We start from the raw sequence: 115,343 nt of genomic DNA on the forward strand, positions 1-115,343 counted from the left end.
CCGGGTCGGCCGCGCGGGGAGCGGATGTCTTCGGTGTGCCGGCACTGCCGTTGGCCTGACGCTCACTCGTCATGTCGCCCGCCCGGTCGGTTCGTCGGTTTTCGGCCGTTCGAGGGTCGCGGCGTGCCTGGGTCGACCCGTTCGTGACCGTGCCGACTCCGCCGCCCGGGCCAGCGGCTGGCGGGCGTGGAACTCGGTGACCGGTTCCGGCCCGGGCCGCGACCGCCCCGGCCATCGCCGGCAGGAGGAGGTCGGGATCGGTCCGGTCCGCGGAGCCAGCCGTCTCGGGGGTGATCAGCCGGTCGGGCAGCAGCACGATGGCGAGCAGTCCGCCGTAGGCGGAGGTACGGAGGCTCACCTGGATGCCGTCGCGCTTGGCAAGCTCGGCGACGACGTGCAGACCGACCTGCGCACCGTCCTTCAGCGCCGCCACGTCCGGGGTGGGCGCCTTCGCCAGCAGTTCGTTCGCGTTCTCCAGCGCCTCGGCGTTCATCCCCACGCCGCCGTCCTCGATCTCGACCGCGACGCCGTGCTTGACCTCGTTACAGGTCACCCAGACGGTCGTCTTCGGCGGGGAGAAGGCGAGCGCGTTGTCCAGCAACTCCGCCAGCAGGTGGATGGTGCCGGCGACGGCGCGGCCGGTCAGCGCCACGTCGGGCGCACCACGCAGGGTGATCCGTTGGTACTGCTGGGCCTCCGCGAAGGCGGCCAGCAGCACCCGGCGTACCGGAACGGGGTTCTGGAAGCGGCGACCGATCTGGCCACCGGCGAGGATGACCAGGTTTTCCAGGAAGCGCCGGGTCTGGGTGAGCTGGTGGTTGATGTCGAAGAGTTCGGTCAGCAGCTTCTCGTCGCCGACCCGGTCCTGCAACTCCTCGATCACCTTCAGGCCGCGCTGCAACGGACGTTGCGGACGCCGGGCCACGCCCATCAGCATCGCGATACCGGCGGCCCGGGTCTTCGCCTCGTCGACCGCAGCCGCCGCGGCCACCTTCAGGGACCTGTTGATGACCGATGCGACCTGACCGATCTCGTCGCTGCCGTAGTCGTGGCTGGGCAACTCGACCGCGAGGTCGACCTTTTCCCGACGCCGCAGCCGCGCCATCATGAGCGGGATGCGCTCGTCCACGATCGCGGCGGCCTCCTGGCCCAGCTTGGCCAGCCGGACCGAGAGGGCCTGGTCCACCAGGATGTGTGACTGGCGGATCGCCCACAGGATCGCGGCGATCGCGATCGACAACGCGAGAAGACTGCCGAGCGACGCGGTCAACAGCTGGTTGTTACCGGTACGGAGAGCCTCGGCCGAGACCCCGTCGGCCTGTAGCACCGCCAGGCTGATCAGCTCGTCGGAGACCTGCCGGGTGAGCGTCTCCCAGCGGGTCCGGTTGACCGGGAGCCCACGGGGTATGCCGTCGTCCCAGGCGCCGGCCGCGATCAGTGCGTTCTCCGCGGCGACGAGTTCCTTCCAGGGATCGCTGGCGGTGACGCTCTCGTAACGCGCCCGCGCGCCCGGTTCGAGGTGCGGTGCGATGTTGGTGAGCGCGGCACGGTAGGCGCCGACCAGGGCCACGAACTCCAGGTGACCCTGCTGGCTGAGGGTGCGGGAGCTGAACGCACCGTCGATCGTGGAGCCGGCCCGGGACATCTGGTCGCTGACCCGGAACGCCTCTGTCGCCGTTACGCCACCGAGGCTCGCCGCGACGTCGGGCACCACCCGGGCCTGGGTGTCGAAGAGCGTGGTCGCGGACTCCAGCAGGCCGTTGTAGAAGTCGTAGACCCGGGGGCCGCTGGCCGTCCTGGAGTCGATCGTCGCACGGATGTTGGGTAGCTGGTCGAGCTGGTCCGTCAACGCCTGCCAGCGGGTGGTGATGGACTGCGGGGCGCTGGCCAGCGCCTCGTTCGCGGCGCTGCGCAGCGCGATCAGTCGCTGGTCGGTCTGCCCCCGCTGGTCGGCCAGCGGTTGCAGGTCCCTCGACGGCTGGGCCAGATAGGCCACGCTCAGCCGGCGCTCCTGCTGGAGAGAGGCCAGCGCGGGAACCGCCGGGATCGATACGTTACGGACGCTGTTGGCAACCTCACGGTTGTAGAATCCTTGGAAGACAAGGTATCCGGAGGCTACCAACCAGATGACGACGGCAACGACACTGGGGATGAGCACCAGCCTGATGACGCGTCGCCTGATCGACTGCTGCCGACCACGCCGACGACTCGCTGTCGACTGACGCTGCACTTCCGGCTCAGGTTGCCGGCTCGTGTCGTCAGCTTGCTTGTCCGCCAACTTCGATCCAATCGTGGGCAGCCCGGAGGAACCAGCGGCTGGGCACGGCCGGCCGGCGCCGATGTGTGCGCAACCCTACCAATCTGTCCGGTCTCGCACTAGGCCGTCCGGGCAGATACCGAAAGAGCCGATCGTCCGCGCCCAGCACGCCGACAGCACCCGCGCCGGTCCGGCGAGGGCCGGCCAAAGACATCCACAATGGATGCGGTCAGCCAGCGGAACAACTCCCGCTCGACGCAGGGGCGGTGTGGCGTTTCGGAGCGGCACCGCAACGTCTCGGCCGTCAGGTTCTCGACCGAGCTGCCGCAGCCGGCGACGGGATCCGGAGGCCGGGCTTGTCTGGGATCCGGGGGCCGCCGTCGCCGGGTAAGGAGGTTACACGCCGACTCCCGGAGGACCCAGGCCCCCACCCGCACCGATTTCCACCCGCCCCGTCGGCCGAACGGGGTGGGCGAGGGCGCGGTCGGGCGCCGAGGCGGAACACGGACAGGGACGTTGCCACCGCCGGGTGACGGAACGTAATCGTTCCTCTGTAGCTGGTGATTGACAGATCGATCACGGCGGCTCCAAGATTTATCCAGCCTGGTCAGGGGCAATGAACGCCGCTGGTCCGGGCGGAGATTTGCATCCTGCGTGTCATCCAACGGTCCGTCGCGTCCCCGACGGCCGATCCCGCGAGGGAGAACTGCGCAGAAAGGAATGCAACGCCATGTCAGATCTTCCCGGCCCCGGATGGCGACGCCGCGTCTTCCTCGCGGCATCGGTTGCCCTCACCGGCGTGCTACTGGTCACCCCGGCCTCGGCGGTCGCGCCGAGCCCCGGCTCGTCGGCTTCCGGTTCCGGCGGAGATCTCGATCTCGGACGGCTCGCGGGCGAGGAGACGAGCGTCGTAGAGGTCCTGCTCGCCGACAGTGACGAACTGGACCGGCTGGTCGCCACCGGCGTCGACCTCGACCACGAGGTGAGTCGTACCGCGAGCGGAATCGTGGTGCACGCCGTCGTCACCCCGAACGAGGTCGCCACGTTGCGGGCGCACGGCTACCGGATGGGCAACGTACTCTTCACGCCCGACGACTCGGCACAGCGGATCGCGGAGCGCGAGGCGACCATCGCGGCCCACGTCGCGGAGAACGAGGCGCTCGACCAGAGCCAGAACCTCCGGGGCACCCAGGCGCCCTCCGACGTCACGATCATCCGGGCCGACTACTACACCTCCGGCACCGACCAGGTCCTGTCGGTCGAGGCGAAGTGGGCACAGGGGCAGACCGCCACCGACGCCCTCACCGTCACCCGGGACAGCGGCCCGGGTACGCCGATGGGCTCCGGCGGTACCCAGACCATCTCGCGGTTCGTGGACGCCGGGGTGTACCTCTACCACCGTGGCGCCTCGACGGTGTCGGCCCGCCCGAACTACATCCAGATCACCAGCCCGACCGGGGATGTCGCCAAGGTCAAGGTGAACCAGTGGCTGCCCGTCCCGAAGGAGAACCCGGAAGGGCCCGGCTATCAGAAGGACTTCGTCGCCAGCTACCTGACCCCGACCGAGCTGTACGACCGGATCCACCAGCTCGCCGAGCAGTACCCGAAGCTGGCCGAGATCGTGGAGTTGCCGTACAAGACGAACGGCTACCGGCGTAAGGCGCAGGCGGTACTCGGTGCCGCGAACGCGAGCCGGGTCGCGGTCGACTCCCGGGCCTGGGGGCACGAGGGCGGCAACGACGTCTCCGCCGAGTTCGCCGACCCCGGCGCCGCCGACCAGGCGCTGTCGGTGACGGTGAGCGGCAGCGCGATCCGGGTCGGCCTGGCCACCGACGCCGCCGGCACGGTGAGCAGTACCGCTGCCGAGGTCGTCGCGGCGCTGAACGCCACCGCCGGGTCGCTCGTCGACGCGTACACCTATCGGGGCAGCGTCGGCGACGGCGTGGTCGCACCGGCCGCGCCGACGCCGCTGACCGACGGCCTGAGCGCCCCGGCCGGCGTCTCGCGTGATCCGCACCCGGTGTACGCGATCCGGATCGGCAAGAACCGCGACACCTCGAAGCTGGGCGTCCTCGCGTACGCCCAGGAGCACGCCCGCGAGTGGGTACCGCCGCTGGTCACGATCGAGACCGCCGAGCGGCTGCTGCGCAACTACGGCCACGACCGCAAGACCAGGGACCTGCTGGACAACCTCGACATCTGGATCGCCCCGTCGATCAACCCCGACGGTGGCCACTACTCCTTCTACGACTTCAACTCGCAGCGCAAGAACATGACGAACCACTGCCCGCAGACCGGGTCGGCGGATGCTCTCGGCCGCAACTCCTGGGGCGTGGACAACAACCGCAACTACACGGAATACAGCCTCTTCGACGGCTACTCGGGCGCGTCGCCGAGCTGCACCAGCGGCACCTACGCGGGGCCGAGCGAGCTGTCCGAGCCGGAGAACCGGAACCTGGACTGGCTCGCCTCCCGGCCGAACGTCAAGTTCTCGATGAACCTGCACTCCTCCGGCAACTACTTCATGTGGTCGCCGGGCGCGTACGCGACGCCGGGCCGGATCTCGGCGCCCCGGCCGACCCTCGGCGAGGAGTCGTTCTTCTGGGGTGCCTCGTCGCGGATCCTGACCTCGATCAAGCGGCACCGGAACATGGCGGTCACGCCGGCACGTACCGGCCCGATCTCCGACGTGCTCTACTCGGCGGCCGGGAACTCCGGTGACATGCTCTGGTACAAGTACGGCATCTACGCCTGGAACTTCGAGGTCGGCACCTCGTTCCAGCCGGAGTGGGCCGAGGCGCACGACGAGACGATGGAGTTCGCCAACGGCCTCGTCGAGCTGATGCGGGTGGCACGTGACTTCGACACCGACCACAGGCGGCCGGAGAGCGACCTGTCGGTGAGCGACAGTGCCACGCCCGGGATGGTGGACGTCAGGTTCGAGGTGAGCGAGCCGGCGGCGGTCTTCTACACGCTGGACGGCCGCAAGCCGACGTACGCGTCCACGCTCTACGGCTCGGCCGGCATCCGCGAGGGCGGGGAGACCCTGACCGTGCCCTACGGGACCAGGATCCACTGGTTCTCGGTGGACGCCGCCGGCAACGTCGAGGACAACTACCGTCCCGACGGCCGGGGCAAGAACTACCGCAAGGGCGTGGCCGTCCCACCCAGGCGGCGATGACCGCTCCGACCTGAGCGTCCCGGCGGGCCGCGGTACCTTCGGGTGCCGCGGCCCGCGCCGCGTAACGCCGTCGTCGACGCCGTCGCCGAGGTACTCCGTCGCCCGGCTCGGGTGTCGACGACGGCAGGGCTCAGGTGTCGACGGCTGCGGCCAGCCGCGTCGCGAGGGCCTCGACCGCGGCCCGGAGTTCCCGCCCGCCCTCGACCCGGAAGGCGAACGGCACGCTCGGCAGCCACTCCTGGGCGTACATCGACGGATTGCCGGTGCTGCCGACGAGCACGCAGCCGTCTCCCGACGGTTCGAGCCGGCCCATGAGGGGACGGATCCAGGGGGCCACCTCGGCCACCGGAGCGTCGAAGACGACGCGGGTGGGGAACTCCCACCCACTTCCGAGGTTCTCCTCCAGCGCCGCCACCGGGTCGAGGCCGTCGGGCGGCTCGAAGGTGTCGGCGGTCTGCCGGACCGCGCGGACCCGGTCGAGCCGATAGGTGCGGACCGCGTCCGCGCGGTGCGAGTGGCACAGCAGGTACCAGCGCCCGTGCCGGACCACGACCGCCCAGGGATCCACCTCGGCGTCCCACTCGCGGCCGGACTCGGTCCGATAGGTGACCAGCACCCGGCGGCGGGCCGCGACGGCGGTGACGAGTGCGCTGGTGGTGGCGGGATCTGGCCGGGCCGAATACCGGTCGGGTGCGGCCGAGGCGTGCCGGCGCAGCGCCGCCGCCTGCCGGCCGACGCTCTCGGGAAGTACCTGGATGACCTTGCCCAGGGCAGCACCGACGAGGTCGTCGGCGTCGGCGGCTGCCGGCTGACCGTCGAGCACCGCCATGACCAGCCCGAGCGCCTCCGCCTCGGTGAAGACGACCGGCGGCAGCCTCGTCCCGCGCCGAAGCCGGTAGCCGCCGTGCGGGCCCCGGGTCGACTCGACGGGGATGCCGGCCTCACGGAGGATCCCGACGTACCGCCGCGCGGCCCGCTCCGTCACGCCCAGTCGCCCGGCGAGTTCGCCGGCCGTCGTGCCGGGACGGGCCTGGAGGATCTCGAGCGTACGTAGGGCTCGTGCGGTGGGGCTCAGCTCGGTCGCCACCCGAGCAGATTAGGTGATCACTAGCTGAACCGGCAGTAGATCGTCCGGAACTGGGCCTAACGTCATGCCCATGACCAGGTTCCGCGAGCAGGACCTCACCGGGGCGCGCTTCGAACGCGTCACCCTCCGGGGCGCCACCTTCGACCGGGTGTCCCTCAACGACGCCAGCCTGCGCGAGGTCGACCTCACCGGGGCAGAGCTCCGCAGCGTCCTGTTCCAGCGGAGTCGGCTGCGCGGGGTCGAACTTGTCGACGTCGAGATCAGCGGCGAGCTGCGGAACGTCGTCGTCAACGGCGTCGACATCGCGCCGCTGGTCGAGGCCGAACTGAACCGCCGGATGCCCGAACGGGCGAGGATGCGCCCCGACGACAGCGACGGGTTCCGTACGGCGTGGGCGATCCTGGAGCGGCTGTGGGCCGGTACCGTCGCGCGGGCGCAGGCGTTTCCGGAAGCGGCGCTGCACCGTTGCGTCGACGACGAGTGGTCCTTCGTCCAGACCCTGCGGCACCTCAACTTCGCCAGCGCCGCCTGGGTCGGCCGGATGGTCCTCGGCGACGTCTCGCCGTGGCACCGCCTGGACCTGCCCTGGGACGAGGCGCCCGGCTGGCCCGGCATCCCGTGGGACCGCGAGGCGCGGCCGGCGCTCGACGAGGTGCTCACGGTCCGGCGCGAACGCCAGGCGATGGTCCGGCAGGTCATGGCGTCGCTCACCGACGAGCAACTCGGCTCCGAGGTGACCCGTACCGAGCCGGGATGGCCCCGGCTGGAGAGCTTTCCCGTCAAGGAGTGCCTCCGCATCGTCCTGAACGAGGAATGGGAGCACCGGCTCTACGCCGAGCGCGACCTGACCTTGCTGGAGAAAGGAAACTGATCATGGACATACTGCTCGTCGCCGGTCTCTGGCTCGACGGATCCGCCTGGGACGACGTCGTGCCCGCCCTCGAGGCGCTCGGCCACCGCCCCGTGCCGCTCACCCTCCCCGGCCAGGGTGACGGATCCGCCTCCGCCACCCTCGACGACCAGGTGGCGGCGGTGCTCGCCGCCGTGGATTCCGCGTCCGGCCGGCCCATGGTGGTCGGGCATTCCGCCGCCTGCACCCTGGCCTGGCTGGCCGCCGACGCGCGACCGGAGAAGGTGGCCAAGGTCGTGCTCATCGGCGGCTTCCCCGCCGTCGACGGCGCCTCCTACGCCGAGTTCTTCGCGCTGGAGGACGGCGTGATGCCCTTCCCCGGCTGGGGCCCGTTCGAGGGGCCGGACGCCGCCGACCTCGACGAGGAGACCCGGCGAACCATCGCGTCGGCGGCGATCCCCGTCCCCGAGGGAGTGGCCAGGGGCGTGGTACGGCTGACGGACGAGCGACGGTTCGACGTACCGGTCGTCGTCGTGTGTCCCGAGTTCACGCCGGCCCAGGCGCGGGAGTGGATCTCCGAGGGGGAGACGCCCGAACTCGCCAGGGCCAAGCACCTGGAGTTGGTCGACATCGAATCGGGCCACTGGCCCATGGTCAGCAGGCCGGCCGAACTCGCCCGGCTGCTCGCCTCCGCCGCCGCCGACTCCTGACGGGCGGTGGATCCTGAGGGGCGCTGACGCCTGACGGGCGGTGGATCCTGACGGTGCGCCGCTGGTCCTGACGGGCCGGCGGCGCACCGTTTCCACACCGGGCACTCCGGGAGCCCACCACTCCCGCCGCGATCCCCTCCGGCCGATACCGGGTACTCACCCACCCGACGACCGAACTCGACGGTGAGGGGAACGTGGACGTGATGGCGTACCAGAACGGTGCGCAGAGGCCACGGTGAACAAGTACGGATGAACCGGGCGTAGCCGTTCGCGCTGCCCACGGTTGCCGTCGAGGCCGACTTTGTTCGCCGCCCGACTCTTTTGTCATCACGAACAAAAGTGTGGACGATCCCGCCGAAAGATCTGGACACGCCGACGGCAAGACAGTTAGTGTCGGGACAATATCAACATGTTTCAACGAGGTAACCGGCGGCGCGGTTAGCTCGTGGTCCGAGAGTCACGGCTTGGCCGGGGGAGCCCACTCTCCAGGTTGCCGTGCCCGCAGACCCCGGCGCGGCCCGCCCGCGCCGTACCCGCAACCACGTCGGCCCCGGCCGGCTCGGCAACGAAGGTCGGCGTCACCCCCGTCGCCGATCCGACCTCGCCCATAGCCCACCGTCCTCAATCGAGACACGTCTGTCCACACACCGACCGCGGCAGGCCGGCAGCCACAGCACCGGACCCCACCGTCGCGGATCACGCCGGTGTGCGGTCTGCCGCCATGTCATCCGTCGATCCCGGGAAACCCCCACGGGCCGTCGACGTTCACCCATGACTCGCGAAAGGTGTGTTCGACATGCCAGTTTTCCCTGTGAGATGCGGCCCGCCACGGCGTTCGCGGCTGCTCCCCCGGCTCGGCGCGGGCCGGCCCGGCGGACCGATGAGGATGCTCGCGGCGATCACCGTGCTGCTCGTCGGCTCCGCGCTCGCCGCCGTCCCGGCCGGCGCCCGCCCGGCGGGCAACGGACCGACCACGGCCGGCGACCCCACCTCGGCCGGGCAGTTGCAGGCCCAGGTGCTCACCTGGACGGCCGGCAACAGCACCCAGGCGTACGTCTCCGCACCCACCACCGCGGTCGCCGGGCCGACCACCCTCGTCTTCGAGAACAGTGCCGCGACCGGCAACACCAGCGGCATGCAGCACACCCTCACGTTCGACACCGGCAACCCCGAGTACAACCGCGACGTGGACGTGAACATCCTGGCCGACCCGTTCGACGCCAACCAGGGCCGGTGGACCGTCGACGTGGTGCTCACGCCCGGCACCTACCGCTACTTCTGCGCGATACCCGGGCACGGCACGATGACCGGCCTGCTCGTCGTCAGCGGCGGTGGCGAGGACACCACCCCGCCGACGGTGAGCGCCGCGGTCACCGGTGAGCGGAACGAGGACGGCGCGTACGTCGGCGCCGCCACGGTGACCCTCTCGGCCACCGACACCGGATCGGGCGTCGGCCGGATCGAGTACGCGCTGGACGGCGGTGCGTACGGCACCTACTCCGCCCCGGTCACGGTGAGCGCCCCCGGACAGCACACCGTCACCTACCGGGCCACCGACGTCGCCGGCAACACCTCCCCGGTACAGTCCACCGCCTTCCAGGTCGTACCACCAGCCGACCCCGACACCACCGCACCCACCGTCACCGCCGCCGTCACCGGCGAACGGAACGACGACGGCGCCTACATCGGCATGGCCACCGTCACCCTCTCCGCCACCGACACCGAATCCGGCGTCGAACGCACCGAATACTCGCTGGACGGCGGCGCCTACGCCACCTACACCGCCCCGGTCACGGTGAGCGCCCCCGGACAGCACACCGTCACCTACCGGGCCACCGACGTCGCCGGCAACACCTCCCCGGTACAGTCCACCGCCTTCCAGGTCGTACCACCAGCCGACCCCGACACCACCGCACCCACCGTCACCGCCGCCGTCACCGGCGACCAGAACGACGACGGCGCCTACATCGGCATGGCCACCGTCACCCTCACCGCCACCGACACCGAATCCGGCGTCGACAAGACCGAGTACTCCCTCAACGGCCAGGCGTACGCCACCTACACCGCCCCGGTGATGGTGCACCAGCCGGGTCGGCACACCGTCAGCTACCGGGCGACCGACAAGGCGGGCAACACCTCCGCCCCGCAGTCCGTCGCGTTCGAGGTGGCCGACACGTCCACTCCGGACACCACGCCGCCGACCGTGGCCGGCGGGGTCACCGGCGACCGCGACGACAACGGCAACTACCTCGGTGCCGCCACGGTGACCGTCTCGGCCACCGACACCGAGTCCGGTGTGGACCGGATCGAGTACTCCGTCGACGGGCAGGCGTACGCCGCCTACACCGCACCGGTGACCGTCAACACGCCCGGCCAGCACACCGTCGCCTACCGGGCCACCGACAAGGCGGGCAACACCTCCGCCCCGCAGTCCGTCACGTTCCAGGTGGTCGAGCGGCCGGGTGACACCACCCCGCCGACCGCGACCGCCACCGTCGCCGGCAACCGGGACGGCACCGGGGCGTACGTCGGTGCCGCCACCGTGACCGTCACCGCCACCGATGCCGGGTCGGGTGTCGACCTCGTCGAGTTCTCCCTGGACGGGCAGCCGTACGCGGCGTACACCGCTCCGGTGACGGTCAACCAGCCCGGTCAGCACACCGTCTCGTACCGGGCCACCGACGTCGCCGGCAACACCTCCACGCCCGGGTCGGTCTCGTTCACCGTGGTCGCCCCGCCCACCCCCGACAACACCGCCCCCACCGTGACCGCCGCGATCACCGGCCAGCAGGACGGCAGTTGGGCGTACGTCGGCAGCGCCACCATCGTGCTCACCGCCACCGACACCGGATCCGGCGTCTTCCGGGTCGAGTACGCCCTCGACGGGCGGGGCTACGTCGTCTACTCCGGTCCGCTCACCGTCAACACCCCCGGCGCGCACACGGTCAGCTACCGGGCCACCGACCGGGCCGGCAACGTCTCGGGTACCGCGTCGACCACCTTCACGGTGGTGCCGAGCGGACCGCCGGCACCGAGCTGCCAGGTGACCGACACCCGGCCGACGGTCTGGATCGGCACCCTGAACAGCGCCGTGCCGAACCGGGTGGTCGAGGGCCGCTGCTCGATCAACGACCTGATCGAGGACGAGCGGGCCTGGCCTGACCACGCCACGTTCGTGGCGCACGTCACGGAGGTCGCCGAACACCTGCACCACCGGGGCCAGATCCTGCTCAAGGAGCAGAACGCCCTGGTACGCACGGCCCGCGAGTCCGGCGTCGGCAAGGCCGAGGCGCAGCAGGGGTACCAGCCGCTGCTGGACCGTACCGCCGCCTCGTTCAAGCTGTGGGAGCAGGTCGGTGCCGGCGGCTTCAGGCGCAACGCCGACGGCTCGATCACCAGTAAGGCCGTCGACGGCCTCGGCATGCTCTGGTTCCCCGTCCGCAGCTACGGCGACTTCTCGCTGAAGCTCCAGTGGCGCGACGACGCCCCCGGTGACGGGCGGGCCAACAGCGGCGTCTTCGTCCGCTTCCCGCAGGTGCACCAGCACCCGCAGGAGTCCCGCCCCGAGTGGGTGGCCATCAAGTACGGCCACGAGTTGCAGATCTTCGACCGGACCGACGGCGACCAGTACAAGAGCGGGTCGGTGTACGGCTTCGACCGGGTCGACCTCGCCGGGGCGCAGGTCACGCCCAAGGGCACCTGGAACGACTACGAGATCCGCGTCGTCGGCCAGCACTACTCGGTGTTCCGCAACGGCAAGCTGATCAACGAGTACGTGAACGTCCCCGAGGCCGTCTTCACCCCGCCCCGGGCGGACGATCCGGGCGGCGCCGGACGCCAGAACCCGACCGGCTACGTCGGCCTGCAGAACCACGGCGCCGGCGACATCGTCACCTTCCGCAACGTCAGGATCGCCCCGCTGACCCCGTGACGCGTTTGCCGTCCACTCCCCCGCCTAGCCGAGCGATTGGATAGAACGTTGGACAAGGAAACGAAGGACATCGGCGAGGTCGTACTCTCGCCGCCTGCCGCCGGGTCGGAACCCCAGCCGGCGAGGTCGGCCCGGCTGCTCGGCACGAGCACCGGCCGGGCCGTGATGGTGGCGGTCATCATGTTGGTGACGCTCGTCGGCGCGGGCGGGCTGTCCCTGGCCGGCGGCACCACCGAACGGCCGGCCGAGCAGGCGGTGGAGGCCGCCCCCGCGGCCCGGTCGGCGGAGCGGCCGGAGGGCTGCGTGACGCCGGACCGCCGGCTGACCCTGTACGCGGTCGAGCTGCCCAAGGATCCGGTGACCAACCAGATCCGGCTCGGCTACGGCCTCACCCCGCAGACGGCCTCCTACCCCGGGCCGACCATGGAGATGATCGAAGGCGAGTGCCTGGCGATCACCGTGCACAACCAGGTGCCGGCCGCGACCCTGGAGCAGTTGCGCACCGACCCGGCACATCCGATCGGCGTCTCGCTGCACGTGCACGGGGTCAAGTACACCCAGGTGTCCGACGGCACGGTGCACAGCAACTCCTTCGTGCCGCCGGGCGGGTCGCGGACGTACATCTGGTTCGCCAAGCCACGTACCGCGACCTCGCAGGGCACCGCCGGCTACTGGTGGTACCACGACCACGTGGTCGGCGGGCCGCACGGCACCCAGGGCCTCCGCTCCGGCCTGTTCGGCGGTCTGGTGGTACGCCGTCAGGGCGACGTACGGCCCGACCGGACGTACGTGACCGCCTTCGGCGACCGGCAGACCATCAACCTGCGGCGCAGCGCGGAGGCGGACACCTGTGACCCGGTGAACCCGGTGCCGGGCCCGACCTGCATCGTCGCCAAGATCGGCGAGCGGATCGAGTTCATCGTGATCGGTCTCGGGGACGACATGCACACGTTCCACGTGCACGGTCACTCCTGGGCCGACACCCGGACCGGCACGGTCGAGGGCACCAACCGGGCCCTCATCGACTCGATCCCGGTCATCGACAACAAGACACTCGGCCCGGGTGACACCTTCGGCGTGCAGTTCGTCGCGGGCGACTCGGTAGGGCCGGGGCGCTGGATGCTGCACTGCCACATGCAGTTCCACTCCGACCTGGGCATGTCCACCTGGATGCACGTGCTGGACGAGAACGGGCAGATGCCGGCGCACGCCGGCAACCACGCGCCGGCCGCGCCCGCGGCGCCGGCCCAGGGCGCGGCGGCACCGGCCGGCGCGCACACCAACCACCGATGACCCCCGACACCCCGCACCACCAACCGAGCACACCTGCCAGCGCCTGAAGCACTCTTCGTACCCCCTGGAGGAGGAGAAATGGCTCACCGACGCCATTTCCGGCTATCCCGATCGGTCGGGCGGCACCGCACCGACCCCGTCGACCTTCCGTCCCCCGCGCCCGACCCGGTCTCCCGGGCCCGGGGTCGCGGCGCCGGCCCGTTCCGCCGCGCGGTCGCGCTGGCCTCGGGCGCCCTACTCACGTTCGGTCTGCTGAGCGCGCCCGCCGCCGCAGCCCCGGACGAGACGGTCGGCGGCGTCGCGCCGGCCTGGGGTGGCGGGGCGATCAACGTACTGGTCTTCCACGGCCCGGCGGCGTCCCAGGAGGACCCGGTCGCCAGGGCCGTCAGCACGATCCGGAAGCTGGGCAACGAGAACGGCTTCAACGTGCACGAATCCGCCGACCCGGCGGTCTTCAACCCCGACAACCTGGACCGCTACCGCAGCGTGGTGTTCCTGTCGGCCAACGGGGTGACGCTGAACGACGCCCAGGAGGCCGCGTTCCAGGCGTACGTCAAGGGCGGTGGCGGGTTCGTCGGCATCCACGACGCCGCCCGGGCGCAGCCCGGCTCCGAGTGGTTCACCGGTCTGATCGGCACCCGCCCGGCGGCGAGCCTGCCGAACGCGGAGAAGATCGAGAGCGTCACGGCCAGCGGCAACAACCCGCCGAACGAGATCGTCGAGAACCTGATCGACGGCAGGACCGGCACCAAGTGGCTGACCCGTACCCCGACCGGATGGGTCGTCGCAAAGCTCGCCGAGCCGAAGGCGGTGGCACAGTATGCGCTGACCTCGGCGAACGACTTCGCCGGCCGCGACCCGAGGGACTGGACCCTGCAAGGGTCGGCCGACGGCGAGAGCTGGACTGATCTGGACCGCCGGACCGGGGAGACCTTCTCGCAGCGGTTCCAGACCAAGCAGTACACCTTCACCAACACCCAGGCATACCAGTTCTACCGGCTCAACATCACCGCGAACAGCGGTGAGCCGCTGATCCAGCTCGCCGAGCTGTGGCTGATCGGCCCGGACGCGGGACCGGCACCGGAGAACCGGGTACAGGAGGCCGTGGTCGACCTGGTCGACCGGCAGCACCCGGCGAACAAGGGCCTGCCGTTGAACTGGACCCGCTCCGACCAGTGGATGAACTGGGACCCGAGCCCGGTCGGCCGGGTGCACACAATCGCCCAGGTGAAGGAGAGCACCTACAACGCGGGGCTGGGCGGCAACGGTGCGTTCCACCCGATCTCCTGGTGCCGGGACTACGACGGCGGCCGGTCCTTCTACACCGGCATGGGCCGGACGGAGGCCAGCTACACCACCGACACGCGGTTCCGCGGCCACCTGCTCGGCGCGCTCCAGTGGACGACCGGGACGGTCCGGGGCGACTGCCAGGCGACCATCGCATCGAACTACAAGATCGAGCGACTGACCGCCACCAACCAGTCCGGGCAGCTCGACCAGGTCGGTGAACCGCACGGCCTGACCATCGCACCGGACGGCAAGGTCCTCTACATCGGCAAGGCCGCCTGCCCGAGCGGGCCGGTCGCCGACTGGGCCGACCCGAACGTGGGGCTGGGCTGCGGCACCATCCACCAGTGGGACCCGAAGACCAAGCAGGTCAAGCTGCTGACCACGCTCAAGGTGATGGGCAACCGGGGCAGCGGCAGCGAGCTGGTGAAGAACGAGGAGGGCCTGGTCGGCATCACCCTCGACCCGAAGTTCGCGGAGAACGGCTGGTTCTACGCCTACTGGATGCCGCACGAGTCGATCGACCGGGAACGCCGGGTCGGCCAGCGTACGGTCTCCCGGTTCACCTACGACCACGCGCAGCAGTCGGTGGACCAGGGCACCCGCAAGGACCTGCTGCACTGGGACACCCAGATCCACAGCTGCTGCCACGCGGGTGGCGGGATGACCTTCGACGAGTCCGGCAACCTCTACATCGGCAGCGGGGACAGCAACTCCTCCGGCGGGTCGAGCGGCTTCTCCGGGAACAACTGGACCCAGGAGTACGCGGGCATCTCGTTCCAGGACGCCCGGCGTACCTCCGGCAACACGAACGACCTGAACGGCAAGATCCTCCGCATCCACCCCGAGGCGGACGGGACCTACACGGTCCCGGACGGCAACCTCTTCACCGGTCAGGAGCAGGGCGGCGGCAAGACCCGTCCGGAGATCTACGTGATGGGCGTCCGGAACATCGCCCGGATCGCCTGGGACCCGGTCAACGACTGGCTCACCGCCGCGTGGGTCGGCCCGGACGCCGGGGCCCCGGACCCGAACCTCGGCCCGGCGAAGTACGAGACCGCCACGGTGATCACCTCGGCGGGCAACCACGGCTGGCCGTACTGCATGGGCAACCGGCAGCCGTACCGGGACCGCAGCAACACCGACGCCACTGTGCTGACCGGCTGGTACGACTGCGACAACCCGAAGAACGAGTCGCCGCGCAACACCGGTCTGGTCAACCTGCCGCCGGTGCGGGACAACATGATCTGGTATTCGCCGCAGGGAGGCGGCCCGGTCTACCCGAAGCGCACCGACGGCAGTGGGCTGCCGACGTACAAGGCCGACGAGGCCACCTACACCCAGCCGTACCTGACCGGCGGCGGTCAGGCCATCATGGACGGCCCGACCTACCAGCGCTCGAAGGTCGACGTGAACAGCGGCGTCGCCTGGCCGGCGTACTGGGACAACAAGTGGTTCATCGGTGACCAGTCCAACGCCAACAACCGGATCGCGGTCACCGTCGACCCGGACACCGTCGCGTACGCCGGGGCGCCGGCCTTCGCCGAGGACCTGCGCAGCATCATCCAGGGCGGCAACGGCACCAACCAGCTCCAGTCCTGGATGGACGCGAAGTTCGGGCCGGACGGCGCGCTCTACATGCTCGACTACGCGGGCGGCTTCTTCAGCCTGCACCAGAACCAGAAGCTGATCCGCATCACCTACCAGGGTGGCCAGGCCACCCCGAACCCGAGCCTGGCCACGGCGCAGTCGGTCACGCCGAGCCAGCCCCGGACCATCGGGTTCTCCGCCGCGAAGGTCGGCGGGGTGGCCTGGGAGTGGGACTTCGGCGACGGCAGCAAGCTGTCGCACCAGGCCCACCCGACGCACATCTACAAGCGGTACGGCACCTTCCAGGCGACGGTGAAGGTCACCTACGCCGACGGTGAGGTGGTCACCGGGAAGGTCGACGTGAACGCCGGCTGCGGTGCCGCCGACGCCCGGCCGACGGTCTGGATGCTGGACACCGACACCGGAGTGGCCAACCGGCAGACCGGTGGCGGCTGCACGATCAACGACCTGATCGACGACGAGACCACCTGGCCGAACCGGGCCTCGTTCGTCACCCACCTCGACGCCGTACTCGCCGAACTGAGCGCGGCACACGTCATCGACAACCGCGAGGCGAGGGCACTGCGCCAGGCCGGGCGGCAGTCCCCGATCGGTGCCACCAACGGGTACCAGCCGATCTTCGACGGTTCGGCGAAGTCGCTGGCCGGCTGGCGCCAGGCACCCGGCGGTTCGTTCGGGCTGCGTCCGGACGGCTCGATCCGCAGCTCCGGCGGCCTCGGCATGCTGTGGTACGCGGACCAGCAGCTCGCCGACTACTCGATCAGGGTGCAGTTCCGCGACATCTCCCCGGAGAACGTCCGGGCCAACAGCGGCATCTTCGTCCGGTTCCCGGACCCGAGGACTCCGCTGGAGCAGCGTCCCCCGGGCAGTTGCGGCACGGTCGGCTCGGCCCGCAGCTCCCATGCCTGGGTCGCGATCTACTGCGGCCACGAGATCCAGATCTACGACGGCGAGACGGGCGAGCCGCAGAAGACCGGCTCGGTCTACAACTTCGCCCCGAACACCCTGGACAAGGCCGGGGCGACCCCGAAGAACCAGTGGAACGACTACGAGGTGCGGGTGATCGGCCAGCACTACTCGATCATCCGTAACGGTGTGGTGATCAGCGAGTTCGACAACACACCGGGCAAGCAGTCGTCCCGCGCGGGCGACCCGCCCACCGACCTGCGGCAGTTCCTGAGCGGCTTCGTCGGTTTGCAGAACCACGGCACCAACGACGTGATCGAGTTCCGCAACATCAGGGTGCGCCAGCTCTGACCGACGGGTGCCGGGTACGGACGCGAGGTCCGTACCCGGCACCCGTTCCGTAAGGTTCGTGAAGCGTCAGGTGTGCGCGGGGGCGGGAGACTCGCGGGGGATGGTGAACCGCTGGAGTTGAGGGACGAGGGCGGCGATCAGCCCCAGCCCCGCGAGACAACTGAGTCCGCCGATGACGAGAGCGGCCCCGGCGGTGGTCCCGGCCCCGACCAGCCCCGCGCGAAGGCCGCCGATGTGCGGTCCGGCCGAGCCGACGATGTGTTCGAGTGCGGCGACCCGGCCACGGTGGGACTCCGGCGTGGATGACTGCACGATCGTTCCCCGGGACACGACGGACCAGGTGTCGGCGGCGCCGGCCAGCGCAAGCAAGGCGAGGACGACGGGGAGTTGGCTGCTCAGACCGACCCCGGCCAGCGCTGCCCCCCAGACCGCACCGCAGCCCAGCAGCACGAGGCCGGGCCGGGCACGCCGGGTGATCGTTCCGGACAGCGCGGACGCGAATACGCCGCCGACCGCGACCGCCGAGGTGAGCAGGCCGAGGACTTCCGGTGACCCGCCGAACTTCTCCTGGTTGACGACCGGGAACAGGGCCACCGGCATGGCCAGCACCGTCGCGGCCAGGTCGGCCAGGAAGGCGGCCCGGATCGCGGGGACGCGGGCGGCGAAACGAATGCCCTCCCACACCGCGACCGCACCGGCCCGGCCGGTCCCGTCGGTCGGGCCGGTCGAGGGCAACCCGGCGATCCCGATCAGGGCGGCCACGGCGGAAACCCCGTTGGCCACGAAGCACACGGTGGTCCCCCACCGAGCGGTGAGGACGCCCGCGAGGGCCGGACCGAGCAGCATCGCGAGTTGGAAGGAGAGGTGGGTGAGGGCCAGTCCCGCGCCGAGACGATCGCCGGGAAGGAGCCGAGGGATGAAGGTACGACGGGCCGGGGCACCCAACGCGGACAGCCCTGCCGCGACCGCGACCAACACGAGCATCGACCACGCCCCGTCATCCGACCGGACGGCCACGGCCGCCATCAGGAAGCTGGTCACGATCTGACCCCACGTGGTCAGCAGGGCCAGCCGCCGTCGATCGACGTGATCGACGAAGGCGCTGCCGAGCAGGGCGAAGACGATGAGCGGGGCGGCGGTGAAGAGGCCGACGAGCCCGACCATCACCGGGTTGCGGGTGTGGTCCCAGACGTAGAAGGTGACAGCGAAGGCGCCCAGTTGGCCGCCCAGTCCGGAGGCGGTCGTACCCAGCCAGAAGCGGCGGAAGGTGGGGTGCTCGCGCAGCGGACGGATGTCGACCAGGGCGCCGAGGAGAGTCATCGCCGACGTCCGTCGAGGGCCTTGCCGAGGTTGTCGGTGAGGCGCTGCCGGAACGGGCGGGTTGCCAGGGCGGCGGCGATGTCCCTGACGACCTGGCTGAGCGGATAGGGGATCTCTGCCTCCAGCTCCCGCACCGTCGCCTCGGTCGCCCGCCACTCCGCCTCCAGCAGGGGCAGTACCTCCCGACCCCGGGTGCTCAACCGGATGCGACGGGTCCGCCCGTCGCTGCTCTCGGCACCGTCGACGAAGCCCGCCGCGCGCATCGCGGCGGCCGTCTGGCTCATCGCCGAGTGGCTGACCTCGACGGCGGTCGCCAACTCCTGGATCGTCATCGACTCGTGCCGGGACAACTGGATCAGCGGGCCCACGAACCGGGTGCGCAAGCCAGTTACGCCCGCTTCGTCGTAGAGCGAGGCGATGTCCTGGTCCATCGCGTTCAGCATCTGCCACACCGGACGCCAGTGGCTGCTGTCGAGCAGATCCTGGCTCTCTTCCTTCTCCTGACGGTCGGCCATGGAAAGCAACGTAACAGTGCTTATATAAGCGCTGTCAAGTTTGCCCGGGGCGACGCCGAGCGTGCCGCGCACGATCAACGCGGACGACCCGCTGCCGTTCGACACTGACCTGCTCACCGAGCATGTCCAGGCCCGGGAGCACCTCGGCCCGCAACCGTGCGCCGAAGGTGCATCAGTTGTCAGCCGATACCCGTCGGCATATACTCGCCTACAAGTAATCGGGGACGAGGTCTGGGAGGTGAGGGAACGTGGTGAAGCGACGCAAGGTCAGCAACCTGCTGGCGCTCGCCGCGCTGTCGGCCCTCGTCCAGCGACCGATGCATCCCTACGAGATCGCCACGGCACTGCGCGCCTGGGGCAAGGACCAGGACATGCAGATCAAATGGGGATCGTTCTACACAGTCATTCGTAACATGGAGAAACACGGCATGATCGCGGCCGTGCAGAGCGTCCGCGAAGGCCGCCGACCCGAACGCACCGTCTATCGCATCACCGACTCCGGCCGCGCCGAGCTGGTCGACTGGACGCGCGAGTTGGTCTCGACCCCCATGCCCGAGCATCCGCGCTTCCGCGCCGGCCTGTCGGTGCTGGCCGCCCTCCACCCTGACGAGGTCACCCGCCTGTTGCGGCAGCGGCTTGACCTGCTGGAAGAGGGCATCACGGCCGCCCGCGACGCGCTCGCGCAGCACACCCGGCACATCCCGCGACTGTTCCTGGTCGAGTCGGAATACGACCTGGCCATCCAGGAGGCGGAAGCGGCCTGGATCCGAGGTCTGCTCGCCGAACTGACCTCGGGCAGCTATCCGGGGCTGGACGCGTGGCGGGCCTTCCACGACACCGGCGAGGTGCCGGCGGAACTCGCCGACCTCGCGGAAAGGACCAGCTCGACCGAGTGATGGACGGCCCTGACGCGGTGCGCCAACACCACGCCAGGGCCCTTACCTCGAACCACACCTGGGAAGGCGCTCGGCCCGAAGCGGCAACCACGAGGATAGCCGGTTTCCCTCCCAGGTCGGTTCGCCCGCACGAGAACCGATGACCAGGGAGAAGACCATGACCGAGGTACAGACAGCGATCGTCGTCGGCGGCGGCATCGCCGGGCCGGTGGCGGCACTGGCGCTGCGCAAGGCGGGCATCACGGCCACCGTCTACGAGGCGTACCCGAGCACCGCCGACGGCATCGGGGGCACGCTCGCGCTCGCGCCGAACGGCGTCGCGGCGCTGCGGACCGTCGACGCGGACGAGGCCATGGCCGCGATCGCCACGCCGATCACCCGAATGACCATGGCCGTGGGCGGCAAGCGTGTCGACCTGCCCGGCCTGGCCGGCGTACCGCCACTGCAAGTGGTGCACCGCAGCGATCTCTATCGTGCGCTGCACGACCGGGCCGTCGCCGGCGGCGTGACGATCGAGTACGGCAAGCGCCTGGTGGAGGTGGCGGAGACCGGTACGGGCATCACCGCGAGGTTCGCCGACGGCAGCACCGCCAGCGCCGACATCCTCGTCGGGGCCGACGGAATCCGATCGACCGTACGCCGGCTCATCGACCCCGAGGCGGCCGGCCCGCAGTTCACCGGACTCCTCGGTTTCGAGGCGGTGGCCCAGCACGACGTGGACGTTCCAGCCGGCACGATGACCTTCGCCTTCGGCAGGGGCGGCTACTACATCTACTGGCCGGAGCCGGGCGGCGGCACCCGATGGGGAGTCAACCTGCCGCAGGAGCGGGAGATCAGCCTCAGCGAGGCCAGGGCGGTGCCGTCGTCCGACTGGATGCGGACACTGCGCGCCGCCTACGCCGACGACGTACCCGGCCGGGACCTGATGCTGACCAGCAGCGCGGAGGAGCTCCAGGTCGTCGGATCGTTGCAGATCATGCCGCATGTCCGGCACTGGCATCGGGGCCGGATGGTGCTGGTCGGCGACTCGGCTCACGCGCCCTCCAACAGTTCGGGCCAGGGCGCCTCGCTGGCGATCGAAAGCGCGGTGCAACTGGCCCGCTGCCTGCGTGACATTCCCGACCTGCCGTCGGCGTACGCCGCCTTCGAGCGCCTGCGGCGCAGCCGGGTGCAGAAGGTCGCCGCCCGCGCGGCGCGGATCAACCAGGCCAAGGCCCCGGGCGCGGTGGCCAAGGTGTTGATGCCGCTGCTGATGCCACTGCTGATGAAGACCGCGATGAAGCCGGAGAAGACGATCGGCCCCGAGCAGCGTTACGTGATCGACTGGGACGCACCGGTGACGGCGGACCCGGCGCTGCGTTGAGCTTCCCGGCGTCGCCGCCCAGACCCGACCGGAGTTCCATCCGAGTGCTTCGGCGAGAGCCGCCGGCCGACGGCTGGCCGGCCACCGCCGAGGTGCCACGCCGGGCACCTCGGCGGTGGGAGGGCTATCCGGCCCGGTACGCGTCCACGATGGTCTGCTCGATGCCGCTGCCGGCGTTGCCCCGAGCCGTCACCCGCAGCGAGACCGTCTGGCCGGCACCGGGTTGGGGCAGCCGGGCCTGGTACGTGCCGTCGCCGGAGCGGTCGACCCGGACCGGTTGCCAGGTGGCACCGTGGTCGAGGGATGCGGACAGGGTGAACGAGGTGATCGCCTGTGCTCGCACGCCCACTGCCTGCCGGACGGTGAAGGTCGCGGCGCCGGACCCGGTGGGGTGGTTCGCCGCGTCCAACGGCAGGGCGTAGTCCACCGACAGCAGCGGCAGGGGTACCCCGCCGGTACCGGCCGGGCCGGCCGACCGGAACGTCCAGGAGGTGGCGACCCGGGTGGACACCGGCAGGACGGCGCTGGCGTCGACGTCGTACGTCAGCCGGTAGTCGGCGGCCTGCCGTGGCACCGTGAAGTCGGCGATCGAGTTGTCGACCCGGCCCACGGTCTGCCCGTCGCGTTCGAGGGTGAGCGTGCGCTTGAGGTCGAGACCGAAGCCGTCGGCAAGGCAGTCGAACCGGCCGTGCTGGTCGGTCAGCGTGACGAGTTCGACGTGCAGGTTGCCGCTGGTGCGGCTCGGCGCGAGGGGTTGGCACTCGCTCGGGGAGCCACCCGGATCGTCGTACCAGTCGGAGCGCAGGGGTTGCCGGACCCACACCTTCTGCTGCCGGCTGCCCGGGGCGTACCGCCGCAGTGCCTCCTGGGTGACCGTCTCGTTCCAGAACGCCTCGTCCAACCAGTCGAAGCCGGGCGACACGTAGTCGGTGCGGTCACCGGAGAGGGAGCGGGTGGTGTTCTCGGCGAGGAACACGCCGTCCGGGCTGAGCCCGTACCGCTTGTGTGCGGTGCCGGAGTCGGGCGCGTCGAGCGTGTTGAAGCGCTGGTCGATCCGGGCGAGGGTGGCGTGCTCGGCAGCGGTGACCCGGTACGTCGGATCGTCCGGGATGCCGTTGTCGAACGGGCGGATGAGGTCGTAGAGGTACGGGCTCGGTCCGTCCCCCGGCGCGTCCAGCCCGAAGGCCGCGTACGCCTGGAACGTCCCGATGCCGGTCCCGCTGGTCGGTAGCACGAACACGTTCCCCGCCTTGGCCGCGTCGCCCCAGGCGAAGGCGAAGTCGGACCAGCCGGGGCCACGCCGGGGCATCTGCACGTAGGTGAGGCCGGTCGAGTTGGCCTCGGTGGCGACGCCGTCGACGCTCGCCGTGAGCCGCCGGGCCTGGGACAGGTCGAGCCGCATCGACGTGTCACCCGCCACGTCGACGTCCGGGTCGCCGGCCAGCGCCGCGCGTTGGTCGCCGTCCGTCCACGACATGGACGAGGCCAGCACGCTGTACCGGCCGGCCGGCACCCGGAACGTCAGCGTGTCACCGGCCTCACCGCTCTCGGGAAGGGCGTAGACCGCTCGGTCGTCGAGGTTGACCACCGCTATCGTGACGTATCCCGTCACCCCGTCCGGGGTACCCGGAATCGCGGTCGTCTCGACGGTGATGTCGTAACTGGGCGGCTCGACGTGGAACGTCACCGGCGTACGCGATGCCACCGTGCCGCCGACGCGGGCCGTGACCACGGCCGTGTGGAAGCCGGGACGGGCCGCGAACGCGGCGCGGTCGACGCGCAGCGTGACGCCGCCACGGGCACCCGCGGCGAGCTGCACCTGCCCGGCCGACAGGGTGGCCGCGCCGGCCGGTGCGGCGACGCCGTGCCGGTCGGTGACCGCCACGTCGAGGGCGATCGCCGCCGGGGCGGTTCCGGTGTTGGTCCACGCCAGCTTCGCCTCCGCCGTGCCCGACTGCGGGTGGGCGAAGGTACCGAGATCGACCACCGGCTGGGCGCTGACCACACCGGACAGCGGCCGGGCCACGTTGAGCCGCCCGGCGCCGCTCGCGTAGGCGTCGCCGCCGGTGACCGGATCGGCCGTGCCGACCAGCGCGGCCTTGAGCTGCTCGGCCCGCCAGTCGGGGTGGCGCTGGGCCAGCACGGCGGCGGCGCCGGCGACGTGCGGGGTGGCCATCGACGTGCCGGAGGCGGCCACGTAGCGTGCGTCGACCGCCCGGCCCATGGTGGTACCGGCCGCGCGGGCCGCGACGACCGCCACGCCCGGCGCGACCAGTTCGGGCTTTGCGACGTGGGTGTCGACCAGCGGTCCACGGCTGGAGAAGTCGGCGAGCTGGTCGCCACCGTCCACCGCGCCGACGGTGAGCGCGGTCGCGGCGGCACCCGGAGTGGACACGGTACCGTCGACGGGGCCGGAGTTGCCGGCCGCGACCACGAACAGCGCGCCGGTCTGCCGGGACAGCGCGTCGAGCGCCAGCGACATCGGGTCGGTGCCGTCGCTCGGCGCCCAGCCGCCGAGGCTCATGTTCACCACGGCGGCGCGGCTGGCGGCCCACTCCATCCCGGCGATCACCTGCGAGTCGGTGCCCTCACCGCTGTCGTCGAGGACCTTGCCCACGACGAGGCGCGCGTCCGGTGCCACACCTTTGCGGGTGCCACCCGACGCCGCGCCGGTGCCCGCGATCGTGGCCGCCACATGGGTGCCGTGGCCGACCCGATCGCCCGCGTCACCGCCGTCGACCGTGAAGTCCTTCCGGTCCGCGACCCGCCCGGCGAGATCCGGGTGGCTGGCGTCGACGCCGGTGTCCAGCACCGCGACCCGGGCGCCCGCACCGGTGTACCCGGCGTCCCACGCCTGCGGCGCGGCGACCTGCCGCAGATTGCCGTCCCACTGGTCGGCGGCGGCTCCGGGCGCGAGTGCGCCTCCGGGCACGAGCGCGGCTCCTTGTGTGAGGGAGGCTCCTTGTGTGAGGGAGGCTCCGGGCGCGACCGTGGCCCGTACCCGCCGGTCCAGCCACACCTTCGGCGACGGGCCGGACGAGCGCGCCGTGGCCGACCGTTCCGACAACGACCGGACGAACTCCGGGCCGGTCGCCTTCGACCGGTGGCCCGACACCGCAGCGATGCTCGGCAGCGCGCGGACCCCGACCAGGCCCGCGGCGAGCGGGTCGGCCGTCAGCCGGCTCGCCTGCCCACCGGGCCGGACGATCAGCGGCAGGTCTTTGGTACGTGCGTCGTCGTAGCCGTCGAGGATCAACGCGGTCACGTCGAACAGGGTCGGGTCCAGCACCGAGTCGAGCATCGGCGCCACCCGGGCCGGCACCACCCGTACGTGCCCGTCGGGGCCGCAACTGCGGGTCAGCACGCCGCTCGGGCCGGCCGGGCGTACCCGCACCGTCGGGCAGCCGGACGACGTGCCCCGTACGGTCACCACGTCACCGGTCAACAGCGTCACCGTGTACGTCCGCCCGGCCGGCAGCAGCGACGGCGCGGCGGTTGCCGTACCGGGCGGGCCGCTGCTCGGGCTCTCCCCCGCCACGCCCACGCCGGCCACCCCCAACGCGGCCAGTAGTACTCCGGTGGCGGTCGACCCGAGCATCAGTTGGCGTCTGCGTCTGCGCACCCTCGCTCCATTCATCGCTGGCAGTTACGCCCCTTAGATGGGATCGGATGCTCACCGGGTTGCCTGGCCCCCGCCGGTCGTTCCACATCGGCGCGTGGCGCGGCGCCCGGATCGCGAACCCCGCACCGCCGTGCGGGGCGCCGCCACCCCGGTCGAGAAAGGTTCGGTCTTCGGGACCGGACAACCGGAAGCTCGCCCGCGCCCGTCTGAGGGTTGATGACCCAACGGAGGGACGGGACGGGCGATGCGGGATGCCTCGGAGCAGGAGTATGTCGACTACGTCACGGCGCGGATTCCCGCGCTGCGGCGGCTGGCGTACCTCCTGGCCGGCGACGAGCACCGCGCCGACGACCTGGTCCAGCAGACCATCACCACGCTGTACGTGAAGTGGCGGCGGGCCCAGGCCGCCGAGAAGCTCGACGCGTACGTCCGGACCATGCTGGTGCGTACGTACCTGGACGAGCGACGGCTGGCGTGGGCGCGGGTCCGGCTGTTCCGCGAGACACCCGAGCCACCACCGCGCGAAGACGGTGGTGTCGAAGAGCGCCAGGTCGTCCGGGCGGCGCTGAGCCGGGTGCCCCGCCGGCAGCGGGCCGTGCTGGTGCTGAGGTTCTTCTACGACCTGCCGGTCGACGAGGTGGCGAGGATTCTCGACTGCTCGTCCGGCACGATCAAGAGCCAGACATCCCGCGGGTTGGCCACGCTGCGGCGCCTGCTCGGCGAGCGGGAGTTCGCAGGTTTCTCCGCCACGAACTGATCCGCCATGAACCGAGGGAGTCGATAATGCCATCCGAACTCGATCTGCTGCGGTCGCTCGACGACGAGCCGCGCACGCCGTCCACTGTCGACATCTCGCGGGCGATCGCCGCCGGGCGACGCCGCCGGGTCCGTCGCGGCGTCGGGTACGCGGGCGCCGCGACGGTGACCGCGCTCGCCGTCGCCGGTGCCTCGGTCGCGGGAGGGGTCTTCGGGCACGCCCCGGCGCAGACCGCGGCGACCGGTGCGCCGCAGACCACCGCCGCCGCCCCGCCGAGGGCGGATCGGCTGATCCCGGGTACCGCGGGCTGGAGCGCGCCGGCCGTGTCCCCGCCCACGAGTTGCACCCTCGACCGGCTGCCCCTGCCGGACGACGCGCCGATGGCGGTGGTCTCCGGAGCCGATCCCACCGGCCGGTACCTCGTCGGGCGCTCGTACCCGAGGAGCGGCGGCTACCAGGCGGTCATCTGGCAGGACGGCGGGGTCCGGAAGGTGACGCTCCCCGGCGATCGGGAGGAGTTGCTGCACGACGTCAACTCGACGGGTACCGCGGTCGGCTGGAGTTACCCCGACGGCGAGGCCGACGCCGGACCGCTGCCGTACGTCTACCGGGACGGCAAGGTGTCGAAGCTGCCGGGAGTACGGAGCGGATCCGCGTACGCGATCAACGACGCCGGAGCCATCGTCGGTGACGACGACACCGGGCACGCCGCGCTGGTCTGGCCGTCGGCGACCGCGGCGCCGGTCCGGCTGCCGGTGCCGGCCGGCGCGTCGGAGTCCACGGCCCGGGACATCGACGAGGACGGTACGACGGTCGGCACCATCGACAACCAACGGCCGTACGTCTGGTTCCCGGACGGCACCCACCGTGAGCTTCCGATGCCAACCCTGAACGGTGAGCGGGCCACGACCGCCCGGGTCTTCGGCATCCGGAACGGCTGGGCGACCGGGGTGGCCGGGGACGGCCTCCGTCGCCCGGGGAGCGACCCGAAGGCCGCCCCGGGAGCCGGACCGGTCGGCCCCGACGGGCGGGAGTCGGAGGGCCGGACGACGGCGGTCCGGTGGAACGTCCGCACCGGCGAGGTGCGGGTGTCCGACGAGTTGCGGTACGGGGCGGACGCGGTGAACGCGCAGGGCTGGCAGGTCGGCACGGACAAGCAGGGGCGGGCGGTACTCGTCACCGACACCGCCACGGTGGTGCTGCCGGAGCTGGTCGCCCGCACGCCGGACGGACTGTCCACCATCGCGACCACGTTGAGCGATGACGGGCGTACCGTCGCCGGGCAGTCGGACGACGCCACGGACACGATCCAGGCGGTGGTGTGGCGCTGCCGCTGACGGAGTTCGGCAGGTAACTGCGCGGTCGCGGCGCTTGTCGTCGCGACCGCGTACGCCGTCGTGACGGGTGGGTGGGTCGAATCAGCTACCGTCCGGGTCCAGCGGGGCGAGGTAGCCGTACAGTGCCTTCTTCAGCTCGGCGGTCAGCGCTCGGCGCTCGGCGCCTTCGGCGGCGACGATCGGCGGCATCATGGCCGCGACGATCCGGACCGAGACCATGGCGGCGAGGTCGCGTTCGGTGGCCGGCAGAGTCGGGACCCGGGCCTGGATGATGGCGGCGACCCGGTCGACCACCGCCTCGTGCAGCGGTCGGGCGGCCCCTTGGGCGCCGGCCGGCATGTCGGTGTTCGCCAGCAGTGCCTTGGCGCCCGGATGGGTCGCGTTGAACGCGATCAGCGGGTCGACCATCCGGTCGATCAGCTCGTGCAGGGTGAGGTCGGTGACCCGGGCGAGGTCGAACGCCGAGGAGTGGGCGTCCCGCATCTGCTCCACCAGGTGGGTGGAGAGCGCGTCGGCGATGGCCTCCTTGTTGGGGAAGAACTGGTACAGCGAGCCGGGTGACATGCCGGCGCGGGCGGCGATGGCGTTGGTGCTGGTCCGCTCGTAGCCGTTCTCGGCGAACAGGGCCAGCGCGGCGTCGAGGATGTCGGCGATCCGCTGCCGGCCCCGCGCCTGCCGTTTGACCGTACGCGGCTGCGTCACCCGCATCCCCTCCCCGCCCACGAAGTCCACCTTGACGAACACGAGTGATCGCTCGTATTGTGCAAAACACGGGCGACCGCTCGTGTTTTAGCCTAGCAGGGGACCGTCATGTCTGTGCTGTACCGCCTCGGCGCGCTCGTCGTCCGGCGCCGCCGCGTCACGCTGGTCGCCGGCCTGCTCACGACCCTGGTCTTCGCCACCGTCGGCGCGGGCGCGATGGGCGTCATGGTGCTCAGCCGGTGGGAGGCACCGGGCACCGAGTCGGTGCACGCCCAGCGAATGCTGCGGCAGCAGTTCAACACCGGCAACGCCAACCTGATCCTGCTCGTCACCGCCCGCACCGGCACCGTGGACAGCGCCCCGGTCCGGGACGCCGGGCAGCGCCTCGCCGCGGACCTGGACGGTCGGCCGCTGGTCGGGGACGTGTGGTCGTACTGGTCCGAGGGGAACGACCCGATGCTGCGCGGCACGGACGGCCGTCAGGCGCTGATCCTGGCCCACGTGCGGGGTGACGCCACGACCGCCCGGGAGGAGATCAGGGAACGGCTGCTGCCCGCGTTCACCCGCGTCGACGAGGCGGTCGAGGTGCGGGTGGCCGGCGCGGAGGCGGTGTCCGCGCAGATCAGCGAGCAGGCGGCGGCGGACTTCGTCCGGGCCGAACTGCTCATCGTGCCGCTGATGTTCCTGCTGCTCTACGCCCTGTACCGCCGCGCCCGGCTCGCACTGCTCACCCTCGGCGTCGGGCTGTTCGCCGTGCTCGGCACGCTCGCCGCGCTGCGCCTGCTGGCGAGCCTGACCGAGGTGTCGACGTTCGCGGCCAACATCACGCTGGTGATGGGGATCGGTCTCGGCGTCGACTACAGCCTGTTCGTCATCGCCCGCTTCCGCGAGGAACTGGCCGCCGGTACCCCGGTGCCCGACGCGGTGGCCACGACGGTGCGTACCGCCGGCCGTACGGTCATCTTCAGCGGGCTCACCGTGGCCGCCTCACTGTCGGTGCTGCTGTTGTTCCCGTACTCGTTCCTGCGCTCGTTCGCCTACGCCGGCGTCCTGGTCGTCGCCATGGCGGTGGTCGGCTCGCTCACCCTGCTGCCGGCGGCACTGGCCGCACTCGGCCCCCGCGCCGCCCGGCGTGGCTCGGCGTCCGGCACACCTGGACGGCGCTGGTACCGCTTCGGTGCGCGGGTCATGCGCCGGCCGCTGCCGTTCGCCGTCGCCGGTCTGCTCCTGGTCGGCCTGCTCGGCGCGCCGGCGCTGGGGCTTCGGATCGGACTGCCCGACGACCGGGTGCTGCCGCCGTCGGCCTCCACCCGGCAGACGTACGACGAACTGCGGGCCAACTTCGCCCAGGAGGCGAACGACGCCATCCAGGTCATCGCCCCCGCCGGACGCCCCGACGCCGCCGCGGGGTACGCCGCCGAACTGTCCCGGATCGACGGCATCGCCCAGGTCAACTCGGCCGCCGGCATTTTCGCCGACGGGGCTCTGCTGCGCCCCGCGCCGCACCCGGAGCGGCTGACCAGCCCGGCCGGCACCCGTCTGGAGGCCGTCCCGACCCGTGAGGTACTGGCCGGCACCGAGGTCTCGGCCCTGGTCGAGCGGATCCGCGCCACCCCGGCGCCGTACGACCGGGTGCTGGTCGGCGGATACCCCGCCGAGCTGACCGACTTCCGATCCACCCTGATGCAGCGGGTTCCGCTGGTGGTGGCGCTGATCCTTGCGATCACGTTCATACTGCTGTTCCTGATGTCCGGCAGCCTGCTCGTCCCGGTCAAGGCCACCGTGTTGAACCTGCTCAGCCTGTCGGTGATGTTCGGTGTGCTGGTCTTCGTCTTCCAGGAGGGAGCGTTCGGCTCGCTGCTCGGCTTCACCCCGATCGGCACCCTCGACCCCGCATTCCCGATCCTGATGTTCTGTGTCGCGTACGGGCTGTCCATGGACTACGAGGTGTTCATGCTGTCCCGGATCAAGGAGCGGTACGAGGCCACCGGCGACAACACCCGGGCGGTCCTCGAAGGACTCCAGCGCAGCGGGCCGCTGATCACCGCCGCGGCCGTCATCCTGGCGGTGTCGTTCTCCCTCTACGCCACCGGCCGGGTCATGTACCTCCAGATGATCGGCGTCGGGGTCGCGGTCGCGATCCTGGTCGACGCCACGGTCATCCGCGCGGTGCTCGTACCCGCGTTCATGCGGCTGGCCGGCCGGGCCAACTGGTGGGCTCCGGCGCCGCTCCGCCGGCTCCAGCGCCGGATCGACCCGCACGGTCCGACCCCACCGGCCCGCCCCGCTGCGGAACCCGACCCGGCGCTCCCGGTGCGCTGACCCTCGGACCGGTGGTCGGTTTGCGCCCGGGCCACCTCGACATCCGGCCCAGCGAGACGGCGTTCGGCTTCCGCTCCGTCCGGCGCGAGCCACTGCCCGGTTCACCCCGCCGGCCACCGGGCCGGAACCGCTGGCCGGCCCGGAACGTCGGTTCGAGGTGAGGTTGCTGTTGATCGGGGCGGTCGTGTTCGCGCTCGGTGGCTGCGCCGGTGCCGGCTCCGGCATCGAAGATTCGGGCGCGGCGCCGCTTCGGGGCTTCGGCGTCGAGGTCGACCAGGCCGTCGCGCCGCAGGTGCCGATGGTGCATCTCAAGACCTGTGGCTCGTGGGGCTGCCACGAGCAGGACGTTCCGCTGCTCGTCTCCGGCCCGACGAGCGCCCTGCCGTGCCCGTCGGCGTCGGCCGCACCCGACACGGCGTGCGGGGTCGTAAACCTGCCCGGCCCTGGCCCCGGGTACGGCTACGCGCCGGTCCCCGCGCTGACGCTGGACCAGGTCACCGTGACGGTCACGACCCCACCCGGCGCACAGTTCCCGGTCGACGCCGAGGTGCTGGTGCGCCCGTCCGCCGTCTGCCCCCGTCAACCGGCCGGTACGACCGGGTCGGGCGCCCCGGCGACCTGCGACGGCGGGACGCCACAGGCCCAGCTCCGGATCGCCGCCGACGGCACCGTCGACCAGTCAGGCTGACCGGCCGGCTCACGCCGTGGCCGTCGGCCCGACCGAACGGGTCGCCCGGACCGCCGCCCGACGCGGCGTCAACCTCGCCGACCCCACCCGCGTCGACGTCGCACCTCGACCCGGTCTCCTCGGCGTACCGGCCGGTCGGTCACAGTCGGCCGACCACGTTCGGGATCAGCCGCTGGAACGCCTCGGCCTCGCGGATCGCGGCGTTGCCGCTGACCCGCCGGGCATGGTTGCCCCGCTGTTCGGCCCGCTGGGTGTAGTAGTCGCGCAGGTAACCCTGGGCGCCCATCGCGGCCATCGCCTCCTGCTTGGCCGGCATCACCTCGGTGATGTCCACGAACACCGTCGGCGTGAACCCGCACAGCTCGGGCTGGTGCGGCTCGAAGACCAGGAACTCCGACGGCGGCGCGGTCTTGAAGCCGCTGGCCACCCCGGCCCCGGCGGTGAGCTGCCGGGCGGTCGCCACCGCGGCGTGCGCCACCGGGTGGTCCGGGTTGAACGGATCCCGGTCCGGGTGGGTGAGCACCACGTGCGGGGCGTACTCCCGCATCAGCCCGGCCAGCCGGTCGACGTCCTCGTCCCGGATCCGTAGCGGGTAGTCGCCGAGATCGAACGCCTCGAAGCTCGCCCCGACGGCCGCCGCGGCCCGCCGCGCCTCCTCGTGCCGGATCCGCTTGACGTTCTCGATCGTCTGGTCCGGGTCCTTCCACAGCTCGCCGGACTCGCCGCGCTCGCCGTACGACAGGGCCAGCACCAGCGCCTCGCCCCCGGCGGCGGTGTGCGTGGCGACCGCACCGGCGGCCCGCCAGACGAAGTCCGCGCTGTGCGCGCCGACCACCAACATCCGGCGCCCGGTCATGCCGGCACCTCCGCGCTCGCCGCTGCCACCTGCCGCGAGTTGACCACGGCCATGGTGTGCACCTCCTGCTCGGTGAAGCCGGCCTCCAGCAGTCGGTCGGCGAAGAGCGCGAGCCCGTCCTCGACCGGCGGGTTGAACGGCTGCCCGAGGTCGCTGGAGAGCACCGAGTGTTCGACGCCGACGGCCCGGATGTTGGAGAACAGGTCGTCCCAGGAGACCTTTCCGGTGTACGCGGTCGTGAAGCAGCGCTCCAGCAGGGCACCCGCCTCGGCGAGTTCCCGCTGCCGGTCCACGGAGAGCCGCTGCGAGGTGAACTCGGGATGGGTGACGACGATCCGGCGTACTCCCTCCTCGGTGGCGGCCCGGACGACGGCCAGTACCTCGACGCCGTCCAGGTGTCCGGTGGCGAGTACCAGGTCGTGTCGGGCGATGACCCGGAGTACCTGGCGGACCCGTTCCAACACCCGTCCGTCGGGGTCGACCACCTCGACGACGTCCGGGACGATGCCCTGGGCGTGCAGGTCCGCCTGGAGTGCGCCCCACATGGCGGGCTTGGCTCCGGGCAGGTCGGTGGCGCTGCTGCGGCGTTGGTTGCCGGAGTCGACGGTGGGCATCCAGACGATCCGGGCTCCCTGTCGACCGGCGATCTCGACCGCGGCCGGGTTCATCCCGCCCATCGAGCCGTTCAGGGTGACCGCGCCGAGCACGTCCACTCCCCGGACCGCCTTGCGGACCACGGCCGCCCGCTCGGCGGTCGTCACGTAGTGGGACTTGAGTACGAAGCCGGCGAGCCCGACCTCGGCGAACCGGCCGGCCAGGTCGAGGTCGTCGATCCGCCGCTCCATCACGTCGGGGGCGATGTGCACGTGGGTGTCGTACGCCCCGCGCACCAGGGCACGAGAACGCGCGGAGGGGACGGGATGATCTGACATGTCGCTCCTTGGAGGCGAGGGATACGCATGGCCGGTTCAGGCCGTACGGATGCCGTCGGACGGGCCGGACCGGCGCCGGACCGCCGTGGCGGTGTTGGCCAGAGTGGACTCGACGTGCCCGAGATGCCGCCGCATCGCGGCCTCGGCGGCGTCCGGGTCGCGGTTGGTGATGGCCGCCACGACCGCGGTGTGCTCGCCGAGCGACTGGGCCGGCCGGCCGGGCACCAGGATGGTGCGGTACTGGAAGCGGACGAGCTGGGCCCGTAGCCCGGCGATCATCCGGGCCGCGGTCTCGTGCCGGGCCGCCGCGATGATCGCGGCGTGCAGGTCGGCGTTCCCCTCCGAGTAGCCGGGCAGGTCGTCCTGCTCCAGCTTCTGGGTCATCCGGTCGAGTATCCGGCGGATCGCGGTGATCTCCCGCGCGGTGGCGTTCAGCGCCGCCTGACGCGCGGTGAGCGCCTCCAGTACGGCTCGGGCCTGGAGGATCTCGACGGCCTCCTCCTCGGTGACCAGCCGGACGTGTGCGCCCCGGTTCGGCGTGCTCACCACCAGCCCGTCCTGGCCGAGTCGGACCAGTACGGTCCGGACCACCGCCCGGCTGACCTGTAGCCGGGCCGCCAGCTCGACCTCGATGAGTCGCTCGTTGGGCATCAGCTCGCCCTGGTGGATCGCCTCCCGGAGTTCCTGGTACGCCTCGTCGGCCGACCGGGCCGCCGGGCGGCGTGGGCTGCCCGGCGTCCGCCGCGAGGCGGTTGCCGGGGGACGCGCGGCGCCGCTCACGGCGCGGTCACCGTCGAGGCCGACCGGACCGCCCCGGCCACCGTACGTCCCGACCGGACGGTCGCCGTGCGCCGACCCGCCCGCCGGACGTATGCGGCGACGGCATGCCCGGAAGGGTCCGGTGTGGAACCACCACCACTGCCCGCCGTCCCCCGGTACGCCCCGCCTGCCCGCAACATTGTCTCCTAGATTATCAACAATCCTGTTGACAGGATTGCTGCCGAGGCTGCCATTGTCAACAGTGCACTGACCTGCTGAAAGATGGTTGCGACAGCGGAGAACGCTCGGTCAGAGCCGCAGAAATTGGCGCAATCTCGTCGGTGACAAGCCGGACATGAGTCATCTACGATTCTCGACCGGGCGAGGGTCGGCGCGGCTGGGCGTCGCTCAGGCGAAGGGTTGCACCCGTCGCGCAGGTGCGTGGGGACCGCCCATCCACAAGCTCAAAGCTGGAGGCATACATGTTGAGACGCACTCGCGTCCTGGCAGCAACGCTGCTCGCCACGGCGCTCGCCGTGACCGGTTGCAGCGGCGACGACGGCGGCGACGGCGCGTCCGCCGAGGGGACCGACAAGGTCGCCTACATCACGGCCTTCGGTGCCGTGGGCCGGGACTCCTTCGCCTGGGTGGCGAAGGAGAAGGGCTACTTCGCCGAGGCCGGCATCGAGGTCGACATCAAGAAGGGCGCGGGCAACGCGCAGAACCTCACGGCACTCAAGGCGGGGCAGGTCCAGTTCGCCTCGCTCGACTTCACCGGTGCCGTGATCCAGGCCGGCAAGGGCGAGTTCACCGACTGGCGGGCCGTCGCCGCGGTGCACCAGCAGACGCTGATCTCGGTGATGACCACCAAGGACACCGACATCAAGGGCCCGAACGACCTGGCCGGCAAGACCATGGCCACCGGCAAGGGCTCGGTCACCGAACTGCTCTTCCCGGCGTACGCCAAGCTGGCCGGCCTCGACCCGGCGAGCGTCAAGATCGAGGGGGTCCAGACCACGGCGCTCAACGGTCTGATGGCAAGCCGGAAGGTGGACGCGCTCGGCACCTTCCTGCTCAGCCGGGACGCGCTGGCGGCAGCCTCGAAGAAGGAGGTCGTCGTCCTGCCGTACAGCGACTACCTGCGGGACCTGTTCGGCAACGCCATCATCACCACCCCCGGCCTGATCGAGAAGGACCCGGACCTGGTTCGCCGGTTCACCGACGCCCTGCTGAAGGGGCTTCAGTACACCGTCGACCACCCGGAGGAGGCGGCGACGATCCTGAACAAGGCGGAGCCGACGTACCCGGTGGCCTCCGGGGTCGGCGAGATCAAGGCGATGACCCCGTACGTCGTGCCCGCCGGTGGCGCACCGATCGGTGCCATGGACGAGGGGCGGGTGGCGCGGACCATCGCCGTGCTACAGGGCTCGGGCCTGATGCCCTCCGGGCTCACCCCGGCCGGCGTGGTCGACCTCAAGGTCGTGCCGAAGGCCTGACGGCGTCCGGCTCGACGACGACCAGCACGATCTCGACCGCTGTCGGGAGTCTCTCGTCAGCGGTCGGGCGCACCTGACGAACACGGGGACGGTGGTCGGAGGCTGCCGTCCCTTCTTCGTCCCGCCCACCCGCCGGGCGCCGCCTGACCCGCCCGGCGCCCGTCTACCACGTTGCTCGCCGCCCGAAAGGACCCTACGGGATTCACCATGACTGACAAGACGACCGACGCCGGGCTGCGACGTCTGTGGGTCAACGCCGGGCTCCCCGCCCTGGGTGCACTGCTGGCGCTCGCCCTCTGGTGGCTGGTCACCATCGTCTTCAGCATCGACCCGTTCTGGCTGCCCGCGCCCCCGGACGTCGTGGACGCGTTCCAGCGGCTCTCCGGGCACCTGGCCGAACAGACCGGAGTGACCCTGATCGAGACGATCGTCGGCTTCGCCATCGGCGCGATCGGCGGGGCGGCCGTCGCGGTCCTGTTCGCCGCCTCCCGCACGATCGAGCGGATGACCATGCCGCTGATCGCCGCGGTCAACGCGGTGCCGAAGGCCGCGCTGGCGCCCCTGCTCATCGTCTGGATCGGGCTGAACACCCAGGCCAAGATCGTCATGGTCGTACTGCTCTGTTTCTTCCCGGTCCTGGTCTCCACCATGGCCGGGCTGACCTCCGTCCCCAACGACCTGCGCGAACTGGCCCACTCGCTCTCCTCCTCGTGGTGGCAGACCTTCCTGAAGGTCCGGCTGACCTGGGCGCTGCCGCAGGTCTTCGTCGGCCTGAAGGTGGCGTCCTCGCTGGCCATCATCGGGGCGGTCATCGGTGAACTCACCAATCCCGACCGAGGGCTCGGCTCGGTCGTCGTCAGTTCCAGCCAGTCCGCGGACACACCGCTCGCCTTCGCCGCCCTGACCCTGCTCGCCATCATGGGCGCCGGGCTGTTCTACCTGGTGGCGGCACTGGAACGGATCCTCGTGCCGTGGGCCCGGGCGATCTCGTCGTGACCGGAACACACCTCGCAAGGAGGGCACAATGATCAAGATTGCCGGACTGTCCCGGACCTTCCAGGGAAAATCCGGAACGGTGGAGGCGCTGCGCGGCATCGACCTCGACGTCGGCAACGGCGAGTTTCTGGCGGTGATCGGCCGGTCCGGCTGTGGCAAGTCCACGCTGCTGCGGATCATCGCCGGGCTGATCCGGCCGAGCCAGGGCGAGGTACTGGTCGGCGGTGAGCCGGTCGGCCGACCCCGCCGCGACGTCGCCATGGTGTTCCAACGCCCGGCGCTGCTGCCGTGGCGCAGCGTACGGAACAACGTGCTGCTGCCGGTGGAGATCTTCCGCTGGCAACGGTCCCAGCACCGCGAGCACGCCGAGCGGCTGCTGGAGATGACCGGCCTGAGCGGCTTCGCCGACCGGCTTCCACACGAGCTCTCCGGTGGCATGCAGCAGCGGGTCTCGCTCTGCCGGGCCCTGATCCAGCGGCCCAAGGTGCTGCTGATGGACGAGCCGTTCTCCGCGCTGGACGCGCTGACCCGCGAAGAGCTGGCCGTCGAGTTGCAGCGCATCCACATGGAACTCGGCACCACCGTGGTCTTCGTGACCCACTCCATCCAGGAGGCGGTACTCCTCGCCGACCGGGTGGCGGTGCTGAGTGCCCGTCCCGGCCGGCTGCGCAGGCTCGTCGGCATCGACATCCCGCGTCCGCGGTCGTTCGGGCACAACGCCCACCTGGAGGATGTCGCCGCCGCCTCCGCCGAGCTGCACCAACTGCTGCTCTCCGACCACATGCCGGAGCCCTCGGCCGCCCCCTGACCCTGGCCCTGGCCCGGCCGGTCCGGCTCGTCAGCCGGCACCCGGGGTGGGCGGAGGCCCACGGACCGCACCGAGAGACCGGGCCCACCGGCCGGCCAGGCGGAGTTCGCCCGGCCGGTCGGTTCGGCAGGCGTGGTACCGGCGCTGACCAACCGCAGCGACGGCGGCACAGGATTCCGCAACCGGGGAACCGTGCCGCCCGCCACGCCTACGATCCTTCCGCCGGCATTGACCCTCTGGCGGATGGGTGGAGCGGGTGTCGACGACCGATCGCGCGGGTGGAGAGCCGCACCTCAGGAGCCGACTGTGGTCGCCAACCGGTGTACTCGGGGTCTGGATCGCCACCCGGACGGTATTCGTCCTGATCTACGCGAACGTCATCAGGGCCCCGGTCGGGAACGTCTTCGCCGACGTGGCGCTCTACCACCGCTGGAGCGAGGCGCTGCTCGACCGGCAGATTCCCCGTGACGACCCGATGTGGCAATATCCGCCCGGCGCCGCCGTACTCTTCCGGTCGGTCCGGCACCTCGCGGGGGACTCGGTCGGCTCGTACGAGGTCACGTTCTTCACCCTGGCCCTCGTCGCCGACCTGCTGGTCCTGCTCACCCTGCTCCGACTCGCCCGTGGCGACGGGCTGTTCCTCGGCGCCTGGGCCTGGGCCGTGGTCGTCCCGCTGCTCAACCTGCTGACGTACGCCCGGTACGACATCTTCGTCACCGCGGCTGCCGTCGTCGCGCTCGCCGCCACGATCCGGCGTCCGGTCGTCGCCGGCGCGGTCCTGAGCATCGGCGCGCTGGTGAAGGTCTGGCCGGCGGTACTGCTGATCAGCGCCAGACCGTTCGGCGGTCTCCGGCCGGTCCTCGCCGGCTTCGCCGTAACGCTCGCCGTGCTGGGCGGTACCCTCACGCTCGCCTTCACCGGCGCGTGGTCCGGGTTCACCGGCAACCAGGCGGATCGCGGTCTCCAGATCGAGTCGGTCGGCGCCACCCCGCTGGTACTGGCCCGCCTCGGCGACCACACCATCGACGTCAGCTACGTCTACGGTGCGCTGGAGTTCGTCGACGACCCGTTCGTGCGCCCCGCGACGATCGGGCTTCCCGTGCTGACCGTGCTCGGACTGGCTGCCCTGGGACTGTGGTGGCTCGTCAGGAGCCGGCGGCTCGACTGGACCGGCACTCTCGGCTTCGACATCGCACTGCTCGCGGTCCTGACGACGGTGGTGACCAGCCGGGTCCTCTCCCCGCAGTACATGCTCTGGCTGGTCGGAATGGCGGCGGTCTGCCTGACCCGCCGGGACACGACGCAACGCGTCGCGAGCGCCCTGGTCGTGGTCGCGACCGCGCTGACCAGCGCCCTGTTCCCGTGGTACTACGCAGACGTGTCGACGGATCCCGACTGGCCGGGTACGGCGCTGCTGGTCGTCCGGAACGCCCTCGTGGTGGCGGCGCTCGGCATCGGCTTCCACGCGTTGAACCGCAGCCGCCGGCCGGCTGCCTGCTCTTAACCCGCCCCATGTCCGGCGTCCGTGTTGGCGTGCGCCGGCCGCCACAGTGTGTGCCTAACGTTCACACCCTGTGACGATCGATATTGCCGAGTATGGCCGGGCCGGACGAGGGCACCGGATGCCACGGCGACGCCGCTGGCGGGTGGGGCTGATCGTACTGGTGGGCGTGGCCGTGCTCGGCGCGCCGGCGTACGCGACCGCCGCACCGAGCCCCGGCCCGGGCAATGCGGGGCTGGACGTCAGGGTCGAGGTGGCGCCCTCCGGCAGTCCCAGTCCCACGGTCAGCCCGAGTCCCACGGTCAGCCCGAGCCCGACGGAGACGCCCACCTCGCCCGGTGGGTCCGGCGGAAACCTGCCGCGTACCGGTTGGTCGCTGGTGTCGTTGTTCGCCGGCGGCGCGTTGCTGCTGGCGATCGGGATCGGGTTGCGGGTCCTGGCCCGGCGCCGGGCGGCGGTGCCGTGAGCCGGAATTCGCTGGGCTGGGCAAATCATCGGAATAAGCGACGGCAAGTCGGGCTACCGGCGTAATCGAGCCAATGAACCTTTTTCAACCTGAACCGCGCGGCCTGTGCGCCCCGACTTCCGCCTGGCCACCGTACGCACGTCCGCCACGACGGACGCAAGGGGAGGTTGAAAAATGTTCAATGCAGAATACGTCCTATTTCGCGACTTCCCGTGAACTGATGTTTACCCTGTGCACGTCTGGCGTGAGCATTCGGCTCTGCATTGCGTCATGGGTCGTGCACAACATGATCGCGGTGGTTGCCGATCGGGACCATTCAGATGGGCGTGTCAAGCCCCACGGGAGGATCCGGTGCACCAGCCGAGCTTCGTCTTCCTGGCCATGTCCGCAGGGTCGGGTACCCGGGTGGACGAGGCTGCCGAGGAGGTCATCTGGATGCTCATCTCGCCCAACAACCGGAAGCTCGGTCGTGGCGAGGTGGGCTATCAGACGTACGTGGAATGTCGGGCGGCCGTCCGGCGGTTGCGCGAGCAGCACCATCGGGCCAGTGCGCTGGCCCTGACCGACGAGTTCACCGGTCAGTGGGCGTGGCGGCTGGAACTGGACGGCGAGACGGTCGCCATTTCCAGCCGGTCCTACCTACGTGCCCGGGAGTGCAACTACAACCTGGAACGATTCCTCGCGGCGATCCCGCTGGCCGAGATCGTCGAGGGCACCCGCCTGGTCCGCAAGGGCCGCCGTGTGGTGTCGCAGGCTGACCGGTCGACCGGGCGGGCCGCGCCGCGCGCCGTACCGCCCCGGCTGGGTGACGGCCCGGTCGCCCCCCGACGGCCACTGGGCACCGACATCGCCGGACGGACCGGCACCGAGACCAGGACCCAGCGATGGCCGCGGTAGACCTCCCCCGGACCACGATTCCGGGGCCGCCGGACGGGGCGACGGACACACCTCGCCAGGTACGGGAGCGACGCGGCGGTGCCGACCTGCTGTTCCGCGGTCTGGCTCGGGGCGGCGGCGTCGTGGTGCTCTGCGTCATGCTGCTCGTCGGCGGCTTCCTGCTGTACCGGGCACAGGACGCGCTCGGGGTCGCCGGCTGGTCGTTCCTGACCACTCAGGAGTGGGACCCCGACGCCGGCGCCGGGCGTTTCGGGATCGCCGCCGTGCTGACCGGTACGGTGCTGATCGCCCTGGTGGCGATCGTGGTCGCGGTACCACTGGCGACGGGTGCGGCGCTCTACATCTCCGAGTACGCGCCGAGGCGGATCCGGCAGACCCTGATCAGCCTGGTCGACCTGATGGCCGCCGTACCGAGTGTCGTGTACGGGCTGTGGGGATTCTTCCTGCTCCAGGACAATGTGCTCGGATTGAGCAACTGGATCGCCACCTATTTCGGCTGGATCCCGATCTTCGACGTCGAGGACTCCGACCCGCGCGATCCACTCTCGACGATGACGGTCTACACCTCGTCGACATTTGTCGCCGGGCTGGTCGTGGGCATGATGATCACGCCTATCGTCTGTTCGATCATGCGGGAGGTCTTCTCCCAGGCGCCGGCCGGGGAACGCGAGGGCGCGTTCGCGCTCGGCGCGACGAAGTGGGGCATGATCCGGGCCGTCGTACTCCCGTTCGGGCGCGGCGGCATGATCGGCGGCACGATGCTCGGGCTGGGCCGCGCGCTCGGCGAGACGATCGCCATCGTCATGATCATTTCTCCGGTCTTCGAGATCCAGCCACGCATCCTGGAGAACGGTGCCAGCTCGGTCGCCGCGTTGATCGCGCTGCGCTACGGCGACTCCACCGAGGCCGGCATCTCGGCCCTCTTCGCCGCCGGACTGGCCCTCTTCGTCATGACCCTGATCGTGAACTTCCTCGCCTCGATGATCATCGCTCGCAGCCGCTCCGGCGCGGCGAGCGAGGTCTGACGGGTACCGACGATGAGCCGCACGACGAGCAAGGTGCGCCGACGATGAGCCCGAAGCACGCGATCGACGAGCCGACCGACGCAGCGACCGGGCCCGACCCGGCAGCGCCGAACCCGACCGAACCAGCGCCGCCGAACCCGACCGAGCCAGCGGCGCTCGACGCGACCGAACCAGCGCCGCCGGCCGACCCGGCGGTCCCGGTCGCGCGGCTGCGCTCGGATCGCGGACGGACCACCACCCTTCCGGTACGTCCCGAGCAGCCGGACGCGGTCGAGGCACGGCGGATCACCGCCACGGTCCGGCGTACCGACATCTTCGCGGCGATCGGCGCGGCGGTCGCCGCGCTGAGCGTGACCACCCTGCTCTACACCCAGCTCGCCCCGTTCGACGGGGTGCTCGGCTTCGTCGTGATCGCCTACCTGGCCTTCCTCGGCTTCTACGGGTTACTGGTGTCGCTGGACGAGGACGGCCCCGCCGTACGGGACCGGCTGGTCGGCGCCGTGGTGCACAGCCTCGGTTTCCTGGTCCTCGCCGTACTGACGCTGGTGGTCCTCTACACCTTCGCCGAGGGCTGGAAGCCGCTGACGCACCTCAACTTCTTCACCGAGGACATGTCGATCACCGGGCCGCTCGAACCGCTCACCCAGGGCGGCGCCCTGCACGCGATCGTCGGCACGTTGCAGCAGATCGCCCTGGCCCTGCTCTTCACCGTGCCACTGGCGGTGATCTGCGCCGTCTTCCTCAGCGAGATCCCGGGCCGGCTGAGCCGGCTGGTCCGGACGATCGCCGAGGCGATGACCGCGCTGCCGTCCATCGTGGCCGGTCTGTTCATCTACGCGACGGTGATCCTCGCGCTGGGCTACCGGCACTCCAGCTTCGCCACGTCGCTGGCGATCAGCGTGATGATGCTGCCGATCATCATCCGCGCCGCCGACGTGGTGATCCGGTTGGTACCGGGAAACCTGCGGGAGGCCGCGCTGGCGCTGGGCGCCTCGCAGTGGCGGACGGTCTGGCACGTGGTACTCCCGACCGCCCGGTCCGGGCTGACCACGGCGGTGATCCTCGGCACCGCGCGGGGGATCGGCGAGACGTCTCCGGTACTGCTGACCGCGGGCGGCGCCACCAGCATCAACCTCAACCCGTTCGAGGGCTGGAACAACTCGTTGCCGCTGGTCACCTACTCGCTCACCCGCTCGCCGGAGGAGAGTTTCATCGTCCGGGGCTTCGGCACCGCCGCCACCCTGATGATGCTGGTGCTGCTGCTCTTCGTCCTGGCCCGGCTGGTCGGCGGACGCGGCCCGGGTCAACTCGGCCGGGGTCAACTGCGCCGCCGGGCCCGCGAGTCGGCCCGGGACGTGACCCGGTACGCCCGCCGCGCCGGCCGGTCCGCCAGCTATCCGGCCGGGCCCCCTCCCGCGCCGGCCGGTGCCGACCAACTCCGTGACCACGTCGTTTCCACACCCGAGAAGGAGAATCGCGATGGCTGAGACCGCTACCCGGATGCGCCGGGGGGTGGCCCGGCTGCTCACGCTCGCCCTGGTCGGGGCGCCGGTACTGCTCGGCACACCGGCCGCCGCCGCACCCCGGCTCGTCTCGATCACCGGATCTGGCTCGACCTGGAGCCAGAACGCGCTCGACCAGTGGCGGGCTGACGTCCGGCAGAACAACATCACCGTGCACTACAGCGGGGTCGGCTCGACGGCCGGCCGCAACGCCTTCGCCCAGGGCACCGTCGACTTCGCGGTCTCCGAGATCGAGTTCGGCGCGGAGGCGAACGAGGCCATTCCGCGCCGGAAGTTCGCGTACATGCCGATCGTGGCCGGCGGTACCTCCTTCATGTACAACCTGAAGATCGGCGGCCGGCGGGTGACGAACCTGCGGCTCTCCGGCGACGTGATCACCAAGATCTTCACCGGGAACATCAAGATGTGGAACGACGCCGCGATCCGGGCCGACAACCCCGGGCTCAACATGCCGGCCCGGAAGATCATCCCGGTGGTCCGCTCCGACGGCTCCGGCACCACCGCCCAGTTCGTCAAGTGGATGAACAACCAGCACCCGTCGATCTGGCGCCCCTGGTGTCTGGGGAAGGGCCGGACCGAGGCGCAGTGCAACGTGCTGTCGTTCTATCCACCCGGGTTCACCGCGCAGGCCGGGTCGAGCCAGATCGCCGGGTACGTCGCGGGCAGCAACGCCGAGGGCGCCATCACCTACGTCGAGTACTCGTACGCCAAGGAGAACGGCTTCCCGGTGGTCAAGGTGCTCAACAAGGCCGGGTACTACGTGGAGCCGACCGCCAACAGCGTGGCGGTGGCGCTGACCAAGGCGCAGATCGAGACCGGCAACCCGAACGCGCAGAACTACCTCACGCAGAAACTGGAAGGCGTCTACAACGACCGGGACCGGCGTACGTATCCGCTCTCCTCGTACTCCTACATGGTCATCCCGCTCGCGCACGAGAACGGGGTGACCGAGGACAAGGCGTACACGCTCGGTCGGTTCGCCTACTACTTCCTCTGTCAGGGCCAGCAGAAGGTCGACCTACTCGGCTACTCCCCCCTGCCGATCAACCTGGTGGAGGCGGGCTTCAACCAGGTGAAACGGATACCCGGCGTGGTGCAGGAGGCCCGGCCGATCCGCAGTTGCAACAACCCGACGTTCTCCACGGACGGCACCAACACCCTCGCCCGGACCGCGCTGAACCCGCCGGAGTGCGACAAGAAGGGCAACGGTCAGCAGTGCACGGCCGGTACCGGCGGTGCCTCCGGCACGCCCACCGAGAACAGCAACCCCGCCGGTGGCGGCAACCCGAGCACCGGCAACACCGGCGGCACCGGTAACACCGGCACCGGACCGAATGCCACGGCCGGCCCGACCGCCAGCCAGTCGGCCGGGCCGGGGCTGATCGACCCGGCCACGGGTGAGGTGATCGGCGCCGGCAACGGTGGCGGGGGGCAGCAGTTCGTCGCGGGGGTACCGGTCCCGCTGGACGGCGAGGGCGGGTGGCGACTGCGGCACACCATGATGGTGCTCGCCGGGGTCGTACTGCTGGCCCTGGTGATCGGGCCACCGTTGATCTTCCGGCGCTCCGGGGTCACCGGCACCGAGGGGCGGGACCGGTGAGGCGCCGGCCCGGCAGCCCGTCACTGCGGCGACGCTGGGCGGCGGCGGTGGCGGCAGCCCTGGTCGCGCCGACAGCGCTGCTGGCCGTCGGTGGGCTGGACACCTCGCAGCCGGCCCTGGCCGCCGTACCCGGAGACCGGCTCACCGAGTCGGCCATGACGCAGAACGGCCGGCGTGGCCAGTTCGAGGACTTCTCCAACCTCACCGTCACCGTCTCGCAGACCAGGAATCTCGTCACCCAGGGCATCGAGATCGCCTGGACCGGCGGCAAGCCGACCGCGCCGGGGAGCGAGTACGGGACGAACTACCTCCAGATCATGCAGTGCTGGGGGCCTGACCCCAACGCCCCCGACTTTCGGGAGACCTGCCAGTTCGGCGGTTTGACGGCAAAGGGGGAGGTCAGCGAGGAACAAGAACTCCAGGTGGGCGTCTCGGCCTCCAGTCGGTCTGTCCAATTCAATCTGGACGCCACTGGGAATCCGGCCGGCCGCGACCCGGCCGAACGCCTGCCGAACGACGCGGAGTTCATCCCCTTCAAGTCGTCGGACGGCCTGCGTACCCGGATGAAGGACTTCCCGCCGCAGGGTGCACCCGACGACGGCGTCCCCGATACCGAGGACTTCTTCCGGCGGGACGAGACCAACGAGGTGGTGGCGACTCGGACCGCGTCGGACGGGGTCGGCCGGACCATCTTCGAGGTCCAGCGCGGGTCGGACGCCAAGGGACTCAACTGCGGCGAGGTGGTGGCCGGCTTTCCCGCTGGCCGGCGTTGCTGGTTGGTCGTCGTTCCTCGCGGCGAGCGGGACTTCTACGGCAACCTCAACCAGAGCCCGAGACGGATAAGCGGGTCGCCGCTGCTGCCCAGCTACTTCGCCAACCGGATCGTGTTTCCGCTGGAGTTCGAGCCCATCCAGCCGCCGTGCCCGCTGGGCGGCGAGGTCTTCGACACGGTCGGCTCCGAACTGGTGGCACCGGCTGCGGTGAGCTGGCAGGCGAGCCTGTGCGCGGGTGGTCAGGCGGCCTTTTCGCACACCGTCACCACCGAGGTGACCACGGATGCGGCCGTCCGCTTGCCCGGCGCCCAGGGCCGGGGGGTCGGCTACGTCGACGTGCCGGTGGTCCGCGAGGAGACCGATCCGATGATCATGCATGCACCGATCACCGTGAACGGGGCAGTGATCGCCTTCCAGATCGAGGCCCGGACGTCCAAGTCGGAGATCCCAGGTTCGACCGAGGAGGCGCAGCGGATGAACGGGCAACCACTGCCGGAACTGAAACTGACCCCACGCCTGGTGGCCAAGTTGCTCACCCAGTCGTATCAACTGGAGGTACCCGACCCGAGCGCGAACCCGGACATCGCCAAGAACCCGCGATCCATCCGCGTCGATGACGAGTTCACCGAGCTGAATCCGATATTCAAGAGTTTCTTCCCGACGTCGCGGCACTATCCCATCCAGGTGCCCGATGGTGAGTCGGTGCTGGCTCGCCGGGTGTGGCAGTGGGTCCTGGCGGACGAGGCGGCCCGCAAATGGCTCTCCGGGCTCCCCGACGAACAGGGCATGCGGGTGAACCCGGCCTACGTACCGCTGGTGTTCGGCGACGGGCAGGGCATGTCCCGATTTCCGAAGGAAGACCCGAGTTGCCGTATGGGTGAGCCCACGACCGGCGTTCCGAAGTTCGAGTACTGCATGCCGGGTTTCGCCCCCTGGGCCGAGAGCCTGGAGGTCGCCGCGCGACAGACGCTGCGCAGCGATGCCCGGCAGCGGATCGTGTGGGACGAAACCGCCGGCGGCATCGATCCGGCGAATCCCCAGGCCCGGCTCGGCGACTACAAGGCGGCACCGCCACCGCTACCGGGCCGGAAGTTCGGGCTTGGGATCACCGACGCGGCCTCGGCGGCCCGGTACGGGCTGGCCACCGCGAGCCTGTGCGACGCGGAGGGTGGGAACTGCGTCAAGGCGGACACCGCCGGCCTGCTGGGCGGCGTTGGCGCGATGGAACCCAGCCTGGTCGAGGGCGTGCTGCAACCCAACCCGACCCGGTCCGTGTCCGGCGCCTACCCGCTCACCATGCTCACCTACGCGGCGGCGAACCTGGAACGGGCGGAGCCGGCACGCCGCGAGTACGCCCGACTGCTCCGCTACATCGCCACCGACGGGCAGACGATCGGGTCCAAGCCCGGACAACTCCCGCCCGGCTATGCGGCGCTGCCGAAGGCACTGCGGGACCAGACGCTGGCGGTGGCCGCCGAGCTCGCCAAGGCCACTCCCTCGTCGCCCGGTACGGCCGACCCCGATACGTCGGCCCCGGATCCGACGCCCTCTTCGTCCTTGGCCACTCCGACACCCGGGGCGATTCCGAGCGCCGCAGCGATCCCGAGCCCTGCGCCGACAGCTTCGGCCCCGCCGGTCCCGGTCGCCGCGACGACGCCGACCCCGGGCGAGCCGGTCGGCTGGATGCGTTTCCTGCTCCTCGCCATCCTCGGGGTTGGGGTGGCGAGCGGCATTTCCGGCCCGACCATGCTGATGATTGGCTATCGCCGCCCCGCATCGGACGGGACCAAAACATGATGAATAGATGGCGTTCATCACGCTAAATATTCATGGCCCTTGAATCCATTCGGCCTACCCGTTGGCGAAACCTTGCTCACTAAACGTTCCTCGACTTGGGTATCGGGGTCCCGGCTTGGCGGTCGATGCTCCAGACGGCTCACTCAGAAGGGAGAAACCATGCAGGTGAGGATAATTGCCAGAGCGACGGTCGCCGCCCTTGTCGCCACTCTCGGTCTTGCGGCGGTGGCCACCCCCGGCCGGTGCCGATCCGAGCCCGGGGACCGACTACCGGTTGCTGGCCGGGGTCGGGTCGGACACCACCCAGGACGTGATGAACGGCCTGGGCGCGGCGATCGGCGGCGGCACCGTGGTGGCGTCGTGGGACGCACGTGGCGCCTCACCGATCAAGACCAAGGCCGACAACTGCGTGTTCCAGCGGCCAAACGGCTCGACGGAGGGCAATCGGGCACTGTGGGCTTCGAAGGTGCAGTCTCCGGCGGCGAGCACGATCGAGGATTGTGTCGACTTCGCTCGGTCGTCCAGCAACACCACCCTGGTCCTCGCCGGTGACGGGGTCTGGATCCCGTTCGCGTTGGACGCGGTGACGTACGCGATAAACGAGAACAGCGATCTGCCAACCAAGCTGAACGCCTTCGGATGGCCACCGCCGGCCTGACGACGTCGAGGTAACACCTGACGAAGGTTTACACCCGCAGCCGGCGTACCAGGCGGTTGATGCTCGGCTATCGCCGCCCCGCCCCGCCTTTCAACCTGAACAGCGCGGCGCGTGCGCGCCGACTTCTACCTGCGGCCACGACGGACCGCAAGGGAGACTTAAAAATGTTCAATATATATGGCAGACGATTCATTCGGCCTACATGTTGGCGAAATATTGCGCACTGAACGTTCCCCGGACGCAGGTATCGCAGTCCCGGCCCGGCGATTGATGCTCCACTCGGCTCACTCAGCAAGAGCAATGAGCCGAACCTCTTTCTGGAGGAAAGGGAGAACCATGCAGGTGAGGATAATCGTTGCGGCGGTGGGCGCGGCCCTCGTCGCCGCTGTCGGTGTCGCGGCGGGGGCCGGCCCGGCCGCCGCCGACCCGAACCCCGTGACCGACTACCGGACGCTGGCCGGGGTCGGTTCGGACACCACCCAGGACGTGCTCAACGGGCTGGGCGAGGCGATCACGGTCGGCGGCCAGAAGGCGATCGCGTCCTGGGACGCCCGCGGCACCGCGACCGTCAAGACCAAGGCCACGGGCTGCGAACTGGCCCGGCCGAACGGCTCGTCGGCGGGCCGGACCGCGCTGCGGGACTCGAAGCTGCCGGCCAGCCCCACCGCCGGCTGCGTCGACTTCGCCCGGTCGTCCAGCGGTACCACCAACGTCCCGGCAGGCACCGGGACGTGGATCCCGTTCGGGGTGGACGCGGTCACCTTCGCGATCAACCGGAACAGCGACCTGCCGATCAACATGTCGGTGGCGCTGCTACAGAACATCTACAAGTGCGTGATCAGCCACATCGGTGGCATCCCGATCCAGCCGCTGCTGCTCCAGGCCGGCTCCGGCACCCGGCAGTTCTGGAACGGGCAGATGTCCATCACCGACCAGGAGATCGCGCTCGGCGACTACCCGTGCCTGGTGCCGGCGTCGCCGTCGGTGCCGGACGGGTCCGGCCTGCCGGAGGTACAGGAGCACGACGCCCGGGTACTGGAGGGGCACACCGACTACCTGATGCCGTACTCGATCGCCCAGCACATCGCCCAGGGCAACAGCCTGGCGGGGGTCGAGGACCGGCGTGGCCCGTCGGAGCTCGGCCGGATCAACACCGTGTCGCCGTACGCGGCCGGGACGACCCCGCCGAACGAGGTACTGAACGTCAACTTCCCACTGCGGCGGACGGTGTACAACATCGTGCCGACCGCCGACCTGAACAACAGCGTGATCGACCAGGTCTTCACCGGTGCGGACTCGCTGATCTGCCAGCAGGGCGCCCTCATCCAGCGGTACGGCTTCGGCGTCGCCGCCGACTGCGGTTCCGTCGTGCTGCGCGGCAACCTCTGACAGCCGTCCACTGAACCCTTTCCCACCTCGATCCGTTCGTGCTCGTGGCCGACTCGCGTCGGTCGCGAGCACGACTTTTTCGGCCCTCGTCAGGAACTCTGGCACGGCGTCGAGGTGACCGGAAATTCCTCGTGACCGGCCCCGCGACGTCGACCACCCCGTGGGCCGGCAACTCTGCGTGGTCGAACCGATTCATCTGGCCTTCATGCGGGCGAAGGATTTGGCACGGAACGTTTTCTAAATACCGGTGTCGACGCATATGGGAATCAGGGAATGCTGATTGCGACCCATTCATATAGGGGAATGGGTCGACCTCCTGTCTCTGGCGAAAGGGAGAACGATGCAGGTTAAGTCCCTCGGGAAGGCGGTGGGGACGGCACTCGCGGCCGTGCTCGCCGTCGCGGCGGTGGCCACCCCGGCCTCGGCCGATCCGTTCACCGGGTTCCCCCCGTTCCCGACCGACGCCGCCGCCTACCGGACCCTGGCCGGCACCGGGTCGGACACCACCCAGGACGTGCTGAACGGCCTGGGCGCGGCGATCGGCGGCGGCACCGTACTCGCGTCCTGGGACGCGCGCGGCACCTCGCCGATCAAGACCAAGGTCGCCAACTGCGTGTTCCAGCGGCCGAACGGCTCGACGGAGGGCAACCGCTCGCTGTGGGCCTCGAAGGTGCAGTCCCCGGCGGTGAGCACGATCGAGGACTGTGTCGACTTCGCCCGCTCGTCCAGCGGTACGACCCTGGTCGCGGGTGGCAACGGGACCTGGATCCCGTTCGCCCTGGACGCGGTGACGTACGCGGTCAACGAGAACAGCGACCTGCCGACCAACATGTCGCTCTCACTGCTCCAGAACATCTACAAGTGCGTCACCACCACGGTCGGCTCCTTCCCGGTCCAGCCGCTGCTGATCCAGCCCGGATCCGGCACCCGGCAGTTCTGGAACCAGCAGATGGGCATCACCGACGCCGAGATCGCCGCCGGTGACTACCCCTGCCTCGTACCGGCGTCGGCGACGGTGCCGGACGGTACCGGTGTCCCGCCGGTGCAGGAGCACGACGGCCGGGAACTGAACGGCCACAACGACTACGTCATGCCGTTCTCGATCGCCCAGCACATCGCCCAGGGCAACGCGCTGCCGGGCGTCGAGGACCGGCGTGGCCCGTCGCTGCTCGGCAGCATCAACACCGTGTCGCCGTACGCGGCCGGCACCAACCCGCCGAACGAGGTGCTCAACCCCGCGTTCCCGCTCAACCGGCGGGTCTACAACATCGTCGCCTCCAGTGAGCTGACCGAGGAGTGGATCGACCGGGTCTTCACCGCCGGTGGGAGCTTCGGCTCGCTGCTCTGCGCCCAGAGCGGAGTCATCACCACCTACGGCTTCGCCACCATCGGCGACTGTGGGTCCACCACGCTGACCGGCAACCTGAACACCGCCGGCTGGCCGCCGGCCTGACGCCCGGGGCATAGCGCCCGGGAGCACGTCATCGAACACACTCGCGGCCGGCGCCCCGCGCCGGTCGCGGGTGCGACGTCGAACGGGTGGCCGACGACGGCTACCGGGCACCGTACGTCGACCGAACGGCGGTGCACACATTCCACTTGCGTCGGGTGCGGCTTCGGGTTCATCTGGCCTTCATGTTGGCGAAGCATTGGGCACGAAACGTTCGCGAAGCGCGGGTGTCGACGTACCCGGCGGGCAGGGAATGCTGATCGCGGTCCATTCCACAGGCGACTGGGGTGGACCGAAATCGGCACTTAGTTCCATCCGTCTCCATATCGAAGCGAACCGCAGGTCGAGGCAGTGTCGGTTGGGACCACCGGACCGGACTCGGCATTCTTCCCGCGTTGCGTACCACCACGGCGGCGCTTTCCGCCGCTGATCCGAGGCCCGGGTTTGCGAACCCGGGAACGGCAACCGCGAAACCACACCGAGAGGAAGTGCTTCGTGAGCAAGGCCAAGTCTCTGTTCGTCCGGACGGCGGTGGCGCTGTCGACCGCCGCGATCGCGACCCTGGCGCTCGCCGGCCTGGCCGGCCCCGCGCAGGCGGAAAGCCCGATCCTCGGCACCGTCGCGCTGACGCCCACCAGCGGCAGCGTGCAGGACAACCCGTTCGTGACGGCGGCCACCACCTCGGCGGCCTGCCCGTCCGGCTTCGGCGAGAACGCCGCGCTGAAGGTCGGTCCGCTCGGTGGCCCGTACAGCCCGCTCGCCCGCATCGGCGGACTCGCCAACTACGACCAGGCGCCGTTCAGCCTCGCGGCGAACCGCTCGCTCGCCACCGCCCTCGGCGCGGCGCCGGCGGACGGCACCTACGAGGTGGCCGTCTCCTGCTCCGGTACGACCGGAGCGGCGCCGAAGGACTTCTCGACCCTGATCACCGTCACCGGCGACACCTGGGCGGTGAAGAACGCGGCGGCCACCACCACCAGGCTGACCGCCAAGCCGGGTCTGTTCGCCTTCGAGGGCCAGCGGGTGACGCTGACCGCGACGGTGCGGCAGCACGCGGCCGGCAGCGTCGAGTTCTTCGCCGGCTCCACCAGTATCGGCACGGCCCCCGTCGCCGACGGAAAGGCGCTGATCAGCACCACCACCCTGCCGACCGGCGTACTCCAGCTCAGGGCCGCCTTCACCCCGGAGGACCCGCGCCTGTTCGCGGCCTCGACGTCGCAGACCTGGTACCTCGTGATCGGTTGAGCCAGCGCGTCCGAGACGCGCGCCCGGGTGGCCGGAAGTCCCTTGTGGACGTCCGGCCACACGCCCGTGTTATCGACAAGGAAGGAACGCTGTGAAGACGCCAACCCGCCGGCTCGGCCGGACCGGCTCGACGTTCGTGGCGGTCGCGCTGCTCTCCGGAGCCGGCGCGATCGCCGCGGCGCTGGTCGGGCTCACCCCGCCCGCCCAGGCGGCACCCTCGCTCGGCACCCTCACCATCGACCCGACCAGCGGCAGCGTGACCGACGGCTCGGCCCAGGCGCCCGCGTTCACCGCACGGACCTCGGCGGGCTGCCCGACCGGCTGGGGTGCCCAGGCGCAGATCCGGATCAGCCCGGCCGATCAGCAGGGCCGACCCGAGGGCGGCACGCTCGACCGGATCGCCAGCGCCACCGGCTACGACGCCGGCCCGTTCACCCTCGGCACCAACCGGTCCATCGCCAGAGCGCTGGACCCGACTCCGAACGACGGGGACCACCCGGCACCGGCCGACGGCGACTACCGGATCACCATCGAGTGCCTGACCGAACTGGCCGAGGCGCACGAGAACTGGTTCCAGGCGGTGGTCACGATCAGCGGCCCGACCTGGCAGGTCAAGCAGGCACCGACCGGCTCGCCCACCCCTTCCGGTTCGGCCACCCCGACCCCGACCCCGACCGCGAGCCCGACCGCGACGGGCAGCCCCACCCCGACCCCGACGGGGACGGGTAGTCCGACCCCGACCCCGACCGAGACCGGCAGTCCCACCCCCACCCCGACCGAGACCGGCAGCCCCACCCCCACCCCGACCGAGACGGAGAGCCCGAGTCCGACCCCGACCCAGGGGGGCGGCGGCGGCAACCTGGCGCTGACCGGTACCTCGCTGCCGACCCTGCTGACCGGCGGGCTCGTCCTCGTCGGTGTCGGTGTCGCCGCGATGCTGCTGGCCCGACGCCGCGACACCCCGCAGCCGTAGCCGGATCCCGAGCGAGCGCGCCGGACCGACCGGGTCGGTGGGGAAGCCACCCGGGCATCGGAGGTGACGGCGGTCGTCGTACCCCGCCGGGAGCTGTGGCGGGCCCGTCGGTCTGGCCGGGCGCGAGAGAGGAAGACATGTCCGTACTGGGATCACCGACCCTTCTGCGACCTGAACCGCGCGGCGCTCGCCCGCCTCGTCCGACCCTGCGGTCCGACGAACCGCACGGGGAGGTGGAGAAAGGTTCACCGAGGTACCGAGGGGTGGGCCTGCTGCTCCCGGCGGTTCTGCTGGCCGTGGCCGGGCTGTCGGCACCGCCGCCCGGCGCCGCTGCGGTACCGGCCCGACGCGGGGCGGCTCTCGGCACGCTCACCATCACGCCGACCGGCGGAACCGTCGGCGGCAACCCGATGCTCGTCTCGGCGACCACGTCGGCGCCCTGCCCGGCCCGGTACGGTTCCGCGGCGCTGCTCCGGGTCGGCCCGGTCGGCGGCCCCTACAGCAACATCGCCCGGCCGGGCGGGGCGGGCGGCTACGACACGGCACCGGTCACCATGAACCCGAACCGGTCCATGGTGATGTCCCAGGGCAGGCCGCCCGGCGACGGCGAGTACGTGATCGTCGTCGAGTGCGTCAGCGACACCCTGGGTACCCACCCCGACCGCTTCGAGTCGCGGATCGTGGTGAGCGGGGACAGTTGGCGGGTCAGAAGCGGCGGCGCCGGCCAGGCCGCACCGACGGCCACCGGGTCGGGGCAGACGACCGGCGCGCCGTCCGACCCCGACCGTGACGGGACCCCGACGGCGCCCGCCGCGTCGAGCGGTACCGCCGGGGAACCGACCGTCGCGGCCACCGCCCCACCCGAGCTGGCCTCCCGGGGAGACGAGGGCGGTTCACCGCTGCCCTGGGTTCTGGGCGGGGTGGTGGCCCTGCTGGCGTGTGTGGCCGCCGTACCGCTGATCCGCCGACGAGGAAGCAGGCAGCCGTGACCACGACCGTCGACCCGCCGACCGTGCCACCGGTCGACCTCCACCGGGAACCGCCGACCGCGCCGCCCAGGCCGTCCCGAGCGGCATCCGACCCCGGCGGGTCACCGTCGCGGGCCGCACCGGCCCGGCGGTCCCGCCCCGTCGAGATCCCGGCGGTACGCGTCACCGGCACGATCCTGACGCTGCTCGGGGTACTGCTGCTGGCCTTCGTCGTACACCTGACGCTGGTCTCCCAGCTCCGCTACGAGCGGGCCCAGCAGACGGCGTACGCCGACTTCCGCAAGGACCTGGCCGAGGGGATCGCACCGGTCGGCCAGACCGATCTCGACGGTGAACTGCTCCGCCCGGGTACGTCGATCGCGGTACTCCGGATTCCCGTGCTCGGCACCCGGCAGGTGGTCTCCGAGGGCACCACCGGAGCCGTACTCCAGAACGGCCCCGGGCACCGCCGCGACACGGTACTGCCCGGCCAGCCCGGGACCAGCGTCGTACTGGGCCGGCACGCCGGGTACGGCGGCCCCTTCGCCGGGCTGTCGCTGCTGACCGCCGGGGACGAGATCGTCGTGGTGACCGGACAGGGCGAGCACAGGTACCGGGTCAGCGGTCTGCGCCGCCCGGGCGATCCGCTGCCGCCCCGGCTGGCCGACGGGGCGGGCCGGCTCACCCTGGCCACCGCCGACGGCCGGCCGTACCTGCCGGACAACGTCCTCTACGTCGACGCCGACCTGGTCTCGTCGGCCCAACCGTCCCCGCAGCGGCGGTTCGGCGCGCAGTCCCTGAGCACGGCCGAGCAGGCGATGGCCGGCGACCCCGGCGCGTGGGTGCCGCTGGTGCTGTGGGGCCAGGCACTGCTGATCGCCGCCTACGCGGTGAGCTGGGCCTGGGCCCGCTGGGGCGGCTGGCAGGCGTGGGTGTCGGGGATGCCGCTGCTCACCGTCCTGGGCCTCACCGTGGCGGACCAGGCCGTCCGACTCCTGCCCAACCTCTATTAACGACGGAGCCGAGATGAGCCTCGACAGTACGTCCCTGATGCCCACCGCGCCGACCGGACCGTACGGCAGTCTGGCGGCCCTGGAAGCCCGGTCGATCTCCGCGTGGTTCGGCCAGCACAAGGTGCTCGACCGGGTGTCGCTGACCATGGCCGCCGGCGAGGTGACCGCCCTGATCGGACCGTCCGGCTGCGGCAAGTCCACGTTCCTGCGGATCCTCAACCGGATGCACGAGCTGATCCCCGGTGCCTCGCTCGCCGGCGAGGTACTCCTCGACGACCAGGACCTGTACGCGCCGGTCCGCCGGATCACCGACGCCCGGCGGCAGGTCGGGATGGTGTTCCAGAAGCCGAACCCGTTCCCGACGATGTCGATCTACGACAACGTCGTCGCGGGCCTGCGGCTCACCGGTACCCGGATCGGCCGCGACGCCCGCGACGCCCTGGTCGAGGAGTGCCTGGCCAAGGCCGGACTCTGGAAGGAGGTACGGGACCGGCTCCGCTCCCCCGGCGGCGCGCTCTCCGGCGGGCAGCAGCAGCGGCTCTGCATCGCCCGGTCGCTGGCGGTCCGACCCCGGGTACTGCTGATGGACGAGCCCTGCTCGGCGCTCGACCCGACCTCGACCCGGCGGATCGAGGAGACCATCGCCGAACTGGTGGCCGAGGTGACGATCGTGATCGTCACGCACAACATGCAGCAGGCGGCCCGGGTCTCCAACCAGTGCGCGTTCTTCCTGGCCGAGCACGGTACGCCCGGCGCCATCGTCGAGCACGGTCCGACCGAGGTGATGTTCGACAGTCCACAGGACTCTCGTACCTACGACTATGTGCACGGACGGTTCGGATAGGCCGTTCCGCCGACCGGTCGGTCGCGTCCACCGGGTCGGCGATGGTGACGAAAAGGTGAACACCCTGCTCGCGCCGGCTTTGACATCTTCCATTCACACGGTGGATCAACTCGATTCTTCACGCCGTCAGTCCCATGTCAGTTCGGCCGTAACCCGCAATTTTCCTGCTGCATGTCCGGCCTTGGCGTTGGCCTGCACGACGGGTCACGGCCCGTGTGCAGCCTGATCGAGGTCGCGGCAGGTGACCGCTCCCGACGGGGGAGAGCCGCCGCACCGCACTCCTGGCGAAGGAAGTGATCCATGAAGGCAACAAAGGCCCTGCTCGGCCGGGCAGCCGCCCTGGCCGGCGCGGTCGCGCTGACCGCGGTCGGCCTGGTCGGCGTCGCGGCGCCGGCCCAGGCCGCCGCGGCGGGCACCATTACCCTCAACCCCACCGGTGGCACCGTCACCGACAACCCGATGCTGACCCAGGCCACCACCTCGGCGGCCTGCCCCACCGGCTTCGGCGACCAGGCCGCGCTACGGGTCGGCCCCGTAGGCGGTCAGGTGGCCAACCTCAGCCGGATCGCCAGCGACACCGGCTACGACACGGCTCCGTTCACCCTGACCGCGAACCGGTCGATGGCCACCGCGCTGGCCGGCACGCCGGCGAACGGCGAGTACGTCGTCGTCATCGAGTGCCTCAGCGAACTCAACGGCGTACACCCGGACCGCTTCGAGACCCTCATCACGGTCGACGGCGGCAACTGGCGGGTCAAGGGCGCCGTCGACCCGGCCGCACCGACCAGCACCGCGCTGGGCGCCAGCCCGGCCGGACCGGTCGAGTCCGGCACCGCCGTGACCCTCACCGCCACGGTGGACCCGGCCGCCGCGGCCGGCACGGTCGCCTTCCGCAACGGCAGCACCTCGCTGGGGACCGCGCCGGTCTCCGGCGGTACGGCCCAGATCACCGTCTCCACCCTGCCGGTGGGGAACAACTCGCTGACCGCACAGTTCACCCCGGCGGACCCGGCGGCGTACCAGCCGTCGACCTCGGCCGAGGTGCGCGTCCAGGTCACCGCCCCGGGTGCCGTCAACAAGGAGCAGCAGGTCACGGCCGAGATCGTCGGCGGTGGGCTCTCCCTGGAGGTGGCGGGTACCGACGTCGCCCTCTCCGGCGGCGTCGTCGGCGGTACGGCCACCGGCACGCTGAACACGGCGACGGTGACCGACCTGCGCGGCACCAGCGCCGGTTGGAACCTGACCGGCCAGGTGGAGGACTTCGTCGGCCCGGCCGCCGCCACCATCGACGGCAACCAGCTCGGCTGGACGCCGAACGCCAGCAAGCTGAGCGGCAGCGGCACCGCCACCGCGGGCGCCGCCGCGACGCCGGGCTCCGGCCTCGGGGAGGCCAGGACGCTGTGCCGGGCCGACGAGGGCAGCAGCGCCGGCACCTTCGAGTGCGGCGCCGGGCTGAGCCTCGGCATCCCGGACACCACCACGCCGGGCAGCTACGCCGGCACCCTCACCCTGACGCTGGTCTGACCCGCGAGGGTCTGACCGGCCGACGGCCGACCGACGGCGGAGGTACCACGGGCAACCGGTCCGTGGCACCTCCGCCGCACATCCGTCCCTGAGCATCCCAGAGTCGTGTCCCTGACCGAGTGCCGCGAGGGCAGCAGCCCGCCCGGCGTCGCGATGACGAGCGAGGAGCCCACCATGACCGCACCCCGACCCCACCGCGTCGTCGCCGCGCTGGTCGTCGCCATGACCCTGTCGGCGGCGGTCTCCGGCCCGGCCGGTGCGGCCCCCGGCGACGAGTTCCGCTGGACCGTGGAACCCGCCGCCGTGGCCGGGGCCGAACCCCGTGGCCAGTTCAGCTACGACCTCGCCCCGGGCCAGCAGCGCGAGGACCGGGTGGTGGTGACCAACCGGTCGACCCAGCCGCTCACCTTCACCGTGTACGCCACCGACGCCTCCACCTCGACGGACGGGGCGTTCGCGCTCCCGCCGGCCAGCCAGCCGGCGCGCGAGGCCGGCGCCTGGGTCGACCTCGGCCGGCAGACCCGGACGCTGCGCCCCGGCGAGCGGATCGTCCTGCCGTTCCGGTTGACCGTTCCGCCGAACGCGACCCCCGGCGACCACGCGGCCGGGATCGTCGCCTCGGTCGCCGAGCAGCGTACCGACGCCGAGGGGCAGCGGGTCAACGTGGAGCGTCGGGTCGGCGCGCGGATCTACCTGCGGGTGAACGGGCCGCTGGCGCCGATGGTCGACGTCGAGTCGGTGCAGGTCTCGTACGCCAGTCCGGCCGTGCCGTTCGCCCGCGGCCCGGCGACGGTCACCTACCGGCTCCGCAACCCCGGCAACGTCCGGGTCGGCGGCACCGCCCAACTGCACACCACCGGCCTGTTCGGGGTACCGCTCGCCGGCGACCAGGACGTCACCCTGCCGGAACTGCTGCCGGGCGCGCGGGTGACCCTGGTCCGGCAGGTCGACGGCGTCCTACCGGGCGGCATGGTCACCGCCACGGTACGCGTCGACGCCACCAGCAGCGAGGGAGCACTGCCCACCGTGACCCGGAGCGGGACGGTCTGGACCGTTCCGTGGACGTTGCTCTACCTGCTCGTGCTGATCGGTGCGGTACTGGCCCTGCTCTGGTGGCGGCAGCGTCGACGGCGCGCGGCCGGTACCGACGCCGTACCGGTGGACGGCCCCGTCGAGCCGGCCGAGGTCCCCGGCCCGGACACCGACCCGGCGCACGACAGCGCAGCCACGCCGCTCGGTACCCGAAGCTGACCGGGAAACCACCCCAACCTGGCGAGACAACCGAAGACGGCATCACCCGCGAAATACGTGAATCAGACGCCCCTCAGGGACGAGCGTCCGCCCGAATCCCGGTCCAGCGCAGGTCGGCCGGCAGGTGGCTCATGTCGTTGAACATCACCAGCGTGGGCGCCAGGCCGGTGCGGTACTCGATCACGGTGAGCCCGGTGTTGGCGCTGTCCAGGCTCAGCCACTGCATAGGCGGCGCTTCGAGGGCCTCGCGCACCAGCCACGCGATCGGGTAGGCATGCGTGACCAGGACCTCGTACGTGTCGGGCTCGCCCGCCGCGGGCACCTGCCCGAACCGCGCCACCAGCGCATCGGCGAGCTTGCGGCCCGACGCGGCCTCGGCCTCGTCGTAGCCGTCGAAGAAGCCGGCCCACGATCGGGGCATCTCGGCGGCGGTGGGCACGTAAGGGACGTGGTCGATGAGTTCGGAGGCCGCGGCGACGGGAACGCCGGGCAGGTGCCGGGCGAGTTCCTGCGCGCTCGACGCGGCGCGCGGCAGCGGCGAATGCCAGACCGCGCCGATCGGCAGACCCGCGAGCCGCTCGCCCAGCAGGTTCGCCTGTCTGCGACCGGCGTCCTTGAGTTCGCCGAACGCGTCCGCCGCGCCGTGCCGTGCAACGTAGAGATGTCGGGTTGCCATGGGCCCGAACCTATCTGCCGCCGATCTTCGCATCGCGCGGGATACCCAATGTCGACAGAAGATCTTCGTGCAGCTCCATCCACACGGCGTGGCACGACGCGACACCGACGCCGGTTACCCACTGCTGCTTTCCCGCGGGCGCGTACCAACGCCGCGGAGAACCGCTCGTCGTAGCCGCCGAACCGGGCCAGCACGGCAGAAAGGCCGCCGACCAGTCGCGCCAGTTCGCCGTCGAGTGCGGACAGTTCGTCCAGCACGCGGGCGTCCCACTTCGGGTCGCTGTGGTCGTTGGTCGCCAGCCGATCGTCCGGGTTGGGCCGTAGCTGCCAGTCTGTGCAAGCCTTGACCAGACGCCCGTTCAGCGACTCGAAGACCTGGTGGCCCAGCTCGACGGCGGGTCGCGCCCCGACCTGGTCGAGTTCGCTGGCGAGTCGGCGGGAGTCCTCGTCGCGGCCCCGATCGGTGAGCGTCCACCCGCTGGTGGCGCCGAACGCGACGTGGCTGACCCAGCCGTAAGCCTGGAAGTCCTCCAACAGCTCGGTGGTCTTGTCCTGGTCGATGCCGACACGCCGGGAAACCGCGGCGTCGTCGGCCATCCCGGAAACCCGTACCCCGTGCAAGACAAGGAGATCCGGCGTGGAAGCGTGTGTCATGGCAGCGAGCATTCATACTGCCCTACCGGGTGTCAATGCCGACGCGCACGGCGCGACCTCGTAAGGTCGCCGACGGCCATATTCGGTCCATCACCACAAGGGAAGAAACGATGCTGATCGATCTCGCTGGCGCCGTCGCAGCCACCTCGGGCGGCAAGGCAGCCGTCCTGGGCCGCCTGCTACGCGCCGGACTGCCGGTGCCGCTCGGGTTCGTGGTGCCGACCTCGGCGTACGGCCAGGCAGTCGCCGGCCTCGACCTCAGCGACGCCGGCGCCGCCCGGCAGCTGATTCTGCGGGCGCCGTCGGCGCCCGCGCTGGTCGATGAGATCGCGCAGGCGCTCGTCCGGCTCGACGGCCGGCCCGTCGCCGTGCGCTCCTCGGCGACCAGCGAGGACACCGCCGAGGCCACCGCAGCGGGGCAGCACGACACCTTCCTGGGCGTCATTGGCGCCGACCGGGTGGCCGACGCCGTCCGCAGCTGCTGGGCCTCCGTGTGGTCGGAGCGCGCCGTCGAATACCGGCGCCGCCGGGCCGCCGACGCCGGCCATCCAGCAATGGCGGTGCTGGTGCAACAACTGGTGGACGCAGAGGTCGCCGGGGTGACGTTCACCGGCTCCGACATCCGGATCGAGGGCTCGTGGGGGTTGGGCGAGAGCATCGTCGGCGGCCAGGTCACCCCCGACTCGTGGACGGTGTCCGGTGACGCGGTCACGCATCGCTCGCTCGGCGAGAAGGCGGTCAGGGCCGACCGTCAAGGCGGCGAGGTCATCACCCGGAAGGTGGACATCGCCGACCGCAGTCGGTTCTGCCTCAGCGACGAGGAGGTGCTCCGGCTCGCGAGCCTCGGCCGGGAGACGGCACGGCTGCTCCAGGGGCCGCAGGACATCGAATGGGCGATCGCCGAGGGCCGGATCTGGCTGCTGCAGGCCCGGCCGATCACGTCCGCTCTTCCGGACACAGCCTCCTCCGCCACCGGGGACACCACCGCTCTGACCGGCACTCCGGGCAGTCCCGGAATCGCCCGAGGACCCGTACGGCTGGTCCACGGCCCGGGCGACTTCGGCCGCGTCCACACCGGAGACGTCCTCGTATGCCGGACCACGGATCCAGCGTGGACGCCCCTGTTCGGCGTAGTTGCCGCGGTCGTCACCGAAACCGGAGGCATGCTGTCGCACGCCGCGATCGTGGCGCGCGAGCAGGGCCTGCCCGCCGTCCTTGCAGTCCGGGAAGCAATGACCGCCCTTCCCGACAACGCCATGGTCGAGGTCGACGGCAGCGCCGGCCGCATCACCCTGCTCTGACTCGATTGAGGGGCGCCCAGCTCCCGCATCCGGGCACCGACGCAACCGGCTTGGAGGCTTCCTCGGTCAGCTCATGCGGATCCGTCGCGCCGTCGCTGGCGGCCCAGCGCTCCACTGCGGCGTCGAAGGCGGCGGACGCCCTCCGGGTCGCCAGCTCCCTGCGGGGATCGAATATCGCCTGCCGCCGTCCGCGACGGACGCCCGCAGGACCAGGGTGAGGTGTCAGCGGCTGGTGCGGGCAGACCGGCGCAGGGCGTCGATCGTGGTCTCCGGCGAGGTGTTGAAGCAGAACACGATGCCGGGGACGAGCTGGTTGAGCAGGTTCACCAGCCGTTCGAACAGCAGGGTGTGCTCTGGCGCCATCCGCAGGCCCGCGCCGATCATCACGGCGTCGACCGGTCGGGCGGCCAGACACTCGCGGACCGTCCGCTCCGCCTCCTCCGGGTCGGCGGAGACCTGGCACGACACGATGTCGAACCCGGCCTCGCGCAGCGCCGCCTCGCCCGCCGCGATCCGGACGGTCAGGGTTTCCTCGTCGAGGCCGGGGTAACGGCTGTAGTCGATGGCGCTGGGATGCAGTCCCAGGGAGAGGGTCAGCACGGCGCGGTCCCGGCTCGGTCGAGGAAGCCGCCGGTCGGGCCGTCCGGGTCGATGCTGGCCAGCCGGACGATCGCCTCGATGCCCTCGGTCACGGTCTGATGGCTCCGGTGATCGCTGAGGTCGGTCGCGGTGTGACCGGGATCCACGGCGTCGACCTCGACGCCCGGCAGGAGGTGTGCGTACTGGCTGGTGGTCATGTTCAGGGCCGCCTTCGAGCCGGGTAGCCGGGTAGCGCGGGCGGCAGGTCGAGCGCGTGCGGTTCGCCGGACACGATGACGGATCCCAGCCCGCTGGACACCATCACGATACCGGGATGGGCGGCGGTGCGCGGCGGTCCGGCCAGCGCGACGCGTCAGTTCCGGGCACCCTGCCGGGTCAGTGAGGTCAGGTACTTTTCGCGGTGCCGGGGATCCGCCGTCGTCCGTGCCCGGGTCGCCGGTTCGCCCCGGACCGCCCGATAGCCGTCGAACGTGGACTCGACGACTCCCTCACCAGCGGTCAGGCCGGGCAGTTGGCGTTGCAGGTGCTGCACTCGTGCCGCCGGTACGACGGCCTCGATCGTGGTCAGGTCACCCCGTACCGACTGCTGCCGCACTGCCGCGCCGAGCCGGCCCAGGGCCGTCAGCACGGCGCTGATCGCCCACACCGGGGCTTCGAGGCTCACCCGGAGCATCGGCTCGCAGACCACGGTTCCGGCCTGGTCGAGTGCCCGCATCAGCACGATCGGCGTGAGGTTGCGGAAGTCCGCCGGAGTACTGAGCGGGCCCCGCCTCGACGGCGGACCGTCGGCCAGGCTGTAGCTACAGTCGACCATGGTGACGACGCAGTCGGTGACCTGCCAGCCGAACCTCCCCTCGCGCAGGGTCCGGCGCACGTACCGGCTCATGTGCGCGGTGAAGGTGTCGGCGTTCCGGTAGACGTACATCGGCATTGCCTGTGGCTCGACCCGCATCCGGAACTCGATTCCCGAGTTGGCCGGACCGGGCTCGACCCGCAGGCCGATGGTGGCCTGGAACGGGTTGGCCTCGGTGTTGAGGACCTCGACGGCCTCGCCGCGCCGGACCGGACGCTCGACGCAGACGATGGTCGTCTCCCGGAACGTGACGTCGATGCCGAACTCCGTCGCCAACGTCGCCTGGACGACCTCCTTCTGGACCTCGCCGTAGAGCGAGACGGAGACCTCCCGGCCGGTGTCGTCCACCCGGACGTCGATCAGCGGATCCTGCTCGGCCAGCCAGGCCAGCGCGGCGCGCAACGCGCCGTCGTCGCCCGGGCGCACCGGAGCGACGACGGTCTCCATCGTCGGCGGCGCGAAGTGGTGCTGGCCCCCGGTCGCGGGCGGCCGACCGATCGTGTCGCCGATCCGGACCCCGTTCAGGCCCCAGAGCCGGCCGATCTCGCCAGCGGCGAGTTCTGGCCGCCGGACCCACCCGCCGTGCTCCGAGACACTGATGGCCGTGGCCTTCGCCTCGGCATCGCCGCCGCTCACACCCGTGACGGGCAACCGCTGCCGGGCCCGCAGCGTGCCGGCGAACATCCGGAGATAGGCGATCTTCTCCCCCGCCGGCCCACGATCGATCTTGAAGACGCGGCCCGAGACCGCGGCCTCCGCGTCGCCGACCTCGGCCGGCAACAGTTCGGTCAGCCCGGCCATCAGCGCGGGCACGCCCTCCCCGGTGATCGCCGAGCCGAGGAAGACCGGATGGACCGACGACCGCCGGGTCTGCGCGGCGAGTTCCCCGCGCAGCCGTCGGCCCGTGACGGCGCGCTCGTTCTCGACGTACGCGGCCAGCAGCGAGTCGTCCCGCTCGACGAGGACCTCGGTCAGCGCCGCCCGGAACGCCGGGTCACCGGAGCCGTAGGGGGTGAACCGGGCGGCCCGGGTACCGAGCCCGGTGACCGTGCCCATCGGGATGATCGCGGGCGTGAGCCGGTCCGCCACCGCCTCGAAGACCCGCCCGAGATCGGCGCCCCGCCGGTCGACCTTGTTCACGAACAGCAACGTCGGTACGCGCAACCGCCGTAGTGCCCGCATCAGGACACGGGTCTGTGGTTGGACGCCCTCGACCGCCGAGATCACCAGAACGGCGCCGTCGAGCAGGCTCAGTACTCGCTCGACCTCGGCGATGAAGTCCGGATGGCCCGGTGTGTCGATCAGGTTGACCGTCACGCCGGCGATCTCGAACGACACGACGGCGGACTTGATGGTGATGCCACGCTGGCGTTCCAGCGCCAGCGTGTCGGTCCGGGTCGTGCCGGCATCGACCTCGCCGACGGTGTCGATGACCCCGGCCGCGTACAGCAGCCGTTCGGTCAGTGTCGTCTTACCGGCGTCGACATGCGCCAGGATTCCCAGGTTCAGCGTTCTCTGCGGCAACCGCCACACCCCTCGAAGAGATCCAAGTTCCCTGTTCGATGGAGGTGCACACGGCTCGCATTTCGGTCTCCCTGTTCGTCCGTCGGCGGATTCCGGTCCGAGTCAACCACGGCTCGGAACGCCGCACGACCGAGTTATCCCACCTGGTCGGAGGTATGGTCGTGGGTCAGCCGGGCTGCCGGGTCAGGTCGACCGCCGACGCCTGCTCCAGCACCGAGGCGGGCAGTTGCGGCCCGGCCGGCAGCGCCAGCGGCTCCTTGGCCCGGGTGACCAGCTCGACCACGGTCTTGGAGAGCCGGTTCGCCGACTGCGACATCGACTCGTTGGCGGTGACGATCGCGGTGACCACCTCGGCGCGCTTCTGCTGGCCGTACCTGACCGCCTCCTCGATGCCCCGGGCCTGCGCGTCGATCGACTCCGCGACCTCCAGCAGCGTCTCCGGGCGGATCGTCGGCGTCTGGATCGTCCGGACGATCTGCGGCACGGCGGCCTTCGACGCCCGCGCGTACGCCGAGAGCACGTCGTTCGCGCCGTCCGCGACCGCCTGCTGCATGTCGGCGGCCTGATTGGCCTGCAACAGCAGCGCCCACTGCGCGATGGTGAGCTTCATCGTCGGGATGGTCAGGTTCATCAGCAACGCGAGCCGCTGGCCGAGCCCGTAGTTCAGGGTGCGGATGTTGCGCACCTGCGGGGATGTCGACCAGGCGACGAAGAGCCGCTGCTGGAACTCGTTGATGCGTACCTCGAGCGCCTGGATGAACTCGGTGACCAGTGAGAGCCGCTCCTGCTGGTCACGCTCGTCGACCGCGCCCGGGGTCACCGTGATCGACCGGGCGTCGGCGAGCGCCACCTCCCGGACGAGTTCCATCACCGCGATCGCGCCGATGAGCTGGCCGATCGCCGCCTCGTTGGCCTTGTAGAGCTCGTCGCAGAGCACCACGTTGCGCTTGAGCTGCAACTGCTTCGCGCTGAGCTGCCCGGCCACCCGGTCCAACTGCTGCTCGACCGTCCGGGCCTCCTCGAACAGCATCTCCAGCAGGTCGCGGCCCTTCCGGAACAGACCCTTGACGGCGTCGGAGAACTTGTCGAACGTCTCCCGGATCTTCGGGTCGCTCGGGTCGTACTTGCGCCGGAAGTTGCGCATCCGGTCGTTCAGTTCGTGCATGATGCCGGTCAGCTCTGGGATGTTGACCCGGCCGACCTCGTGGAAGATCCGGCTGACCTGGGCGTTGACCTGGTCGATCGCGGTGTTGCCGAACGAGGCGAGCTGGTCGGTATTGGCCAGCATCGCCGGGTAGAGCTGCCCGGCCGCCGCCTCGGCCTGGGCACGCTGCGCCGGGCTGAGCAGGTCCACGCAGACCAGCTCCCGGGGCTGGCCGGCGAGCAGGGTACTGGTGATGGCGGTGTCGGCGGCACCGGCCGGCGGGTCGGCCGTTCCGCCCACGATGCTGCCGAAGTCGATCTGCAATCCGTCGGTCATGGCAGGTCCGTTCTCCCTCACTGGCAGGTCTTGGCGTCCTTCATGCAGCTCAGCAGCGCGAGTGTGACGTCCGCGGCCGGCGCCGGGGTGGTACGGATCTGCTCGGCGAGGTTGATCGCCGGGAAGTCCGCGACGTTGTTGACGCCGACCTGGACCGCTGAGCGGAAACCGTACGTCTTCCACGCGATGCTCTGGATCTCCGGATCCTTCATCGCCTCGATGAACCCGGCGGCGGTGGTGTTGAGGGCCAGGACCGGGTGGTCGCTGTAGATGGTCGGGTCGGGGTAGAGCACGCGTACGTTCTTGAGCAGGTTGGCGCTGTTCGCACCGCTCTGCACGACCTGCTGGATGAGCTGGTTCTCGTAACCGGCGTAGAGCGGGGACTTGAACTCCCCGCCCTGGGTCAGCCACTCCCGGAACCCGGAGTCCGAGCTGCGCGCCTGTAGGCCCTGCGCGTCGTAGAGCGCCCGCATGGTCGGCAGGGCCCGGCGCGCCTGCGCGATGTTCGGCGCCTGGAACACGTCGTCGGTGGCGATGATGCTCAACTGGAGCTGGGCGAGCACGAAGCCGCTGTTGGATTTGGCCGGGTCGGTACTGGACACCGTGATCGGGCCCCGCAGATCGGTCGCCCCGTTGCCGTCCCAGGTCTGCTTCTTCAGCACGTAGTCCAGCAGCAGGGACTTCATGTTCACGATGTGGTAGCGGTTGTCCCGCTGCTGGACGACGCCCAGCTTGACCAGCGCGTCGGTGCCGCGCGGTCCGGCGTAGACCACCTCAGGCGACTGCAACAGGTTCTCCGCCCGGTACTCCGGGAACGCCCCCTGGTGCTGCGCCTCGAAGACACTCTGCGCGCTGGCGCTCGACGGCCAGAGGCAGTCGACCTTGCGCGCCCGCAGGTCGTCCGTACTCAACTGCACCTGGTCGTACGAGCCGAGCGGCTGGAAGTTCACCTCCAGGCGGTATTTGTCCCGCAGTACCCGGATGACCTCGGGGTCGGCCATCAGCTCGGACTTCTCCGAGCCGCCGACGCAGGTCAGCGTGGTCGGCGCGGCGGACGGGGTGGAGGTCCCGCCGGACCTCGAAAACAGCACGGCGGCGACGACGCAGACGACGATCACCGTGACCAGTCCGATCAGGAACCGAACGCTGGGCAATCTCACGATGACTCCTTCATCCCAACTCGGGAAGTTTCGGCGGCGCGACGGTGTCGAGGTTGGCGCGGTACTGCGCGATGTCGCCCTGGTTGACCAGCCGCACGCTGTCCAGGGCGAACGCGGCGAAGCGTTCGAACGCCAGCTCGCCACTGCGCTTGAGCGCCTCGGGGTCGGCGTAGAGCACCGGCTTGCGCTGGATGTCGAGGTACTGCCGCACCGCCCCGTCGAGGCTGCTCAGGTGGCCGCTGATCTGGCTGGCGGTGGAGTAGAGGCTGTTCGGCGACCTGGCCTGGACCCGGTCGAACAGCTCCGGCACGTACCGGCAGGCCGACTCCAGGGCGGTGCGGGCGGCCGGCGCCTGGACGTCGGGGTGGAGCCGTTCGATGCCGCGCAGGATCGCGAGCGCCTCCGCGACCTTGGCACGCGCCTCGTCGAGGTAGTCGTCGCTGCGCGCCTGGGCCGGGCTGCGGTCATCGACCATCAGGTACACCCCGACCGCCGCGGCCATCGCCAGCAGCGGCGCCCACAGGAAGTTGCCGGTGAGCACGAAGGTCCCGGTGAAGACCGCGACGGCCGTGGCGAGCGCGACCGGCGCGGCGAGTTTTCCTCTCACCGCGACCACCGCCGCCGGTGCCCGCCGGCCCGGCGCCCGGTGCCCGGACCGGTCGTCACCGAACCTTGTTCGACCTCCCCTTCCGGTCCGCTGGACCGCAGGGTCGGATCCGATGCGTGAGCGCCGTGCGATTCAGGTGGAGAAAGGTTCACTTGTAGCCAGCCGCCTGACGCAGCGCCGCCACCAGGTCGTCCTGCTGGACGAACGCGCCGCCGGTGGCCGACGCGGCCTCCCTGAGCTGTTCCGGGTCGGCGTCCCGGCCGAACGCGATCGCGATCACCGGTACCCCCGATGCCTTCAACCCGGACAGCGCGGACTCCCGTTCGCGGGTCTCGGACTTGCCGTCGGTCATCAGCACCACCAGGCGCCGACGGCCGTCGGGTTGCGGTCTACCCAGTTCCTCCGTCGCGCGTCGCAGGCAGGCGTAGATGTTGGTGCCGCCGGTGGGCCGGTAGTCGTTGATCTTCTCGGTGAGACCGTGCAGTCCCGCGCCGTCGTTGCCCTGCACCGTCCAAGGGCTGCCGGCGGTGAGCCCGCTGTTGAAGATCCCGACGGTGGTCACGTCCTCCGGGTGGGTCAGCAGGAAGTTCAGCGCGGCCTGGTCCTGGTCGAAGACCTGGTGCGCAGCGGCCTTGACGCCGTCCCAACCCCCGTTCGAGGACATCGACCCGCTGCCGTCGAGGCAGTAGAAGGTGTTGACGGGGCGCCGGTAACGGGTCTGGTAACGGTCGAGCGCGGCCTCGATGATCGGCGTCGCGGGATACTGGATGCCCTGCTCGTTGATGGTCGCCTGGATGCCCCACTCGGGGTTGAACACCGACAGGTCGGGGTTGTCCAGCGTCAACCCGACGCTGCTGGCCGGGCGCCGCCCCAACTTCAGGAGCTGGGCCTGCGCCCCGGCATCCTTGAGCAGGTGATCCTGTAGCTCGCTGAAGACCCTGCGCTTACCCGCGTCGGCGGCGCCCTGCTGCGGGAGGAAGCCCAGCGGCGCGTCGCTGATCGCGAGCGACCCGCGCGGGTACGCCACCACGAGCGGCTCCTTGCCGGCCTTGGTCAGCTCCTGGTTCTTCTCGATCACCAGGTCCTCGTAGGTGAACATCGTCCGGCAGACGTCGGGACGCGCGACGCACTCGGTCATCAGCGTGCCGGTCGACGGCGGCGTCTGGTCCATCGCGTTGATGAACCGGGTCACCCCCTGCTCCACCGCCGGGGAGTCCAACTGCTCCTGCGTCAACGGCCTGCCCGGCCCGTTGCCGGCGAAGTAGTTCATGAAGCCGAACAGCACGGTCGCACCGGAATTGGACTGCGTCGGGTTGGTGACCCAGACCTTCGTCTCGCCCGACTCCACGGCCCGCAGGATGTCGGCGATGGCGACGTCCGTACGGCCGACGAAGCCGAGCCGCCGCATCTCGCTCCGCCAGCCGGCGAAGACCACCGGCGTGAGGAACATCGGCTTCACGTCCTGTAGCACGTTGGCCTTGTCGCCGAGTTGGGAGAAGACGCTGGAGGCGAACCAGTAGGCGTCGTAGTCCTGGCTTCCGGCGGTGAGCAGGCGGGCCTGGTCGACCGAGCCCTTCAGGGTCACGTCGCAGGTGTAGCCCTTGCTGGCGCACCAGGGCTTGACGATCGTGTTGACGACACTCTCCTGTTCGGACCCGGCGACGATCCGCAACGACGTACCGCCGGTGCGATCACCGCCGGTCCCACCCGCGGGAGGCTTGTCGCTGGTGCATCCGGCGGCCAGCATCACCGTCGCGGCGGCGACCGCCATGAGCCCTCTTACCCGCACGTGCGCTCCATCCCGACCCTGCCGGCCGATCATCCGTCTGTCTGGACCGTGCTCGTTGGTAGCACCGATGGGCTAACGGGATGTCGAAGAAATCATGAACAGTAGGTGGCGCCGATCATGGGTCGTACCGATCTCGCCACTCTGCTCGGTGCGCTGTGCGCCCGCGGCGCAGGTCGGCGGATCAGGGAGTCGGGTCGATCGCCGGACCCGCCGACGGGCCGTGACCTGCCCGACTGCCCGACTGCCCGACGACGCCGGGACGATCGCGGCGGAGCCTAGAATCGGTCGGTGATCGCTGACCTCGAGTGCGTGGTGCTGGACTGCTCACACCCGACGGAACTCGCCGAGTTCTACCGGGCGGTCCTCGGCGGTGCCGTCAACCAGCGCGATGGGCGATGGGCGCTCGACGAGGACTGGGCGACGCTGCACACGCCGTCCGGTCTCGTACTGGCCTTCCAACGCGTGGCGGACTACCGGCCACCGCGCTGGCCCGATCCGGCCCGGCCCCAGCAGTTCCACCTGGACTTCGGGGTCGCCGACCTGGACCGCGCCCAGGAGCAGGTACTGGCCCTGGGCGCAACGGTGCTGGACGCCGGAGCGGACCGGCTCGGCTGGCGCGTCTACGCCGACCCCGCAGGCCATCCGTTCTGCCTGGTCCGCCAGTCACGAGACCGGGCCTGACCTCGGCCGACGCGTGCCTGGACGGCACCACTGCCGGTCAGGGCACCGGACCGTCGGCCCGGTCGTTGAGGCGGGCGAGCTTGCCGCGTACCCCGTCGAAGTGGGCGTACATCGCGGCGGCGGCGGCTGCCTTGTCCCCGGCGGCGACCGCGGTGTAGATGTCCCGGTGCCGGCGTGCGACGTCGGCCGGCGTCTCGTCCGGGGTGCCCAGCTCGTCGCGGAGCTGGTAGAAGACTTCCCAGAACGCGCCGAGCAGGCGGCCGACCAGCGGGTTGCCGAGCGGCCGATAGAGCAGCTCGTGGAAGAGCCGATCCGTCTCCGGCGAGACGATGCCGGCCAGCGCCTCCGCCTCCATCCGCTCGGTCACCTCGGCGACCGGCGCCAGATCGAGTTCCTGCGGCCGGTCGATCAGCCGCTGGACCAGACCGCTCTCCAGGACCTCGCGGATCTCGGTCAGGTAGCCGAGGGCGTTGCGCCCGTCCTGAAGGGTGATCCGGCTGTGGAAGGCCAACTCGTCGACGAAACCGGTCAGCGACATCCGGCCGACGAACATCCCGAAGCCGTGCCGGATGTCCACGATGCCAACGGCCTGGAGCGCCTTGAGCGCCTCGCGCACGGAGTTGCGGCTGATCCCCAGGTCCTCCATCAGCTCCGACTCGGTGGGCAGCGGGTCCCCGGCCGCGAGCCGGCGTTCGAGGATGAGGCCCTTCACCGCCTCCTGGACCTCGACCGCGCGGCTCAGCCGCGCTCGGGCCCGGCGGTCCGGCGCGGTGTGGTTCAGCCGGGTCGGGCGGTCGGTCATGGCGTCCCGCCCAGGCGACGCCGGCCGGCCGGGCGGAGCGGGGCGGCGACCGTATCCCGACTGGACGTCCTACGACGGAGGTCGGCGGCTGGTCGTGACGCTGCCGTGACCGCTTGTCGAGCACGGCGAAACCGTTCTGGCATCTCCAGGTAACCCTCTCTTGACCCGAGGACTGCTCGGCCTCTAGCCTCCAGTCTAATCCCAACATGGGATGTAGGACGTCCAACCTCCACCGAATACGCTACTGCCGATGCTTATAGGAGGCACCGTGAGCGCCCCGGTATCTCGGCCCGTCTTCAGCCGCCGCGACTTCCTCCGTTACAGCGGAGCGCTCAGCGCGGCGGCGGCCATCGCGGCCACCGTCTCCGCCTGTGACTCCGGCCCCGCCTCGACCGGTTCGGTCGGTGCCGGCGACGACAAGGACCTGGTCACCGCCGTGATCGGGTACGGCAACGACCAGAGCTGGGACCCGACCATGACGGCCTCCGCCTTCTCCATGGCCGCGATCCAGCACATGTACGAGGGGCTCGTCGAGACCGACCCGATCACCCGCGAGCCGTACCCGGCGCTCGCCACCGCGCTGCCCACCGACCCGACGGCGACGTCGTGGAAGCTCAGCCTGCGCCAGGGCGCGAAGTGGCACGACGGGCAGCCGGTCACCGTCGACGACGTCGTCTTCACCTTCCAACGGATCCTCGACCCCCAGGCGAAGGTGCTGCTCTACAGCTTCTTCGGCGCCTGGCTCAAGGAGGTCAGGAAGGTCGACGAGAGCACCGTCGAGCTGGTCTTCCACTCCCCCTTCCCGGACGCCCTCAAGCGGCTCGCCATCGCCAAGATCCTGCCGAAGCACGTCTTCGGTGCGCCCGGCGGCTGGGACGCGGCCAAGGGCGGCAAGGCGGTCGGCTCCGGCCCTTACAAGATGACCGCGCACAACCCGAAGTCGAACACCACCTTCGAGGCGTTCGCCGACTACAACGGCCCGCGCAAGGCCCAGTTCAAGAAGATGAACTGGCTGTCCATCGTGGACGCCGCTGCCCGGGTCGCGAAGATCTCCGGCGGGCACGCCGAGGCGCAGATCGCCGACAACATCCCCTACGCCAACATCGCCCAGCTCAAGGACTCCGGGCTGACCGTCGAGGGCGGCAAGGGCATGAACCACATGTTCCTGATGTTCAACACCGGCGCCAAGCCGTTCGACGACGTACGGGTACGGCAGGCGCTGCTGCACGCCGTCGACACCGGCAAGATGATCGAGGTCGCGCTCAAGGGACACGGTACGGCGGCCACCAGCTTCCTCAACGAGCAGAACCCGTCCTACGCCAAGGCGAAGACCGTCTACGACTACAACCCGGACAAGGCCAGATCACTGCTTGCCGCCGCCGGCGTCACCAACCTCTCGGTCACGCTGATGGCGGTCAACGTGAGCTGGATCGTCGACTGCCTGCCCACCATCGCGAACTCCTGGAACGCGATCGGGGTCAAGACGACGCTCCAGCCGCAGGACACCAGCGCGCTGTTCACCAAGATGGACCAGTCGCAGGACTACCAGGTGGTCGCCGCCGCCTCCAACCCCAACCAGTTCGGCATCGACGCCGACCTGATCCTGCGCTACAACTACACCTCCGGCGGCACCTGGATGAAGTACACCCGGTGGGACACCAGTCCGGCGGCGAAGACCATCTTCGACCTGATGGACCAGGCGATCCGGGAACCGGACGAGGCGAAGAAGCTCGCGCTGACCCGCCAGTACCTGGACATGATCGCCGAGCAGGCGGTGCTCTACCCGGTGGTGCACACCGAACTGATGACCGCGTGGGACCCGAAGAAGATCTCCGGGATCCGGCCGCAGTCGTACCCGGGGTTCAACCTGCTACAGGCCCAGCGCCTCTGATCCGCGGTTCCGCGGCCGGCGCCCCGCCGGCCGCGGAACTCACCGCCGAGGAGTCCCACCGTGGCCACGATCGCCAGAATGCTGGTCCGCCGCATCGTCATCCTGATCCCGCTCCTGCTTGGCGTGATCCTCTTCGTCTTCGTCGTCATGCGGTTCTCGCAGAACAAGCCGGAGTACGCCTACTTCGCGGGCGCCAACCCCACCCCCGAGCAGATCCACCAGTTCCAGGTCGAGAACGGCCTGCTGGATCCGCTGCCGCTGCGGTACGTGCGGTTCGTCGCCGATCTGGCGCAGGGCGATCTGGGCACCAGCGTGCTCACCAACGCACCGGTACTGGACTCGGTGCTGACGGCGCTGCCGCTGACCCTGCAACTCACCTTCCTGGGCCTGCTGGTCGGGGTGGTCACCGCGCTGGTCCTCGGTGTCACCGCGGCGATCTTCCGGGACCGCTGGCCCGACCAGCTGATCCGGGTCGTGTCGCTCGGCGGGGTGGCCGCCCCGGCGTTCTGGCTGGCGCTGCTCATGATCCAGTACCTCGCCGTGCAGCAGGGCCTCTTCCCGACCGGCGGCTACGTCAACCCGGCCGACTCGTTCGGCGAGTGGCTGCGCTCGATGACCCTGCCGGCCCTGTCGCTGTCGCTGCCGGTCGCGGCCCAACTGACCCGGATCGTCCGGACGTCGATGGTCGAGGAACTGGACCGGGACTACGTCCGGACCGCTATCGGCAGCGGCCTGCCGCCGATCGTCGTGGTGGGGCGGAACGTGCTGCGCAACGCACTGATCAACCCGTTGACCGTGCTGGGTCTGCGGGTCGGCTACCTCCTCGGTGGCGCGGTGGTCATCGAGACCATCTTCTCCCTGCCCGGGATGGGCAAGCTGATGATCGACGGCGTCACCAACGGGGATCCGGCGGTGGTCCAGGGCGTGGTGCTCACGATCGCGATCGGATTCGTGGTGGTCAACCTGGTGGTCGACATCCTCTATCTACTGGTCAACCCGAGACTCCGGAGCGCCGCCTGATGCGGCCGGGACTGGCAGGACGCCTCGCCCGGCCGGGCGTCAACTTCAGGCGGCTCTCCGTACCGGCCTGGATCTCGCTCGGCGTCGTCGTACTCATCGCGCTCGCCGCGCTCTTCGCCCCGCTGCTGGCGCCGTACTCGCCGCTGGAGCAGGCCGCCGCCACCAGCGGGGCCCCGTCGGCAGCGCACTGGATGGGGCTGGACAGCGCCAACCGGGACATCCTCAGCCGCCTGCTCTACGGGGCGCGGTGGTCGCTGGTCATCGGTTTGGGCGCGACCGCCCTGGCCCTGGTCGTCGGCGCGGTACTCGGTGCCGTCGCGGCCACCTCCCGGAAGTGGGTGGACGAGGGGGTCATGCGGACCCTCGACGTCATCATGGCCTTCCCTGGCATAGCGCTGGCCGCCGTACTGGTGGCGGTCTTCGGCGGCGGCATCCAGGTGCTCGTACTCGCGATCGCGTTCCTCTACATGCCGTCGGTGACCCGGGTGGTCCGGGCCAACGTGCTGGCCCAGTACGGCGAGGACTACGTGGACGCCGAAAAGATCATCGGTGCCCGTACGCCGTACATCGTGGCCCGGCACGTGGCGATCAACTGCGCCGCGCCGGTACTGGTGTTCTGCACGGTGATGGTCGCCGACGCGATCGTCTTCGAGGCGTCGCTCTCGTTCATCGGCGCCGGGGTCCGGCCGCCGGACCCGTCCTGGGGCAGCGTCATCGCCGACGGCAAGAACATGGTGCTGCTCGGCGGCTGGTGGGCAACCGTCTTCCCGGGCCTGCTGATCCTGGTCACCGTCCTCGCGCTGAACATCCTCTCCGAGGGGGTCTCCGACGCCTGGGCGGCGCCGACGGCCCGGCGGGTGCCCGGCGCGACGAAGCCGGCCGAGGGCGACGCGTGGGAGCAGGCCGCCCCCGGATCCGGCGAGGTCACCGAGCTGCCCGGCCTGGCCGAGGCCGCGCGGCGGCTCGCCGAACGCGCCCGGCCACTCCCGTCCGGCCCGCCGATCCTGGCGGTGACGGAGCTGGCGATCGGCTTCCAGGACCGGCACGACGGGGTGGACATCGTGGCCGGCGTCTCGTTCGACGTGCGGCCGGGCGAGGTGCTCGGCCTGGTCGGCGAGTCGGGCTGCGGCAAGTCGCTGACCGCGCTGACCGTGATGGGGTTGCAGCCGAAGGGTGCCCGGATCGGCGGCGAGATCCGGTTCGACGGCAGGGATCTGCTGACGCTGTCCCGCTCGGCCCGCCGGCGGCTGATGGGGCACGAGATGGCGATGGTCTACCAGGACGCGCTCTCCTCGCTCAACCCCGCGATGACCATCAAGGCGCAACTCAAGCAGCTCGTCCGGCGCGGTGGCCGGCGTACCCCGACCGAGCTGCTGGAGATGGTCGGGCTGGACCCGGCCCGGACCCTCTCGGCGTACCCGCACGAGCTGTCCGGTGGGCAGCGCCAGCGGGTACTCATCGCGATGGCCCTGTCCCGGGACCCGAAGCTGATCGTCGCCGACGAGCCGACCACGGCGCTGGACGTGACGGTACAGGCGCAGGTGATCGAGCTGCTGCTGCGGCTCCGCGCCGAACTCGGGTTCGCGCTCGTCCTGGTCTCCCACGACCTGGCCCTGGTCGCCGACGTCACCGACCGGGTGGTGGTGATGTACGGCGGGCAGATCGTCGAGACCGGCGTCACCGCCGCGCTGGTCGGCGCCCCCGCCCACCACTACGCCCGCGGCCTGCTGGGCTCGGTGCTCTCGCTGGAGGCGGGCGCGCGGCGGCTCACCCAGATCCGCGGGGTCGTCCCCTCGCCGGCCGACTTCCCGGCCGGCTGCCGGTTCGCCGACCGCTGCCCGATGGCCACCGAGATCTGCCGTACCGAGGTGCCCCGGCTGACCGGTGCGGTGCACGAGCACGCGGTGGCCTGCCACCACCCGGCGGTCGAGATCACCAGGCCGGTGGCCGTCGGAACGGAGGCACACTGATGGCGGCGACGCTACTGGAGCTGCACGACGTACACGTGGTGCACCGGGCGCGGTCCGGCGGACTCTTCTCCCGCGACCGGGTGTACGCGCTCACCGGCGCCGACCTGACCGTCGCCGCCGGCGAGACGGTGGGGGTGGTCGGCGAGTCCGGCTGCGGCAAGTCCACCCTGGCCCGGGTGCTGGTCGGGCTGCAACAGCCGACCGCCGGGGCGGTGTCGTTCCGGGGCGAGGACGTCTGGTCGATGCCGAACTCCCGGCGCCGGTCCGTGATCGGCTCGACCACCGGGATGGTCTTCCAGGATCCGTCCACCGCGCTCAACCGCCGGCTGCCGGTCCGGGCGATCCTGCGCGACCCGCTGGACGTGCACCGCCGGGGCGTCCGCCGGGAGCGCGACGAGCGGGTCCGCGAGCTGCTCGACCTGGTCGGCCTGCCGTCCAGCGCGGCCGACCTGCTGCCCAGTCAGCTCTCCGGCGGCCAGCGCCAGCGGGTGGCGATCGCCCGGGCGCTCGCGCTGCAACCGGAACTGCTCATCGCCGACGAGCCGACCAGCGCGCTGGACGTCTCGGTTCGGGCGCAGATCCTCAACCTGCTGCTGGACCTGAAGGAGCGGCTCGGCCTGGCGCTGGTCTTCGTCTCGCACGACATCCAGACCGTCCGCCGGATGAGCGACCGGGTCGTGACGATGTACCTGGGGCGGATCGTGGAACAGACGCCGGCCCAGGCCGTACCGCGACACGCCCGGCACCCGTACACCCGGGCGCTCTTCTCCGCCACGCCCGGGCTGCTCTCCCCGATCGACCCGATCCCGCTGGTCGGTCCGGTGCCGTCCGCGACCCGACCGCCGAGCGGGTGCCCCTTCCGGACCCGCTGCTGGAAGGCGGACGAGGTCTGCGCCTCGGCGATGCCCCCGGTCCGGTCCAGCACCGACCAGCCCGACGACCACCTGTTCCGATGCCACCACCCCGTACTCGACGGGGCGAGCGACCTCGAACTGATCAGCCAAGCACAGGAGCGCCCATGACCACCGCCAGCGCCCTCACCGGCGTCATCCCGCCGGTGTCCACCCCGTTGACCCCGGACCTGGAGGTCGACACCGGATCGCTGGCCCGGTTGGTGGACCACCTGCTGACCGGCGGCGTGGACGCGCTCTTCGTGCTGGGCTCCACCTCCGAGGTCGCCTACCTGCCGGACGGTCACCGCAAGGTCGTGCTGGAGACGGTGGTCGGGCACGTCGCCGGGCAGGTCCCGGTGCTGGCCGGCGTCATCGACACGACCGCGCTACGGGTGCTCGACCATGCCCGGGTCGCGGCCGGGGCGGGCGCCGACGGGCTGGTGGCGACCGCGCCGTTCTACACCCGGACCCACCCGGACGAGATCGCCGTACACTTCCGGACCATCGCGGCCCGGGGCGGACTTCCGCTGTACGCGTACGACCTGCCCGTTTCGGTGCACAGCAAGCTCGGCACCGATCTGGTGCTGGAGCTGGCCGCCGACGGGACGCTCGCCGGGGTCAAGGACTCCAGCGGTGACGAGGGCGGGCTGCGCGGGGTGATCCTCGGGCGCCGGGACCGCCCGGAGATCGACTCCTTCAGCGTGCTCACCGGCTCCGAGCTGACCGTCGACTCGGCGCTCTGGATGGGCGCCGACGGTGTCGTACCGGGCCTGGGCAACGTCGACCCGCACGGGTACGCGCGGCTGTTCCGGGCGGCGGAGCAGGGCAACTGGGTGGCGGCCCGGTCCGAGCAGGAGCGCCTGCTGCGCCTCTTCCAGCTCGTGCACGTCGGCGCGGGCCGGATGGGTATGAGCTCGTCGGCGCTGGGCGCCTTCAAGGCGGCGCTGCACCTGCGCGGCATCATCGACCACCCGGCCACGGCGCTGCCGCAGATCCCGCTGAACGCCGACGAGGTCGCCCGGGTCAAGGAGTATCTCGCCACCGCCGGCCTGCTGTGAGCGGGCCGGGTCGCGCCGAGCGGCGGCAGGGGTCAGGTCGGCTCGGCCCCCGCCTCGACCGGCCGGGCCTCCGCCCGCGCGACGCGTGCCTTCACGTCGCGGAAGTGCAGCCGCATCGCCTCCCGGGCGGCCTCCGGGTCCCGGGCCCGGAGCGCCGCCACGATCCGGCGGTGGTTGGTCACGATCTCCGCGGTCCGCTCCTCCGGCGGGCCGAGCACCGGCTCGACCTGGTGGTAGACGTCCCAGAACAGGCCGATCAACTGGAGTACCAGCTCGTTGCCGCACGACTCGTAGAGCAGCGAGTGGAACGCCCGGTCGGCCTCCGGGTCCCGGTCCATGGCGGTGACCAGGGCGTCCAACGCGGCGATCCGGGGGCCGCTGGTGGTCCGCGCCACCTCGCCGATCAGCCCGATCTCGATCAGCTCACGGACCTCGACCAGGTCGTGCAGCGCGCGGATCCCGCCGCCCGGGCCGGAGCGCACCCGGAACGCCAGCGACGGGGTGAGCACGTCCAGCGACGCCTGACCGACGAACGTGCCGTAGCCGTGCCGGATCTCGACGATGCCCAGCGCCTGGAGGGCCCGCACCGCCTCGCGGACGCTGTTGCGGCTCGCCCCGAGCAGGTCCATCAGCTGCGGCTCGGTCGGCATCGGCGCACCGGGGGCCAGGCCGCGCTCGTGGATCAGGGCGACGATGCGCTCCTGCAACGACCCACCGTTACGCGTACGCATGCTGCCTCCAGGCTCGTCGAAACCTCGGGTCATAACATCCCACCTCTCGGTCCCGGAAGGCCAGGCGGTGCGGGAATCAACACTGGCGACATCGATGTACCGCCGGAAATCGGCCGGACGTACCTGGCTTGCCTGCCCGCTCGGCGCTCGCCGGCCCACTCGGCCGGACATCGGATGTCCAATCGCTCAAGGAGGGAGGCGTCGTGCAGATACTGACGTCGGAGTCGCTCGGCGGCACCTGGGGTACGATACTGCTCCCCATCCGGGCCGACGAGTCGATCGACTGGGCACGGCTCGACCCGGCCTTGGACGTCCTGCTCACCGCCGGACTCGACGGCCTCTACGCGCACGGCACCGCCGGCGAGTTCCACGCCCTCGGCGAGGACGAGTACGACCGCGTCAACGAGTTGCTGGCGCGGCGCTGCGAACGGCACGGGGTGCCATTCCAACTCGGGGCCAGCCAGATGAGCGCGCAGACCTGCCTGGACCGGGTGGCCCGGGCCCGGACGCTGCGACCCGGTGCGATCCAGGTAACGCTGCCGGACTGGCTGCCGCTGTCGCGCGGCGAGGTGCTGCGGTTCCTGGCTCGGGTCGCGGCCGTCGCCGACCCGGTGCCGCTGGTGCTCTACCACCCGCCGCACGCCAAGACCCAGGTGCCGGCCGACCTGTACCCGGTGATCCGCCGTGAGGTCCCCACGCTGATCGGGATAAAGGTCGCCGGCGGCGACGCCGAGTGGTACGCCCGGATGCGGCAGCAGGCGGCCGGGATCGCGATCTTCGTCGCCGGCCACGACCTGGCGACCGGACGCCGGCACGGCGCCGCCGGCTCGTACTCGAACATCGCCGCGCTCAGCCCGGCCGGGGCGATGGCGTGGCAGCGGATGATGGTCGAGCAGCCGGACGCCGCGCTCGACGTACAGCGCCGGATCCACGCGTTCTTCGCCGAACACGTCCAGCCGCTCCAGCGCGGCGGGTACGCCAACCCCGCGCTCGACAAGTTCCTCGCCCACGTCGGGGACTGGGCCGACATCGGCACCCGGGTCCGCTGGCCGTACGCCTCGGTCGACCCCACGCTCGCCGAGCGACTCCGGCCGCTGGCCCGGGAGCGACTGCCCGAACTCTTCCCCCAGACGTAGCGTCCGCCCGAACTCTTCCCCGAGACGTAGCGTCCGCCCGCCATCGACAGGTGGGCGGGCGGGCGTGATCGTCCTTTCAGGACCGGAGTACGGCCACGCCGCGCGGCGCGACGGTCACCGTCTCGACCGACCCGTCCCGTTCGCCGAGCAGGTCGACCGCCGGGCGGGGAAGCGGCACCGTCGCCGGCTCGGCACCGTGGTTGAGCAACAGCAGGTAGGACCGGTCGTCGCCGTGCCGGACCACCGCCTGCACCCCGTCCGGCAGGTCGGGCAGCACCGGCTCCGCCCCGGCCTCGGCGCGGGCGCGGTCCAGCACCGCCCGCATCATCGCCGGCTCCGGGCGGGTGGCCAGATACCAGGCCAATCCGGCGCCGTACCGGTGGCGGGTTACCGCCGGCCGACCGGCCAGTTCCCCGTCGGCGAAGGTCGCCACCGCCTCCGCCCCGGCCAGCTCGACCCACTCCGACCAGACCGTGCCGGTGTGCCGCCGCGCACCGAGCTCCAGTGCGACGGTGCCGTCCGCCGGCAGCGGCCAGAACTCGTCCACCCGCAACCCGAGCAGGTCGCGGAGCGGCGCCGGGTAGCCGCCCTGGTACGCCCGGTCGCACTCGTCGACGATGCCGGTGAAGAAGGACACGACCAGGTGCCCGCCGCCGTCGACGTACCGGCACAGTCGCTCGGCGACGTCGGCGGACATCAGGTAGAGGTTCGGCACCACGACCAGCCGGTACCCGGACAGATCCGCGGTCGGCGGCACCACGTCGCAGCTCACGTGCGCGTCGAAGAGCGGGTCGTAGTGCGCCTGCACCGTCTCCAGCAGGTCCAGCACGGCCGGGTGGGCGTCGGATTCCAGCGCCCACCAGTTGGTCCAGTCGTGCACCAGCGCGACGTCGGCCCGGACCCGGGTACCGGCCAGCTCGCCGACCTGGGCGATCTCCTGGCCGAGCGCCCGGATCTCCTGGTGCGTACGGGTCTGCGTCCCGCCGTGCGGCACCATCGCCGAGTGGAACTTCTCGGCGCCGCCGACCGCCTGCCGCCACTGGAAGAAGAGCACCGCGTCGGCCCCCTGCGCCACCGCCTGCCAGCTCCACAGGCGCATCACCCCGGGGCCCTTGGGCGCGTTGCGCACCCGCCAGTTCACCGCGCTGGGCGCCTGCTCCATCAGCAGCCACGGCTGCCCGCCCCGGGCCGAACGGACCAGGTCGTAGCCGAGGGCCGCCGCCGCGTGCGCCCGTGGGTCGTACGGGTCGGGATAGCTGTCCAGGCTGACCACGTCCTGCTCGGCGGCCCACCGGTACGAGTCGATCGGCTTGTGCAGCAGGCCGATGAAGTTCGTGGTCACCGGCGTGTCCGGGCTGTGCCGCCGGACGACGTCGCGCTCGGCCAGATAGCAGGCGAGGATCGCGTCGTTGCTGAACCGGGCGAAGTCCAGCTTCTGCGCCGGGTTGGCGAAGGTGGGTGCGGTACGCGGCGGCAGTACCTCCGCCCAGTCGCCGTACCGCTGGGACCAGAACGTGGTGGACCACGCCTCGTTGAGCGTGTCGAGGTCGCCGTACCGGTCGCGCAGCCAGTCGCGGAAGTCCGCCGCCGACACGTCGCAGTAACAGGCCCGCACGTGGCAGCCGTACTCGTTGCCGATGTGCCACAGCCGCAGCGCCGGGTGCCCGGCGTACCGGCCGGCCAACCGCTCGACCAGCCGGCCCGCGTATCCCCGGTAGATCGGGCTGGACGGGCAGTACTGCTGTCGGCCGCCGGGCCAGAGCCGGACGCCGTCGACCCGCTCGGGCAGCGTCTCCGGGTGGAGCCGGGCCAGCCAGGGCGGCGGCGACGCGGTCATGGTGGCGAGGCTGGCGCCGATTCCGGCGGCGGCGAGACCGTCCATCACCCGGTCGAACCAGCCGAAGTCGTACTCGCCGGGGCGCGGCTCGACGCTCGCCCAGGAGAAGATGCCGACCGAGACGAGCGAGACGCCGGTCTCGACCATCAGCTTCATGTCCTCGGCCCAGACGTCCTCGGTCCACTGCTCGGGGTTGTAGTCGCCACCAAACATGATCTTGGGCATGGTCATCGGACAGGCTTCCCCTTCGATCTTCGTACGGCGCGGAACCGCGGCTGCGGGGGCATGAGGTAGGACGTCCTCGGCGTTCGGGCAATCTATGCCGACGACCGGACGTCGTCAAGGCTCGGGCAAGGGTGCACCCGACTAGACGAGCGCGACGGTCGTCAGCCCCCGGGGAGCGGACGGCCCCGACCAAGCCCCGAACCCGCTGGGACAGGAAAGCGATCTAGCAAGACATCCCACGTCCAACATAGGATCTACGGCGCCAACTCTTTCCGAAGCAACGGAAGGTGCGACAACATGCCCGAAGGGAACCACCACCATCCCCGACCCGGCCCGACCTGGCGCTCTCGCGGTCGCCGCCTCCTGACCACACTGACCCTCAGCAGCCTCGTCCTCGGCACGCTGGCCGCCCCGGGGATCGCCGCCCCCGCACCCGACGGCCCCGCTCCGGCCGTCCCCGCGCCAGCCGCTCCCGCCCAGCCCTTCGTCGACGAGCAGGTGCTCTACAAGCAGGGCGACTTCGGGTACGCCTGCTACCGCATCCCGGCCGTGGTCCGGGCCACCAACGGCATGGTGCTGGCCTTCGCCGAGGGGCGGGTCAAGGACTGCGGCGACGACGAGGACATCGACCTGGTGCTGCGCCGCTCCACCGACGACGGTCGTACCTGGGGACCGTTGCAGGTGGTCTCGGAGGGCAACGGGAACACCCACGGCAACCCGGTGCCGATCGTCGACCGGCGTACCGGACGGATCGTCCTGGTCAGCACCCACAACGGTCCGGCACCCTGCCCCGACGGCTGCGACCGTGACCCGTACCTCCAGGTCAGCGACGACAACGGGGCGACCTGGTCGGCACCGCGCGAGCTGACCGAGGGCAAGCGACCGGAGTGGAACCACTGGTACGCCACCGGCCCGATGCACGGCATCCAACTGGAACGCGGCCCGCACGCCGGCCGCCTCGTCGTCGGTGCCAGCTTCGAGAGCTGGGACCGGGTCGGCCCGCACGTGTACGGCAGCCACCTGCTCTACAGCGACGACAGCGGTCAGACCTGGCAGATCGGGGCCGAGACGTCCCGCGACGACGGCTCGGTGATCGCCCAGGAGTTGACCGTGGTCGAGTTGGCCGACGGCCGGATCTACGCGTCCGCCCGGGAACGCGGCACCGACCCGGGCAGCCGGGCGTACGCGATCAGCAGCGACGGCGGCGACACCTGGGACGCGCCGTTCCGGACCGTGCCGGCGCTCGCGACCACCGACGTGCAGGCATCCCTGCTGTCGTTCAGCGATGACCGCATCCTCTTCTCCTCCCCGATGCACCCCAACGCCCGCGAGGCGATGGGCGTGCGTTCGTCGTACGACAACGCACGTAGCTTCGAGACCTGGAACGAGGGCAAGGTCTTCTACTGGGGACCGACGGCCTACTCGGACATGGTGCGCCTCGACGGTGACGAGGCGGCGCTGATGTACGAGGCGGGCGCGATCAGTCCGTACGAGTCGATCCGGTACGCGCGGTTCAACGAGGCGTACCTGGACACGCCGAACGGCACCCCGCCGAACCTCCCCGGGCCGCCGGCACCCGGGCCGACGACGGTCGACTCCTCGCCGTACCACAACCCGGCCTACGTACGCGGCGGCGCCGGGACCACCCCGGGGCGGTTCGGCAACGGGCTGGCACTGGACAGAGTGGACGATCGGGTGGAGGTACCGTTCGACAAGTCGATCGACCTCGGCGCGGGCGACTTCACGCTGACCAGTTGGATCCGATACTCGGCCACCACCGGCGCGCACTCCATCCTGTGGTTCTACCGGGTGAACCGGGGTACCAACCCGCCAGCACTGTGGCTGCGGGCCGAGCCGGCCAGCAACCGTATCCGGGCGATCCTCTCGGTCGACCGGTACAACGTCACGGTGCAGTCGCCGAGCGCGTACAACGACGGGAAGTGGCACTTCGTCGTGCTCCAGCGCGCCGGTGGAGAGCTCAGGCTGCTGGTGGACGGCGTCGAGGTCTCCTCGGCGGCGGCGCCGGCCGGCTCGGTGACCCTCGGCAAGGAGTTCGGCATCGACGGGCTGCACGTCGGACAGCGGCTGGACGGCGTGGACCGCTTCCAGGGGACGCTGGACGAGGTACGCGTCTACCAGCGCGCCCTGTCCGCCACCGAACTCGCCCTGGTCAAGGACCGGAACCTGCCGATCGGCGGAAGGCTCGGCCTCCGGCTCCCGCTCGACACCGTACGCTGACCGGCCGACCCCGCGTCGTCCTGCCGCGAAGCTGAGCACCACCGCACGACACACCGTGGACGAGGTCGGGTTCGACCTCGTCCACGGCCGCGTGCCGGATGGCTGGTCCGGTGATCGGCGCTCGGGTGCTCACCGGGTCGCACGCGTCCGGCGCGTGGCGACGTAGCGGCGGATCTTCTCGGCGGTTCCGCAGTCGTCCATGCTGCACCAGCGGCGACTGCGGTTCTTGCTCTCGTCGACGAAGACGAAGCGGCAGCCTCCACATCCCTTGATCCGGTCCAGCGAGCCCGTGGTGAGCAACTGGACCGCCGCGTGCACCACCGGCCGGAGCGGCCGGGCGAGCGTGCGGTCGTCCCGCCAGTCCCAGCCGAACGTGCTGCCACGCTCGAGTCGCGCGTGGCCGAGCGCATCCGCTTCGTCGTCCCGCAGCCGGGCGAGTACCTGCGCGCTCGGGCTCCGGCCAGCAGCCAGCGCGCGGAACACCTCGTCGAGGTCGTCGCGGGTACGCAGCGCTCGCTCGAAGGCCGCCCGCGTGCCGCCCGGGTCGCCGCGAGACAGCCGGCGCAACGCCGCCGCCTCCGCCTCGGTGAGGACGCCCGAATACCCGCTCCAGGCGACCAGTTCGGGGTAGCCCGTCAGCACGTCGTCGTCCGGGGACCCGACGGGTGGACCGGTGCGGGTGTTGACGAAGTCCAGGGCGAGGTTGCCGCCCACCAGGCGCATCCGCGTGACGTCCTCGACTGTTTCCATCGAAACCGACTTTACCAGTTGACCGGCGCCGGGAGCATCGCTAGCGTTTCCGCCATAACTTGTTTTGGAGGAAACGATGGGAGGGTCGGATGGGGCGGCGGCGGGCAGTGGGTGCGCTGATCGGCCTCTCCGGAGGGACGTTCCTCTACACCACCGCCGAGGCGCTGCCGATCGGCGAACGACTCATCCCACCCGGCGGCACACTATCGAGAGGCCAGGTAGGACATGGACAACCTCGCTGGCATCGGCGCCGCGCTGGCAGCGATGAGACCCGACGACGGCCGGCGATACGAGGGCTGTCTCATGCTCAGCGCGCTCCCGCAGGCACCAACCATCCCGCACCGCCGCACGTTCGCCGAACGGTTCCGCCGGCTGACGCACCGCTGGTTCAGAGCGCACCGCGGTCGACGAGACTGAAACTCGCGCTGGGGGTGGCGTCGCCGACCTCCTCGACGAACACCGCCTTGCGTTCGGTGCTCCACTGCACGAAGCCGTATGCCTCGTTGTAGATGTGATAGGTCCGCCGGTTCTTGTCGTCCCTGGCACCGGTGGGAGAGAGCGAGAAGAGCGTCGCCCGGGTGGGCACGCACTCGGCGGCAACCAGCGACGACGGCTTGTCCGGCGTGATCTTGACGCCGAGGCAGGTTTCCGGGTTGTCGGCGCGACCCTCGCCGCGTAGCGACCTGATCAGGTAATCCACGCCCGTCGGCACCAGGACGAACTGCGACCTCATGCCGGTGCCGTCGGCAGCCTCCACCTCGTACGAGTGGTAGTCCAGCGCCAGATCCCGGTCGATCTCCGCGAGATGGATCAGCGTACGCCGACTGCCCTGGAGGATCGAGGCGTCTGGGTCCGGGGCCGTCGACGTGGGCCGGGTGGTCGTCGGGCTCGGGGCGGCCGGCGCGGACGCCCCCTGGGAGCCGTCGGGGTCGTCACCGTCGGCGCCAGGAGAGTTGAGCCTGGCGAGGCCCGCGCCGAGCAGCACGACGAGGACCGCGGCGGCGGCTGCGGCAGTCAGGAGCCGTCTACGGCGCTTGCCATCGGGCCGGGCCGCGGTCTGCGCCTTCCCGGGACCACCGCCAGTCTCCCGGAACCCGTCGCGGGCGGTGCGGGCCGCCTCGGCAACCGCGGTGGTGACCCCTGCCTGCGGGGTGTCGCCGGCGAGCAGCACGTCGAGCAGTTCGCGCGCCGTGGGGCGTTGCTCGGGATCCTTGACGAGGGCCCGGTCCACCAGATCGCGGAGCGATCCGGGCAGCCCCGAGAGGTCGGGAGGCTGGGTGAGGATCCGCATCGCGGTGGCCGGTGCGGAGTCGGCGGCGAACGGGGTACGCCCGGTCGCGGCGTACGCCACCACCACGCCCCAGGCGAAGATGTCCGCGGCGGAGGTCACCTGGCGCCCGTTCTCGGGGTCGAAGCGTTCCGGCGCCATGTAGGCGACCGTGCCGACGATCTGGTCGGTACGGGTGTGCTGGCTGGTCGCTTCGAAGGGGCGGGCGATGCCGAAGTCGATCACCTTGATGCCGCCCATGGCGAAGAGCACGTTGCCCGGCTTGAGGTCGCGGTGGATCACCCCGGCACCGTGGATCGCGCTCAGCGCGGTGGCGATGCCGACGGCCACGCCGTGCAGCGCGGACGCGGGCAGTGGCCCCTGCTCCCTGATCACAGTGGCGAGACTGGGGCCGTCGACGTACTCGACGACGAGGTAGGGCGGGTCGTGGTCCGGGTCGGCGTCGAGTACCTCGGCGGTGGAGAACGGCGGCACCTGGCGGGCCCGGCTGACCTCGCTGCGGAAGCGGCCACGGAACTCGACGTCGGACGAGAACTCGGGCCGGACCATCTTGATCGCGACCTTGCGCCCATCTCGATCCCGCCCGAGGTAGACGGTGCCCATGCCGCCCTCGCCCAGCCGGCCCAGCAGCTCATACCTGCCGAGCCGGGTCGGCTCCCCCGGCAGCAGCGGCATGCTCATATCGAAGTCTCCCCTCGCCGCGGCGCCCCGCCTGCGGTAGAGACCCTAGCCGGACGAGGCTCGCGGGACGACAACCGACGCCTGGTACGCGGCCGTGCGCGACAGTCCACCCGCCACCCATGGGCGACGCACCGACGGCTGCCGGCTCCGTCGATGGTGCACCGAGCTTCCTCGTAGGCTGGGTCCCACACCTGCTGGACGGGAGACTGAGTTGACCGAGACGACGGTAGCCGAGGTGATGGCCGAACTGGCCGCGCTCGACGACCCGAAGGCACGCGAGGTGAACCGGAAACACGGTGACGATCACGGCGTGAACCTCGGCATGCTGCGGGCGCTCGCGAAGCGGCTGAAGACGCAGCAGGAACTCGCGCGCCAGCTCTGGGCGACGGCTGACACCGCGGCGAGACTGCTGGCGATCCTGATCTGCCGCCCGAAGGCGTTCGAGCGTGCCGAGTTGGACGTCATGTTGCGCGAGGCGCGTACCCCCAAGGTGCACGACTGGCTCGTGAACTACGTGGTGAAGAAGAACCCGTACGCCGAAGAGCTGCGCCTGGCCTGGTCCGCCGATCCGGATCCGGTGGTCGCGAGTGCCGGCTGGGCGCTGACCACCGAACGCGTGGCCAAGAAGCCCGAGGGCCTCGACCTGCCGGGGCTGCTCGACGTCGTCGAGGCGGAGCTGAGAGATGCCCCGGCTCGCCTCCAGTGGGCGATGAACCACTGCCTGGCTCAGATCGGGATCGAGCATGCCGCGCACCGCGCCCGGGCCATCGACATCGGCGAGCGCCTGGAGGTACTCAAGGACTACCCGACACCGCCGAACTGCACGTCTCCGTTCGCGCCCATCTGGATCAACGAGATGGTACGCCGACAGCACGCCAAGTAGGCACGTCCGCACCCACGCCACGTACGGCAGCCGCCGTTCGGGATCTTCGTCGGGACAGGTCGACCGACGTGACCGGCAGGGCGGCGACGGCAGCGGTGCCTCGCCCGGTTGGGCGGTGGCACCTTCGGGTGGGCCTACGGTTTGCGGACGATCCCGCACCACTGGTCGACCTCGACCGGCAGGCTGCCGTCGTCCTGCGGTTCGGGGCGCCACCGTGAGCACGAGACCCAGCCCGGTTCCACGACCTGAAGGCCGGTGAAGAACTCGGCGATCCGCTCGGGGGTCCGCAGCTTCAGTTTCGGCTGGGCGTCGATGTTCCACACCCGGACCGCTTCGGCGGTGGCCTCGCCGTTGACCGCCGTGGTGGTGTTCGCCACGGCCACGTAGCTGCCGGACGGCACCGCGGCCAGCAGCCGGTCGATGATCTGCTGCAACTCGTCGTCGTCGTTGATGAAGTGCATGACCCCGAGCAGCATGATCGCCACCGGCTCGGAGAAGTTCAGCGTGTCGGCCGCCCTCCGCAGGATGGTGCCCGGATCGTGCAGGTCGGCGTCGATGTAGTCGGTGGCACCCTCTGGGGAACTGGTCAGCAGGGCGCGCGCGTGTACGAGCACCAGGGGATCGTTGTCGACATAGACGATCCGCGCCGCGGGGGCCACCCGCTGCGCGACCTGATGGGTGTTGTCCTGGGTGGGCAGCCCCGTGCCGATGTCCAGGAACTGACGGATCCCCGCCTCGGCGACCAGGTGGTGGACGGCCCGCCCCAGGAACAGTCGGTCGGCGCGGGCCAACTCGATCACGACGGGAAAGATGTCCTTGACCCGGTCCCCGACCTCCCGATCCGCCGCGAAATTGTCCTTGCCGCCGAGCCAGTAGTTCCAGATCCGCGCCGTGTGCGGCACATTGGTGTCGAGTCTGGAGTTCGCCGACTCCCGGCCAGCGGAGTGCAAATCGGACATGTGTGCTCCATCGGGCCTAGCTGGGCACGGGTAAGGGCAAAAGCATGATCAGCATAGTGGAACCGCGCCCCCTTGCCCGATCCGGTCCGGCGGTCGGTTGCGAAGTCCGGGCCCGCGGGGACGACCCAGCAGACCTCAAGATGATCGAGGCCGGAGAAGTTGGGCAGCCCGGGACGAACGGGCAGTTGTGGGTCAGGAGGCGGTGGCGGGCTTCGTGGTGGGATCGGCCGACGTCGGGCGGCGGGTCAGGACCTGGGGGCCGGTAGCCGTGATGGCGACCGTGTGTTCGGAGTGGGCGGTGCGGGAGCCGTCGGCGGAGCGGATCGTCCAGCCGTCGGTGTCGAACTTGATTTTGTCGGTGGAGCGGCAGAACCAGGGCTCGATGGCGATGGTGAGGCCGGGGTCGAGCTTCAGGCCCCGGCGGGCGCGGCCGTTGTTGGAGACGTGCGGGGCCTCGTGCATGGTACGGCCGATGCCGTGGCCGCCGAACTCGGCGTTGACGCCATAGCCGTAGGAGCGGGCGACCTCGCCGATCGCGGCGGAGATGTCACCGAGGCGACCGCCGGGCTGGGCGGCGGCGATGCCGGCCTCCAGTGCCACCTCGGTGGCCTCGATCAGCTTCAGGTCGGCCGGGTCGGGGGTGCCGACGACGACGGAGAGCGCGGAGTCGGCGACCCAGCCGTCGATGCCGGCCGCCATGTCGATGCTGACCAGGTCACCGTCCCGCAGAACATAGTCGTGCGGCAGACCGTGCAGCACCGCGTCGTTGACCGACAGGCACAGTACGTTGCGGAACGGGCCACGGCCGAACGAAGGGGCGTAGTCCCAGTAGCAGGATTCAGCGCCGCGTTCCTTGATCCGGCGGCGGGCGTGGTGTTCGAGGTCCATCAGGTTGACGCCGACCGCGGCGACCCCGCTCAGCTCGGCGAGCAGTTCGCCGACGAACTGGCCGGCCACCGCCATCCGGCCGATCTCCTCGGCGGACTTGAACTCGATCACGACAGCCTCCCTTTCCGTCTGCGGTATTTTTATACCACGTCAGGTCACGGAGGCTCCGAAGGGATATCCTGCTGGCATGGTTCGCCAACCACTCACCGCCGAACAGATCGCAGCGGGCCAGCGCCTCGGGACCGCGCTCCGGGCCGCGCGGGCCGGCCGCAGCCTGGTCGAGGTGGCCCTGGCAGCCGGCATCTCCCCCGAGACGCTACGCAAGATCGAGGCGGGCCGCCTTCCCGCACCGGCGTTCGGCACCGTGGTCTGCCTCAGCCAGGCCCTCGACGTCCCCCTCGGCGACCTGGCCGACGTCTGGCTGGCCGAGATGCCCATCCGCCAGGCGTCCTAGAGACCAGCCGCCCACGCCGGCGGTGCAGTGCAAGCAGATACGCGGATCTGCCCCCGACCCGGCGCGCCCGGCGGCCGGATCAGCCCTTCAGACCGGTGTGGGCCAGGCCCTCGACGAACTGACGCTGGGCGATCACGAACACGACCAGTACGGGGATCGCGGTCAGCGACGCCGCCGATAGCTGCACGTTCCACATCGGACCGCCGTACGCGTCGACGAACTGGGTCAACGCTTGCGGCAGGGTGAACTTCTCCGGCGTGGAGAGGAAGACGATCGGCTCCAGATAGAGGTTCCAGCTATGCAGGAAGGTGAAGATGGACACCGCGCCCAGGGCCGGCCGGGACAGCGGCAGCCCGATGCGCCAGAAGGTCGCGAAGCGGCCCAGCCCGTCCAGCCGGGCAGCCTCCTCCAACTCGGCCGGAAGCGCCAGGAAGAACTGCCGCATGATGAAGGTGGCCAGTACGCTCGGAGCGCCCAGGATCGGCACCAGGATCAGCGGCCAGTGGGTGTCGACCAGGCCCGCCGCGTTGAACATCCGGAAGAGCGGGACGATCGTCACCTCGCTCGGAATCAGCAGGCCGAGCAGCACCACCAGGAAGAGGGCGTTCTGCCCGCGAAAGCGGATGCGGGCGAAGGCGTAGCCGGCCAGTGCGGAGACCGCGAGGGTGCCGAAGGTGACGACGACGGCGATATACGCAGAGTTCAGGTACTGCTGGGCGAAGGGCTGCGTGCTGAACGCGTCGCGGTAGCCCTCGAAGCTCACCGACGTCGGGACGAGGCTGGGCGGGAACGCGAAGATCTCCGAGACCGGCTTGACCGACGAGGTGACCATCCACCAGGTCGGGAAGACGAACGGGATGGCCAGCACAGAGAGCGTGCCGTAGAGGAGCACCTTCGTACGCGGCGAGAGACTACTGCTCATGGAAGACCCACCTCTTGCGCATCTGCCACTGCACGACGGTCAGGGCCAGGACGATGAGGAACAGGAGTACGGAGATGGTGGCCCCGTATCCGAAGTGGTGGAACTGGAACGCCTGCTGGTAGAGGTAGTAGACGAGGACCGTGGTCGACGAGCCCGGGCCGCCCTGGGTGAGCACGGCGATCTGGGCGAAGACCTGGAGTGAGCCGACCACCGTGATGATCGAGGTGAGCAGGATGGTCGGGCTGATCAGCGGTACCGTGATCCGGCGGAACTGGGTCCACCGGCTGGCGCCCTCGACCCGGGCCGCCTCGTAGAGTTCGCCCGGCACCCCCTGCAACGCGGCCAGGAAGAGCACCAGGTTGAGGCCGACGTTCTTGACGACCTGCACGACGATCACCGAGAGCATCGCGGTGAGGTCGCCGCGCAGCCAGTTCGGGCCGTCGACGCCGATCGTGTCCAGCAGGCCGTTGATGCCACCGTTGTCCTGGAGCAGGAAGCCCCACACGATGGTCCAGGCGACCAGTGACACGACGACCGGCGAGAAGAAGAGCACCCGGAAGAAGGCGGTGCCGCGCAGCCGCTGGTTGAGCAGTACCGCGAGGAAGAGCGCCAGGCTCAGGTTGAGCGCGACGAGCCCGACCGAGAAGAGCGCGGTCGCCCGCAGCACGCCGGGCAGGTTGGGGTCGTCGGCCATGGCCCGGTAGTTCTCCGCGCCGACGAAGTCGAACGTGTCGGCGAGCACGTTCCACTCGTGCAGTGAATACCAGACCACGAGGCCGAGCGGGATCAGTACGAAGAGCACGCTGCCGGCGAGCTGCGGGGCGATGAAGAGGTAGCCGGCAAGATGGTCGCGGCGACGGGTGGTCCACCAGCGACGCGTACCGCCCGGGGCGGGCCGGTGCGAGGTCCGGCCCGCCCTACGGTCGTCGGTCAGCAGTGCCATCTACTTGGCCAGCAGCGGGTTGATCGTGGTGCACACCCCGGCGAGTACGGTCGGCACGTCGGCGTCCGGCTTCCACAGCGGGTCGAGCGCCGAGCGGACCGCCTGGGAGAGCTCCGCCTGCCCGGTGTGGCTGGGCTTGACCACGCCGCTGGAGATGCCGTCGATCACGACCGCCTTCAACTGCTCCGGCTTGAGCAGCGGATTGGTCTTGGCGAGCGTGTCGGTGGTGAGTTGCGACGTACGCGGCGGCGGGAAGAACTGCGCGAGCTTCGCCGAGTTGGTGGGGTTGGTGAAGAAGGCGAGGAAGTCCGCCGCGGCCTCGGCGTGCTTGCCCTTCTTGAGTACGCCCAGCCCGCCCTGGCCGATCACCGCGTAGTTGCCCTTCGGGCCGGTCGGTAACGTGACCAGGTCCCACCCGAACTTGGTGTCCTTGAGCAGCGAGGCCCGGGAGATCTGGGTGATCGTCAGGCCCGCTTCGGCGGCGAAGAAGTCGGCGGTCGTACCCGGGCCGGGAAACGCCTTGTCGGTGAAGGTCGCCCGGTGCAGGAAGGTCATCGCCTCGACCATCTCCGGCTTGTCGAAGCCGCAGGTCTTCCCGTCGGCACTCCACGCCTCGGCACCCCAGCCGGTCCACACGGTGGAGAGGTTGTCCCAACCCTTGTAGTCGAAGTCGCGTACCACCAGTCCGGCCTTGCCGGTCTTGGCGTTGACCGCCGCGGCCAGCTTCGCCGCGTTCTCCCAGGTCCACTGGTTTGCCGCGATGAGTTCGGCGGGCGTCTGCTGCCCGGCGGCCTTGACCAGGTCGGTGTTGACGAAGATGCCGAAGGGCGAGGTGGAGAACGGGTAGCCGTACAGCTTGCCGTCGGTCTGCCACAGTTTCGTCGCGGCCGGGGCCAGCTCGTCGAAGTTGTAGCCGTCGGCGCCCTTGAGCGTGTCGTCGAGTGGCAGCAGCGCGCCCGACGAGACGAAGTCGGGTGCCGCGTTCTCCAGTACCCAGGCCAGGTCGGGCGGGTTGCCGCCGGCGATCTGGGTGGTGAGGGTGGTGGTGTAGCTCTCGAACGGGATCGCGTCGAAGGTGATCGCGGTGACGTTCGGGTGGGACTTCTTGTATTCGTCGGCGATCTCGTTGAAGAGCGTGACGTGCGCCTCGTTCGCCGACCAGGTGGTCATCCGCAGCGTGATCGGGCCCTCGTCGGCCCCGCCGCCCTGGCCGGAGCCGCAGGCGGTGAGGCCGAGCAGCGCCGCCACGGCGACCGCGGCCGTTGTTCGTGCTCTCATGGTGTTCCTCTCAGTAGCCCGAGACGTCGGGCCAGCGCAGCTCGACGCCCTCGGCGGTGAGGCGGTTCTGGAAGTCGGCCAGCAGGCCGGGGGTATCGCGCACGGCGGCCGGAGTGGTCCGGCGGGCCAGGCAGAAGTCGGCGAGCACGCCGGCGACCTCGCCGGCGTTCCACTCGACGGGGTGTAGTCGATAGGAACCGTTGGTGATGTGGGTGGTGCCGATGTTCTTCCCGCCCGCGATCAGGTTGCTGACCCGGCGGGGAAGCAGCGCGCCCAACGGGATCTCGAAGGGGCACGACGCGACGTCGATGTAGTTGTCGCCGCCGGTCGACGGGTGCAGGTCGATGCGGTACATGCCGACACCGACACTGTCCGGATAGGACGCCGCACCCTTGTCCCCGCGTACGGCCAGCGACAGGTCCTGCTCGACGACCGTGTACTGGGCACGGATCCGGCGGGACTCCCGGATGTACGGCGCCTGGGCGAGCCCGTCGGCGCTGCCGGTCACGTCGCCGCGCAGCCGCAGTCCGGGGAAGCCGGTGCCGCCGTCCGGGCGGGGCGCCTCGGTCTGCAACCAGTAGAGCATCGAGCGGGAGAGTTCCCGGGCCGCCGCGATGCCGGCCGCCGGGTCGGGCACGTCGACGACCGGCGCCTCGAAGTAGTCGATCTGTGGCCAGTTGACCAGGCAGATGTCGCTGTCGTAGAAACCCTCCCGGAAGTTGCGCCGGGCGGCGATCCGGCGGAACGTCCACAGGTTGCCGTCACCCGGGTTGCGCCGCTGGTCGGCCACGACCAGGGCCGGATCGTCGTCCGGGTTGGGGGTGAACGACCGCTCGGTGATCTCCAACGTGCGCGGGTGCGGCGCCCGGAACGACAGCAGCCGGTCGCCCCAGAACGGCGGCTGGTAGGCGCGCCAGAAGTCGTACCGCTCGGGCTTGTCGATCGTGTGGTCGCCGTCGACGTGGTCGACCGCGAAGCAGACCGAGACCGCCTGCATGTTGGCCGGCTGCGCCTCGTCGGGGGCGCTCGGCTCGCCGGTCTCGGCCCGCGACTCGAAGCCGGTGACGTACTCGGTGCCGGTCAGCGGGAGCAGCTCGCCGGTCTCGGTGGCGTCCACGACGTACGGCGCGGTGATGGTCACCTCGCGCCCCTCGTGCGCGACGGTCACCGCGGTCACCCGGTCGCCGTCCACGTCGGCGGAGAGCGCCCGGGCCGGTTGGAGGACGACCAGCCGACCACTTCCCCGGTACGGCGCCAGCATGCTCTCCAACACCGCCACCGCGACCCGCGGCTCGTGGCAGAGCCGGCTCACGTGTCCGGCGCCCGGGTTGAGGTGCCGGTCCGCGCGGGCCCGGGCGGTCAGCGGGTACCAGCGGCGGTAGTGCTCGCGGATGCCCTCCCGCAGGGTCCGGTAGGAGGCGGTCACGCCGAACTGCTCGACCCAGCTGTGCTCGTCCGGCGGTACGGCCTGGCTGGTGAGCTGGCCGCCGAGCCAGTCGTACTCCTCGGTCAGCACGACCCGGCGCCCGGCGCGCAGCGCGCCCAGCGCGGCGGCGACGCCACCGAGACCCCCGCCGACGACCAGCAGGTCGCACGTCAACTCTGACAACAGATGCCCTTTCCTTGCAGCGTGGCTGGTCATCGGGGTAGCGCCAGCGTGGTGCCCTCGACCTGTTCGCAGTCGAGGAGGATCTGCGGCGGGTGCTGCCGGCCGCGTCCGGTGTCGTCGTGGGCGTCCGCCCCGGTCCGGTCCCGCCGCTGTCCCCCGTCGGAGCGGGCCTCGCCGGTCTCCGGGCCGGGTGTGCCCTCGAGGAGCCTGGTGAGCACCTCGACCGCCTGCCAGCCCATCTGGCGCCGGGGGATGCGGAACATCGTGAAGTCCACATCGGAGGGCGCCGGCCGGGTCGGGTCACCGAGGGCCGCGAGGGAGAGGTCGCGCGGGATGTCCAGGCCGCGCTCGCGGGCCGCGGCGGCGATGGCGGAGCCGTCCGCGTACTCCTCCATCAGCGCGACCGTCACGCCCCGGGCGAGCAGCGAGTCGAGCAGTTCGGCCGGGGAGCGGTCCTCGACCGGCTCGTGGATGCCGGTGACTCCGGCGGCGGCGACGGCGGCCCGAAAACCGCGCTCGCGGTCGGCGTGCGACTCCGGCGCGGCCGGCCGGTCCTGGCCGTCGAGCCCGGTCTGCGGCGCCGGACCGACCGGCTGGTCGCCCTGCCCCACGTAGGCCAGGGTGCGGTGCCCCGCCGCGACGGCCCGCTCGACGATCGCCGCGGTCGCCGCCGGGTAGTCGGCGCCGACATAGGGCACCGGCCCGCCCGCGTCGTCGCGCCGGCCGACCGAGACGAACGGCTGACCCTCGGCGACCAGCCGGGCCAACTCGTCGCGGTCGAGCGAGCGACCGAGCAACACGCAGCCGTCGGCCAGCCGCAGCCGGTTGTCCTCGTGGAAGATCCGGCGCCGGCCGTCGACCACCGGGGCGCTGGTGAGGAGCAGGAGGTCGCAGCCGAGCGACTCGGCCCCCTCCTCGATGCCGACCAGGAACGGATGGTAGAAGTCGCCGGTGCCGACCGGAAACACCGGCTCGTACGTGAACACGCCGAGGATGCGGTTGCGGCGGGCGGCGAGGCGGCGGGCGATCGGGTCGGCGACGTACCCGGTGCTGCGGATGGCGTCGAGCACCCGCGCCCGGGTCTGCGGCGCGATCCGGACGTCGGTCTCGGCGCGGCCGTTCAGCACCAGCGACACCGTCGCCTGGCTCACGCCGGTCATCCGCGCGATGTCCTGTTGGGTCACGCGCCGGCTACGCGATTCAGTCACGCTGTGTGTTCACCCGTTTCGTGCTAATACGCATTACGTTTCCTTGGCGTGAACTGTAGTCACGGCGACCGCCCGCTCGTCAAGACCTTCGACCGAAGAAAGATCTCGGCAAAGTGCCGCCGATAATTCGTATTAGCGTCTTGACGCGGCTCGCCTGGCGGAGTTTGCTTCTCGACCAACGAGAGGCGTCCAGATCCGGGACGCCGGATCACCGAGGGTTACCGGAGGACCGTCCCATGGCCCGTACCCCTGAACTCCGCCGCCGTACCCTGCTCCGCGGCGCCGCCGCAGTCGCCGGTGGCACCGTCGCCGGGTTGAGCACCGCCGCCCCCGCGCTGGCCGGACCCGCCGGCTTCCCCAGCTACCGGTACGTGCGCGACGCGTTCACCGGACCGTTGCGTTACAACCCGACCGGCGAGTTCATCTTCCCCTGCGTCCGTGGGGTCTACGACAAGATCAGCAATCGGCTCGGCCGCTACTACCTCTACTACGGCCCGCACGACGCGCCCGGCGGGATCTGCCTGGCCTACGCGGACCGGCTGGAAGGGCCCTACACCGAGTACGCCGGCAACCCGATCGTCGACCGCAACCTGCCCGGCGGCGTGACGGTCAGCCACGTCGCATCGCCGCACGTGGTGTGGGACGCCCCGACCCGCCAGTTCTACCTCTACTTCCACGGCGAGAACTACACGACCCGGGTGGCGAGGTCGACCGACGGGATCCACTTCACCGACGAGACTCCGATCCTCTCCACCAGGCTGGTGCCGAACACCACGGAGACCTCGTACGCCCGGGTCTTCGAGCACTCGGTCGCCGGCAGGGGCAACCGGTACGTGATGGTCTTCATGGCCGTGCACACCATCGGCCCGGGTACCCGCAAGATCTTCTGGGGTTGGTCACCGAACGGCTGGAGCGGCTGGCAGTTCTCACCCACCCCGCTGGTCTCGCCCACCCCGGACGGCTGCGTCGACATCTCCGCTGCGCACCTGCTCAAGCGCAACGGCACGGCGTACCTGGCGTACCACGGCAACACCGGCAACATGTACCTGACCGAGGTGGGCAACAACTTCGACCGTGAGGTGCACCTGGGCGTCTTCCACCGCCCGATCGCCTCCGACAACGGGCGGACCGCGTCGCCCGCGTTCGGCACCGACGGCGGCGTGCAGTACATGCTCTACGAGGCGGGCCCGCGGCTGGACGCCCGGATCTGCGTAGCCCGCGCCGTCTGACGCTCTGGGCGTTCGCATGCGGCGGGAGGTGGTCCGGCAGCGGGTCGCCCTGGCCCGGTGGGCGACCCGGCCGTCCCGTGGTCAGTTCCCTTTCCCACAGAACTCGCTGCGTGACCCGGGCGGGCTCGGCCTTGTGCCGAGCCCGCCGCTCCAGCTCCTCCCGATCCTGATCGCGTGCCGCGACAACGCTCACCCGATTCGGCATACGCCGTCGTCCGCGAACGTCAGGAACGCCCGGGACGGACCTGCGTCACGCCCTCAGCGTTGCAGTGTGAGCAGACCCGGCCGGTAGGGCAGGAGGCCGTAGTCGCCGCCGGAGTTGGGGGAACGCCCCTGGTAGAGCAACTGGAGATTGCAGGGGTCGACGGTCATGGTCTGGTCGGCGTTGCTGCGGATCAGTTCGCCGTGGCTGATGTCGTTGGTCCAGGTGGCGCCGCTGTTGGCTTTGCCGGCGAAGGGGTTGCTCTCGGTCGCGGCCTGTGGTGTCCACGAGCCGCCGAGGCTGGTGGCCGTGAAGGAGCGGAAGTAGCGGCCCTGCGCGCCGATCGCCTCGACGAGCATGAGGTACCGGTTCTGGCCCTGGAGCTTGTAGACCTGAACCGCCTCGAAGAGGTTGTTCGTCGAGTCGGTCATGATCGTCGTGTAGTTCGAGCCGAAACTGCCCGGGAAGTTGCCGATCGGCATACTGGCCCGGTAGATCCGGCCATTGTCGCCGGCGAAGAACAGGTACATGTTCGTGCCGTCACCGATGAGGGCCTGGTCGATGGGTCCCGTACCGGAGCCGGAGATGCTGCCGGAGAAGAGCGTCTGCGGCGACGACCACCCGTTCGCATTGGTGGGGTCGCTCGACGTCCGGTAGGAGAAGGCGGGCCCACCCCACTGGTAGGCGAGGACCCAGATGTTGCGCGGGGCGAAGTAGAACAGTGTCGGCGCGACGGTGGAGGAGGACATCGCGTTCTGGCTGGCCGAGCCCATCTCCGACCAGTTGGAGAAGAGGCCGAAGTTCATCGAACCCCAGGACGTCCCCGTGTCGTGCGTGGTGGCGTAGACGAGGTGCCGGCCGTTGTAGGGGGTGTAGGTGAAGTCCTTGAGCGAGACCCACCCCGACCTCGGCTGCGCCAGCGGACCCGTTGACGTCCAACGGTACGACGACGGAAGATCGCATCCGCCTGTCGGCGGCGGCGTGGTGGGGTTGCCCCCACCGTCCACCCGGACGAGTTGCCACTGCTGGTTGCTGCCGTTCCAGTCGTCGTACTGCACGATGTTTCCACCGTCGGCTGTCGAGGCGCCCTGCACCTCCACCACCTTGTTGCTGTTCCGGTTGATCAACCGGACGTAGCCACCGTCCGAGTCGGCCAACCGGAACTGCTGGTTGGTCCCGTTGCCGTCGGCCCACTGCACGATGCTGGCACCGTTGGCGGTCGAGAAGTTGTAGACGTCCAGCACCTTGCCCGACAGCCGCGACCGCACCCGGTAGTAGCCACCGCCCGAGTCGACGAACTGCCACTGCTGCTGGTTGCCGTTGTTCCGGGCCCACTGGACGATCCGCGCACCGTCGTTCGTAGCCAGGTTGTACACGTCCAGGGCCTTGCCGCTGTTGCGGTTGATCAACACGTACCACGCGCTCGTGTCGACCGTCGCCGCCGACGCGGACGCCGGCGCGAACACGACCGCGGCGGTAGCGACGAGGGCGGCCACCACGGCGACGACGAGCGCGGACCGCCCGCGACGTCGCGGGACGCGGACCGTACCCTGACGAGCCGGTCCTGGAGCCGGCGTGACTGGTGGCGGCTGCGCCACGAGATCCATAGTCTTTCCCCTTCGCCCGAACCATCCGAGGCGCCGTGCGCCGCGGGTGGGAGTGGTGGCGTTCCGCGCAATCCCGGAGGGCACAGTAGAAACGCCGGGGTGCGTCCGTCGCTTCGGCGCGACGGCATGGACGGATGGATTGCCCGGCCATGCTGGTCGCCCAACGCACCGGCAACGCTCTGATCTGTCCTTTCCAGGTGCCGGAACCACACGGTGTTACCGCTAACATGACCGGCCACACTGCTTCACGGGCATCAAGTGAGACAGGGAGGAGCCGCTCAGGCGGATGTACGGCATATTGCCAGACTGTTTCGGGAGATTCAAGAGGCGGACATCAATGTGTTGGCCGGGGCGAGCATCCGAGGACCGATGAGGACACACTCCGGATAACGCGACCCGCACAGCAGTGACGGATAACCACTTTCCGCCGAAGAGAATCGGTTCGGTCGCCCAAGAAATCTGACCGCAATTTGTGTTATCGATGCCGGTTCCGCGCAGTCGCGACGCCCCAGGGCGCGGACGGGAACGGACGCGCCGATGGTGCGACCCGGAACTCGGGTCGCTACCTGCGGCTACCCCGCCCGCTCCGGTCCGCGGACCCAGGCGACGTCGCGGCCGAGGCCGCACCGCGCGACCTCCGCAGAGCCGATCCCATCCGCTCAGACGCCCGGGGTGGCGGTCATTCCGTGGGGATCGAGAGATGCCTCGAGCCGGATGCCCCCGATGGTCGTCACCCGCTCGCTGTCGGCGTTCTCCGTCGCCCACTTCTCCGCCTGCTTGCGCAGTTGGTCGCCCTGCGGCGAGAGCACCACGTCGGCCAGGCTGGCGGCGAGTGTGGTACACGGCGTGGACTTGAGGCCCACGCGGCAGCGGCCGGCCACCAACTTGATCTTGTCGTCGGCGTCGTACTCGATGGTGACGTACATTTCCCGATCGTCGTCCGCTGGGAGGCATTCCATCGCCTTGCCGGACTTCCCCGACGTCTCCGGACTGGTGGTGTCGGAGCAGACCCACGAGTTGGACTTCTTCATCCAGTCCTCGACGACCGCGGCGAGGGTCACGCCCGTCATGTACTGCCGATCGCCGGTGGGGAACTCGGCGGCGAACCCGGGCGCGGATTCGTTGCCCGGTGGTTCGGTGGTGACCATCCCGGCGACACCGCCGACGAGTCCGCCGAGCAATGCGGTCGCCACCAGCGTGCCGACCAGGCCCAGTAGGAAGCCGACCTTGGACGGACGCCCAGGAACCCCGCCCCGGGGCGGTGGGAAGGTCGTACCCGGAAGGCCCGGCCCTGAGCCAGGCGGAGCGGGAGCGCCGGGCGGACGGCCGGCGCCCACCTGGTTGGTGCCCACCTGGTTGGTGCCCACCTGGTTGGTGCCCACCTGGTTGGTGCCGGGGGGACGACCGGGACCGACCGGCGGTTGTCCGGCCGGCGGCGGGAACTGCACCGGCCCGAGCTGCCCCGGCGCCCGGGCCGGCGGCACGGCCTCCACCGGCCGCCAGGCGGTGCCGTCCCACCAGAACCTGCCGTCCGGGGAGTAACGCTGGCCGGAAGGTTGGTCGGTCATCAGAAGTTACCCCTGATACTAAGTTCGACGGCGTACGTCTCGGGATTGGTAAGCCGGTACTGGTAGTCGCCGATGACGGCCCGGGTGTCCTTGTTGCCGTTGACCTGTTCGGCCACCCACTCCTCGATCTGGGCGGATGTCTCCGGATCACCGGCGTACGGCAGGGTGGCGAACCAGTTCAGGTACGCCAGGCCGGTCTCGCCGACCGGGGCGGCCCGATAGACGTCGACGGTCATCGCGTGGATGAGTTCGTCGGAGACCTGAAGCGACGCCCTGAAGCGCACGAAGCCGATATGCAGCTCGCAGGACCGGTGGTTGCTGTCCACCGTGCAGGTGTGCCCCTGGTCCTGGAGCGCCTTGACCACCGTCTCGGCCTCGAGCCGAGGAATGCAGCTGTAGCTCCCGCAGGACTGTGAGGCCCGACTGCCCTCGTAGCTGCGCGCGCCGAAGAACGCACCGGCGCCGGCGAGCAGCAGCATGGCCACGCCGAGCACGGGAAGCAGGAACCAGCGGCCACGGCCACCCGCGCCCGGCCCCGAGCCCACACCGTCACCCGGTGATCCCGGCCGGCTGCCGGGCGGGCCGGCGAGTGACCGCCCGGGCGGTGCCGAAGCCGGAGTGCGTGCCCCGGGAGGACTCGCCGTCATCTCAGCCTCCATTCCGGACGAAGCTCTTCCACCTGCTCCGGAAGGAGCCGCTGGACATCCCGAGTACCTCTTCGGAGATGCTCTCGAAGATCGGCAGTTCGAGGATGGAGTGGTCGGCCGAGTCGATACGCTGGACGAGGCGCGCGTACAGCTCCGCCGCCGCGTCCCGGCCCTTCAACCGTTCGGCGAGGCTGAAGACCGTCGACCCGAGGGCGTAGTTGAAGCCGGCATCCTCGTAGAAGGGGTCGCTGCGTGGCGTGGTGTCCCGGAACTTGCCGGCCCGTACCCCGCTGGCGACCTCGCCGCGGATCGCGGCAGCTCGGGCCGGCTGGTCGATGGTCTCGCTGTACCGGGCGAAACCCTCCACCACCCACCTGGCGGGCCGCAGAAAATCGTCGTAGCCGGACAGCGCGACCCGGGCGGTGACCGAGTGGGTCAACTCGTGACGGATGGTGCTCCACGGCTGGCTCTTCCCCGCCTCGATCGACCCGAGGTTGACCAGGATCCGCGAGGCCGCGTACTGGTCGGTGTAGGTCTGACCGTCCTTCCGCACCCCGTGCTGCGGAATCTGGTAGCCCAGTGCCTGCTCGGTGAAGCTGTCGGCACCCGTGATGCCGAACCACGTCTTGACGTTCTTCTTGTCCCGGGTGAAGAAGAGGACGCTCCCGGGGAAGGTCTCCCGGTCACCCCAGAGCGCCTTGACCTTGGCCAGTTCCCGGTTCGTGACGGCGGCGTACTGGTCCAGGTTGGTGACGCTCTCGTCACCGGCCAGCCAGACCGCGTCGCCCACCTTGAGTACCGTGAGCTGGTCGGTGTTCCACGGTGCGTCGGCGCGCGGCCCGGGGACCTGAAGCTCCTCCCGGTTCTCCATGGTGACCCGCACGATGTCACCGACCAGGTAGGTGTCGTCCTTCTTGGTCAGCCAGTAGAGGAACGACTCGGCGGGTGCGATGTCGCCGGGACCGGCGTCCGCGGTGAGCTTGGCGATCCGGGTCACCGGCCGGAACCAGGAGCCACCCTTGTCGGGCTGCTCGCTCATGCCGCTGAGAACGTACCGGATCTCGGCGAACTCGAACCGGCGCAGGTTGGCGAAGACCAAGCGCTCCCGCTCGACCAGTTCCTTGTTGGACGGATCGAGGTCGGCGAGATACGCCTTCTCGTTCCCTTCGGCCAGAGCCTTGGCCCGGCGTTCGAGGATGGGCCTGATCCGGCCCAACTTCGAGGCCCCGCCGTCGTAGTCGGCACTCTCGATGACCGGCTTCTCCGGGCCACCGCATCCGGTCAGCAGTAGCCCACCGGCCAACAGAACCGACCGCCTCGACCACCCGATCCCGCCGGTCACGTCGTTCGGTCTCACATCCGGCACGTTGCCGTACCCCCCAAGTTCCCTGGAACAGCATGTGGTTGGCCGGCCTGCCCGGCCGTGGACCCCCAGGAATCCGCGATCACCGCCAGGCTTTTGGCCCCGGCGTGCCTCCTACGGAACGTCGCGGCGTGGCGTTCCCTGCCGTGACGAGGCCACGGCTCACCACGGGTGGTGAGCCGACGCGGGTAGAACCATCCGAAAGAGCGCGCCCAGGTTCCGCACAGATCCCGCACAGTCGGCGTGTGCGCCTGACGATTCGTCCCTTATATTGGCGGTGCCTGCTGTTCTGGGCCGTGTGTGGCTGGCTGACCGGTACGGGCTTGTCCTCTTCGACGTCGGGCGAGTGGACGTGTGTGAGGAGCAGGGTGGAGCTTCGGGTCCTGGGGCCGCTGGAGGTGTGGCACGCGGGAGCGAGCGTGTCGCTGGGCGGGCCACGCCAGCGCGCCGTACTGGCGGCTCTGTTGGTGCGCGCCAACGACGTGGTGACCGCTCAATACCTGACCGAGGTGGTGTGGGAGACACCGCCGGCCAGCCCGGAGTCCAACATCCGGACGTACGTCGCCGGGCTGCGGCAGCGGTTGCACCAGGCCGGCGCGGACGGTTCCCGGCTCGTCACCGAGGCTGGCGGCTACCTGTTCCGGGTGTTCCCCGGCGAGTTGGACATGCAGACGTTCTCCCAGCTGATCGACCGGGCACGGCAGGCCCAGGACGAGGCGGAGTTGGCGCGAGCCGCGGAGTGCTACCAACAGGCGCTCGGTCTGTGGCGTGGCAACCCCCTGGACGGACTGCCGGTCGGCGCACGCCTCTGGGCCGAGCTCGCGCGGCTGGAGGAGCGCCACCTCAGCGCCGTCGAGCAACACGCCACCACCCGGATGGCACTGGGCGAGCACGACGGCGTCATCGGCGAACTGCGTCGCCTGGTCCTCCAGCATCCGTTCCGGGAGAACCTCTGGAGCCGGCTGATGCTCGCGCTGTCCGGTGCGGGACGCCCGGCGGAGGCGCTCCAGGCTTTCCAGGATGCCCGTCGGGTGCTCCGCGACGAACTCGGTGCCGAGCCCGGCCGTGAACTACAGGACCTCCACCAGCGGATCCTGCGCCAGGAGGCGGTGGCTCCGCCGCCCGTACCGCGCGCCGCACCGCCTGCCGGCCCGGTCACCGTGCCCAGGCAGCTGCCCGCGGACGTACGCGGATTCGCCGCGCGAGCAGCCGAGTTGGCTCGGCTGGACGCCATCCTGGCCAGTACCGGCGAACACGGCACCGCGGTGCCGGTCTGTGTGGTGTCGGGCACCGCCGGGGTCGGCAAGACCGCACTGGCGGTGCACTGGGCGCACCGGGTCTCCGACCGGTTTCCCGACGGACAGTTGTACGTGAACCTGCGGGGCTTCGACCCGACCGGGGCGACGATGAGCCCGGCCGAGGCGGTACGCGGGTTCCTCGACGCCCTCGCCGTGCGCCCCGATCGCATCCCCGCCAGTCCGGAGGCGCAGATCGGCCTCTACCGCAGCCTGCTGGCCGACCGGCGGATGCTGGTCGTGTTGGACAACGCACGGGACATCGAGCAGGTCCGTCCACTGCTGCCGGGCGCGCCCGGCAGCCTGGTCCTGGTGACCAGCCGAAACCACCTGACCGGGCTGGTCGCGGCCGAGGGTGCCCACCCGGTGACCCTGGACCTGTTGACCGTCGCCGACGCGCGTGAGATGTTGGCCCGTCGCCTCGGTACCGACCGGGTCACCGGCGAGCCCCAGGCCGTGGACGAGATCATCGCGTCGTGCGCGCGGCTGCCGCTCGCCCTCGCCGTCGCGGGTGCCCGCGCCGACACCCACCCCGGGTTCCCGCTGGGCGCGCTGGCCCGCGAACTGCGGGATGTCCGGGCCGGGCTGGACGTGTTCGTCATCGGTGACGCCGCCACCGACGTGCGGGCGATCCTCTCCTGGTCCTACCGCACCCTGAGCCCGGCCGCGGCCAGGCTCTTCCGGCTGTTGGGCCTGCACCCCGGGCCGGACACCGCCGCACCGGCGGCGGCGAGCCTGGCCGGGCTGCCACCGCATCGGGTACGTCTCCTCCTGGCCGAACTGGCCCGGGCCCACCTGGTCGTCGAGCACGCGCCCGGCCGGTACAGCTTCCACGACCTGCTTCGCGCGTACGCTGCGGAACTGGCGGTCGAGTGGGACAGCGAGCCGGACCGTCGGGCCGCCGTACGCCGGGTGCTCGACCACTACCTGCACACCGCCCGGGACGCCTGCCGGCTGCTGGATCCGCACCGGGAACTGCTCACCGTCGAGCCGGCCGAGTCCGGAGTGGACTGTCAACCGCTCGCCGACCGCGCCGAGGCCCGGCTCTGGCTCGCCGCCGAGCACTCGGTACTGCTCGCCACGATCGCCAGGGCGGCCAGTGGCGGGTTCGACACCCACGCCTGGCGGCTGGCGTGGATCCTCGTGGACCACCTCGACTACGGCGGTCGCTACCACGACCTGGCGGTCACCCACCTCACCGCCCTGGAAGCCGCCCGACGGCTCGGCGACCGGCGGGCAGAGGGATACGCACAGCGCGGGCTCGGCGGGGCGTACGCCCAACTGGGTCAGCTCGGCCAGGCCGAGACCCACTACTGCCTGGCGCTCGACCTCTACGCCGAGCTGGAAGACCCCGTCGGGCAGGCGTTCGTCCAGCTCGGCCTCGGCCGGGTGCTCGCCCGCCAGGCGAGGTACGCCGAGGCACGCGACCACGCCGAGCAGGCGTTCGAGCTGAACCGGGCCGCGCTCAACCGGATCGGGCAGGCCCGGGCGCTCAACGGAGTCGGGTGGTACGAGGCGCAGCTCGGGAACTACCGGAAGGCGCTGGTGCACTGCCAGCAGGCACTGCTCCTCCAGCGGGCCCTCGCCGACCGGCGTGGTGAGGCCAACACCCTGCACAGCCTGGGCTACGCCCACCAGCACCTCGGCAGTCACCAGCACGCCGTCGCCTGCTATCAGGAGGCCCGGGAGCTCTTTGCCGGGTTCGGCGACCAGTACAACGTGGCGGACACCCTGGGCTATCTCGGTGACGCCCATGACGCCGCCGGCGATGCGGGGGCGGCGGGCGACGCCTGGCGGCAGGCGCTCGACATTTTCGTCGAGATCGGGCATTCCGACGCCGAGCGGATCCGCGCCCGGCTCAGCCGTCTCCGTGCCGGGTATGTCGAAACCGACGGAATGCCGGCAGCGGGCCGCTGAACCGGACGGCACGCGGAGAACCTCCACCTTCGCGGGCTCAGTCCAGGTCCGTGCAGACGTCGTGCTCGGTGCCGCGGTAGATGGTGCGGCTGGCTCTTCATCGACCTCAGCGGTCGGCGCCGCTGGTGCAGCGTCGCCACCTGCGGCGGGCCGACTCCCGAGGAATGCGCCCGCAGCTAACACACGCTCAGCGTTTGGCGTCCTTGGTGAAGCAGCGCGCGATGTGCTGCTCGCCCGGCCGGCCCAGGAAGTCCATCGGGGACTTGCTCGACGGCTTCGCCTTCGGGTCGGCGTCGAGGTTGATCATCCAGAAGTAGATGCCGGCGAGGTCCCGCTCGTGCATCACCTGGCAGGCCGCGTCGAACCAGCGCTGCTGGATCTCCGGCTTGATCGCACCCTTGGCACGCGGTGACCACGGCTCCTCGTACGCCCCGGAGCGCGCACCGATCGCCACCTCGGCCAGGACCAGGTTGCGGATCGGGCCCTCGCCACGGTTGTCGTCGAGCCAGTCGTTCCATCCGTCGACGAGCCGGCTCACCGGGACGCTGTCACCCACCTTCAGCGGCGGGTACGCGTCGACGGAGAGGGTGATGCCCGACGCCGGACCGTTCTTCCGGAGCCGGTCGTGGTTGGCGCTGTATTCGAGTTCCCCCTTGTACACCGCCTGCACGCCGGCCGCGACCGTACGCCAGCCGGTGGTGCTGCTCTCCAGCGAGTTCAACTCGGTGCCGACGACGAACGTGGCGACCTTCGCCGCCTCGGCCACCTTCGCGTACTTGACCAGCATGTCCCGGTACGACGCGAACCACTTCGTCCGGCTCTGCGGGCGGATCGAACCCCGCCACATGTCCGGGTCGTCGGTGGTCAGGTTGCGCTCGTTCAGCATCGGCCGGGCGGCGGTACGCAGGCCGCGCTTGTTGGCCTCGTCCAGCACGATCTCCAGCCGGGCCGGCGACGGGGTGATCGGGTGGTCCATCCGCACCGCGTCGGCGTACGCCGAGTCCATCACGAACGAGAACGAGACGGAGATCGAGTTGGCGCCGAGCGCGACCACGTGGTCGAGCACCTTCTGCGCCTTGGCGCGCACGATCTGGTCGGTGTCGTTCCCGTTGTTCTCCCAGTAGATCGCGATCCCGTGCTGACGCATGCCCGGCTGCCACGGCTGGCGTACCTTGGCCACCGGCGGCTCGGCCGACGCGCTGGGACCGGACGCGCCCCCCGGCGGTGCCTCGGAGAGCCGGGTCAGCGGGCCGCCCTCGCCGGACGAGCAGCCGGTCGCCAGCAGCACTGCCAGCACCGTGGCGCAGCACGCCACGGCCCTTCCCCGGATGCCGACGGTCCTCATATGGGCTTGGCGATCACGACGAACTGCTGCTGACCGCCGCGCAGGTGCCGGATCAGCCCACGGATCGCGCCGAACCCCTCCATCAGCGAGAAGATCGGTACGAGCAGGATCACCGCTATCCCCTCCCACCACCGGTACTTCGCCCGGCGGGAGACGCTCACGTTGATCCGCAGGCCCTCCGTGTAGAGCCAGATCGCGTACGCCATGTTGAGCGCCCAGATCGGCAGCACCAGGAGGGTGATCGGGACCGTGTCGTACGACCCGAGCAGCCAGCCCACCAACAGAACGGTGCCGAGGTGCTGTAGCGGGCTGACCACCCAGGTGAACGTCGAGTATCCGATATAGAGCCGGTCGCGCAGCGGGATCCGGTCGTCGAGGGCCAGCCCGATCAGGCCCCACGCCCACCGTTCCCGCTGCCGGAAGAAGTCGCGTACGGTGGCCGGCGAGGCGCCGTAGCAGCGGCCCGCGAACCAGGCGCTCCGCCCGGGGTACCGTCGGCTGAAGATCAGCGCGAACTGGGCGTCCTCGACGATCGCCTCGGGGCCGAAGTCCCAGCCGATCTCGGCCTCCACCGAGGCGCGGACGAGCAGCAGCTCGCCGTGCACCCCGGCCAGCGGGCGACCGCCACCGGTGAACGCCGAGTAGATGGTCACGTCCGCGATCGGCCGGCTCGCGTCGGCCAGCCAGGTGAGCCGGTTGCGGGCGTGCTCGCGCGGGTAGGTGAGGATGCCCTGGGCGAGGTGGCACGCCTGGTCGCCGAGGTCGCGCTGCTGCTCGATGAGCCGAGCCAGCGCGGTCGCCGTGTCCAGCCCCACGCCGGTGTCGTCGTCCATGTGCAGCACCCAGACGTCGTCCCGGTCCTCATGCTGGGCGATCCGCAGCTCGTGCACGTAGTTGTTGGCCCGCGACTTGAACTTGGTGCCGTTGACGGTGTGGTAGCTCCGGGGCACCGTGACGACCCGGATGTACCGGCTGACCTCGCCCAGCTTGTAGATCTTTTCCGCCGCCTCGCAGCCCTCTTCGATGACGACGTCGACCCGCAGCTTGGGGAAGCACTCCGGCAGGTAGGTGATGTAGGAGTGCACGACGCGGTCGAGCGCCGGGTAGGTGTCGTGCCGGCCGATGGTCGGTACCACCACCACGAGTCGGTCCCGACACCGGATGATCTGGGCGTCGGCGGCGGTGAGCCGGTCGCGGCGCAGCCGCCGCCGGGTCACCAGCGCGCCGACCAGCCCGAGGATCGTCCCGATCACCGGATACGTCCACAGGACGGTCACCACGGCACCGAGCGGCCCGGTCGACTTGACGCTCAGCCAGAGCGTGACCCCGAGGACGACGACGAACCACACGGCGAGCGGCCACATCCGGGGCAGCCAGCTCGCATGACGCTGCGCCATCGTGGTTGCACCGATTGTGATCGGGATGCGTACGGCCGGCATGACGTGCGTCTCGCCGGGGCGCTGTTGCGGGATGATCTGGGTCCGCTCACCCGGCTCGTCGCGGCGCGAAGGCGCGACGTGCGTCGTCACACGGGGTCCTTCCGGGTCAGCAACGCGACGGTGTAGCCCGTTGTCCACCAGCTTTCCGTGACATCATAACGTTCCTTCAGGACGTCCTTCTTCGCTCCGTCGAGGTCGTCCAGGGGGTCCCCGTACTCGCCCAGGCGCAGTACCCAGAGCCGCCGCGTCTCGCCGAGCCGGGCCGCCACGTCCTGGTGCTCGCTCGACACCATCCACCCGTCGGTACGCATCGGGCGGTCCATCAGCACGTCGGTCGGGCGGCGGTTCGCCGGCAGGTAGTGGGCGATGATGTCCCGGTTGAGTGCGCCGGGTCCACGGTCCTGGAGCCCGTACACGATGCCGTCGCCGGGGCGGTAGTCGCGCTCGATCAGTGCCACCACCGCCTTCGTGTCCTGGTAGCGGAAGGAGGACTTGCGTACCTCGGCGTGCCCGGGCAGGGCGAGTACGGTCAGCGCGACCATCGTCGAGATCGCCGCGAGCAGCCCGCGCCTGGCGAGCAGCAGGCCGACCAGCACGGCCCAGCCGACGAGCGTGTAGAGCACGTACCGCTGCTGCCAGATGTGCGTGACCGCACCGAGCGCCATGAGCAGCCCGACCGGTACGACGCCGAGGCAGATCGCCACCACGGCGCCCCGCTCACGCGAGATCGCGGCCACGCCGAGGGCGATCACCGCGCCGCCGATCAGCGCGCCGCCGAAGAACTCCAGGCCGTACGCCTCGATCTGGTGCAGGTCGGTGAACGGGATCCAGCCGATCTGGGTTCCCTGCTGGCGGCGCCCGATCAGGATGACCGGCAGGAGCGGGATCAGCCCGGCGAGCGCGCTCGGCGTCCACCGCCACAGCAGCTTCGGCTTGGTGAGGAGTACGGCCAGGCCGTGCGCGGCGAGCATCAGCAGCGCGACCAGGTGCATCAGGCCCAGCGCGGCGACGGCGGCCGCGTACATGAGCGCGATGCCGAGGGTGAACCGCTCCAGCATGCGGAGCAGCAGCAGCGTGGCCACCGCCGCGGCGAGCGTGGCCAGCGCGTACGGGCGGGCCTCCTGCCCGAAGCGGGTGGTTATCGGCAGAATCGCGAAGGTGAGCCCGGCAAGCAGGCCGATCTGGTGCGAGCCGAGCCGGGTGCCGATCCGCCCGATGATCGCGGCGGCACCGGCCATCGCGAGCACCGACGGCAGCCGCAGCGACAGGTCGGAGTCCCCGAAGACGATCGCCCAGATCCGGATCAGGACGTAGTACGGACCGATGGTCGCGTCGGTCCCGTCGAGCTGGCGCCACAGCTCCGCCCACGACACGGTGGTGATGCCCCAGGTGGCCAGCTCGTCGGCCCAGAGCCCGGGCCCGGTCAGGCCGATCACGCAGAGCACCAGTGTCACCAGCGCCGGTGCGCCCCAGGCGATCCGGCCCTGCCAGGCCGCCCGCCGCTGCCGGCGCTCGGCCTCCTCCTCGGTCGGCGACTTCGGCAGCAGGATGGTCGCGTCCGCCGCGTCCGCCGCGGACTCCGGTGTCCCCACCAGGCCCACCCGGCGCGGCAGCGGGATGTGTACCTCTCCGTTGGGGGTCGCCACCGGGAGCTGTGAGCGAGCGGCCCTACTCATCGGAGCAGGATAAGGCAGTGCCGGTACATGCAAATCCTCTTGTCGGGCACGTCATTGAACCTTTTTCAACCTGAACGGCGCGTCGGGTGCGCCCCGACCTCCGACTGCGACCACGACGGACCGAAAGGGGAGGCGGAGAAAGATTCATCGTGTCAATCCCCGGCGCCACACGCGGTCCCGTCGTCGTTGCGATCCAGCCCGTGCCGGTCGCGCCCACCCGTGATCTTGAGCGGCTCGAATCCGCGCTCTCGCAGCCAACCGCACTTGTCGGTCACACCGTCCGGAAACGTCCACGGTACGCAGACGTCGCGCTCGCCGTACGCGTGGTCGCAGCCGTCCGTACCCTCGGCGATCTCGACCCCGGCGGTGGGCGACGGCTGCGCTCCGCGCGGCTTGGCACCCGGCTGCTGGGCGAAGGGCTGCACGTACGGCGGCGGCGACCCCACCGGGCCGGTCGGGTCCGGTCCGTCGTCGCGCTGCTCCGGCTCCGACTCATCGCCGCTCTCCGCCGCCGGCTCGTCGGCCGGTGCCGCCGAGGTGCCACCGCCCCAGAGGATGTCGGGATCGCCGCCGCCGGCCACCAGCACACCGACGACGCCGACCACGAGCACGAGCACCACCAGCACCGCCGCGATGCCGAGCTGTCCACGGCGACCGCTGGCCCGCACCCAGCCGGCGACGGCACGGAACCAGCGACTCATCCGAGCTTGACCCACTTGGCGATCGACGGTACGCCGTTGGCGTTGTGCACGAAGAGCATGTACCAGCCGGGCGGGGCCAGGTTGGGGTTGCTCGTCACGTTCAGGTCGATGGTGTTGCCGTTGACCGTCATCGGCAGCTCGACGAACCGCTGGTTGGGGTCGGACGAGTGCGTGACGGCAGCCGGCCGGATCAGCGACGCCCGGGTCACCGGCGAGTTGACGGTGATCCGCTGGGTGCTGCCGTACCCCCAGTTGGTCCTGGCCAGGGTCTGGATCGCCGGCCGGGCGCCCTTGAAGAGGTACGGCGGCGAGTAGATCGAGATGCGGGTGTCGAACGACCCGTTGCCGGGGTTGTCCCCGACCGCCATGACCCGCCCGTCGGGCAGCAGGAACGCCGACGAGTGGTACGTGCGCGGCACCGGGTCGGTCGCCATGCCCTCGCGGAACCGGTTGGTCTGCGGATCGAAGATGGACGCCTCGAAGACCGGGTCGGCCCGGTTGTGCAGCGCGCCGCCGGTCTCGAAGACCGTGCCGTCCGGCAGGAGTACGAGGGAGACGTACATCTTGCCCTGCTCGTCGCCCTGCGGCGCGCCACCGGTCAGCGTGCCCTGCGGGAGCAGCGGGCCTGGCTGGTATCGAGGGCTGGCGGCCTTGAGGTCGATGATGTCGGTCAGCCGGTGCGCGGTCGCGCCCGCGTCGCCGTTGCCGCCACCCACCGTCAGCACCCGCTGCGCCTGGGCCGGCGGGAGCAGCACGCTCATCGACTGGTCGCGCTCGTCCTTGCGCTGGAGGCCGGGCACGTCGGTGATGGCGCCGTTGCCGTAGTCGTAGATCGACGCCCCGCTGCCCGGCAGGGCGACGCCGAACGTGTGGCTGCCGGTGTAGAAGAGCCGGCCGTCCTGCATCAGCACCATCGCCGGGTACAGGCCCCACCAGGACCAGGTCTGCTTCACCTCGTTCATCGGCAGCCAGCGCTGCTGGGCGGAGCTGAAGTAGTCGGTGGTGGTGGTGCCGGTGGAGTCCTCGCCGAGGCCGCCGAGCGAGAGGACGTCGCCGTTGCCGAGCATGGTCGCCGACGGGTACCAGTGGCCGGCGAGCATGTCGTTCGTCCGGGTGTACTTGTTGGTGGCCGGGTCGAAGATGTACGCGTCCTTCAGTCCCTGGTAACCCACGGTGCCGTCGGCGCTCGGGTAGTCCTTGTTGCCGCCCATCACTAGCACCCGGCCGTCGCGCAACTGCACGTGGCCGGCGCAGAAGAGGTCGACCGGGGTGGCGACGTTGGTGAAGGCGCCGGTCGCCGGGTCGTACACGGCGGTCTTGAACGTGCCGGCCTCGAAGGCGCTGGGGTCGTTGCCGGAGCCCGCGACGAGCAGCACCTTGCCGTTGTGCAGCATCACCGCGTGGATGCCGCGCACCGTCGACTCGTAGGGCATGACCTGCCACTTGCCCTTGGTGCACCCGGTGGCGTCGCTGCACCCGCTGGGGGTGGGGGCCGGTGCGCCCACCTCGACCATCGAGTAGTCGTCGGTGGTGAGCGTGCCACGGCTGTAGAGGCTGACGCCCCAGGTGATCTGGTCGGTGTTCGGCGGGATCGGGGGCGTACGTACCACCTTGTTCTGCCAGGTGCTGGTCGCCGGGAGCGTCGCCGGATCCAGCCAGTACTGCCAGCCGAGCGCCCTGTCGTGCCGGAAGAGCGTGATCGCGTTGGCCGCGGTGGTCGACTTGTACCAGACCGAGAGGTCGTACTGGCGACCGACGGTGACGCGGGGAGCGCACTCCGCGTTCTCCTGCATCATCGCCTTGCGGTCGCCCGAGGCCAGTTTGGTGATGGCGATCCGCATGGCCCGGTTACCAGTGCGCGCGTCGGTCGTCGGACCGGACGTGTACGTGTTGTTGCCGAACCCGGACCGCTCCCAGCAGGCCGGGAACCCGTCGGCGCCCAACGTCTCCAGCCCCGGATTCCGGATCAGGTTGGTCGCCGCCTGGGCCGGTGTGGCGACCAGACCGATGGTCAGCAGGAGAGCGAGGGCGAGCAGCCGGCCGAGTCCGCGGCGGAGCTCCGGGCTGAACATCGGAACGGCTTCTGCGGGAGGCACAGCGTCTCCTGTCGATCCTCGTCATCTGGGCCGCCCCGCAGCGTACCGGTCATCGTCGTTCCGGCCAATGTGGGCTTCCGGCACTCTACGGGTGGAGCGATTTGCGGCTCGGCGAGCAGAAGACCGGCAACGAGAAGACCTGGCCCGACGCCGACGAAGAAGCACCGCGCGGCGACAGCGCCACAACTTCGTCGGCGTACGCCAGGCCCGTCCCCGGTGACCAGGTGGAGCAGGTCAGGACGCGGTGAGGACGGCGACGGTACTGTCGAAGCAGACGACGATCCGCCCCTGCGGATCGACCGCCACCGCCTTTATCCAGCCAGGAAAGTAGATGGTCTCGCCGATCGGATATCCGGTGGTCAGGTCCCAGACGGACAGCTCGCCGCTCCGGGCGGTAACCGCGATGGACGTGCCGTCCAGTTGGCCGATGGCGCCGGCGTACCCGTCGGTCGCCAACTCCCGGACGGGTTGCGTGGTGCCGAGGTCCCAGATCTGGACGGGCTGGTAGCCGGCGCTCCGGGTGAGAACGACCGGACTCCCCTGGCCGACGGCCATGGGCTCGACGTAGCCGCCGTGCAAGCTGAGATGCCTGGCGATCTCCCGGTTCGTGGCGACGTCCCGAACGCGGATGGTGCCGCTCCAGCCTCCGGTGATCGCGACCGCTCGGCTGTTGATGACACCGGTCACCATGCCGCTCATCCGTCGGCGTTCCTTGGCCAGCGGCTTGCCGACCTTCGCGCCGGTAGCCAGATCCCACACCAGCAAGCTCCGGTCATCGCTCGCGGTCACGGCTACCGGACGCCCGTTCACCGTCGCGGTCGCGACCGCGAAGACCCGGTCACTGTGGCCGGTGAACATGTCGATCTGCTTCCCCGCCGTGAGATCCCAGATCCGTACCGTCTGGTCCTCGCCGCCGGACACCGCCACCGGGCGGCCGTCCACCGTCGCGGTCGCGACCGCGGCGACCGTGCCGGTGTGACCGGTGAGCGGCTCGCCCACCGGCTTCCCGGTGGCTGAATCCCAACACCGCACCGTCCGGTCCTCACCGGCGGTGAGAACCACCGGCCGCCCGTCGACGACGGCGGTGGTGACGGCGTGCACCGGGTCGGAGTGGCGGGGCTGGCGGACTTCGTGATCAGCGCTGAGGTCCCACACCCGGACCGTACGGTCGTCGGCTGTGGTGACAGCCACCGGACGCCCGTCCAGCACTGCCGTTTCGACCCTGGCCCAGCAGCCGCGGTGGCCGGTGAACGACTCACCGATCTGTTCTCGGGTGGCCAGGTCCCACATGCGTATCGTCCCGTCCTCACCGCCGGAGACCGCTACCGGGCGGCCGTCCACCACGGCGGTGGCAACGGCCCACACCTTGTCGGTGTGACCGGTGAAGGGTTCACCGACCGGCTCCCCGGTGGCCAGATCCCACACCCGCACCGTGTGGTCGAAACTGCCGCTCACCGCGACCGGGCGGCCGTCCACCACCCCGGTCGCCACCGCTCGGACCGAATCCGTGTGCCCGGTCAGGGACCGAACCACTTGTTTCCCGGTGGCCAGGTCCCAGATCCGTACCCTCCTGTCTTCGCAGCCAGCTACCGCCACCGGACGACCGTCCAGTACGGCGGTGGCGACCGCCCACACCGCGCCGTAGTTGGTGAGCGGGCGACCGACCTGGACGCCGGTGGTGAGATCCCACACCCGTACCGTCCCGTCCCGCGCGCCGGACACCGCCACCGGGCGGCCGTCCAGCACACCGCTCGCCACAGCGAACAGCCAGTCGGTGTGGCCGGTCAGGGCCTTACCCACCTGTTGCCCGGTGCTCGGATCCCACAGCCGTACCGTCCGGTCATCGGTCCCGGTCACGACCAGTGAACGCCCGCCGACGACCGCGGTCGTCACCGCCAGCGCTCTGTCGACATGCCTGATGGAGAAGGACCGGTGCAGTTGGCCGGTGGTCAGGTCCCACACCCGGACCGTCCCGTCATCGCTCACGGTGACGGCCATCAGCCGCCCGTCCACCACCCCGGTGGCAACATCCCGCATCCCCGCCACCCCATCGATGTGTGGCGAACCAACGGGTGGGCAGCACACCAACTCTCGTGAATCCCGGCTCACCCACTGCACGACCCACTCGGTGGCGGCCATCATCCTCCTGTCCACAACCATCGAAAAGATCGCGCCAGAGTAACGAGACCGAGTGACAGTCCCTCGGGCGTGGCGGTGGTCGTGTCCGGCACTGGGATGGGTATCGATCGGTGGGTCGGTTAGGGTTGGCCCGCGACCACGGTCCGATGGGCGTACGCGGGCACGTTTGTCGTTGCTCGCGGCCCTGGTCCGGGCACGGTTCTGGTGGAAAGCGCGGGGCTTGACGAGGAGGGCAGCGATGGAGCGGCCGGACTGGGCACCCGAAGGTATAGACCTCAGCAAGGCGAGCGTCGCGCGCGCCTACGACTACTGGTTGGGTGGCTCCCACAACTTCGCGATCGACCGGGAGTTCGCCCGGCAGGCCATCGCGGCGGTGCCGGACCTGCGAATGGTGGCGCGGGCGAACCGGGAATTCCTGCACCGCGCGGTCCGCTTCATGATCGACATGGGGATCCGTCAGTTCCTGGACATCGGCTCGGGCATCCCGACCGTGGGTAACGTGCACGAGATCGCCCAGAAGGTCGTGCCGGACGCGCGTGTGGTCTATGTGGACATCGACCCGGTGGCGGTGGCACACAGCGAGCAGATCCTGTCCGGCAACGAGTTCGCCACCGCGATCCAAGAGGATCTGCGCCGGCCGGAGGTCATCCTCGACCATCCGGCGACGCGGGCCCTGCTGGACCTGGACCAGCCGGTGGGACTGCTGCTGGCGTCGGTCGTGCACGCGATTCCGGACGAGGACGATCCGTACGGGATCCTGAACCGGCTGCGTGCGGCGCTCTGCCCGGGCAGCTACCTGGCCATCAGCCACGTCACGACCGACAGCCGCCCCCAGGAGATGGGTGAGGGGGCGCGGCTGAGCGGTCGGACCACCACACCGGTCACGGCCCGTACCCGCGCCCAGGTCGAGCGGTTCTTCGAGGGGCTCGAACTGATTGAACCCGGCGTGGTGTGGTCACCGCTCTGGCGTCCGGAATCTCCCGAGGATGTCGGGGACCATCCGGAGCGGATGAGTTTCTATGTAGGAGTTGGGCGTACGGCGTGACCGGCCACCCCGATGCCGGTTCGCTCGTCGACCGGCACCGTCAGGGCCTGGACACGTTCGCGAAGGCGTGGGCGAAGGCGCTGCACCGGGCGCACTACGTGCCGATCAGCTCCACCGAGCGGTACCGGATCGTCAGCGCGCTGGCCGAGCGGCTCGTCGGCGGCCTGTTCGCCGAGCCGCCCGACCCCTGCTGCGGGTTCGGGGTCGGGGAGGACCTCGTCGCCGCCGGGTTCGCGTCTCCGGACGCGTTGGGCCGTACCATCGCGGTCCTGAACACCCGGCTCGCGGCGGACCTCGGGCTGCCCGCCGACGCCGCGATGTGCGTGCGGCTGGCCGCGCTGCTGGAAGGACTGGCG

At 70.6% G+C, this 115,343-nt stretch carries 86 protein-coding genes and 1 pseudogene (2 of these 87 running past the window's edge); 48 read left to right on the forward strand and 39 right to left on the reverse strand.

Annotation, left to right across the window (positions count from 1 at the left end; all coding sequences use genetic code 11):
* Positions 1-1,996, reverse strand: partial view of a sensor histidine kinase gene (locus tag Pma05_RS04330; protein ID WP_239311654.1) — the 5' portion only. It extends 242 nt beyond the left edge of the window; the window shows 1,996 of its 2,238 coding nt (coding positions 1-1,996); the start codon lies at positions 1,994-1,996; the stop codon falls past the left edge of the window.
* A gap of 991 nt (positions 1,997-2,987) precedes the next feature.
* Between Pma05_RS04330 and Pma05_RS04335 the strand changes: the two genes are divergently transcribed.
* Positions 2,988-5,438, forward strand: a complete 2,451-nt coding sequence (locus tag Pma05_RS04335) for a M14 family metallopeptidase (protein ID WP_203855958.1) — start codon at positions 2,988-2,990, stop codon at positions 5,436-5,438.
* A gap of 130 nt (positions 5,439-5,568) precedes the next feature.
* Here Pma05_RS04335 and Pma05_RS04340 read toward each other — a convergent pair whose 3' ends face one another.
* Positions 5,569-6,525: a helix-turn-helix transcriptional regulator gene (locus Pma05_RS04340; RefSeq protein ID WP_203855959.1), complete on the reverse strand. Its 957-nt coding sequence runs from the start codon at positions 6,523-6,525 to the stop codon at positions 5,569-5,571.
* Between the two features lie 70 nt (positions 6,526-6,595).
* Between Pma05_RS04340 and Pma05_RS04345 the strand changes: the two genes are divergently transcribed.
* From Pma05_RS04345 to Pma05_RS04365, 5 genes are all read left to right on the forward strand, one after another.
* Positions 6,596-7,396, forward strand: coding sequence for a DinB family protein (locus Pma05_RS04345; protein ID WP_203855960.1), 801 nt, complete (start codon positions 6,596-6,598; stop codon positions 7,394-7,396).
* 2 nt (positions 7,397-7,398) lie between these two features.
* Positions 7,399-8,085: an alpha/beta fold hydrolase gene (locus Pma05_RS04350; RefSeq protein WP_203855961.1), complete on the forward strand. Its 687-nt coding sequence runs from the start codon at positions 7,399-7,401 to the stop codon at positions 8,083-8,085.
* Between the two features lie 796 nt (positions 8,086-8,881).
* A complete protein-coding gene (locus Pma05_RS04355; protein ID WP_425567549.1) occupies positions 8,882-12,016 on the forward strand; it encodes an OmpL47-type beta-barrel domain-containing protein in 3,135 nt (1,044 codons plus the stop codon).
* Positions 12,017-12,064: 48 nt separating this feature from the next.
* Positions 12,065-13,309, forward strand: a complete 1,245-nt coding sequence (locus Pma05_RS04360; protein ID WP_203855963.1) for a multicopper oxidase domain-containing protein — start codon at positions 12,065-12,067, stop codon at positions 13,307-13,309.
* A 78-nt stretch (positions 13,310-13,387) separates the two neighbouring features.
* Complete coding sequence (locus Pma05_RS04365) at positions 13,388-17,464, forward strand: ThuA domain-containing protein (protein ID WP_203855964.1); 4,077 nt, start codon at positions 13,388-13,390, stop codon at positions 17,462-17,464.
* 66 nt (positions 17,465-17,530) lie between these two features.
* Here the strand turns inward: Pma05_RS04365 and Pma05_RS04370 are convergent, their stop codons facing one another.
* Positions 17,531-18,784: an MFS transporter gene (locus Pma05_RS04370; protein WP_203855965.1), complete on the reverse strand. Its 1,254-nt coding sequence runs from the start codon at positions 18,782-18,784 to the stop codon at positions 17,531-17,533.
* Positions 18,781-19,299, reverse strand: coding sequence for a MarR family transcriptional regulator (locus tag Pma05_RS04375; protein WP_203855966.1), 519 nt, complete (start codon positions 19,297-19,299; stop codon positions 18,781-18,783). Before Pma05_RS04375 ends, Pma05_RS04370 begins: the two co-directional genes overlap by 4 nt.
* Positions 19,300-19,547: 248 nt before the next feature.
* On the opposite strand from Pma05_RS04375, the gene Pma05_RS04380 reads away from it, so the two are divergent.
* Both Pma05_RS04380 and Pma05_RS04385 read left to right on the forward strand, forming a co-directional pair.
* The gene (locus tag Pma05_RS04380) at positions 19,548-20,195 is read left to right on the forward strand and encodes a PadR family transcriptional regulator (protein WP_203855967.1); all 648 of its coding nucleotides are present in this window, start codon (positions 19,548-19,550) and stop codon (positions 20,193-20,195) included.
* A gap of 157 nt (positions 20,196-20,352) precedes the next feature.
* Positions 20,353-21,558 (forward strand): FAD-dependent oxidoreductase, encoded by a 1,206-nt coding sequence (locus Pma05_RS04385; protein WP_203855968.1) that lies wholly within the window; start codon positions 20,353-20,355, stop codon positions 21,556-21,558.
* Between the two features lie 124 nt (positions 21,559-21,682).
* On the opposite strand, the gene Pma05_RS04390 is transcribed toward Pma05_RS04385, so the two are convergent.
* The gene (locus tag Pma05_RS04390) at positions 21,683-25,180 is read right to left on the reverse strand and encodes a S8 family serine peptidase (protein WP_239311657.1); all 3,498 of its coding nucleotides are present in this window, start codon (positions 25,178-25,180) and stop codon (positions 21,683-21,685) included.
* A gap of 244 nt (positions 25,181-25,424) precedes the next feature.
* Between Pma05_RS04390 and Pma05_RS04395 the strand changes: the two genes are divergently transcribed.
* Together Pma05_RS04395 and Pma05_RS04400 are read left to right on the forward strand one after the other, a co-directional pair.
* On the forward strand, positions 25,425-25,937 hold the full coding sequence (locus Pma05_RS04395; RefSeq protein ID WP_203855969.1) for a SigE family RNA polymerase sigma factor: 513 nt from the start codon (positions 25,425-25,427) through the stop codon (positions 25,935-25,937).
* 26 nt (positions 25,938-25,963) lie between these two features.
* A complete protein-coding gene (locus Pma05_RS04400) occupies positions 25,964-27,274 on the forward strand; it encodes a hypothetical protein (protein WP_203855970.1) in 1,311 nt (436 codons plus the stop codon).
* 81 nt (positions 27,275-27,355) lie between these two features.
* Here Pma05_RS04400 and Pma05_RS04405 read toward each other — a convergent pair whose 3' ends face one another.
* Positions 27,356-28,018: a TetR/AcrR family transcriptional regulator gene (locus tag Pma05_RS04405; RefSeq protein ID WP_203855971.1), complete on the reverse strand. Its 663-nt coding sequence runs from the start codon at positions 28,016-28,018 to the stop codon at positions 27,356-27,358.
* A 66-nt stretch (positions 28,019-28,084) separates the two neighbouring features.
* Here Pma05_RS04405 and Pma05_RS04410 point away from each other — a divergent pair, with 66 nt between their 5' ends.
* Together Pma05_RS04410 and Pma05_RS04415 are read left to right on the forward strand one after the other, a co-directional pair.
* Positions 28,085-30,298 carry an MMPL family transporter gene (locus Pma05_RS04410; protein ID WP_203855972.1) on the forward strand — a complete coding sequence of 738 codons (2,214 nt, stop codon included), beginning with the start codon at positions 28,085-28,087 and terminating at the stop codon, positions 30,296-30,298.
* A 157-nt stretch (positions 30,299-30,455) separates the two neighbouring features.
* Positions 30,456-30,986 carry a hypothetical protein gene (locus Pma05_RS04415; protein ID WP_203855973.1) on the forward strand — a complete coding sequence of 177 codons (531 nt, stop codon included), beginning with the start codon at positions 30,456-30,458 and terminating at the stop codon, positions 30,984-30,986.
* A gap of 139 nt (positions 30,987-31,125) precedes the next feature.
* On the opposite strand, the gene Pma05_RS04420 is transcribed toward Pma05_RS04415, so the two are convergent.
* Genes Pma05_RS04420 through Pma05_RS04430 form a run of 3 tightly spaced genes read right to left on the reverse strand, consistent with a single transcriptional unit; the run spans position 31,126 to position 33,554 of the window.
* Complete coding sequence (locus tag Pma05_RS04420; RefSeq protein WP_203855974.1) at positions 31,126-31,842, reverse strand: PIG-L deacetylase family protein; 717 nt, start codon at positions 31,840-31,842, stop codon at positions 31,126-31,128.
* The gene (locus Pma05_RS04425; RefSeq protein ID WP_203855975.1) at positions 31,839-32,774 is read right to left on the reverse strand and encodes a DUF6282 family protein; all 936 of its coding nucleotides are present in this window, start codon (positions 32,772-32,774) and stop codon (positions 31,839-31,841) included. The genes Pma05_RS04420 and Pma05_RS04425 overlap by 4 nt, the downstream gene beginning before the upstream one ends.
* 36 nt (positions 32,775-32,810) lie before the next feature.
* Positions 32,811-33,554, reverse strand: a complete 744-nt coding sequence (locus tag Pma05_RS04430) for a GntR family transcriptional regulator (protein WP_239311659.1) — start codon at positions 33,552-33,554, stop codon at positions 32,811-32,813.
* 461 nt (positions 33,555-34,015) lie between these two features.
* On the opposite strand from Pma05_RS04430, the gene Pma05_RS04435 reads away from it, so the two are divergent.
* The 20 genes from Pma05_RS04435 to Pma05_RS04530 all read left to right on the forward strand — a co-directional run bounded on the left by Pma05_RS04435 (position 34,016) and on the right by Pma05_RS04530 (position 57,730).
* Positions 34,016-35,029 carry an ABC transporter substrate-binding protein gene (locus tag Pma05_RS04435; protein WP_203855976.1) on the forward strand — a complete coding sequence of 338 codons (1,014 nt, stop codon included), beginning with the start codon at positions 34,016-34,018 and terminating at the stop codon, positions 35,027-35,029.
* 207 nt (positions 35,030-35,236) lie between these two features.
* Complete coding sequence (locus Pma05_RS04440) at positions 35,237-36,025, forward strand: ABC transporter permease (protein ID WP_203855977.1); 789 nt, start codon at positions 35,237-35,239, stop codon at positions 36,023-36,025.
* A gap of 28 nt (positions 36,026-36,053) precedes the next feature.
* A complete protein-coding gene (locus tag Pma05_RS04445) occupies positions 36,054-36,833 on the forward strand; it encodes an ABC transporter ATP-binding protein (protein ID WP_203855978.1) in 780 nt (259 codons plus the stop codon).
* Positions 36,834-37,089: 256 nt separating this feature from the next.
* Positions 37,090-38,337 (forward strand): glycosyltransferase 87 family protein, encoded by a 1,248-nt coding sequence (locus tag Pma05_RS04450; RefSeq protein WP_203855979.1) that lies wholly within the window; start codon positions 37,090-37,092, stop codon positions 38,335-38,337.
* Between the two features lie 118 nt (positions 38,338-38,455).
* The gene (locus Pma05_RS04455; RefSeq protein ID WP_203855980.1) at positions 38,456-38,800 is read left to right on the forward strand and encodes a hypothetical protein; all 345 of its coding nucleotides are present in this window, start codon (positions 38,456-38,458) and stop codon (positions 38,798-38,800) included.
* Positions 38,801-39,151: 351 nt separating this feature from the next.
* Positions 39,152-39,697: a hypothetical protein gene (locus Pma05_RS04460; RefSeq protein WP_203855981.1), complete on the forward strand. Its 546-nt coding sequence runs from the start codon at positions 39,152-39,154 to the stop codon at positions 39,695-39,697.
* Positions 39,685-40,722, forward strand: coding sequence for a phosphate ABC transporter permease subunit PstC (gene pstC / locus Pma05_RS04465; RefSeq protein ID WP_203855982.1), 1,038 nt, complete (start codon positions 39,685-39,687; stop codon positions 40,720-40,722). The genes Pma05_RS04460 and pstC overlap by 13 nt, the downstream gene beginning before the upstream one ends.
* A gap of 44 nt (positions 40,723-40,766) precedes the next feature.
* Entirely contained in the window at positions 40,767-42,209 is a 1,443-nt protein-coding gene (gene pstA, locus Pma05_RS04470) for a phosphate ABC transporter permease PstA (protein ID WP_203855983.1), read from the forward strand.
* A complete protein-coding gene (pstS, locus tag Pma05_RS04475) occupies positions 42,202-43,845 on the forward strand; it encodes a phosphate ABC transporter substrate-binding protein PstS (RefSeq protein ID WP_239311661.1) in 1,644 nt (547 codons plus the stop codon). Before pstA ends, pstS begins: the two co-directional genes overlap by 8 nt.
* Positions 43,842-46,415 (forward strand): hypothetical protein, encoded by a 2,574-nt coding sequence (locus Pma05_RS04480; protein ID WP_203855984.1) that lies wholly within the window; start codon positions 43,842-43,844, stop codon positions 46,413-46,415. Before pstS ends, Pma05_RS04480 begins: the two co-directional genes overlap by 4 nt.
* A 217-nt stretch (positions 46,416-46,632) precedes the next feature.
* Positions 46,633-47,073: a hypothetical protein gene (locus Pma05_RS04485; RefSeq protein WP_203855985.1), complete on the forward strand. Its 441-nt coding sequence runs from the start codon at positions 46,633-46,635 to the stop codon at positions 47,071-47,073.
* A 342-nt stretch (positions 47,074-47,415) separates the two neighbouring features.
* Entirely contained in the window at positions 47,416-48,462 is a 1,047-nt protein-coding gene (locus tag Pma05_RS04490; RefSeq protein ID WP_203855986.1) for a substrate-binding domain-containing protein, read from the forward strand.
* 340 nt (positions 48,463-48,802) lie between these two features.
* Positions 48,803-49,915, forward strand: a complete 1,113-nt coding sequence (locus Pma05_RS04495; protein WP_203855987.1) for a hypothetical protein — start codon at positions 48,803-48,805, stop codon at positions 49,913-49,915.
* Positions 49,916-50,407: 492 nt separating this feature from the next.
* Positions 50,408-51,157: an Ig-like domain-containing protein gene (locus Pma05_RS04500; RefSeq protein WP_203855988.1), complete on the forward strand. Its 750-nt coding sequence runs from the start codon at positions 50,408-50,410 to the stop codon at positions 51,155-51,157.
* 91 nt (positions 51,158-51,248) lie between these two features.
* Entirely contained in the window at positions 51,249-52,130 is an 882-nt protein-coding gene (locus Pma05_RS04505) for a hypothetical protein (protein WP_203855989.1), read from the forward strand.
* A 263-nt stretch (positions 52,131-52,393) separates the two neighbouring features.
* Entirely contained in the window at positions 52,394-53,119 is a 726-nt protein-coding gene (locus tag Pma05_RS04510; protein WP_203855990.1) for a hypothetical protein, read from the forward strand.
* Positions 53,116-54,111, forward strand: a complete 996-nt coding sequence (locus Pma05_RS04515) for a sortase (RefSeq protein ID WP_203855991.1) — start codon at positions 53,116-53,118, stop codon at positions 54,109-54,111. The genes Pma05_RS04510 and Pma05_RS04515 overlap by 4 nt, the downstream gene beginning before the upstream one ends.
* Positions 54,112-54,124: 13 nt before the next feature.
* Positions 54,125-54,955 carry a phosphate ABC transporter ATP-binding protein gene (locus Pma05_RS04520; RefSeq protein ID WP_425567547.1) on the forward strand — a complete coding sequence of 277 codons (831 nt, stop codon included), beginning with the start codon at positions 54,125-54,127 and terminating at the stop codon, positions 54,953-54,955.
* Positions 54,956-55,255: 300 nt separating this feature from the next.
* Entirely contained in the window at positions 55,256-56,479 is a 1,224-nt protein-coding gene (locus Pma05_RS04525) for an Ig-like domain-containing protein (protein WP_203855992.1), read from the forward strand.
* A gap of 105 nt (positions 56,480-56,584) precedes the next feature.
* Complete coding sequence (locus tag Pma05_RS04530; protein ID WP_203855993.1) at positions 56,585-57,730, forward strand: WxL protein peptidoglycan domain-containing protein; 1,146 nt, start codon at positions 56,585-56,587, stop codon at positions 57,728-57,730.
* A 73-nt stretch (positions 57,731-57,803) separates the two neighbouring features.
* Here the strand turns inward: Pma05_RS04530 and Pma05_RS04535 are convergent, their stop codons facing one another.
* Complete coding sequence (locus Pma05_RS04535; protein WP_203855994.1) at positions 57,804-58,406, reverse strand: histidine phosphatase family protein; 603 nt, start codon at positions 58,404-58,406, stop codon at positions 57,804-57,806.
* 688 nt (positions 58,407-59,094) lie between these two features.
* On the opposite strand from Pma05_RS04535, the gene Pma05_RS04540 reads away from it, so the two are divergent.
* Complete coding sequence (locus Pma05_RS04540) at positions 59,095-60,360, forward strand: PEP/pyruvate-binding domain-containing protein (RefSeq protein ID WP_239311663.1); 1,266 nt, start codon at positions 59,095-59,097, stop codon at positions 60,358-60,360.
* A 222-nt stretch (positions 60,361-60,582) separates the two neighbouring features.
* On the opposite strand, the gene Pma05_RS04545 is transcribed toward Pma05_RS04540, so the two are convergent.
* The 7 genes from Pma05_RS04545 to Pma05_RS04575 all read right to left on the reverse strand — a co-directional run bounded on the left by Pma05_RS04545 (position 60,583) and on the right by Pma05_RS04575 (position 68,373).
* A complete protein-coding gene (locus tag Pma05_RS04545; protein WP_203855995.1) occupies positions 60,583-60,960 on the reverse strand; it encodes a type 1 periplasmic-binding domain-containing protein in 378 nt (125 codons plus the stop codon).
* A complete protein-coding gene (locus Pma05_RS04550) occupies positions 60,954-61,157 on the reverse strand; it encodes a Rossmann-fold NAD(P)-binding domain-containing protein (protein WP_203855996.1) in 204 nt (67 codons plus the stop codon). Before Pma05_RS04550 ends, Pma05_RS04545 begins: the two co-directional genes overlap by 7 nt.
* Positions 61,158-61,312: 155 nt before the next feature.
* Positions 61,313-63,337, reverse strand: a complete 2,025-nt coding sequence (locus tag Pma05_RS04555) for an elongation factor G (protein WP_239311665.1) — start codon at positions 63,335-63,337, stop codon at positions 61,313-61,315.
* Positions 63,338-63,503: 166 nt separating this feature from the next.
* Positions 63,504-64,817 (reverse strand): toxic anion resistance protein, encoded by a 1,314-nt coding sequence (locus tag Pma05_RS04560; RefSeq protein WP_203855997.1) that lies wholly within the window; start codon positions 64,815-64,817, stop codon positions 63,504-63,506.
* Between the two features lie 17 nt (positions 64,818-64,834).
* The gene (locus Pma05_RS04565; RefSeq protein WP_203855998.1) at positions 64,835-65,977 is read right to left on the reverse strand and encodes a hypothetical protein; all 1,143 of its coding nucleotides are present in this window, start codon (positions 65,975-65,977) and stop codon (positions 64,835-64,837) included.
* Positions 65,978-65,987: 10 nt separating this feature from the next.
* Positions 65,988-66,584: a hypothetical protein gene (locus tag Pma05_RS04570; RefSeq protein WP_203855999.1), complete on the reverse strand. Its 597-nt coding sequence runs from the start codon at positions 66,582-66,584 to the stop codon at positions 65,988-65,990.
* A gap of 148 nt (positions 66,585-66,732) precedes the next feature.
* Positions 66,733-68,373: a vWA domain-containing protein gene (locus tag Pma05_RS04575; protein ID WP_239311667.1), complete on the reverse strand. Its 1,641-nt coding sequence runs from the start codon at positions 68,371-68,373 to the stop codon at positions 66,733-66,735.
* A 288-nt stretch (positions 68,374-68,661) separates the two neighbouring features.
* Between Pma05_RS04575 and Pma05_RS04580 the strand changes: the two genes are divergently transcribed.
* Positions 68,662-69,054: a VOC family protein gene (locus tag Pma05_RS04580; protein ID WP_203856001.1), complete on the forward strand. Its 393-nt coding sequence runs from the start codon at positions 68,662-68,664 to the stop codon at positions 69,052-69,054.
* Positions 69,055-69,091: 37 nt separating this feature from the next.
* Here Pma05_RS04580 and Pma05_RS04585 read toward each other — a convergent pair whose 3' ends face one another.
* On the reverse strand, positions 69,092-69,856 hold the full coding sequence (locus Pma05_RS04585; RefSeq protein WP_203856002.1) for a FadR/GntR family transcriptional regulator: 765 nt from the start codon (positions 69,854-69,856) through the stop codon (positions 69,092-69,094).
* A 268-nt stretch (positions 69,857-70,124) separates the two neighbouring features.
* On the opposite strand from Pma05_RS04585, the gene Pma05_RS04590 reads away from it, so the two are divergent.
* The 5 genes from Pma05_RS04590 to Pma05_RS04610 are packed head-to-tail and all read left to right on the forward strand — an operon-like array spanning position 70,125 to position 76,688.
* Positions 70,125-71,747: an ABC transporter substrate-binding protein gene (locus Pma05_RS04590; RefSeq protein WP_239311669.1), complete on the forward strand. Its 1,623-nt coding sequence runs from the start codon at positions 70,125-70,127 to the stop codon at positions 71,745-71,747.
* Positions 71,748-71,807: 60 nt separating this feature from the next.
* Positions 71,808-72,767, forward strand: coding sequence for an ABC transporter permease (locus Pma05_RS04595; protein ID WP_203856004.1), 960 nt, complete (start codon positions 71,808-71,810; stop codon positions 72,765-72,767).
* Positions 72,767-74,737: a dipeptide/oligopeptide/nickel ABC transporter permease/ATP-binding protein gene (locus Pma05_RS04600; protein ID WP_203856005.1), complete on the forward strand. Its 1,971-nt coding sequence runs from the start codon at positions 72,767-72,769 to the stop codon at positions 74,735-74,737. The genes Pma05_RS04595 and Pma05_RS04600 overlap by 1 nt, the downstream gene beginning before the upstream one ends.
* Positions 74,737-75,759 (forward strand): oligopeptide/dipeptide ABC transporter ATP-binding protein, encoded by a 1,023-nt coding sequence (locus tag Pma05_RS04605; RefSeq protein ID WP_203856006.1) that lies wholly within the window; start codon positions 74,737-74,739, stop codon positions 75,757-75,759. The genes Pma05_RS04600 and Pma05_RS04605 overlap by 1 nt, the downstream gene beginning before the upstream one ends.
* Complete coding sequence (locus tag Pma05_RS04610; RefSeq protein WP_203856007.1) at positions 75,756-76,688, forward strand: dihydrodipicolinate synthase family protein; 933 nt, start codon at positions 75,756-75,758, stop codon at positions 76,686-76,688. Before Pma05_RS04605 ends, Pma05_RS04610 begins: the two co-directional genes overlap by 4 nt.
* A gap of 32 nt (positions 76,689-76,720) precedes the next feature.
* On the opposite strand, the gene Pma05_RS04615 is transcribed toward Pma05_RS04610, so the two are convergent.
* On the reverse strand, positions 76,721-77,419 hold the full coding sequence (locus Pma05_RS04615) for a FadR/GntR family transcriptional regulator (RefSeq protein ID WP_203856008.1): 699 nt from the start codon (positions 77,417-77,419) through the stop codon (positions 76,721-76,723).
* A 203-nt stretch (positions 77,420-77,622) separates the two neighbouring features.
* Between Pma05_RS04615 and Pma05_RS04620 the strand changes: the two genes are divergently transcribed.
* Positions 77,623-78,555, forward strand: coding sequence for a dihydrodipicolinate synthase family protein (locus Pma05_RS04620; RefSeq protein ID WP_203856009.1), 933 nt, complete (start codon positions 77,623-77,625; stop codon positions 78,553-78,555).
* 76 nt (positions 78,556-78,631) lie between these two features.
* Here the strand turns inward: Pma05_RS04620 and Pma05_RS04625 are convergent, their stop codons facing one another.
* Positions 78,632-80,623, reverse strand: a complete 1,992-nt coding sequence (locus Pma05_RS04625; protein ID WP_203856010.1) for a beta-galactosidase — start codon at positions 80,621-80,623, stop codon at positions 78,632-78,634.
* Between the two features lie 291 nt (positions 80,624-80,914).
* On the opposite strand from Pma05_RS04625, the gene Pma05_RS04630 reads away from it, so the two are divergent.
* Entirely contained in the window at positions 80,915-82,855 is a 1,941-nt protein-coding gene (locus tag Pma05_RS04630; protein WP_203856011.1) for a sialidase family protein, read from the forward strand.
* 129 nt (positions 82,856-82,984) lie between these two features.
* Here Pma05_RS04630 and Pma05_RS04635 read toward each other — a convergent pair whose 3' ends face one another.
* Positions 82,985-83,605, reverse strand: coding sequence for a CGNR zinc finger domain-containing protein (locus Pma05_RS04635; RefSeq protein WP_203856012.1), 621 nt, complete (start codon positions 83,603-83,605; stop codon positions 82,985-82,987).
* A 388-nt stretch (positions 83,606-83,993) separates the two neighbouring features.
* Positions 83,994-85,574: a serine/threonine-protein kinase gene (locus tag Pma05_RS04640; RefSeq protein WP_203856013.1), complete on the reverse strand. Its 1,581-nt coding sequence runs from the start codon at positions 85,572-85,574 to the stop codon at positions 83,994-83,996.
* A gap of 238 nt (positions 85,575-85,812) precedes the next feature.
* Here Pma05_RS04640 and Pma05_RS04645 point away from each other — a divergent pair, with 238 nt between their 5' ends.
* Positions 85,813-86,457 (forward strand): DNA alkylation repair protein, encoded by a 645-nt coding sequence (locus tag Pma05_RS04645; protein WP_372441431.1) that lies wholly within the window; start codon positions 85,813-85,815, stop codon positions 86,455-86,457.
* 134 nt (positions 86,458-86,591) lie between these two features.
* On the opposite strand, the gene Pma05_RS04650 is transcribed toward Pma05_RS04645, so the two are convergent.
* Positions 86,592-87,416 (reverse strand): SAM-dependent methyltransferase, encoded by an 825-nt coding sequence (locus tag Pma05_RS04650; protein WP_203856015.1) that lies wholly within the window; start codon positions 87,414-87,416, stop codon positions 86,592-86,594.
* A gap of 192 nt (positions 87,417-87,608) precedes the next feature.
* Entirely contained in the window at positions 87,609-88,415 is an 807-nt protein-coding gene (map, locus tag Pma05_RS04655; RefSeq protein ID WP_203856016.1) for a type I methionyl aminopeptidase, read from the reverse strand.
* Positions 88,416-88,491: 76 nt separating this feature from the next.
* On the opposite strand from map, the gene Pma05_RS04660 reads away from it, so the two are divergent.
* Positions 88,492-88,758 carry a helix-turn-helix domain-containing protein gene (locus Pma05_RS04660; RefSeq protein ID WP_203856017.1) on the forward strand — a complete coding sequence of 89 codons (267 nt, stop codon included), beginning with the start codon at positions 88,492-88,494 and terminating at the stop codon, positions 88,756-88,758.
* Positions 88,759-88,837: 79 nt separating this feature from the next.
* Here Pma05_RS04660 and Pma05_RS04665 read toward each other — a convergent pair whose 3' ends face one another.
* From Pma05_RS04665 to Pma05_RS04685, 5 genes are read right to left on the reverse strand one after another with little or no spacing between them, the layout of a single operon-like run.
* Complete coding sequence (locus Pma05_RS04665) at positions 88,838-89,680, reverse strand: carbohydrate ABC transporter permease (protein WP_203856018.1); 843 nt, start codon at positions 89,678-89,680, stop codon at positions 88,838-88,840.
* Positions 89,670-90,623, reverse strand: a complete 954-nt coding sequence (locus Pma05_RS04670; RefSeq protein ID WP_203856019.1) for a carbohydrate ABC transporter permease — start codon at positions 90,621-90,623, stop codon at positions 89,670-89,672. The genes Pma05_RS04665 and Pma05_RS04670 overlap by 11 nt, the downstream gene beginning before the upstream one ends.
* A complete protein-coding gene (locus Pma05_RS04675) occupies positions 90,624-91,901 on the reverse strand; it encodes an ABC transporter substrate-binding protein (protein WP_203856020.1) in 1,278 nt (425 codons plus the stop codon).
* Between the two features lie 10 nt (positions 91,902-91,911).
* A complete protein-coding gene (locus Pma05_RS04680; RefSeq protein WP_239311671.1) occupies positions 91,912-93,510 on the reverse strand; it encodes an FAD-dependent oxidoreductase in 1,599 nt (532 codons plus the stop codon).
* Positions 93,511-93,539: 29 nt separating this feature from the next.
* The gene (locus Pma05_RS04685) at positions 93,540-94,718 is read right to left on the reverse strand and encodes a LacI family DNA-binding transcriptional regulator (protein WP_275414645.1); all 1,179 of its coding nucleotides are present in this window, start codon (positions 94,716-94,718) and stop codon (positions 93,540-93,542) included.
* Between the two features lie 236 nt (positions 94,719-94,954).
* Here Pma05_RS04685 and Pma05_RS04690 point away from each other — a divergent pair, with 236 nt between their 5' ends.
* Positions 94,955-95,947: a glycoside hydrolase family protein gene (locus Pma05_RS04690; RefSeq protein WP_203856023.1), complete on the forward strand. Its 993-nt coding sequence runs from the start codon at positions 94,955-94,957 to the stop codon at positions 95,945-95,947.
* A 258-nt stretch (positions 95,948-96,205) separates the two neighbouring features.
* Here Pma05_RS04690 and Pma05_RS04695 read toward each other — a convergent pair whose 3' ends face one another.
* The 4 genes from Pma05_RS04695 to Pma05_RS04710 form a co-directional block, all read right to left on the reverse strand.
* A complete protein-coding gene (locus tag Pma05_RS04695) occupies positions 96,206-97,756 on the reverse strand; it encodes a non-reducing end alpha-L-arabinofuranosidase family hydrolase (RefSeq protein WP_203856024.1) in 1,551 nt (516 codons plus the stop codon).
* Between the two features lie 659 nt (positions 97,757-98,415).
* Positions 98,416-99,324, reverse strand: coding sequence for a hypothetical protein (locus Pma05_RS04700; protein WP_203856025.1), 909 nt, complete (start codon positions 99,322-99,324; stop codon positions 98,416-98,418).
* Positions 99,324-99,869 (reverse strand): hypothetical protein, encoded by a 546-nt coding sequence (locus Pma05_RS04705; RefSeq protein ID WP_203856026.1) that lies wholly within the window; start codon positions 99,867-99,869, stop codon positions 99,324-99,326. Before Pma05_RS04705 ends, Pma05_RS04700 begins: the two co-directional genes overlap by 1 nt.
* A gap of 103 nt (positions 99,870-99,972) precedes the next feature.
* Entirely contained in the window at positions 99,973-101,328 is a 1,356-nt protein-coding gene (locus Pma05_RS04710) for a hypothetical protein (RefSeq protein ID WP_203856027.1), read from the reverse strand.
* Positions 101,329-101,702: 374 nt separating this feature from the next.
* Here Pma05_RS04710 and Pma05_RS04715 point away from each other — a divergent pair, with 374 nt between their 5' ends.
* Together Pma05_RS04715 and Pma05_RS43905 are read left to right on the forward strand one after the other, a co-directional pair.
* Positions 101,703-104,546: an AfsR/SARP family transcriptional regulator gene (locus Pma05_RS04715; RefSeq protein WP_239311673.1), complete on the forward strand. Its 2,844-nt coding sequence runs from the start codon at positions 101,703-101,705 to the stop codon at positions 104,544-104,546.
* 75 nt (positions 104,547-104,621) lie between these two features.
* A pseudogene (locus Pma05_RS43905) lies at positions 104,622-104,726 on the forward strand (CGNR zinc finger domain-containing protein); the annotation flags it as partial.
* Between the two features lie 7 nt (positions 104,727-104,733).
* On the opposite strand, the gene Pma05_RS04725 reads toward Pma05_RS43905, so the two are convergent.
* From Pma05_RS04725 to Pma05_RS04750, 6 genes are all read right to left on the reverse strand, one after another.
* Positions 104,734-105,861, reverse strand: a complete 1,128-nt coding sequence (locus Pma05_RS04725; protein WP_203856029.1) for a glycoside hydrolase family 113 — start codon at positions 105,859-105,861, stop codon at positions 104,734-104,736.
* A gap of 26 nt (positions 105,862-105,887) precedes the next feature.
* Positions 105,888-107,420 (reverse strand): glycosyltransferase family 2 protein, encoded by a 1,533-nt coding sequence (locus Pma05_RS04730; RefSeq protein ID WP_203856030.1) that lies wholly within the window; start codon positions 107,418-107,420, stop codon positions 105,888-105,890.
* Positions 107,417-109,006, reverse strand: coding sequence for a glycosyltransferase family 39 protein (locus Pma05_RS04735; protein WP_203856031.1), 1,590 nt, complete (start codon positions 109,004-109,006; stop codon positions 107,417-107,419). Before Pma05_RS04735 ends, Pma05_RS04730 begins: the two co-directional genes overlap by 4 nt.
* Positions 109,007-109,158: 152 nt before the next feature.
* Positions 109,159-109,707: a hypothetical protein gene (locus tag Pma05_RS04740; RefSeq protein WP_203856032.1), complete on the reverse strand. Its 549-nt coding sequence runs from the start codon at positions 109,705-109,707 to the stop codon at positions 109,159-109,161.
* Positions 109,704-111,779, reverse strand: a complete 2,076-nt coding sequence (locus Pma05_RS04745) for a galactose oxidase early set domain-containing protein (protein ID WP_203856033.1) — start codon at positions 111,777-111,779, stop codon at positions 109,704-109,706. The genes Pma05_RS04740 and Pma05_RS04745 overlap by 4 nt, the downstream gene beginning before the upstream one ends.
* A gap of 258 nt (positions 111,780-112,037) precedes the next feature.
* Positions 112,038-113,840 (reverse strand): WD40 repeat domain-containing protein, encoded by a 1,803-nt coding sequence (locus Pma05_RS04750; protein ID WP_203856034.1) that lies wholly within the window; start codon positions 113,838-113,840, stop codon positions 112,038-112,040.
* A 340-nt stretch (positions 113,841-114,180) separates the two neighbouring features.
* Here Pma05_RS04750 and Pma05_RS04755 point away from each other — a divergent pair, with 340 nt between their 5' ends.
* Together Pma05_RS04755 and Pma05_RS04760 are read left to right on the forward strand one after the other, a co-directional pair.
* On the forward strand, positions 114,181-114,987 hold the full coding sequence (locus tag Pma05_RS04755; RefSeq protein ID WP_203856035.1) for an SAM-dependent methyltransferase: 807 nt from the start codon (positions 114,181-114,183) through the stop codon (positions 114,985-114,987).
* Positions 114,984-115,343, forward strand: the beginning of a protein-coding gene (locus Pma05_RS04760; protein WP_239311675.1) for a putative bifunctional diguanylate cyclase/phosphodiesterase. It continues 1,443 nt past the right edge of the window; only the first 360 of its 1,803 coding nucleotides appear in the window; its start codon is at positions 114,984-114,986; its stop codon lies beyond the right edge, outside the window. Before Pma05_RS04755 ends, Pma05_RS04760 begins: the two co-directional genes overlap by 4 nt.

It is taken from the genome of Plantactinospora mayteni (genome assembly GCF_016862935.1).
GTDB lineage: Bacteria > Actinomycetota > Actinomycetes > Mycobacteriales > Micromonosporaceae > Plantactinospora > Plantactinospora mayteni.

What these genes read in the sequence shown, in the direction of transcription:
- Pma05_RS04550 (WP_203855996.1), bottom strand. Translation starts at nt 61,157, where the DNA reads ATGACCACCAGCCAGTACGCACACCTCCTGCCGGGCGTCGAGGTCGAC.
- Pma05_RS04695 (WP_203856024.1), bottom strand. Translation starts at nt 97,756, where the DNA reads ATGGATCTCGTGGCGCAGCCGCCACCAGTCACGCCGGCTCCAGGACCG.
- Pma05_RS04400 (WP_203855970.1), top strand. Translation starts at nt 25,964, where the DNA reads ATGCCATCCGAACTCGATCTGCTGCGGTCGCTCGACGACGAGCCGCGC.
- Pma05_RS04520 (WP_425567547.1), top strand. Translation starts at nt 54,125, where the DNA reads ATGAGCCTCGACAGTACGTCCCTGATGCCCACCGCGCCGACCGGACCG.
- Pma05_RS04740 (WP_203856032.1), bottom strand. Translation starts at nt 109,707, where the DNA reads ATGAGTCGCTGGTTCCGTGCCGTCGCCGGCTGGGTGCGGGCCAGCGGT.
- Pma05_RS04455 (WP_203855980.1), top strand. Translation starts at nt 38,456, where the DNA reads ATGCCACGGCGACGCCGCTGGCGGGTGGGGCTGATCGTACTGGTGGGC.
- Pma05_RS04420 (WP_203855974.1), bottom strand. Translation starts at nt 31,842, where the DNA reads ATGACCGGGCGCCGGATGTTGGTGGTCGGCGCGCACAGCGCGGACTTC.
- Pma05_RS04665 (WP_203856018.1), bottom strand. Translation starts at nt 89,680, where the DNA reads ATGAGCAGTAGTCTCTCGCCGCGTACGAAGGTGCTCCTCTACGGCACG.
- Pma05_RS04640 (WP_203856013.1), bottom strand. Translation starts at nt 85,574, where the DNA reads ATGAGCATGCCGCTGCTGCCGGGGGAGCCGACCCGGCTCGGCAGGTAT.
- Pma05_RS04755 (WP_203856035.1), top strand. Translation starts at nt 114,181, where the DNA reads ATGGAGCGGCCGGACTGGGCACCCGAAGGTATAGACCTCAGCAAGGCG.
- Pma05_RS04600 (WP_203856005.1), top strand. Translation starts at nt 72,767, where the DNA reads ATGCGGCCGGGACTGGCAGGACGCCTCGCCCGGCCGGGCGTCAACTTC.
- Pma05_RS04385 (WP_203855968.1), top strand. Translation starts at nt 20,353, where the DNA reads ATGACCGAGGTACAGACAGCGATCGTCGTCGGCGGCGGCATCGCCGGG.
- Pma05_RS04395 (WP_203855969.1), top strand. Translation starts at nt 25,425, where the DNA reads ATGCGGGATGCCTCGGAGCAGGAGTATGTCGACTACGTCACGGCGCGG.
- Pma05_RS04645 (WP_372441431.1), top strand. Translation starts at nt 85,813, where the DNA reads ATGGCCGAACTGGCCGCGCTCGACGACCCGAAGGCACGCGAGGTGAAC.
- Pma05_RS04650 (WP_203856015.1), bottom strand. Translation starts at nt 87,416, where the DNA reads ATGTCCGATTTGCACTCCGCTGGCCGGGAGTCGGCGAACTCCAGACTC.
- Pma05_RS04425 (WP_203855975.1), bottom strand. Translation starts at nt 32,774, where the DNA reads ATGTCAGATCATCCCGTCCCCTCCGCGCGTTCTCGTGCCCTGGTGCGC.
- Pma05_RS04335 (WP_203855958.1), top strand. Translation starts at nt 2,988, where the DNA reads ATGTCAGATCTTCCCGGCCCCGGATGGCGACGCCGCGTCTTCCTCGCG.
- Pma05_RS04440 (WP_203855977.1), top strand. Translation starts at nt 35,237, where the DNA reads ATGACTGACAAGACGACCGACGCCGGGCTGCGACGTCTGTGGGTCAAC.
- pstC (WP_203855982.1), top strand. Translation starts at nt 39,685, where the DNA reads ATGGCCGCGGTAGACCTCCCCCGGACCACGATTCCGGGGCCGCCGGAC.
- Pma05_RS04525 (WP_203855992.1), top strand. Translation starts at nt 55,256, where the DNA reads ATGAAGGCAACAAAGGCCCTGCTCGGCCGGGCAGCCGCCCTGGCCGGC.
- Pma05_RS04625 (WP_203856010.1), bottom strand. Translation starts at nt 80,623, where the DNA reads ATGACCATGCCCAAGATCATGTTTGGTGGCGACTACAACCCCGAGCAG.
- Pma05_RS04635 (WP_203856012.1), bottom strand. Translation starts at nt 83,605, where the DNA reads ATGGAAACAGTCGAGGACGTCACGCGGATGCGCCTGGTGGGCGGCAAC.
- Pma05_RS04750 (WP_203856034.1), bottom strand. Translation starts at nt 113,840, where the DNA reads ATGCGGGATGTTGCCACCGGGGTGGTGGACGGGCGGCTGATGGCCGTC.
- Pma05_RS04660 (WP_203856017.1), top strand. Translation starts at nt 88,492, where the DNA reads ATGGTTCGCCAACCACTCACCGCCGAACAGATCGCAGCGGGCCAGCGC.
- Pma05_RS04690 (WP_203856023.1), top strand. Translation starts at nt 94,955, where the DNA reads ATGGCCCGTACCCCTGAACTCCGCCGCCGTACCCTGCTCCGCGGCGCC.
- Pma05_RS04585 (WP_203856002.1), bottom strand. Translation starts at nt 69,856, where the DNA reads ATGACCGACCGCCCGACCCGGCTGAACCACACCGCGCCGGACCGCCGG.
- Pma05_RS04410 (WP_203855972.1), top strand. Translation starts at nt 28,085, where the DNA reads ATGTCTGTGCTGTACCGCCTCGGCGCGCTCGTCGTCCGGCGCCGCCGC.
- Pma05_RS04605 (WP_203856006.1), top strand. Translation starts at nt 74,737, where the DNA reads ATGGCGGCGACGCTACTGGAGCTGCACGACGTACACGTGGTGCACCGG.
- Pma05_RS04560 (WP_203855997.1), bottom strand. Translation starts at nt 64,817, where the DNA reads ATGACCGACGGATTGCAGATCGACTTCGGCAGCATCGTGGGCGGAACG.
- Pma05_RS04700 (WP_203856025.1), bottom strand. Translation starts at nt 99,324, where the DNA reads ATGACCGACCAACCTTCCGGCCAGCGTTACTCCCCGGACGGCAGGTTC.
- Pma05_RS04355 (WP_425567549.1), top strand. Translation starts at nt 8,882, where the DNA reads ATGCCAGTTTTCCCTGTGAGATGCGGCCCGCCACGGCGTTCGCGGCTG.
- Pma05_RS04350 (WP_203855961.1), top strand. Translation starts at nt 7,399, where the DNA reads ATGGACATACTGCTCGTCGCCGGTCTCTGGCTCGACGGATCCGCCTGG.
- pstS (WP_239311661.1), top strand. Translation starts at nt 42,202, where the DNA reads ATGGCTGAGACCGCTACCCGGATGCGCCGGGGGGTGGCCCGGCTGCTC.
- Pma05_RS04495 (WP_203855987.1), top strand. Translation starts at nt 48,803, where the DNA reads ATGCAGGTTAAGTCCCTCGGGAAGGCGGTGGGGACGGCACTCGCGGCC.
- Pma05_RS04675 (WP_203856020.1), bottom strand. Translation starts at nt 91,901, where the DNA reads ATGAGAGCACGAACAACGGCCGCGGTCGCCGTGGCGGCGCTGCTCGGC.
- Pma05_RS04365 (WP_203855964.1), top strand. Translation starts at nt 13,388, where the DNA reads ATGGCTCACCGACGCCATTTCCGGCTATCCCGATCGGTCGGGCGGCAC.
- Pma05_RS04445 (WP_203855978.1), top strand. Translation starts at nt 36,054, where the DNA reads ATGATCAAGATTGCCGGACTGTCCCGGACCTTCCAGGGAAAATCCGGA.
- Pma05_RS04435 (WP_203855976.1), top strand. Translation starts at nt 34,016, where the DNA reads ATGTTGAGACGCACTCGCGTCCTGGCAGCAACGCTGCTCGCCACGGCG.
- Pma05_RS04735 (WP_203856031.1), bottom strand. Translation starts at nt 109,006, where the DNA reads ATGAGTAGGGCCGCTCGCTCACAGCTCCCGGTGGCGACCCCCAACGGA.
- Pma05_RS04540 (WP_239311663.1), top strand. Translation starts at nt 59,095, where the DNA reads ATGCCGACGCGCACGGCGCGACCTCGTAAGGTCGCCGACGGCCATATT.
- Pma05_RS04375 (WP_203855966.1), bottom strand. Translation starts at nt 19,299, where the DNA reads ATGGCCGACCGTCAGGAGAAGGAAGAGAGCCAGGATCTGCTCGACAGC.
- Pma05_RS04345 (WP_203855960.1), top strand. Translation starts at nt 6,596, where the DNA reads ATGACCAGGTTCCGCGAGCAGGACCTCACCGGGGCGCGCTTCGAACGC.
- Pma05_RS04535 (WP_203855994.1), bottom strand. Translation starts at nt 58,406, where the DNA reads ATGGCAACCCGACATCTCTACGTTGCACGGCACGGCGCGGCGGACGCG.
- Pma05_RS04370 (WP_203855965.1), bottom strand. Translation starts at nt 18,784, where the DNA reads ATGACTCTCCTCGGCGCCCTGGTCGACATCCGTCCGCTGCGCGAGCAC.
- Pma05_RS04745 (WP_203856033.1), bottom strand. Translation starts at nt 111,779, where the DNA reads ATGTTCAGCCCGGAGCTCCGCCGCGGACTCGGCCGGCTGCTCGCCCTC.
- Pma05_RS04670 (WP_203856019.1), bottom strand. Translation starts at nt 90,623, where the DNA reads ATGGCACTGCTGACCGACGACCGTAGGGCGGGCCGGACCTCGCACCGG.
- pstA (WP_203855983.1), top strand. Translation starts at nt 40,767, where the DNA reads ATGAGCCCGAAGCACGCGATCGACGAGCCGACCGACGCAGCGACCGGG.
- Pma05_RS04630 (WP_203856011.1), top strand. Translation starts at nt 80,915, where the DNA reads ATGCCCGAAGGGAACCACCACCATCCCCGACCCGGCCCGACCTGGCGC.
- Pma05_RS04615 (WP_203856008.1), bottom strand. Translation starts at nt 77,419, where the DNA reads ATGCGTACGCGTAACGGTGGGTCGTTGCAGGAGCGCATCGTCGCCCTG.
- Pma05_RS04610 (WP_203856007.1), top strand. Translation starts at nt 75,756, where the DNA reads ATGACCACCGCCAGCGCCCTCACCGGCGTCATCCCGCCGGTGTCCACC.